Source organism: Pedobacter sp. ISL-64, assembly GCF_018613605.1.
Lineage (GTDB): Bacteria > Bacteroidota > Bacteroidia > Sphingobacteriales > Sphingobacteriaceae > Pedobacter.
The window spans coordinates 1-103,379 of the sequence record NZ_JAGGPU010000032.1; the positions used below are offsets into that span (position 1 = coordinate 1).

Below are 103,379 nucleotides of genomic sequence, written 5' to 3' on the forward strand. Positions count from 1 at the left end.
TATATACCCTTATGGGCGCACATACCAACGGTCACGGTCGCCGCTGCCACTTTCCCCGACATACATCTGCCATGCATCCGTTTTCTTGATCGCTTCCTCTTTCTTTTCCAAAAGCAGGGCAATCGCTTTGTCAGAACCTTTGACCATTGCCGCCGTTGCAGTAACGGTAGGTTTCATAATCCCATTAATCAACCCTAATACCGATGGAAATATCATCACACAAAAACCGATTACAAACGGACGGAAGAGGGGATAGAAGTCGATATGCTCCGCATTGGCAATATGCCTCCAAACGCGGGAAGCAATGTACCAGACGGCCGCAAAACCTGCAATTCCCTGACCTACACCAATAAGCTGGCTACACAGCGGCATCATCTCATCATACAATTGGTCAAGAACACCGTGAAGTCCCTTCATTTCATCTGCCATTCCCTGGGCATGGCTCATAAAAGGCAATATCAATCCCACCGCCGCCATCAAGGCGGCCTTTTTACACTTTGCCATAACGTTTTATTTAATTGTTTAATCCATACACTTTGCGAATTGTCTCCGCATCATTTTTCTCTTTAGCCCGTTGTACTGCAAGCACCGTTGTATTATTATTAAAGTGGCGCAGGAACTGTATCTTGTCCTGCATATCCGAATAAATACGGTCAATCGCTTGTAAACGCTCATCGTCGCTCATGCGCATCTTACCGGCAGTAACTACCGTCATAAGCTCGTCCAGGTTACGAAGGCTTTCCTTAAAAAGGTTATCATATACCCGTACGAGATACGCCAGTTCCTGTTCATTGAAATTGTTGTCCCGTCTGAACTTATCATATGCGTTCCGGTACTCCTTGACCAGTATGACTTGGTAGTTGATGATGTCTGCCACACGCTTATAATTGCGTACAGTCGGGCTGACCTGCATCAGCCCATCAAGAAAGGCTTTGTGCATGCTAAAATTTCCTTCTGATATATTTTTGATGGTATTATAACCGCCTTCCAATATTTGGTAGCCCTTTTTCATATCGCTGAGGATCTGCTTGAACTGCGCCAGCTTTTCCACATTGAGAAGCAGTTGCGCAATCTCATCAGTCTGCGCTGATGCCTTACTCGTGGGAAGCAAGCCTACGAAGGCAAGACATATAATTATCAGTATCTTTTTCATGGCTATTCGTTTTTAATGCCCTGCAATGCACGGCTGGTTTGTACATCTGAACTTTCTTTTGCCCTTGCTGCTGCCAGCGTTTTGGCGTCGTTACTGAAACTCCGCGAGAAAGTGTACTTGTCCTGCATGTCCAGATAAAGCTTATCAATCCTAGCCATGCGTTCATCGTCCTTCATTTCCAGCTTGCCGTTAGTGGTAACCGCTATAAGCTCATCGAGCGTTTGACCGCAATCATCCAGCAGCCTGCTGAAAACCCTACGGATATAATCCACTTCCTCATTATTGAATGCACTACTACGGGTAATCTGGCCGTAACTGCGGTTATATTCCTTCACGATCCTTAGCTGCATAGCTATAATATCGGCTACCTTGGCGTACTGTTTTATTTCAGGATTTACCGTTTTCAGGGAATTGAAATAGTCACCATGCAAGTCAAATTCTCCTTTGGTAAAACCACCAATTGTAGTAAGTCCTTCTTTGGCGATCTTATATCCTTTTTGAGCGTATCCGATATATACCTGCAAGGCGGCGATCTGCTGCAAGAGGTATTTCTTCTGTGTCTTTTTCTGGCGGAACCATTCCGAAAAGGTCTGCGCCTGCAGACTGCCCGCAGCTGATATAAACAGCAGCATTATTAAGAGTATCTTTTTCATAATCGTTTATTTAAGGAAGCCCGTAAAGCTTTTTCACCACATCCACCTCATGTTTGGTTTTAGCTCTTTGCAGGCTCAGGAGCGTATTCTGGCGGTTAAAGCGTGTCAGGTCATCGTAATTTGTGTCCACCTGGTCGGCTGCATTGTTAATCAGTTCAAGTCTTTTGGCATCGCTCATCTGCGTAGAGAACGACTGCACAATAATCGAGATCTGGTCAATATTCTTCAGGCTTTCTTCGAGAATACCGGAATATACTTTAGCCATGTAGTCCATCTCATCTAATGAAAAATGGCTGTCCTGGCGCAGGAGCTGCCATGACCTGTTGTATTCGTTGACCAGCCTTACCTGCTTTTGGGTAATATCCCTGATTCGCTGGTAGTAAGAAATGATCGCTTTTACTTTCGCCAGTTCTTCGTAATACTTTCGGTACTGCTCCTTCTGCTTTTTCGTCCAGTCGGCGATCTCGTCAAGCTTAAATTTGGATAGCGTATTTTCCAGAGTCTTTTGTGCATTTTGCAGCCAGATGGTTTTGTTCTGTAGCCGTTGGATTTTCAGGTCAATGGCTTTAATGACTTTTTTTACACCCGCCTTGATAATCTCCAGTATGGGGATCTGGGCTTGTGCCTGCTGTGCCGGAAAGACCGTGAAGGAAATGCAAAGGGCAAGCAGCATGATTCTTACATACTTTTTCATAATTCCGTGTTTTAAGTTTTACTTCTCATATCTTCCACCATTGCGGTAATTCCTTTCTGTATATCGCCACCAAACTTTGCGGCGTACTCCATCAGCTTGACTTTTTCGGTTTGCTCTGTGGTGTAGGCCAGATATTCTTCAGGGCTTACTTCGGTACGGTACACTTTGCTTAGCATACCGCCCAGGCTGATGAATACCTCTTTATATTTTCTATTGGGGTCGTTGGATTTATTTACAGAGAGTACCAATGCCTTTTCCTTTTCGGTAAGCCCTAACAGTTCCTGTATCTGGTCAAATTTGTTTTGGTACTTGCTTTGGTCTAGCAGTATTTTGCAGTCGCTGTTATTAATGATGGCCTGCTTTACTACCGGAGAGGAAATAATATCTTCGACTTCCTGCGTTACCACGATAGCTTCACCAAAGAATTTCCTAACTGTCTTGAACAGGTATTTAATGTATTCCGCAAAACCTTCTTTCATTAGTGCTTTCCACGCTTCTTCAATCAGTATCATCTTGCGAAGCCCTTTCATTTTTCGCATTTTATTAATGAAAACCTCCATGATGATAATGGTCACCACCGGAAATAAAATTGGGTGATCCTTAATGTTGTCCAGTTCAAAAACAATGAACCTTTCCTGCAACAGGTTTAGGTTTTCGGTTGCATTGAGTAGGTAGTCAAATTCGCCACCTTGATAGTACGGGCGCAGGACGTATAGAAAATTATCCACGTCGAAATCTTTTTCCTTAACCCGGTCGCCTTCGAGTACTTGTACATATTCATCCCGCAGAAAGGAATAAAAGCTATTGAAGCACGGAAAGATGTCAGGACGCTTTTCCAGATGTTTATAATATCCACTGATAGAATTGGATAGGGCTACATATTCACTTCGCCTGAATGCCTCATCATCTTTTTTCCAGAGGGCTAAAAGCAACGTTTTGATGCTCTCTTTTTTTTCGGTGTCCAGACTATCACCTTCGCCAATAAAAAAGGGGTTGAAGCGGATGGGGTTTTCTTCGCTGTAGGTGAAGTAATAGCCTTTCACCATATCGCAGAGCCCTTTGTAGCTATGCCCGACATCCACCAGCACAATGTTCGTTCCCTGCTCATAATAGCTGCGTACCATGTGATTAGTAAAAAAGGATTTTCCGCTACCGGACGGGCCAAGTATAAACTTGTTCCTGTTGGTGCAAATGCCCATTTTCATAGGCTCGTCGCTAATGTCTACGTGCACTGGCTTTCCGGTCAGGCGGTCGCCCATGCGAATGCCGACGGGGCTTAACGAAGAACGGTATCCTGTTTCCAGGTTGAGAAAGCAGGTCGCCTGTTCCGCGAACGTATCAAACGTATCGTTCATCGGAAAGTCGGCGGCGTTGCCCGGAATACCCGCCCAGAAAATCTGCGGCGCACCAACGGTTTCCTGTTTGGCAACTGCATCCATCTGCGCCAATGCGGAAGATACCATGTTTTTCAGATCTTTCAGTTCTTCTTTGTTATCCGTCCATACCAGAACATTAAAATGTGCCTTGACCGGAAGGCGCTGCTGGCTAATGGCTTCATTCAGAAAGTCATTGGTGGCATCCCTGGCAATCATGTTCTCGCGGCTGTATGCCGATAATGATTGCAATCTTAACCTTTTGCTCTCCAGCTTCTGGATGGTCTTCTGCGCATCTTCAATAAAAATGTACTGGTTGTAGATATGATTGCAGGATAAAAGCTGTCCGAGAGTTGAGGCAAAACCGACACTGAACTTCGTCTTATCAGTAGAATAACGGTCGTAGTTGATACGGCTGCCACATAACGCCGGAAGGTTAACCGCATCGCCTAGGGTATAAAGCTGGCAATGGCGGTCACCCACCTGCAACCCTTCATCAAATCTGATGTCATTCACCAGGAAACTGTCGTTGCGCTCAGAGAGGTAACAATAGCGCTCGATTAGCCCGAGCTTGCGGCTATGGCTTCGCAGCTCATTTTCTTTTAGCCTCTCCAATTTCACAAAACCACTGTCTTCCAGTATCCGTTTGAACTGGCCTGCGCTATCAAGAAAGTCCTGCAAGATGCCTGGCTTTAGGGTTTCTTCCGGCACTATAGACCTGCTAATCAAATTGGAGAATATGGAGCTGGCTGTTTTCCTTCCCACTGGTTTTTTGGTCAGCATGATATAACAGCTATGCGCCAGGTAAGGGCGCTCGTTGAAGAACCGCTCACTGCTCCGGCTAAGAAAACTGGTATCGTCTTTTGTGAAATCGGGCTTATAGGCACTATCTAAAAACCAGTCCTGCTTATGAAAAACACTGAATTTAGGCAACAGCTTCAGGGCTTTTACCCACGCTTGGTGGAAAGCTTCATATTCCTGATCTGAGAGTGTAAAGATCTCAGGCAGTTTTGCTTTAAAGACAATTGTTATGTCTCCCTGTTTGCTCAGGATGCAGTCATGTTCCACATCCATGATCGGTAAAATTTCATTTAACACTTTTTCCATTACTCACATTTTTTACCTTGTTTATTAATCTTATTTTTCTTTTTTCAGGAACACTTTCCTGCTGCTTGATTTGATTACTTTAGGCATCTGCTTCCGGGCAAGTGCTTTCATCAATCCGTACTCTCCATATTTATTGCTCATCCCATAAATGCGGATGACCAGTATTGTCCCTGCGATCAGAATAATACCAATGCAGACAAATGAAGGCAGTCCGACAATGTACATTACTGCGAAGATGATCAGCAGGGCTACGACCCCGCCGCCGAGATACCAGATATACTGCGCTTTCAATCCCTTGAATTCTATGCTCTGGTTAATTCCTTTATTGATTTTATAGACACTGTTTGCCATAATTCTTATTTGAGTTTATAACCGTATCCTGCTTCTTATTCTTTGCTGGTCGAGCTGATCCGCTGCCACCATTTCTTTCAGTGCAGTATGACCATTAGCTATGGCAGCCTTTTCAGGTACCATCTGAATGACTGGTGTAAGTTTTTCGGGAGCGTTTACAACTTCATCACCCTGACCCTGATACTGTTTTAATTGATTTTCCTGAATCTTAATCGCTATCTGCCGTTCCATTCCTGCTAGCTCACTCTTCATGCTTTGCAGTTCTGCTTCCTGTAAAAAGGGCTTAGCGGTGAGCTGTTCGAGTTTGGGTATCTCTGCAATTAGCTCACTTAAGGTGCGGCCATATTTTTCTTTGAGGCTTTCCACACGGTCAATGGCATTCAGAAAATACCGTGCAGCTAGCTTTGGATTATCTGTATTGGGCAGGCCATTGTTGTAAGTGTACTTGATCCCGTCATCCTTATGCTGAGCATAGAAGCTGTTAGAATATCGGTATTCGAACATTCCTTTTTCTTCATAGGTTTCTTTTTGCCTGCGGATGCAGAGGTCAAACCCGTAAAGGCTACCTATTTTTTGCTCTTGTTGCGTTTCAGTAGTGGGCTTCCAGTATTTATAGAGACTGATAAGATGTTTGCCTATGTCCTCGCTCTTGGCGGTCTTAAAGCCGGTCAACTGGATGGGATTCGCTTTGCCACCGTCTTTTTCAAATTGAAGCCTGTTCTTATACAAACTTTCGTCGGCAATTAATTTTTCCAAGGTCTTTGTAGCGGATATCCTGTCATTTTGTAAGCTCTCCAACTGGTACTTATTTCGGGTAGCCTCCCGGAAGTGGGAAACTTTCAGGCTTTCCATTACGGCTACTTTCTTTTCCATCCTGCTTTTTTCCAGCAGTGAAGTATCTCCCGAAAGGATAGCGATGTACTCAGAGAAATTCATTCCGCTTTTTTCGTCAACCGAACCCTCATCAATCGTGCGCACGTTCAACTCACAATTTTTCATTTGGGAAATGAATGCCTGCTTGTTCTTCAGCAGGTTAAACTTGTAATTATCCAATGATTGCTCAACGGCATAGACATAATTCTGCACCTTGTTATCGTAATGTTCCTTAGCAACAGTATTGCCCTGACGGGCACCACGGCCATTGCGCTGTTCCAGTTCTGAGGGTTTCCAAGGAATATCGAGATGGTGCATGGCTACCACACGTTGCTGCACGTTCAGCCCTGTACCTGCTTTTTCAGTGCTGCCTAAAAGGATCCGTACTTCACCTTTATTCATTTTGCGGAACAGTTCAGGCTTTTTCTTATCCGTCCAGTCGTGGATGTAAGTGATCTCAGCGGCCGGGATATTAAAATCCTTTTGCAACTTTTCCTTCAGGGCATCATATAGGTTGAAGATGTCAGGCTTTGGCGTACCGATATCCGAGAATACAATCTGCGTTCCTTTATGGTCATTGCTTTGGTGATAGATCTCCGCAATTTTTCTCGCGCAGGTGTTGACCTTGTTATCAGGATGGTCACTGTATTTCCATTCATCGATAAGCCGCATGTCAGATGTCATTTTCTTAGCATAGTTAGTTGCTATGAGCATGCGGCCTTTGTCCTCTTCACGGGTAAGCCTGCCACGCCCGATAAATTCTCCATTGCCTGTTTTTGCGAACTGCATGAGGTTTTTGATGAATTCTGATTGCTCAGGCGTGGGTCTGATGTTCACCAGAGTTTCATTCAGCTCAGGCTTATCCAGGCTGATATGTTTAGCGGTCTTGTAATCAGTAATCTCGTTATAGAACAAAGCCAGTTCAGGCACCTTAATGAAATGTCGGAAGCGCTCTTTAGCGATAATCTCGTTGGTTACACTAAATTCAAAGTCAGTAGTCTTGCGGGCGAACACCGCTGCCCAGCCGTCAAAATTTTCAATGTGCTGGCGTTCCATTTCCTTCGGCCGCAAGTATTTAAACAGCAAATACATTTCAGTCAGGCTGTTAGAGATTGGCGTACCGGATAAAAAGGTCACGCACAGGTCAGCGTTGAATCTTTCTTGTAGCGTGCGTACTGCAAAAAGCATATTGAGTGCCTTTTGGCTTCCTTCCATATTACCCAATCCTGCCACTCGATTATGCCTTGTGGTAAAAGTCAGGTTCTTGAATTTGTGGGCTTCGTCTACAAATAAATGGTCAACGCCCATCTCCTTGAAGTCGATGCCTGCATCTTTCTTTTCCTCAATATCCTTAAGCACCCCTTTTAATTTGCCTTCCAGATTGTTCTTGCGGATTTCAAGTCCTTTGAGCATCTTTTTTGAAATGTCGCCACCCAGGTCTTTGATGGTTTCGAGGTCACGCTCTACATTATCCAGCTCCGATTGGAATATCTGTTTTTGAATATCTGGCGACTGCGGGATCTTACCAAACTGGTCATGGGTTAGGATGATACAATCCCAATTGTTGTTCTTTATCTCGTGAAATAGCCGCAGCCTTTTAGCCGGTGTAAAATCATTTTCGCCCGGTGCCAGCACCTTCGCATTTGGATAAGCTTTTTTATACGTTTCTGCAATCTGATTAACGTTGGCTTTTAAGGCTAGTATCATCGGCTTGTGCACAATACCAAGGCGTTTCATTTCCTGCGCCGCAACGATCATAGTAAGCGTTTTGCCTAATCCTACTTCGTGATCTACCAATGCCCCCTTGTTTTGAATAATACGCCAGGCGGCATTCTTTTGCGAGCTGTACAGATCTTCAATACCCAATGCCTTTTTATCAAGGCAGGGAAAATTTAAGTGACTACCATCAAATTCCCGAAGGACATAGCAGTTGAATGTATCGTTGTAAAGGTTTTCTACATGTTTTTTGTCAGCGTCCGGCAAATCGTTCAGCCATCCTATAAAGTTACCCCGGATCTGCTCGATCTTCTGATGTGCCAATTGTATCGCCTCATTATCAGGCATTCGTATGGTCTTTCCATCACCAGTAGAAACTTCATAGGTAAAAAAGGGTGTTGTATTCTCTAATGCATGTTCCAGTATGGTATAGCCATAAGTGGTGCGTCCGCTTTTGGGCGTGACTGCAAACTCCCTTGCGACTTTCATGTTCATGCCAGTACTTACCTTGAAGGCATCCAGCGAAGGGAAATAATTGATCTCCGTATGGTGCTCGAAAAGTTCTGATGCAAAGCGTTCATAGTATTGGTTAGGTATCCAGCGTTCGCCAAGGTTGAAGTCCAGTAATTCAAACGGGATACGTTCGGGCTGTACTTTTTGCAGCGCTTCCGAACTGCGCTGAAATTGGGCATTCTCAGGATTCTGGTTGATTAAACGTTCTGCCTGGCTAAGTTTTTCTACAACATTGCCGCTCAGGTATTCGTCTGCTGTCTCCCATGTGCTATTTGCAGGATTTAGGTAGATGTGGTTGCCCAGCGTACTGATTACTTCAAGCTGATCCAGTCCCATTGCAGCTTGCAGGAAATCAAGATCCACTTTTCCCGTATCGTTCAGGCTATGCGTCAATGCCTGTATGGGATCGTCTGTTGCAAAACGCTCTTTGGTTTGCTGCACGGAACGGGTAAGAATGTCTGACTTTACGAAACGTTCGCCATCCCTGTGTTCCAACGAAGAAAGAGTTATGATCCCAAAAGCTGTATCTTCCATAATACGCTTGCGGTTATCGGCATTATTAAGCAGGCCGAATTGCGACGTAAATCGGTCATAACTTTTGTTGAGTTGTTCCCTGTCAGCGTCAACAATGATTTCACCGAAAACTTCCTTTGCGGAAAGTTCCAGGTAAGCATCGCGCAGACTGATGTAGCTTTCATAAAAAACTCTGTTATCTTGTATACCTAGCGGCTGAAATTCAGCTTGTTTGAATTCGGCATCGGGATTTGCTATAGTTCCCGCTTTTCCCATGTTCATTACCAGCGTTCCCTCTTTATAGAAAGGTTTGAGCGCGTCAAAGGAGGCTATACTGTTCTGCTGGAAATTAAACAAGCCTTCAAGTGTCTGATCGCCTTCATATTTAAAAGCATGATCAAACTGTTTGATATAGTTAGAAATGCCAGTAAGTTCATGGACAAGCAAACCTGCGCCCATCCAATTTGCCGATAAATGGTTTACTTCCTTTAAATTGGAATAGAGTTTATATAGGTATCGATTGCTCTTATGTTGCTTTGCCGTAAGCAGAACAATATTTTCATGCGTTGGGTTATCGGTAGTTTTTATCGTACTTATAATACGTGCTGTCTCTTTTTGTACCACTGTTTCATCAAGTGGATTTACATAAGCCATTGCCCTGTTGATGTTTTCCGCAGGAGCGGTATCAAATAAACCAAGCTGTACCGATACATTCTCCGATTTATTTTCTGGAGTTGGTAGGTAGGTCAGCTTAGGTAACACCTTAATAGGAAGATCTTTTTTAACCTCCTGTGCTTTTCGAAATAATTCACTGTTAAAGCGGGCATGAAAGTCAACCTGTAACTGATCCGCAAGCCTCTCGCTGAATAATGCAGCATCCCCGAAGGTCTGCACTGAAATGTTTGCTTGACCATACTGGTTTTTTCCCGGCATTGGAATGCCCATATACAAATAGTTAGTGGCTGCACCATCTATGTAAGTGTTAATGTGAAATTCGCCGTTTGCATTTAATCTTTTGACTGATTGCAGTAGAAGTTCTTCGCCTGCAGTCACTGCTGACTTATCCGTATGTTTCTGTACGATAAGTAAGTGGCTGGAAGCCTCGGTATTGCCTGTTTCCTTCATCAGGTTATCCGGCATTACCGCCAGGCTGATAAAATCTGCTTTACCAAAAAGGTATTCCCTTGCCGTTTTATTGGATGGACTATTTAAAAAAGCATCTGTAGTGATATAGGCCATTAATCCGCCTTCTGCAAGCTTATCCAGCCCTTTGGCAAAAAAGTAATTGTGTATTTTGCCCGAAAGCTCTTTATTAGGATAAGCCTCATCGTACACGGAAAAATTCCCAAATGGAATGTTGCTTACAATAAGGTCATAATCACCATTATCTGTCAAAGGAGCTTCCTCAAAACCTGTAATGTGGGTATCCGTCTTTACAGAAAGTGTATTGGTCAATGTAGATAGGATAAGTCCGCTTAACCTGTCTTTTTCTACCGCCGTTACCTGTTCCAGTTCAGGAAACGCTTTGACTGCCTCGTTAATAAATACACCGGAACCGGCGGATGGCTCATAGATACGTTTAGGCTGTATTCCTTGCTGATTGAGTGTTTCATACAAAGTCTGTGGTACGATTTCAGGCGTATAAAAAGCGGTAAGTACGCTATTTCTCAATGATCCAATGATCTCTTTATACTGGCTGTCGGGATAGTTTTCTTTGAGCAGCTCGTAGAGCTGTATCATATCTCCGTGTAATTTCAGGTCTTCTTTAGTGGCACCATTGGCCTTCCATTCTTCCGGGCTGCCGTTGGGGTACAGTATGGCTTTGATGCCGCCAAAGCCTGAATATTTTTTCAGGCTGGCAGTACCTTCCGCTGATGGCAGATTGCCTTTATGATAAGCCAGTGCGATGCGTATCGCACTAATATTATCATTGAGTTTTTGTAAAACATTATAAGCCATAACCAAACATTTGTTTCTTCACTTTTCTTTACAGCTTTTATAGCAGATACTGGTGTACCTGTCCGATAATGGCATATTTCAAATGCCTGTCCTCTTCGTTTTCCCGGCTAAAGCCAAAATCATTGAATATGTCCTTACACGCTTCGATCAGGTTGATTACCTCATAGGTAAGCACGCCATTTTCTTTCAGCCGCTCATAGTCCAGGTTGAATTCTTCCTCGATGACAGTGTGGATATAGAGATACCTGGAAGGCTTCAGTTCTTCGGTCATGCTATCTAGGCAAATTTCCTCTATGGAGTATAAGGGCCTGTTTTCCGATAGCAGTTGTTCTGCCATTGGCATGATACTGCTAATTTTTTCTCCGAGATATTTAGTGACAGAAAAATCTTCCTGAAGGCTGACCATTAGCTCGGGATTGTTGTGGACGATATACGCCCACAACTTTTCTTTCAGCATACTTTGCATACTCATGAATTTAAACTCCAAAGAAAGATTGAATGACTGTAGCTACAACCACTAAAAAAACACAGCTGCCAAACCATGCGGCGGCTACTTTGCCTGTATCTTGGTCACCAGCATTCCATTTTTGGTATACTTTCACCGCCCCGATCAGGCCGAGCAAAGCTCCAACTGCATACATTAGCTGGGTTCCCGCAGCAAAATAGCTGCGCACTTTTTGATTGGCTTCATTGATGCCGGCAATACCATCCTGAGCGAACACCTCATAATGGATTGCGGTGAGTGCCACGACGGCACATAGTGTAATAAACCTTTTTCGGTTAAACTTTTTCGTTTTCCTGCTGCACATTTCCATAACACACGTTTATTAAAGTTTGAAATCAATTAAAGGAATAAAAAGAAGCGGAGCGGCTTCGCCATCTCATTGCCCGTAATCCTGCTCACAATGCCATACCGCACCGGGACGGATGGGAAAGCACGCTCCGCCTGGGCTGTTACATAGCATCCTTCCACAACATATCCACCTCATCTTCGCTAAGGGTAACAGCGCCATATTTTTCGCACTCCGATACAACCAGTTCATTTACCGATGAGCGGAGCGGTGAGTTTTTTACGGATGGGTATTCTTTGAGTAACAGATGCAGGTATTGTTTGAATTCCTGCGGAATAAGTTTTTTCTGTGAAGCGTCAGCAATCATATTTTTCAGTCGTTCAATCAGATGTTCAACTTCGGCAAAATCATCATCAGTGTTCGTCTCGAAAGAAGTTGTTTTGTTTTGGTAACTTTCGGGAGGATAGGTATCTTCCTCGCCGGAATCGATGGGCAGAGCTGCCCGAAATTTCAGCTTCCGTTTTCCGGAGAGCTGGTCTTTAAGGTCGGCGGAATAGTACCGCGCTCCTACAAAAAAATAATAGATTGTCAGTAATATGGCGACCGCAATGATGTAGTCTGACCATGAAATGTTTGTAAACATACGCTTCTCATTTTTATCATTTTCACAATTCAATCCGGCATTATAGTCGGGTTGCTTACTTCAGTTTTCGATAGCAAAGGAACAGTGATAGAGAAGACGCTACAAGTCCAACTTTTTGTTGGAACCTTTTTGGAACCATTGGAACCTCTATTAATTTGCAGGCTGCATAGGTTTTATTTTTTAAAAAAATAAAAAAGAGGGTGTATCATAAATCATGACCACCCTCTTTTTTGCTGTTTTTATTCGTACCCCCCTCCAGGGGTATTTTCAAATATTCAATTCTCAGAGGTCGAATTTCATTTATGATACTTCCTCTCAAAATGTCAAGTTGTGTGGTGTTATCGGGCAGGTTGCTGTAATACCCACCCTTTATCAGAAGAGACAAAATGAACTGTATGTTTTCTTGATTTCTGCAAATCAGTTTTCAATAAGGCCGCAAATGGAGTGATGTTTTCATAACCAGTAGTGTATTCGACCTTTGTAGTTTGATCTACAGTTTCAATAATTTTTACATCAGTGATAACTTCGTCCGCGATTTTTACCTTTTTAATATCGAGCGTTTTATCCTTCTCTGGAGTAGGGAGAAGATAAGGTCTCGCCTTGTCGGTAAATCCGATTAATGGGCTGCCAATATCTTTGAATTTTTGTGTTTTTTGTACGGTAACTATACCATTTGTCACAAATCCTGCATGAAGTAGTTTTTTTGCATGAACTGGATCGCTGCAATAGATATCATAGTCTATCACTTTAGGATACTTAAGCTGCGTGAGAATAAGTTGCAAAGCTTCTTCCTTTTTTAACTCCACTTTATTGTTACATCCTGAAAGCAATAGACCTGTTGAAAATAAAATAATTATTAGTCGTTTCATAGTAAGTTGTTTTTAATAATCCTTGATTTTTTTGATAATTTTTTCGAGTGTTTCAATTGCTATCTTCTTATCTCTGTCTTCAGCTACATAGGATTTGCTTCGCATTCCATCATAAGACAGATCGTCTTTGTATGGTGTGGAAAGATGGGGTACTATTGTTTTAAAAACCTCATTCATTGATTTAGCGACCAATATCCTCAATTCGTCGGCAGCTCTTAATATTAGTCCTGTCTGATCGGAAGAAAGAATACAGAGTACTTTCAATGGAGCTCCTTCAATATTGTTTTTTGATTTGAGGTTCTCTTGCTTTTTGTTTAATGGTAGAATGTTTAAATGCAAGGTTTTTTCCAGATACAGCAATTCTTGAGTAAACCAATTGCTTAAAGCAATTTCTAAATTAGCATGATTAGGATAAAGAACTATCCCGGTTTTTCTATGCATTTGTTTAAACTCTTTAAAATGAAGTAATAAAAGATCCATTTTTTCACGGACATCAGTCGCTTTATTAATTCTGTTTGCAATGCGCTCGCTATAGTATGTCAAATAGGCTCTACTATTAAAATTCATATATATTAATAGTTCATTTATTGCAGTATTAACGTCCGCAGGCTCCGGCTCATTCAACATCTCTAATTCTTTAACTAACTCTTTATAATATAGCAGTTCTTTAAAAGTGATCGTATAATCGTTGGCAATACTATTACTAAAAGATAATAGTGTACAGATTATTATTTCACCTAATCTTTTATCATCGAGATCTTTTAATAATGTTACTTTTAGTTTCGTCGATTTAACTTTTAGTTCCTTCTTAGAAACCGTTAAATAAGTGATAGGAACTCGCTCATCTAGGCTTAAATATGCAGAAAATCTTATTTCGACGAAAGAAAGGAGTTCATCAAGAGCATATATAATCATCGAATAAACATCCCTGAGAAGTTCCTTTTTTGAGGTATATTTTTTCTGATTGTCAAAGGCCTGATCCAGAAGTACTATCAATGCCGAATGGTATTGCTTTACAAGCAACTCAATTTGCTTTTCTTTAGATGTATTAAATATTTCACTTTTTAGCAGAGATTGCAGTTTAGTTTTCTCCTTGGGAACTTGTGAAATGACTAATTGGATCTGTTCATTAGTTAGTGCAGATAATTTCGTGTTTTCTGGATTTAAAGTGACAGTAACAATTAAATCTATCCACTCAAAAGGATAAGCGCTCTGCATATTTATAATTTTAGAAGTGGCCAAAAAATGTAAAACACATGGTTAAAATGCTCGTTTCATCAAAAGCCTCAATTGACACCTCAGCCTTTTTCAGAGCATCTTCTATTTGAAAATCTGTCGTAAACTCAGTTTCTAATTCCGTCGTTTTTATGACATCGATTTGTTGTTTAGATTCTAATGTCACAATTCAACAGTTTATTTTAAGATTACTGGTTACATCCCACCCTTAATCAGGAAAATTCAGCGAGTTTAAAAAAACAAACTGATGATTTTGTTAGATTTGGTTTGTATCAAAATATTATTTGAATGCCTTGGAATAAAAAGCGGCAAAGTCGTGAATTGAAAATGGAATATCTTCAGTAATCAACTTTACATTATTTGTCAGCATTTTTTCTCCCATGCCTATTCTTTGATTATTATCTATGGCTAGAGTAATGTTAACTAGAAAATCAGGTACACCGTTATTTCTTAATCGTACACTTGATTCTCCAGGTGTCTGAGAGATGTAAGTGACCTGTTCACCTATAGCATCACTAATAGCATCTGCAAACTGGTAATAACTTACCAGTTGCGCCCCAGAGAGTTGGATAATCTGATTAATGTTATCACTTGACGAAGTGAATAATCTAGCAGCTACTTTTCCAATATCCCGAGTGTCGATGAATGCCCTTTTACCTTCACCTGCGGAAGAATAAATCTTCCTTTCCGATCTAATGGTTTTTGCAAAGTCACCTAACCAGTTCTGCATAAATGACTGTGGTTGCAATACGTTCCAATCAATCCCTGATTCTTCAAGGCTTTTCTGTATTTGCCAATGCCATGCGCCCACAGAATCTTTTGCATCAGCCCTAGCCGATGGAGTAGAAAGTTTTATAATGTGATTAATGCCAATTTCTTGCGCTGCATCTATTATGTTGTTTTGGATTTCTACCATATTTTCTGAAACACCGGAATTGAGGAAGATCTTTTGAGTTCCAGAAAGCAATGACGCTATCTCATTTTTGTTATTGATGTCGCCTTTAACCCATTCCACAAATGGAAGTTCTTTCGCTTTTGATATATCTCTGGTTATTGCCCTGCAATGCACTCCTGCATCTGATAAATATTTTAGTACTTCACGGCCAACCTTACCTGTTGACGCGAAAACTGTAACAATTACTTGTTCATCTAATTCTTTCATATCATTTTTATGTGTGTCTATTTTTTATCTACGCTAGATCTTACTAAATATGAAAACGTTGAAAATAAATTCTTTGCGTTATTAATTAATGATGTCTATTATTTAGTAGGAATTCATCTTTGCAATTACATATGCCAATCACGAGCCTTTTCATATTGCTGGAAAAGTTTCGCAAAACTTCCATCAGAAGTACGAAGCGCTTCGGGAGAACCAAGTTCCACAACCTTGCCATTATCTAGACTGACAACTTGGTCGGCCGCCGCCAACGTCGTTGGCCTATGAGCTATAACAATCACCGTTCTGGTTGAGTCCTTTGCCAGGTTATTTATGGCTTGGGCAATTGATCTTTCATTTTCAGGATCTAATGCAGAACTTGCTTCGTCAATTAGAATTATCTTAGATTTCTTTAGAAATGCTCTTGCAATAGAAACTCGTTGGCGCTCACCACCTGAAAGTTGGGCACCGGCTTCACCAACTTTACTATTCCAACCATTTGGTAAACGACTTATAACCTCATGCAAACATGCATCTGTCGCTGCTATTTCAAGTTCTGCTCTTGTGGCATTCGGTTTTGCTATTAACAGGTTTTCTTCAATACTCGCATCAAAAAGATAAACATCTTGAAAAATTATAGCGATATCATTTAACAAAACCTCGTTATCGTAGTCTCTGACATCAACGCCTCCTATTCGAATGCTACCTGAGTTAATATCATAAAACCTTGCGATTAGCCTGATAATGGTTGTCTTTCCTGAACCGGAAGGACCCACCAGCGCAGTAGTTGATCCAGGAGGACACGAAAATGAGATATCAGTTAACGTAGTTGTTTTACCTTCATAAGAGAACGTTACGTCGGAAAATAAGATTGACGAATTTTTGATTTCTAATACAGGGTTCGCTGGTTTAGGCAGGGAATTAATATCCAATATAGATTGAACTCTAGCAATAGAATTGTCCATTGCTCTCAATGCTCCGATTAACTCGATCAATGCTCCAAGAGGCTCAAGAAATCGAACAGCGAGTATTAATAGCGCAACAGCTTCTGCAATTAAAATCCTCCCGTTAATCAATTGAAAAGAGCCAAAAATAAGTACTATAATAAATCCTGACATTACAACACCCGTATACATTAGATCTGGCACAGCAGAACGACCTAATCCTTTTTTATAGACGCGATGATGTTCTTCTAAAGCATGACGCATGCGATACGTTCCTGTTACACCTTGTCCGGCAGCACGCAAAACTGGTTGTGCCTGGCCTAATTCAATTGCCCGACCTGCGATTTCTGTTGCCGCATCGTCGAGTTCAATCTCTGCTTCAGACGATACTCGGGCTGCCCGTTGTAGAGTAAAATATGCAAAGGGCAAAATTGCAAGGAAAATCAATGCAATCTGCCAGTTAAATATAAATGTGATGAATATAATAGTAATTGGTACTAAGACCGAGGTAATTGCAGGTGCTCCAATGGTCACAGCTAAAGTTCCAATCTTTCCGACATCCGCTGTTAAAATTCTCGCCAACTTTGTTTTATTATTTCCTGTAAACCAACCTAGCGGCAGCCGGGTTACATGGGTCATTAAATGGTGTCTTAATTGTGCGGATAATTTCATGCTGGCATCGAAGCCAATTGGAAGTGCAATCGCTGTGATTATTAGATAAATAATCAAGCCCACCGCCCCAATCTTTAACCATGGTTCAGCTTCTCCGAAATCGGGCTTTGCTTTTAATAAGGCCTTGAGGATTGGAAATAATAATCCGAGAAGCAAGCCTTGCAGAATAGCAAGAAATGTATGTAATAGCGTAAGTCTAGCCAGTATTCCTGAGCTAGGCCATAATTTATAAAGTCGTTTAATCATGATTTTACCCCCTCCGTTTGGGCATTCCACATTCGACTGTAAAGGCCGGATGCATTTAAAAGATTCATATGAGTTCCTTTTTCTACTAATTGACCATCTTTTAGCACCAAAATTTGGTTTGCAGAAGCGATAGTATGTAAACGGTGTGCTATTACCAAAACTGCTTTGCCAATAATAAGCTCGGCTAATGCATTTTGCACTGCGGTTTCGCTATCTGGATCAAGCGATGCAGTGGCTTCATCAAGAATGACTATTGGAGCCTTAGATAATATTGCTCTGGCAATAGTTAATCTTTGCTTTTCACCACCAGACAGTCTTCCTCCCGATCCATCAATGAGCGTATTATAACCTTCAGGTAATCCTTCAATTACATCATGGATCTGTGCTGCTTTAGCGGCATTTACGACTTCTTCCAACGATGCATCCGGTCTTCCAATACGGATATTTTCCAGAATAGAGTCACGTAATAAGGCAATACTTTGAAAAACCAGAGACATCGATGATAAGAGTGTTTTCGAAGACATTGAACGCACATCAATACCACCAATCCGAATAGCACCTTTGTCAACATCATAGAATCTTGGTAATAAATTAGCAATTGTACTTTTACCTGCTCCCGATGGTCCTACTAATGCGGTTATAGTTCCGGGCTCACAGATAAAACTAAGTTCAGTTATCGCATTATTTACCCCATCATAAGAAAATGAAACTTTGTCAAATTCTATCTGATACTCTTCTGGTGTTGTTTTATCTTCCGCTTGATGAATGGGCTTCTTGTTCAGTATATTCTCGATATTGCTGGCTGAAACCCGTCCTTTTCTAATACCTTGAGTTCCGTGTATTGCAGGGACTATTGAAGTTGGCAGGCCAATTCCAACAATAAAAAATGGTAACAGATTAGCCATTGAAAGCGAATCGTTATAAACAAAAAATAGACCAGTAACCATTACCACTCCTAAGATTGTCATTTCAGATCCCAGCAATCTTGATAAGGTGGAACTATATCGTGTTTCCAAAACCCAAGCTAACATAGCCTTAGTGTGTTCATCAACCGCAGCTGCAAAGCGGTCTAACAATATTCCTCCTGTGTTATATGTTTTCACAACTGTTATTCCATCGGCATATTCAACACTGGCAGCACTAATTTTACCTTCGGCAATGGTTAGCCTGGACATATGAATGCTAATAGATCTCATAGCTATTTGAAAGCATATAGCCATTAAAACAATTACTGAGATAGAAATACACGCCATTCGTGGATCTACATAAAGTAAATATCCAAAACCAACAACTATGGCAATAGTAGCCCCAATTACCTCACCCAAAGCATGGGCAATTAATTGATGCATTTCTTCCAAATCATTTATCATCGCTTTTTTGATTGCTCCAGAACCAGTAAAGAGAAACCAACCAAGGGGTAAAATACCTAAGTGCGCTACTAGTTTAGTTCGAATTTCGTGAAGTGTTCTTGCATCTGCATAGTGACCAATTCTAGATGAAATGAATACAGAAAATAATCGTAATGATGCTCCTGAACAACCGATGAAAACTAGAAACCATATTTCATTGATCGAAGTATCGATTATTGGTCTTGCTATGACAAGTCTCGAAATTTCTGCTATAGCAATGTATGGAGCCAATCCTGCTGCTGCACCTACTGCTGAAAGCAATGCACAGGATAAAAGGTAGAATCTCACAGGATAGAGTAAACGCATGAGTGCACCACCACCAATTAGACGTGGTGGAGGCAATGCCTCAGTATGGGCAGTGCTGTCCGAAGAGTAATTGACAGAAGCTGTTTTTTTCAGTCTTTCATGTTCAATTTTCTTATAATTTATCTTTATATTCATTCTAAATAACGTATTTTTGTATTGCAAAGGTCTTAAGGAAAAGACCGTTAGTGGTAACGAGTAGAGAAGTCTTATCTACGTAAGAAGAATTATTATGAGTTATAAAATAGAGATAGATTCAAATTCGTTTGACATACACGGGAGTTTCTTTACAAACACATTTAATGAGAAGATTTCAACCATTCAAAACGATCAATTCTCAATGAATTTGAAAGATGTTTATTCTTCTAATTTTCATTTGATATGGGGAAATTACAGTTCTGGTCGAAAACAAGAAATGTCCCTTAATTTTGAAACCCCATCAGTTGTTTCGCATTTTGGTTTATCTAGTACTTTTAGTACGGATAGGGCAAGATCTAATTCAGGGGTCGCCAAATATTCTAAAACCTACCATCAGAAAGCTAATTCATATATACATGAAGTGGCGGCTGCAGATCATGAATATTCATTTTTTGAGCTCCTATTATCAGATTCTTTCTTTGAGAAGTTTGTAACGGAAGACAGTAAATTTTTGATGGACTTATATGAAAATACAGGCAAAGAAACATCAAGTGGGGTAAGTTTTGATGGAATAGTAACGACTGAAATGTTATCTCACATCGTCGACATGTCTAATACTAATTATAGCGGCTCCCTAAAAGCATTATACCTTGAAGCTAAGGTTATTGAATTGTTTTTACTTCAAATAAAGCAAACTGATCAAAATAGGATTCTCTCTAGCAGTAAATTAAAACCTGCGGATATTGATAGTTTACAAGATGCAAAAAATTATATTGAAGAACACTACGCCACTCCTTGTTCAATCATTGATCTAGCTAAAATAGTTGGCATTAATCAAATGAAGCTTAAAAATGGTTTTAAGGAATTATTCGGTACAACTGTGTTTGGGTATTTAAGAGATTTACAAATGAACAAAGCCAAACAGTTACTGTTAGAAGAAAATTTGTTTGTAGGGGAAGTCGCAGACTTAATTGGATATAAACATCCCCACCATTTTTCACTTGCATTCAAGCGTAAGTTTGGAATCCTTCCCAGTGAGTTGAAGAAATAGTGATTGCCATTAGTGAACTGTTTCTGTATTAACAACCTCTGCTAATCATTTCTCAACCTGAGACTGACTTAGATTAATTGTCAATCTGAAGGAAAAAGACTGACTGTCATAATTTTTTTTTCACCACTAAATTCCGGTAAGAGATTAAAATAAGAACAGTCTTTTGAAGAAAACTGAGTGATGTTCTTTGGTTGACACATATGTCCTGCAAGATGACTTTTTATCTCTTGAGGAAGACAAACCCAGTTTGGGGTAAAATTAAGTATGATGCAATCCCTTCTAAATGCGCTTTGGTTGCCTTCAGTTCCATGGAGAAGCCTATAATCGATGACAATTGCATCTCCCTTTTGAATGCTTGGAGAAAATTGGTCTGGAGAAGCAGACATTAAAGGATGGTCAAGTTCATATTCGTTTTCTTGACTGTTTCGTTCGTCTCTAAACTTATTAAGATGATGGTGACTGTGATGAGAACTTGGTATAATACGTAAAGCTCCATTTTTTAGAGTCGTTGATTGCATATAAATTAACAATGCAACTTGAGCGGCATCTTTTCTAAAACTAATTTCATGATTCCAACACCACCAGTCTTGGTGCCACCATAACGGGGGGCTGAAAGGTTCTTTGGATGAGATATAGCCTGAAATCCAACGAAGATCTTTTGCCGCTACTTGTTTTTTTAATTTTTTCAACCTTTCAGGCTTTCCGAAAACTATCCGAATTATCTCATGGTCAAATTGTAATAGATGAAGTGTATTATTTGGACGAATACAAGCGCCAGATACTCCACTATTAATCGTTGCTTCAATTTCACTCCTTATGAGATCGCAGCTCGTTTCGTCCAAAAAAGATCTTAACAATGCAAAACCATTTTTTGTAAACTTCATCTCATTTATATCTTTCAATTTTTTCATTGTTCACGTAGTAGGATTAAAACTGTTTCATCATATTAATTTTTGATTATTTCTATTGGATGTCTGAATTAACGACCTTTTAAAGTTAATATGAATCAGCACAATAATTAGGGCACACAAAAACAACATAAAATAAAATAACACCTGGTAGCCAAAATTTACGGCAAAATGTGCACCTAAAGGAATAAATGTCATGAACAAGATCGTACGCAAGAAAGACTGAAATGCATAGTCAGCAGCTTCTTTTCCTTTTCTGACATTCTTCATTGATATATGATAAACTACCATTGTATTTAACCCCGTACCAGCACCAATAATGCCACAGAGAAAAAGGGTAAGCAGATAGATGTCCCGAGATGCGTACAATAATATCAAACCACAAACAACGCTTAAAAAGCTACCAATTACACCACACATCAATTTTTTATAATCAGTACTTTTTTTCAACCAAATACCAGATAATAAACCAGCAAGCATGGCTGCACCTATAGATACCAGGCCAAACAAGAGCCCAACTTCTTCGAGTTTAAAGCCTTTGTCAATCAATAATGGTTTGATAAAGTAAAATATCATGTCTGTGGGTACTTTTATAATTAATAACACTGGTATCCATTTTTTTACCCTGTGAGCCTTAAAATAAGTAACAAAATCCCTAAGAGTATTTCTTTTTTGCGTCGATTTCTCCTTTCTGCTAAATTTTTCATACCTAACTGTCAATAGTAACGGTATAACAGTAAACAGCGCGAGGATAAGTATTGAATAATTCCATCCAATTTGATTATAGGCAATGAGTAATATTCCTCCACCAAGCAAAAAGCCAAAATAGTTACCTGCTGACTGAATGCCATTTCCAATACTACGTTCTTCCGTATTTAAAAATTTGATTGCATAAGCATCCATTGCCAAATCTTGCGTACTCATGCTGAACACCGAAAGCGTTAACAGAATGATCATTGGAATTGCATCATTAAAATTCAAAAGCATAGCCGGCAATAGAAAAAGTGCATATAACGTCGTCGCAATGCTTACCCATCGAAAATAACTTTTACCATATTTGTCAACAAATGGTGCCCATAGAAAACTGAAGGAATAAGGCATTAAAATGACGTGGAAATAAGCAATTTTTTCTAACGATATGCCCCCGTCTCTTAAGATAGCTGGCATAGCATGTCCCATAAAAGCTATTGGGATTGTCTGGGTAAAGTACAATAGGCCAAGTATTCGATATTTCTTCTGTGTTTCCACTTTATTAAAATTTGGATGTTAATGTTAAACCAATTGTTTTAGGAATGCCGAGTAAGACCACTCTATTACCGGAAGGATAGCTATAGGATAAATACCGTTTATTAAATCCGTTCCGAACCCAAAAAGATATATCAAAGTTTTTATGCGAAACCCCAGCTTTAAAATTGAATAATGAATAGGGATTTTGTCTGATACTATTCTCTATATCAAAAAAGTGTTTCCCTAAAAAACTCCATTCACCTCTTAAAAATCCGCTTATTTGCTTGTATATTTTATGACTGAACTGAGCCGCCAGCATTGATGTTATTTCTGGTTGCATAATTAATCTGTTCCCTTTGAGATCTATTTCATTACCAGTAGATACATCTGGCTTCGTTAGTTTGGTATATCTGCCATTATTATAGCTAAAATTATAGTCGATAGTTAAGCCCTCTAACGGAATAGCAGAAAGTTCGATTTCAATTCCGCTGGTTTTGGCGTTTCCCAAATTACTAATAGCAGTCTCCGCCGGAGACTGCGTGAATGTTGTTACCTGCATATCTTTCCAATTAATGTAGAAAGCAGTGAAATTGGCGGTAATCCTGTCGTCCAGCAAATTGGTTTTTATTCCAGCTTCAATATTTTCACTATACTCAGGGCGGTAAGAAATGAACTTAGGGTCAGTTGTACGCTTATTAAGTCCACCAGCCTTGAATCCTTTTGCATAATTAGCATAAGCCATTACTTTTTTTACTGGCCTATATGAAAAAGACAATTTTGGTGAAAATGCGTTGTATTGACCATCGCTCCTTGTTCTTGCCGTTAAAGGCATATCCGACATTCCTTCCTTAACCATATCCGTCTGCGTATACAATCGCTTAGTTTCTTTATCGTAGCGTAATCCAGCAGTGACATCCCACTTTGATGAGAGTTTATACGTTGCCTGACCGAAAAAAGCGTAGGATGAGGTGGAGATTTCGGCTGGAGATTTTAACACATAGGGAGCAAATGGATCGCCAAGTAGTATTTCTGCATCTTTACCAGCCAGTAAAAGTGATTTATCTTTCTCTGGATGATACATATAAAAAAATCCAGCTGTCCACTTAATTCTATCATCCTTATCAACAGAATTACTTACACTAAATTCCTGTGTTAAAGTTTGCGAAGAATTATCTCGTGCGCTTCCTCCATAACCAATTTCAAATAGATCTGAGGTTGTCCAGTCTCCGTCCCAATATCCATCGTATATGAATTTATCAGCATATTGCCACGCTGTTACGCTGGTTAGATCAAACCACTTTCCTCGGTGGTTTAGTGCAAGTGAAGTGTTAATTAAATGACGTTGATGCTTTCCAGATACATTTTGACTGGTAAAATAACCATTAGCTAATGCCAGGCTATCATTAATAATATATGGGAATGTTCCATGGTTATTTGTTTGCTGGGCTTTTGCGTTCATCGTAAGCGTCCAAGCAGCTGAGGGAAGATACTTTATATAGAAATTACCTTCATAACTTTGATTACCATCAAAATTAGAATTGTCAAAGGTGTTGATATAATAACCGTTTGCCTTGTTTATCGATCCTGTAAGTCCGGTATAAAGCTTATCTTTAACCAGTGGCACTTTCAACCCAGCCGCATATCTTTGCGTCCCATAATTACCTATTGAAACCTCAGCGAAACCAGTAGCAATATTTTTAGGTTTTTTGGTGATAATATTAATCACGCCAGCCATTGCATTTCTACCATAAAGTGTTCCCTGCGGACCTCTCAATACTTCTATTCGTTCTACATCGTAAAAATTTCTAAAGGTTGCTTCTGCGTCATATTGAATTACACCATCCACATACACGGCTACAGACTGGTCAAGTGAATTTGCATAAATTCCCCTGATTGAATAAAATGGTAAATCACTGCCTCCGTTAGTTATGAAAAGATTCGGGATAACAGCAGTTAAATCTTTCAAAGACCATAGCCTATAATCTTTTATTTTTTTTGCGCTAAGTGCGGTAATCGCTGCCGGAGTGCTTTGAAGTTGTGTTTCTGTTTTCTCAGATGTAATTATTATTTCCTGTAATTGTGAAGAGTTAATATTACAACGAATGGTAAGCTTGAGATCCTGCCCACTCAAAACAGTAATATTTTTTTTTTGTATTTCAAACCCAACACTCGAAACTTTCAAAATGTATTCTCCAGCCGGAATATTATTAAGAGAAAACAATCCGTAGTTGTTAGCTGAAACAGTTAACATTAATTCTTCAATTGTTACTGTAGCACCCTCTACAGGATTATTCTCAGCATCTAATACAGTACCAATAATGGATGACGATTGAGCATTAGCTAAGCCAATCTGAAATAAAATTAGGATAGATGCGCAAATTATTTTTCTCATAGCTACTGTTATTTAGAAACATTCTTAATTGTTGCGCAAAGGTGTCCAATATGCTATTGATTCTATCAACGCAAGAGGAAATTGTTTATACGTTTAAGGAATTTATTGAATTTGATTTTTGCAAGAAATAAAATTCAGTAATTAACTTTGTTACGACAATCATTATAGCACGTTCTTTCTTTACTCTAAATAATGCGTTAAGACTATACAGAGCTAAATAAAACTGCTAAATCTAAATCAATGAGACCATCATTAAACATTAGGAGCTATACTCCCCTTGAAATCGAACTTATAATGGATATCTTTATGAATGCTGTTCATAAAACAGCCTCAAAAGACTATAATGCAGCGCAAATAACTGCATGGGGACAAATAGATAAATACAAATGGATCAAGCGTTGTACAACCCGTCCAATTTGGATTGCTGAAGTTGATGGAGTCGCAGCCGGATTTACTGATCTTGAAGATAATGGTCACCTTGATATGATGTTTGTACATTCTTCATTTAACAAAATGGGGGTCGCAACATTGCTACTTAAGACAGCTGAGGATCATGCCGCTGAACTTAAGTTACCACGAATTTTCACTGAAGCAAGTCTGACGGCAAAACCTTTCTTTGAAAGACGTGGTTTTCACCTTATGATACAGCAGGAAGTGGAAATAAGAGGCCAGATACTAACAAATTTTAAAATGGAAAAATTTTTATACTAAAATCTATGAGAATTTGCGAAACCAAGTGATTGTCTAAGTATTTTGAACTACATAGTGGATGTATAAAATGTTTTCATCTTATTACCGATCTCAATTTATCGGGAAATAAACTTAAAAACTACAGGAATTATTAAAACATGAATGCCACTGGTGGTTCATTGAAATTTAGTAATCAAGCTATTTTAAACATATGTAAATTGCCTACTTAATTAACCGCTACCCATTCTTCTTTCAACAAACCTGTTAGATACTCATCCATAATTTCGCCATTTGCCATGCAAACAAAAGCTTTTCTTCTTATGCCTTCAACTTTATATCCAAATTTCTCCTGCAACTTGTAGGACGATTCATTGCCTTTAAAATAACCATTATCCAATCGTCTTAACTTTAATTCTTCAAAAGCAAACTCAATTCGTTTTCCAAATGCCTCTGACCCATATCCAAGACCGTGATATTTTGTATTTATCCAAATTCCGCCGCCTGCACTACCATGATATCTGTTTATCTTATCTACACTTATACCTCCAATGACTTTTTGTGTCGATTTAAGTTCAATTGCAAAATGATAAGCTTCTACTAGCTTTTCTTCATTTGAATTTTTAGTACAATATTGAATCCATTTTTCTGCATCGATAATTGTATATGGATGCGGTATTAAGGCTAACCATTGGGCTACTTCAATATTATTTAATCCTTCAACTAAATCATTAATATCCTTGAAAGTCCATTCTCTTAAAACCAAACGGTTTGTTTCTAATCTCATCATAATTGCCCTGGTGATTTTTCGTTTACTTTTTGGTCAATCTTATCCAAAGCATTTGCTAATGTCAACAAATATTCCTCCTTTTTAGAGGCGAATAAATCTCCAAGATTTACCTTATGAATTTTGCCAATGTTATGAATATGTGTCGAATAGCCTCTGTGCCAAAATTATCAGCGATTATTTACTGAATAAATTAGGGACAAAAACATTCAGTCTAAATTTTACTTTACTCACCACATGACTGGCTTAGTCATATTTTTTATCGAAGCAGCATGTTGCATAGAACGCTCTATACACATTAAGGTTATTAAATTTATCGGAAACATAATCAGAATATTTTTAGAAATTATTAAAGCAAAATTCCCTTTAGATTTTTTCAATTCAAGGGGATGTCTTTTCATATTAACATTAGCCGACTTTGACGCATTACATCGGTATTCAATTCGGTTTCCTTCGCTTGCAAAATTGCATCAATGTAAGCGAATGCTGCCAACGACTTAGGAAGTTGTTTCAACGTTAAAGGAATTAATAAACGTTTACTGATTTACATCTTTCATTTTATTAATGATTCTGTCATACATCAACACTAATTTGTTACTTTTGTGAAAAATATTCTTGAAGCGTTTTTGCTTTGAGTCCGGCACTGAAACTTAGGAATTTCAACAACAGCAGGACAGCAAGTAAAGAACGCTCATGCTACGGCGTGGGCGCACTTATTGTTGTTGGGTTTCCTAAGACCTCAGTGCTGTAAGTTGTTGCCTGCGCTTATTTTTTGGCAGGTATTGTTGAAGGTTTCACTTAATACAGCATTTTATGACTGCCGCATTTATTTTTCCTGGATTAAAATATCCATCATCAGATCTTATCAAGTATCTTAATGTTCTAAATGATTTTTCCCTTGTTCTGAAAAATGGAGACATAATAAAATTTGCTCCCGACGATGAACAAGCCTTTCTGAAATGGCTTAATGAAAATAATATTCAGAATATACGTAAAGATGAAGGCTGGATCATACAGAACCAGCCTTCATAAATTACTTGTTACTTCCTAATGTGGTAAGCTTCTCACTTAATTCAATAAGTCCTGCCTTTTGAAGACAATCCTCTGCCAAAGCTCTTAACTCTTGAAGTCCCTCTTCAGGAACACTAGATAATAGTCCTGGATTTTTTTCGTCTTCTTTCGCCGCTAAACCTCGTTCTATTACATGGTTAAGCAAAAGGACATTTTTGCGTGAGATTCTCAAATCAATCTTCACCGTTTCGTTCATGCCAGGGATACTCAGAATGGTATCATAAACCTTGGCCACATCATTTGTTGTCAACATAATCACACGTTTTAAATTAGACATACTCTCCATTACAAAAGTAGTGAGTACATCTTTACCTATCCTCATCAAAATATGATGAGGATAGGTAGATCCGAAACCGCCTGTTTAACTTTACGTCATTAAACTGATTTGTGAAGTGAAAATGTGTGGTTATGGATTTCAGAAACAAAAAGCTTTCTATAGAAGAAGCTAAAGAAATAGACATGGTTAATTACCTCTCATCATTGGGGCATGAGTTCTCAAAAAGAAGCAATAACGATTTTTGGTATCTTTCACCGCTACGGGAAGAAAAAACACCATCTTTCAAGATTAACCAGAAGTTGAATCGCTGGTATGATCATGGCTTGGGAAAGGGCGGCAACTTGGTTGATTTTGGTATTGAATACCATCGCTGCACCGTTGGTGAATTGTTGGATAATCTAAGCGGTAATTTATTCCTTAAGCATTCAGTTATTCACCCCGCTAAAATCGAAGACGAACCTGAACATAAGATCAAAGTTCTTAGAGATTTTCCCCTTACTTCCTATCCTTTGTTAAAGTATCTTGAGCAAAGGCGTATCCCAATCGAAATTGCTGATAAATACTGTCGGGAAGTACGGTATAAACTAAACGATAAAACCTATTACGGTATCGGCTTTAAAAATGATTCCAGTGGCTTTGAAATTCGTAATCCCCATTTCAAGGCAAGCAGTTCACCGAAAGACATTACTACCTTTAAAAATGGCTCCAGTGAGGTTGTAGTATTTGAAGGCTTCATAGATTTTTTATCCTTTAAGGCAATCCACAAAAACCTTCCGGAAAACAGTCAGGATTTTGTGGTTTTAAATTCCGTTTCCTTCTTTGAAAGAGCACGCGGATTTATGGAAGAACATCAAGCTATACGGCTTTACTTGGATCGGGACGCCACCGGACAAAATTGCAGTCAGCGTGCACTTTCAATGAGTACAAAATATTCTGATGAAAGCAACCTTTATAGAAACCATAAAGATCTAAACGACTGGGCGGTAAATTTCGGTAAATCCCAAAAGAAGCATTTAGGCCAAAAGCTTCGGTAAGGCAATTTGCTATGCCCTCGCTATTGTCGGTAAAGGATTGTTTTGAGGTCTGAAGGACATTTGAAAGCTGTGGAGTTTGCTACGTTCCTGCAAACGGCAAGATGAACGGTTGTTAAACAACCGGATCTTGCCGCCCCATACTCCGAAGTCGTGGGCGGGGAAACTGATAGGTATGAATGAGTTTGAAAACGTTAAAATGATAAGTGATGGAAAGAAAAAATTTAAACAGGACACGCATCATTGGGCTACGTCTAACGCCCGAAGAATATGCGAAAATTGAAAGGAGATGGAAGGACAGCATCTGCCGTAAACTAAGTGATTACGTGCGCCACAACCTTTTTGAGAAACCGGTGGTGAGCAGTTACAGGAGCCAATCTACCGATGACTTTATGGCAGAGATGGCACAGCTAAGAACAGAGCTAAACCACATCGGGAACAACTTCAACCAGGCTGTAAAAAGACTACATACCCTTAACCAGATTGCCGAATTTAGAAGCTGGCTGATCGCCTATGAAGTGGAGAAAAAGACACTTTTCAACAAGGTAGATGAGGTAAAAAAGCACATCCAGAAAATAGCAGAATCATGGTTGCAGTAATCAAAACGGGGCATTCGATTCACCGCATCTTAAACTACAACGAGAACAAGGTGAAGGCTGGCGTAGCCGAGTGTATCGGGGCGGAAAATTATCCCATTGACCCTGATAAAATGAGCCTAACGATGAAGCTAAACCGCTTCCTAAAACAGATGGAATTGAATGAAAATGTGAAACGGAACAGCGTGCATATCTCCTTGAATTTCGACGTGTCGGAAAGCCATTTGTCTCAGGAAAAACTACTGTCTATTGCAGAGGATTATATGGAAAAGATAGGCTTCGGCAAGCAGCCTTTTTTAGTTTACCAGCATTATGATGCAGGGCATCCGCACATTCATTTAGTAACTACAAACATTGAAGCGGATGGAAAACGGATTGACCTGCACCACTTAGGCATCCGAAAGTCCGAACCGGCACGAAAGGCTATTGAAAAGGAGTTCGGTTTAGTGGCCGCCGAGGCGCAGAAAAAACAGGAAAACTACCTGCTAAAACCAATATCTGTAAGTAAAGCTATCTACGGTAAATCGCAGACCAAAATGGCGATACAAAATGTATTGGAAGCGGTACTAGGCCAGTACAAATACGCCAGCTTGCCCGAACTAAATGCGGTGCTTAAACAGTATAACGTTATTGCAGAACGTGGTACTGAAGATTCAAAGGTTTATCAGACTGGCGGCCTGTTGTACCGAATACTGGATGCGGCCGGTAATCCGATTGGTGTACCCATTAAGGCAAGCCTTTTTTATAATAAGCCTACCCTTAAATTTCTGGAACGAAAATTCAAAGAAAACGAGCCGAAACGAATGCCGTACAAAACCCGCATCAGGAATGCGATTGACATGGCTTTATTAGTAAAAAAGATAACGGTTCAAGCGTTAATGAAGGAATTGGAAAAGCAGGGCATCCATACCGCCCTGCGTACTAATGAAACAGGTATTGTATATGGCGTTACCTATGTTGACCATCAAACCAAATGTGTTTTCAATGGTAGCGCACTGGGCAAACAATACAGTGCGAAGGCTATTCAGGAACGCTGTGCTTTTGAGCCGGATTTGCTGACGCATCCCGCTCAAAAACCGATTGGGTTACAGCCGCAGGCTACCGCTTCTGCGGCAGAAACCAAAGCCCATCAAAATGATCTGCAGACTGCTCACACTTCCAAAGGAACTGAAACTGTGTTGGATGTGCTAATGCAACCGGAGCAAGCGGCGGATTATGTACCCGGGCAACTCAAAAAGAACAAGAAAAAAAGGAAAAGAAAGAACCAGAATAATAACCAATAAATTTTAAAGCTATGGCTATGCAGACCGGAGAGAATGAACAGGCGCTGAGGAAAATTCTGGATATGACCAGGCTGATCAGCATTGTGATCTTAGTGATCCATTTTTATTATTATTGTTACGCTGCCTTTCAGCAGTGGGAACTCGTCAGTGCATTCAGCGACCGTATTTTAAACAATATTTACAGGACGGGGATATTCAGCAATTTTCATAAATCCAAGCTGATTGCCTTGGGCTTTCTGGCTATTTCATTGATAGGTGCCAAAGGGCGCAAGGATGAAAAACTGAATTATAAAACTGCCTTCGCGTATGTGATAACAGGCCTGCTTATTTACTTTTTAAGTTACTTGGGCTTACTGGCGAAAATAAAAGCAGCGGAGTTGGCAATCGTATATATTGCCATTACTTCCATCGGGTTTCTGCTAGTGCTAACGGGCGGCACACTGATATCCCGAATTATTAAAAACAGGCTGAATAACAAGGATATTTTCAATAAGGAAAATGAAACGTTCCCGCAGGAAGAGCGGTTGTTGGAAAACGAATATTCCATTAACCTGCCAGCACGATATCAGTTAAAGGACAAGGCTCGCAATAGTTGGATCAACATCATCAATCCATTCCGTAGCTTAATGGTTTTTGGAACGCCCGGTTCCGGTAAATCCTACTTCGTAATTCGCCACGTTATCACACAACATATCCGAAAGGGGTTTACCATGTTCGTGTATGACTTTAAGTTTGATGATCTTTCTAAAATTGCCTACAACACCTGGCTGAAAAATAAGCATAGATATCCAAAGCCACCGGCTTTTTATGTGATCAATTTTGACGACCTTACCCGTAGCCACAGGTGTAACCCTTTGGAACCTTCCGCTATGAGCGACATTACCGATGCAGCGGAATCTGCCCGTACCATCCTGATGGGGCTGAACCGGGAATGGATCAAACGCCAAGGCGACTTCTTTGTGGAATCACCGATTAACTTTCTATCGGCAATAATCTGGTATCTGAGGCGGTATAAAGATGGTGAATTTTGCACCTTGCCGCATGTGATAGAATTGATGCAGATAGATTATGATAGCCTGTTTACATTGCTAAGGACGGAAAAGGAAATTGAGGTGTTAATTAACCCATTCGTAAATGCATACCTCAACGATGTGATGGAACAGTTGGAAGGACAGATTGCCTCTGCAAAGGTGGCAATGGCTAGGCTTTCTTCTCCACAATTGTATTACGTTTTGTCGGGCAACGACTTTACGCTTGACATCAATAACCCGGATGACCCGAAGATTGTCTGCATGGGCAATAATCCGCAAAAGATACAGATTTACGGGGCCGTATTATCTCTTTATGTAACCCGTCTGGTGAAGCTGGTGAATAAAAAAGGTAAGCAAAAGAGTAGCCTCATCTTTGACGAATTTCCGACCATTTACCTAAATAATATGGACAGCTTGATTGCTACAGCAAGAAGTAACAAGGTTTCTACATGCCTGGGTATTCAAGATTTCAGCCAGCTCCGCAAGGACTATGGCCGCGACCAGGCAGATGTGATTATGAACATCACTGGAAACATTGTTGCCGGACAGGTAACGGGTGACACAGCAAAGCAGTTATCAGAACGCTTCGGCAAGATAATGCAAGACAGGGAAAGCTATTCAATCAATAGCGGAGACACATCAATCAGCCGCTCCAAGCAGCTTGAATTAGCTATTCCATCATCTAAAATTTCAGCGTTAAGTTCGGGCGAGTTTGTAGGCATGGTCGCCGATGACCCTGATAATAAAATTGAACTAAAAGCTTTCCATTGTGAGATACTGAATGACCATGAAGCACTCAAAACAGAACAGGAAAATTATAAGGATATCGAGGTAATCCGTAAGCTGGATAATAGCATGGTGCAGCGGAATTATCTTCAAATAAAGCAGGATATAAAGGACATTATCCAGTCGGAAATGGAACGGATGCTAAATGATCCTGGCCTAAGCCATTTAGTTGTAAAAAAAGGTTAAATACAGAAATGTATTACTTAACCCACTGGTGTGATTTCGTTATTTTTAATGCTTTCTCTTAATCCGACCAAAGCTTCGTCGTCGTTTCCAAAGGTGAATTTAGAGAAATATTTGTTAGCAGATTGAAGCACTTCTGCTTGAGATTTATATTTTGCTACATGCATGTACAACCAAAAACAAAAATTCCGTTTATCATTATCCATTATTGAATGAAAGGCTATATTATTTAGTATAACATCTAAGTCCTCAACCAAATTTATGACCAAGAAAACGAGATAACTAAAACTACCTTTATTGATGCCATTTTCCATATAAGGTAAAGCGAATTCAATTTCTAATTGTCGAAAATATTTGGACATCAAAGCTTTTATGTTTTCTTGCAATTCAAGGGGTGGATAGTATTGAATATTAGCTGAATGCCAAAAGACATTAGGATTAGAAACATAATTACTTAACAAGCCTAAAATAGTTCTCCGGATTCCTTCTTCTGAAATTTTCGAGAAGCTTGAGATGATGTAAAACCATGTAGAAGGTTTGTTTCTGTGATTGGCATAAAGAGATTTTAGTCCCTCATAACATTTTTCCGGCTGCTCAACATATGCAAACCAATCCAAACTTCTACCGTAGTTCTCGTCTCCTGTAAGTTGTTCCTTGAAAGCATTACAATATTCCATAAAATCAGAAAAACGTTCTATGCAAAATTCATTCTTCTCATCAATTCTTATATCATGAGTTTTCTGGCTTAAGATTTGGGGATTTGAATTTATATATTCTTTAAAGTCAACCCAAAATGCCTTTCCTATTTCGGGATCGTAAACTATACCTACGTTGAGATTTAAACCACCATACCAGTAATTGAGATGCGCACTTTTCGCAGGTATTTTATACCCTTTGTTATCCTTATAACTTTTTCCGCTTTTGATCTGAACGAACACTCCGTAATTTGTCGCCAATCCTTCATTAACAAACTCTATGTACCCATCATTCCCTTGATCGTTATCTCGATCTATCTTTTGAATAATGGAATTACTGTCTTGTACGACGGATTCGACATAACGAATGCCTTGTTGTTCGGTTTTCGTATGAGGGTTGCGAAAGGTCATATCCAAAGGTAAAAAAACATTCCTCACGATCTACATCATAACACACTACTTACTTATTTAATAGGTAAAAATATATTGACAAATAATCCTCAAAATATTTGGCTAACAACAAAGTGTTCATTATATTTGATTGTTCATTGTCACTGAACAATAAATTTTAATGAACATGAGTAGAAGCAATGATTTCGTTTATGATGCAGTATCAAAGTTAGAAAGCCTTACTCACGCCACTATTGAATTGGATAGTAAACGTAAAGAGTATGATGCAGCACTCACTATAAATGATAAGAGACTTAACGTTATAGCGAAGGCAGCAATTAGAGATTCTAATATTGGAATTGTATTGACACCCTTTGTAAATCAAACAGATAAAGAAAAAGCAACCCTTCTCTTTATAGCAAAGTATATTTCAAAAAGCTCAGCTAATCAATTGAAGGATAATAATTTAAATTATCTGGATGCATCTGGTAATGCCTATATCAAAAAGGACGATCTTTTTATTTGCATTGAAGGACAAAAAGCTGATAAATATGACAAAGATCAATCCAGAGCTTTTCAGGAAGCAGGCCTTAAGCTGATTCTATTATTGTTGTCAAAGCCTGAAAGTTTAGTTTATTCTTACCGTGAGTTATCAGAGAAAACTGATATATCCATAGGATCGGTAAGCAATATTTTTAGCGAGCTAGAAGACCTCAAATTTGTTCTTCGAACTAAACAAAAAAGGATAATAAAGAATAAGAAGGAGTTAATCGAAAGATGGGTGATTGCCTATAATGAAGTATTAAAGCCGAGAATTTTACGAAAACGAATGAAATTTTTGCAAAATACTGATTTTAATGACATTAAAATGCTAGCAGAGAAAAAAATCAGTGTGTGGGGTGGTGAACCCGCCGCGGCAATACTGACAAAGAATCTTCGTCCCGAGCAATATATTTTATACAGCAATGCTGAATTGAGCACGCTGTCTAAACAATTCAAACTCACACCCAATCCAAACGGAAATTTGGAGCTCTGTGAGTTGTTCTGGAAGTTTAATAACGAAACTGTAACAGCTCCCCCATTAGTTGTGTACGCGGATTTAATTAGTAGTGGATTTGAGAGGAATATAGAAATGGCAAAAATAATACTAGAGGATGAGTTATAAAATTAACAGCGACAAACTAGCCCATCCACTATTAAAGCCAATTTTACAAGAACTTGATGGCTACTTTAAAGACTTGAGTATCCAATTCTTTGTTATAGGAGCTACAGCCAGGGACATAGTAATGGAAATTCATAATGAGAAATCAGGCCGATTAACACATGATCTGGATATTGCAATAGCTATAAATGATTGGGATCAGTATGCGGAAATCGAAAAAGGCATAGTGCAACTCGAACATTTTAAAAAAGACACAAAACAAAAACAAAGATTCATTTACAAAGATACTTTTCAACTTGATGTAGTGCCTTTTGGCAATATCATGAAAGAAAATGACAAGATATTTTGGCCTCCAGATGAACAAATTGCGATGAGTGTCTTAGGATTTCCCGAGGTTAAAGACGGTTTAATTGTAGTAAGAATAGACGAGGAATTTGAAATCAACATCATATCACTAGCTGGCATATTTGTCCTAAAAATAGTTGCTTGGAAGGATAGACACTTAAAAGGGAATAAGGATGCTGATGATATAGGCTTTATATTAATTAATTACCTAGGTATCTACGGAGAAAAGGCGATAGAGAAATACGAGGAAATATATGAAACAGATAATTTTTCAACGATTACCGCCGGGGCTAAACTCTTAGGTGACGATTTATATGACATTCTGAAAATAAACATCAAAACCAAAGAGGCTATAACCAAAATAATAAAAGATCAGCATGACAAGGCTGAAGACAGTGAGCTTATCAATCAAATACTGGAAACCAATAGAATAATTAGGTTCGAAGAGCTAATTGAAAGTCTACTCATTTTAATAAAAAAGCTAGAAAAATAATATGGCAACAGATATAATAGAACAAGAAGATATATCCCTAGAAGATAATCAATTGGTATGCGTTATCACTGGCGAAATAAAGAAAGCTAAGCCGCAAGAATTTAACCTTCAATCCATAGCATTAATGCTAAATGAAGAGTATGGTTTTGATTTAGCTGACATGGAACGTGACTTTACAATTTCGTACAATGACCCAGATACAAACAAAATCAAAAAACAGAAATTAGAACTTGTCGTTTTTGAAAAAAGCAAACCACACGCCCAGGATTATATCATACGAATTTGCATTGTTCTTGATGACAGCGTAAAGGTTACGGATAAAAAGAAAGGTGTTAAGCCAACTCTAGAAAATGCAATGGGCGCAGTGGAAAGTTGTGAATTTGGCCTATGGGCGAACGGTTCCAACTATCATTATTTGCAGAAAGAAGACGACCCACTCGGCTTTGATTATGAATTCGTTGATCTTTCTGATTTTCCCGGTGAAGGGGAAACGCTAGACGATCTTGATCGAGCTGACAGATCTAGTAGTAAAAAACCAGCTAACGATTCCCTAGTTAAAGTATTTAAGCGCTCCCATGATTATATATATGGTAACGAAGGCCGAAAAAAAGATGCATTTTGGCAACTTTTAAATCTCATCTTTTGCAAACTATATGATGAAAAGCGCAAATTCATGCCTTCTGAGGAAAGTTATCGCAGAAAATTTTGGGTTGGTGTAAAAGAACAAAATACAGAAGACGGCCGAAAATCTGTTGCAAAAAGAATTAAAGGTCTTTTTGAAGAACTGAAAGCCGATGAAATATTCTCGGAAGTATTTGATGGTAACGAAGCTATAGGTCTGACTGACAAAGGACTTGCGTTTATTGCTGGAGAGCTTGCTCGATATTCGTTCCTTGATGCATCAATAGACGTTAAGGGAATGGCATACGAAACAATAGTAAGTAACACACTAAAACAGGAAGCAGGCCAATTCTTTACACCGAGAAACATCATAAAAACTATGGTAGAAATGATGAATCCCAAAGAGAATGATCGTGTGTTAGACCCTGCCTGTGGTTCTGGTGGATTTCTAGTGATGGTTTTAGACCATGTACGTAAGCAAATTGCTTCTGAGTTATATCCCGATTTAGAGGGGCCATTATTAACTGCTAAATTTAATTCTTTAGAGGTTAACGAACGTGTGAAAACATATGCTGAAAGAAGCATTTTCGGGTTTGACTTTGATCCGGACTTGAAAAAAGCGGCTAGAATGAACATGGTTATGGCCGGTGATGGACATGCGAATGTCTTTCACGTCAATTCCCTTGCTTACCCTAATTGGGAGCACCCAGATGAAATCGAGAAGATTGAAACGGCAATGAAAAAGAGTCTTTCAAAAACAGAGAAAGTTGAGAGTCAAATGAACGACGATGCTCGTGAAAAATTTGATATCATTTTCACCAATCCACCATTTGGCGCAAAAGTCAGAGTCGAACGGGAAATTGCAAATCAATATTTTCTTTCGAAGTACAGCGATGCACCAGAAGTGTTGTTTATTGAAGCATGTTATAACTATCTTAAACCTAATGGCAAAATGGCAATAGTACTTCCAGATGGAATATTAGGTAATCCCAATACACTACCCGTAAGAGAATGGATATTAGATAAATTCAAAATATTGGCTTCTATAGACTTGCCTGTTGAAGCTTTTCTTCCTCAAGTTGGAGTTCAAGCATCTTTACTTTTCTTACAGAAGAAGACTGAATTAGAAAGGCAGTTAGCTCAAGATAGCGAAGAAGAAGACTATGAGATATTTATGGCCATTGCTGAAAAATTAGGTAAAGACAGAAGAGGTATTCCAATTTACCTACGCGATGAGGATGGGGCTGAGATTCTATTTGATGTAGAAACCCAATATTTAGTAAGCAAAAAAGATAGAGAGCTAGAAGTCAAAATTAGAAGAGAAAAACTTAAGCAACTTGATGACGACCTACCTAAAATCACAAAAGCATATTTTGAATTTTTAAATGAAACACTATCATGAAAATAGATAAGGTTAGAACTTTAAAAATATCAAATAATTATATAAAGAGATTTGATGCCAACTTTCATCTGAGTGAGGGTCAATTAGCTGAAAAGCTAATATCTCTTTCACCGTACCCTCTGGATAATATAAGAAACTGGAGCGAGGGAATATTTTATGGTGGACGATCAAAAAGAATATATGTTAATGATAGTGCCAATGGCATTCCATTTGGCGGAATAACATGCATGTTGCAATCTGGTGACTTAAATACAAAGTATATATCGAGAAAACATTCTGAAAATTTAGACGCCTCATTTATTCGGAAGGGTTGGATTTTGATTGCCCGTTCAGGTTCCGGGGCTATTGGTACTGCTCAATATGTCAATAAAACCTTAGCAAAGATTGCGATCTCTGAAGATGTTATTCGCGTAGTTCCTAAAAGGAATGTTCTTTCTGGCTATATGTATGCATATCTCACCTCAAGAATAGGATATAATATAATTCGCACTGGTATTTTTGGGTCTGCAATACCACACATTGAACCGCATCACATTGGTGATCTCCCTATTCCAGTTATTCCAGAGATAAAGCAGCAAGAAATACATGATCTCATAGAGGAGGCTTACAGCCTTCGAGAAGAAGCTACTCAATTAATAATTGATGCGAAAAATCAATTTAATGAATTAAACGAGCTAGACTACCCTGAAGAATGGTTAGCTGTTAGCGAAAATGCAATCCAATTAGGATATTCAGTTAAAATGTCAGGGTTATTCAAAACAACTATAAAGGCACGAAACCATTCACTTAGGGCTAAGAAAATTATTGAATATTGGAATTCAGCAAAAGGTTTGACATTAAATGATTACCTAGACGCTCCTTTCAAAATCGGATCAAGAGCTTCTTTCAAAAGAATTACCTCCTCTAATTTTAAAGGACATGATTTGATTTCTCAAGGTGATATTCACAGACAAAATCCCAAAGTGTTTAAACAAGTCCGGGCTAAACGAATCAATCCAAGTGATACAGCGCAACGAAGTAGTTTGATAATGCCTTCTGCGGGAACACTCGGAGAAAACGAAATTTTCACGCGTCCATTATTGGTCCGGTCGAATTTCGAAGGGAAACTTTTATCGGAAGTTATTGGGAAATTCAAATGCAAAACAGAAATGGATGCTGCATATCTATTTATAGCCTTATCATCTAAAGCTGGATTTAGAATTCTAAGAGCTATGGTTTACGGGACTAATCTATTGTACCCCAACTGGGAGCTTATAAAAGAAATAAACATCCCAGTTAAATCTCAGCAAGTCAAAGAAATCATTGGACAAAAAGTGATTGAGGCCTTTGACAAAAGAGGTTTAGCTGATAAAAAAGAAAATCTTGCGATTGAACTTGTAGAAAATGAAATCCAATCATGGCAAAAATAATTAAACCTCCTTATTTTGATTCGGTTGTAAATGCTGGAGAAAAGCGTTTACTTGACTTTCTGGAAGCAAACCTTCCAGATTCCTTTTATTTAATTCCTAACGTCGAAATTGCGTCCACAAATCCACGTAATAACCGAACTCAATATTGGGAGTATGACATCATTGTTGTAGCACCTCATGCAATATATAACATTGAGAACAAGGATTGGAAAGGTCGAATTGAAGGGGACGATAATTATTGGTATGTAAATGACAAGCAGCGAAATAACCCTTTAAAAACAGGGAGGCAAAAAACTGCAATTCTAGCTTCCAAACTAAAAGAGCATGATTTTTCTTGGGGTAACGTTTGGGTTCAAAACATGGTGACGCTATCGTTTGCCAATACTTATGAACCCTCACTATGGAAGGAAGCTGGGAAACTTACCTTTCAACTAAATGAAAAATTAATCAATTACTTGAAAGATCCTCATCAAATTGGGCAATTAGAAGGAGACATCGCCAAGATCCAAACTGATTTAATTAAGTTTTTAACTGGCGAACAAAGCCAGAAAGCACCAAATGAAAAGCGTGAAGTTGAAGGTTATGAAATCCTTGAAGTCCTGCATCAAGAAAACAACTACGCTGAATATCTGGTAAAACCCAAAGGTGTAGCATCATCTATTCAGAAGAGAATTAAAGAATATGCATTGCAGGTCATTGGATTTAGTGAGGAAGAATTACTAGCTAGAGAAAATCAAATCAACAATCAATATAGAGCGCTAAATAGAATAAAAGCCAAACCATTCATTCTCAATGTTGAATTCAGGATAGATGAAGACAACCACCTTTTTTACGAAATCTCTGACTACCTCGATGAAAATTCGTTAAAAGCAGAAATCCGTTCAAAAACTTTTACGTTTCAGGAAAAGATAAACATCATCCGCAACGTAATGGCTGCGCTGAAAGAAGCGCACAAGGAAAACGTTTTTCATAGAGACATCAACCCAGAAAACATATTCATGACTGGTGGTTATGCCTATCTAGGAAATTTCGGAAAATCTTATTTCTCTGATGAGTCCAGACAAGGCTACACTGTTATGCCGACTATAAGTGAAAGCAATGCTACTGCATACCATCCGCTAGAACTTACCGTTGGCGATGCTTCGAGGGCTTCTGACATTTATTCCTTAGGAGTGCTCATCTACTGGCTGTTTACGGGGATTGAACCAATTAAGACTCCATTTGAACTAAATAACCTATCAGGAAAACTACCTGAAGATAGGCTGCCCTCAAAGATCAATATTGCCCTGCCAAAATGGTTGGATGAGCTGTGTAATAAAACAATATTGGTAGACGAAAGTCTCCGATATGATAACATTGAAGAGCTGGAAGAATTCTTTAATAAAGCTTTGAAAGGCAATCCCTCTTCTGCTCCTGAAACTAAAATAACACCCGTAGCCGTTCCAACAATTGACGCATATGACATAAAAGAGGGAGATTCGTTCGAGCGTGTTTATCTTATACAAAAGGTACTAGGAAAAGGTGGTTACTCTAGAGTATTTAAGGTACTACAACAATTGCAAGGAGAATCTTTTACGCTAAAGCTTTTTCATGAAAGTGTAAATGCACAATCAGTAATTGATGAATATAAGGCCTTAAAAAAACTAGACCACCCTAACATTGTAAAATTTGTGGGTAACGGGAAATCTATTGATGGACAGTTTTATACCATCATGGAATACCTCGAAGGTGAAAATCTAAGTATATACACTCGTACCGACGCAAGGTTGTCTATTAAAAGAGTATTCCATGTTGCTAAAGATATCTTGAACGCATTGGTGGCCATGCAATCTCTTGAGCAACCAATTCTACATAGAGACGTGAAACCACAGAATATTGTGTGGGACAATGAGCAAAGATTTGTTCTAATTGATTTTAATGTCGCATCATTCGCGGACGACAACAACGATTTTGTCGGAACCAACCCTTATCTGGCACCAGATTTAATAATTGATGGAACGAAAATAAAATGGAATACTTCTGCAGATACTTTTGCATTGGGTATTACGCTTTACGAATTGTTGTGTAAGCAATATCCATGGTCTCCAGGGAAACTACCAATCTTAAGTAAAGAGCCAATCCATCCAAAACAGATCGAAGAACGTTTATCTGAGGATTTTGCTAATTATATTTTAAAAGCCATAAATCCTAGATCTGACGGTCGATTTGCAACAGCGAAAGAAATGCTAGATGCCCTTCTACTGTTCGGTGAAGACGGAATATTAGAAAGTAAGACTCAGCAATCAGACACGCAAGTTGAAGTTGCCGAACAACAAGACTTTGTTAAGTATATAAATTCTTTGTTCAGTCAATCAAAACACGGAAATTCCGGAACAAGGGCAAATTTTAATACAAGTAATTTTGATCAACTTACCTATACACCAACCAAATTAGATAATCACCTTATACCAGCGGTTTTGGATGGGCAGTTTAAGTTGCTAATTATAACAGGTAATGCAGGTGATGGTAAAACAGCGTTTATTAGAAAGATAGAGGAAGATAAAAATATTACCCACCTTACTCGATTCGGTCATAAAAATGGAGCTAAGTTTAGGATTAATGGAATACTATTTGAAAGTAATTATGATGGTTCACAAGATGAAAATGAAAAAATTAATCATGATGTCCTTGAAAACTTCTTTCTGCCATTCGAAAATTTAAGTAACTATAATGATGCTACGGAAGGCAGAATTATTGCCATCAACGAAGGACGATTAGTTGAGTTTTTAAAAACAACATCGAAACACAATCAATTACACGACAACATTGAAAACTACTTTTACAATGAAGGTCATCATGAACTTCCTGAGGGTTTAATGATTATCAACCTGAATTTGAGGTCAATTACCGCGAAGGATGTAAAAGAGCCTAGCTTATTTAGACACCAAATAAAAGCACTTACAAAAAAAGAACTTTGGAAGCAGTGTGATGGTTGTTCTTTAGCAAACCAGTGCTTTATAAAGTACAACGTAGAATCATTTAATGATTCCGCTACCGGTGATGAAATTATAACTCGCATGGAGTGGTTGTTGAGAACGGCAACTCTTAAACGTGAATTGCATGTAACAATGCGCGATCTACGTTCCTTTATTGCCTACACTTTGACTCGTGATTATGATTGCGGAGATGTCGAAAGATTATACAAGAAGAACCTGAATTCTCCTGAATTTTTTTGGCAAAACTATTACTTCAATATTACTAATCCGATGTCTGATGATTCTGGAAATCAAGACCGCTTAATTAAACTATTACGTGAAACCGATATCGGGGAGGTATCAATTCCAGATTTAGACAGGGATCTATTTTTTGGAAAGCATCAAAGCAAGTCCTATTTAGAATTTGCTGAGAGAGATATTAATCTACTTGAGACTTTCAATGCGGTTGAACGGATTAAACCAACCTATGAACAGGACGAAGTTGAAATATTAAGAATTAAAACCATCCAGAAAAATTTTGTAAGACACCAATATTTTGAGGGCAAAGCAGAATTATTAAGGGTTTCAAACAGTCAAATTGAGGATGGTAATGAAAACTATAAACAATTGCCTTCTTATCTTTTACGATTACCGTATCACTCTGTTTTCAAATTTGTAAGAGTGCTTATCGAAGGCGACATAAATAATGATACAAAAACCAGCATCTCAAGAGCCATTTCATTAAATGAAGGATGTGACAATGCTGCAATTGATAAAGAATACTTGATTTTATCCTCAACTGAGATTAATGATCCATTCAGTAAATCATTTCGGTTATTCAGTTTGGGTGATTTTGAATTGTTTGTAAATAGAACCGGTCATTTAGTTAAATATCTCGAATATGAACCAGATAGTTTGACATTTCGTCACAAGATGCAGAAGCATATCAAGTTAACTGTATCCCTAGATTTATATGAAATGCTTCATTTCATTCAGCAGGGTTTTAGTCCCTCCCTTAATGATCTAAGAGGAAAGTTTGTAGAACTAATTATATTCAAGAACCTGTTGGAGAATCTTAATTATAATGAAGTTGTTGTGACCAAAGATAATCTTGCCTTTTTCAGAATCAGTAAAGACGAACTGAGTCGTCTGCATTTACAACCAATGACTATATAATTATGGCGATTAAATTAAATAAGGAGGAAAGTTTATTCAGAAATGAACTGATTTTCACAGTTGATGCAAAAGCAATAAATATCGACAATACATTGGTTAATCTATTTATGCTCCTTAAGCATAATGGAATTAGGCCAAAGCAGAGAGCTCGTTCAGCAGGCAATGCATTTATTGAAATTCAGACTCTTAAAAAAGTATTTGCCAAACTTGAAGAAGAAGGTGCAGTTCTAGGATTTAAAGATAATCCAGAGGCAGTAGAACTTTGGATGAGAAGTAACCTGGTAAATATGGTTTACCGGGGAAATATCGATAAAGAAAAAATCTCCTCCCTTAGACCCATACATTTAGAGTGTTACAGAGTTAGAAATGCTGCAAATACAAGAGATTATAATACCGCAGATCAGGTGTACCTGATGCTTTCTGTCAATCCTACAGTAAAGGAAGATTTGAAAAACTTTCTAATGGAGGGTTGGGATCAAACAACTAATAAAATCAATATCACCAACGGATTGGATGTTGATAGTTTAGGATTACTGCATATTATCAAAAACGTAAAACCTGGATTTTTGGAAAGCAGCTCGAACCTAAATCAAATCTCCCCAATACTGCAAAAACAAGCTGATTTATTCTGTGATGATGTTAGGAGGCTGTTGGTGTACAAAAGGCTTATACCAAGAAACGTATTGATAGACTATTTAAAAACAGTAACATCTTTCCATCTATCTATTTATATCCAGAAATTAATTCATCTACTACCAAAAATGATAGAAAGTGGTACTTCGGATATAAATGATGACTGGAATATTGTACTAGATGCAACTGATAATCACGAAAGCAAAGCGGCTAAAATAGCAGCAGATGACGCTGAAAGTTTAATAAACAAAGTCTACGACTATGTAAAAGCTACTTTCCAAGTCAATGCAACATTACGAAGGTTAAAGTTGGATAAAAACAATTCAGAAAACATAAATAAAGCATTCCAAACATTAAAATATAAGCCATCAGATTTTGAAATTTACTTCGAAACACAATGGGATAATCTCTATAACTCCTTGGAAGAAGAGGACAAAATAATGATAGAAGATATGGTTCGGTATGAAGACACTTACTTTGATCGGTATATTGAAACGATTCTTAAAGCAAGGGGAACATACCAATATCGCTATCATATCCAACTAATTGATAACCTTTCTCAAAAAAATAATGAACGTGGGTTTTTGGCTCAAGGCCGTAGCCGCAAACACCCTAGACGGTTTGTTTTAGGTACACGGCTTTTAGAAACCTTAGTCCAGATACTTGTATTAGAATCAAAAGATAATCAGTTCAATACGCGAACATTATCAATTGAAGAACTCATTCAGAGTATTAGAGAGAGATACGGCCTGGTGATAAATGGATTGAATGAAGATCGATTTGCAGATGCAGATTTACAAACTCACTTAGCATTCAAAGAAAATGTTGATGCTTTTAAAAGAAAGCTTCGTCAAATAGGATTTTATAATGATCTAAGTGACGCTTACATTCTTCAAAGAATAAGACCTCGTTATGAACTAAATGCTCAGTAAAATGGAAATTTTGAAAACGCCCAATACATATTATAGAAAAATAATCGATCTGATCCTCCATCTTCATAAGGAAGATCTCGCTAAGGCTACTTCTGGGCACTGTATGAAAATAACCGGTTTGGGGCTTAACGAACTAGATTTTTTATGGAATATCATTCATGTTCAGTATCCAAACATTGATACTTTTATAGTTTCAGAGGAAAAGAATACGGATAAAAAATTTATCTCGGCAACTAAATTAATTGAATTAAGAAATAAACAGGATGCACCATTATTGGTGCTGATTCCCTCTAATAGTAGAACAGCCGCTGAAGACTCTTATGGTAATGCTACGTTCAAGGAAATTTCTTTAGATGGTATAGAAACCAATCTTAAAAACGAACTATTAGATAACATCCCTGATAAATACGCACACATAATTAAAAATGAAGTACTGAGTTATCTGAAAGCTTATGACATTAGTATTGTAAACATTATCAAGTATTTACTAGCCTTAGAAGAGGATGGTTACTCTAATAAAGCTGTTGGAGACAGCTTATATTTATTGAACTTAATACCAGATTCAAATTTGGTTCAGGAAACAGAAAAGGTAAGGTCAAGATTAAACTTCAATATTTTAAGCACTACTTTATTAAGTTCATTTAGTAAGCCGCTCTATGAAAGAATTTCTGAGCTTCCTTTAGAGCCTAATACACTGCAAAAAGAAGTAGTAAATTTCATCAAAGCAGAAAAGGAGGCAAGAAATGCAGAAGAAATTTGCCGACTTATTTCAGAGAAATATTTGCAACTAAATTTTTCAAACTGGGAAATTCCAGACTTGGATTTTACGCATATTAAACTTTTTACTGAAGAAATCAAATCCAACGATTTTAAGATCGAAGAGGGCAAAATAATTCTTCACGCTGAAGAAAATAAAATTTCGAAGGTCCGTATTCGATTCAGAACTAACCCTACTCCAAAAGAGATATCAGACTTAAAATATTTCAAAGTATTGCTAATGGCGGTCGATGGCGGCGCAGGAGAGGAAATTTCAGTTTTAAGGCAACTTAAAAACACAGTTTCAAACCGACCTTTTCGTGAAGCAACAGTCGAATTAAACGCTAATATTATGGAAGAGGGATCATATTTTTTTAAAATATTAGCTGAAGACGATCACGGAAACGTCTTAAACGGAGACGACAATTTTAAAGAACCTAAAATTCAAAAAGCTTGGGAGGAAGCTAAAGCTAAGGACGAAAATAGCGAAAAACGCAATTTTTCATACAAGCTAACCTGCGACTCCGAAGATTTTGATTATGTGGTAGATGAAACTGTTGAACGTGACAACGAACGTCGTAAGGACAAATTAAACAACGTATTACAGGCTTATTTCAAATATAGAATTGAAAAACTTAAATATGAAAAAGAGGCAGACGAACCTATTCCGACTGAAAATTCAAATAATTGGCTTGGCGATTTAACGAAGCATACATCAACTTTTCATATCAACTATTCTGATAAGCATAATTATCAGATTAGTCTATCCTCAAAATTACGCGAAATCGAAATAGCTTTTTTGGAGCACAGTGATAGCTTTGGCTATGTAAAAGGCGTTCTAAAAAATAATTCTTCTGCTGTAGGCTATGAAAGTTTACAATTTGTAGAAAGTGAATTAACAAGTATAATTCCTGTAGCAGTATTAAAGCTTAGAGAAGAGATTTTCTCAAGTATTCAGACATCAAACGATGCTGGTGACGGCATTTTTGAAACAGCCGATATATTTAAACATCGTGAAAAGATTAAAGAATATATTCAACAGTTAACAGACTGGACTACTTCTCTAAGGGCACAAATTTCCAATAACAATTTAAGCTCCGAAGAGAAAAGTAAAATTCAGCATTTTCTAACGGAACTGCAAATACTTGATATCGCCAGGATTAAAACTAAACTTCCAGATGGCCAACGTACTGAAGCTCTTTTACTTTCTCCATTGCACCCATTACGATTAGCTTGGTCTTTACAGCTAATGGAGATATTTAACATATGGGAACAAAAGACAGAAAGTTTCCCTGGTTATAAAGACTCATGGTTAAAAAATCTCGACTACTTATTTGAAGGGCAGCTTTCTCCTGAAAACAATCCTTTAGTTTTAGTGGAACCAAGCTCATTTAAGAACTTTCACTATTCGGGCGAACTAGCATACGGTTGGGGATTATATCTTAATGTAGTAGCCGATGAATCAAAAGAGGGAATGACGTCTGTCTCAAGACAAATGAAACATTATTTTAGACAGTTGTTTAATATCACACGGGATAATTATGTTGAAACGGATATTAGTCAGAAATTAGTAGTTCGTCACATTAAAAATTATCTTTCCCAACACCCTTATACTGATAAACTCATTATCAACCTTATAAATTCAGGAGACACCTCCGTATTCGCTGATGCATTTGTAGAATTGGAAAAAGAGGATTCTTTTAAAGGAGTTAAGTATGAAATTAGAATCTTTAAAGGTGATGATAAAATTATCGAACATGGTGAAGCTCTTAGAAACCTAATAAATCCAGAATTTAATGTTTCGGAAGAAGCGGAGGCTTTTTCACAACCATCAAAAAATCGATTATTTCCAAAACTAAGATTTTCAATAAACAGCATATTAGATTACTTGACAACTCCTTTTAGATTTACGGCGCACTTGAGCTTTTTAGTAAGCCCATTTCCCATTACAGTAGAATTGATAAAACCATATAGAAATGACAGGAATTTTTATCTTAATGGGCTTTTGACAGAATCAACTGTAACAGTAGACGAAAACAGTACCGAAATAAAATGGAATCGTTTTATCGTCGCTAATAGCCTATCTATCTCATATTCCGGCGCAGGAATATTAGGCATTCAACTTTTTGACAATATTCAATCATTTATTGCTGGTGCGCTAGCTTCAAAACAGACTGATTCTATACCTTCAACACAGTTGAGGTTAAATGATAGAGACAAAGTGCTATTAACTCATTTACATGACTACTCCGACTGGGTTGTAACCTTTGACAAAAATCTTGGCCCCCAAATATTCGATCAACCCTCAAAAGACGGGAATATTCCGTTTCTGCTAGATTATGTTCCTGGAGAAGAGGTTTCTGGCATAACGTCATATTTAACTACAAGACCCACATCAGAAGTCTTAGGACTACTTGGGCCACATTTTGAAGAATTTAATTTAGATATTCACAAACCAGAGGATGAAAAGAAAATAAAGATATTACTCGAAGATTTAAGGGCTGTCAGTAGCTCATTGGTTTTACAACTTAATTCTTCAAAAAATAAAGCCTTTGAAGTAATTGGATCTGCTTTTACCAAACGGATACTTGAAAAGAAGGGATTTTTAGAGGAAGCTTTTTTGATTCCGATTGATTTGCACCAAAATCTTTTTGAAAACCTTCCGATTGATAGTAAAAGCCGGGCTGATAATTTATTGGTATCCATCAACCTTGAAAAAAGAGAAATCAATATATCAATTATAGAAATCAAATGTAGAAAGTCTCTAGGTGAATCAGAAAGAAATGAACTAAAAGAAAAAATAAAAGAGCAGATTGAAAATACAATTACAGCTCTTAGAATACATTATGATCCAGAATACCATTTATCTTTTGATAGACTGGATAGAGAAATTAAAAACAAGGAGTTAAAGTCACTACTAAGCTTTTATATAGAAAGAGCGCACCGCTATGAATACTTGAATGAAAATGCTTATGAAAGTTACATGGCATTCTTACAACATTTAGACGCGGGATTTAGTCTAAAATTTAATAAGCTTGGATTTACATTCAATTTTTCAGCTTCCAAAAAGCATCATAAAGAAGTTTTAGATCATGATTTGACATTCTTCACTTTTGGAGGGAAGTTAATTGAACAGATTCTTGATCCAGATTCCGATCTTAATACTAGAAGATTAGAAGACAATGATTTTGATTCCGAATTAAATTCGGCGATTGGCACAGACACAACTTTAAAGCCATTCATACATAAATTCAAAACTAAAGAGTCTACAGAGGGAGATGTAGTGAAAACTGAACCACTTCCTGAAGAACCGATTTATATAAAGCATTCTGCTCTCGAAAAATCAATTGCTGCTGAACCGAAAGAAGTGTATAAATCAAATGATGAGTCAAGCATTGAAAATTCGATTGACAACATTGAATCTACTGAAGAGCCGATCAAGAATAGTACTCATAAAACACCAGACTATGATCTTTTGATCGGAAAAACTTCGCCTAGTATTCAATTTGGAATATTAGGCGAAAGCTTACATGGTAAAAAAATAGCTATCGACTTGAGTGAGACCAATACAATAAGTCTATTTGGGGTTCAAGGTGGTGGTAAAAGTTATACGATTGGTACCATTTCAGAAATGGTATTAAAAGAATTCAGTAATATAAATGAACTTCCCGCTCCTCTTGCAGGTGTGATTTTTCACTATAGCGAAAGTATGGACTATGAACCAGAATTTACTTCTATGATCTATCCAAATGATCAAGAGAGCGAGCTTAAAAGGTTAAAAGAAAGGTATGGAGCTGACCCAAATAATGTAGAAGATGTTATCATATTAACCCCTAGAGATAAAATCGAAGAACGAAAATCGGAATATCCTTCTATCGAAGTTTTACCCATCGCATTTAATTCAAAGGAATTAAGCGTTCAGGATTGGATGTTTTTACTTGGTGCAGTCGGAAATGACTCTGCTTACATCAAGCAACTTAAAGCCATTATGAAAGACCACCGACGAAATATTACGCTTGATGGAATCGTCGAAAGTGTTGAATCATCGGAACTGCTGTCAAATTCTCAAAAGGCATTGGCTAGGCAGAAGTTAAGTTTCGCAAGAGAATATATCGACGATAATTATACTCTCAGAGATTCACTCAAACCTGGAAGATTAATTATCGTGGATCTAAGAGATGAATTTATTGTAAAAGACGAGGCACTAGGATTATTTGTAATCATGTTAAACGTGTTTTCGGCGGTCAAAAATTCGAATGGAATTCATTTCAATAAATTTATTGTGTTTGACGAAGCTCATAAATACATGGATAATAAAGATCTTACAGGCAATATTGTAACCGCTATACGTGAAATGAGACACAAAGGGGTGAGTATAATGATTGCTAGTCAAGATCCTCCCAGTTTACCAAATGAGATAATTGAGCTTAGTTCTATTGTGTTGTTACATAAGTTCAATAGTCCTCAATGGTTAAAGCACATTCAGAAATCTATTACGCAACTTTCAACGCTTTCTCCAGCAGATATGAGTTCGTTAATGCCAGGTGAAGGCTTTTTATGGGCTACAAAAGCAACAGACAAAGGAATCTCTGTTAAACCTGTCAAAATATCAACTAGGCCTAGAGTGACTAAGCATGGAGGCGGAACAATACAGGCAACAGGAGGAAAATGAAATCTATTATATTCACACATAAAGGTAAAAGAGAAATAAATCAAGATTACATCTTGGTTCGAAATCTTGATCCTGAAACTTTTCTATTCATTGTGGCCGACGGGATGGGCGGATATGAGCAAGGTGAAAGAGCTGCACGGTTAGTATCAGAAAACATACTTACTTACCTATCATCAGCTCATGACATCAATCCAAATCATATTCAGAAAGCAATAAATAAAGCAAATCTGGCAATACGGCAATTCAAGGAAAAAACAGGGATAAAGCTGGGAACAACTGTTGGTGGTGCAATAGTCACATCAAAAGAGGCCTTGTGTTTTTGGGTTGGAGATGTAAAGATTTTTCATTTCAAAAATAATATACTCCAAAAAGAGTCTCATTCACATACTCTTATGAATGAGGTCATTGATAAAGGATCTATCGTCAATTCCGAACAGATAAATAAATACAAGCATGTTGTGACTCGATCAGTTCAGGGAGAAGTTGACCGTTCACAAATAGATTTTTTCAAGGTAGGCTTGGTTGAAGATAAAGATGTATTCTTAATTTGCTCTGATGGAGTTAGTGACATTTTTAGTGGTATCCAAATTCAACAAATTTTAGACAGTACTAAATCAAATGTTGAAGCAATGAATATCATTGAAAAGCGCTTACTTGAAGAGGCTAAAGATAATTTCTCCTTAATATTAACAAATTTTAATCGAGCTTAGTGATGGATTTTTTGCTTTATAAATCGCATTGCATATACAAACAAACTACTTAAATATGAGTGATGCTCCACAAAAAAGTGCAGTTGATATAGCGCTTGACGAAGATAGAAAAAAAAGCGAAATAAAGGCCATTCTACAGGATCTCGAAAGACTTAAAACCGTTCCAATAGAACGCAAACGGAGATGGATCTGGGAACTTTTGCAAAATGCCAAGGATTGTGCTAGCAAACACGGAACTAAAGAAGAAAGGACAGTGAACATAGAAGTGTCACTTGACAAAAGCACGCTCAGCTTTGCGCACGATGGAATTCCATTTACTTTGAACGATTTATTAGCTTTAGTAAGAAGAACCAGTACAAAAGCTTTCGATAACTCAGATGATAATACCGGTAAATTCGGAACAGGTTTTGTAACCACACACGCTCTCAACAGATTGGCTACTGTTTCAGGCATGTTACAAGCTCGAAATGGTCTAAAAAATTTTATAATTCCAGTTGACAGACGAGCTGATAGTTTCAATGAATTAGAAATTGCGCTCAATGAGGTATTCGATATTATCAATACATTCTATGAGGGAGTCAGTGATAATATTGGGAACAAAACACTAACTACTTATAGCTACATACTTGATGATGATAGTTATGATCTCGCATTAAAAAGCATTAAAGATTTCATTAAAAACCTACCTTTTGCACTCTTGATCAATTCAACGGATGAAAAATCTGGGATAGGAACTATCGCTATTACTCTCGATCAGGAAAAAACAATATACTCTCTATCGTCACCAAAAGAAATATTTCCAGGGGTATTATTTTCCGAACTAAATGGAAAAAACAAAGCTAATAATGAATCCTATCAAGAAGGTCTTATTCACTATAGTAATGACGATTTAACGATTGCGGTACCTGCAATTTATAGAAATGAAATCTGGGAAGTACAGAAGATAGAAAAGGAAATTAAGCTATTTAAAGATTTCCCTCTTGTAGGTACTGAAACTTGGCATATTCCTTTTCTTCTACAATCAGCAAAATTCCAACCATCAGAGCCAAGAGATGGTGTTAGGACTTTTAAAGACAATGAAGATCGTGTAGATCCGACAGCTGATACTAATAGAAATATCTTTCTTAGTTACAAGATGGCTTCAACTAACTTTTTTACAATTCTGCAATCTTCGGGAGTAAAGTGTCTACATCTTCTTACTGAAAGCGGATTGCCTGAAGAAAAGATAGAATATACATCTACGCATTGGTATACCATTAGCATTCAAAAACCATTAAGGGAATTTTTCGGTAAACATCCTCTTATAATAACCGCCTCAGGCAAACCAATCGCCCTCTCATTGGCGAAAATTCCAAGAATTTTCCCTATTGAGGCCGATAACCTAGAATTCTACCAAATAGGGGTCAAACTTTTCCAAGACCAATTTCCTGATAAAAATACTTTTTTGGATTGGCAACGGATTGTGTCTCAAGATTCCGAAAATTGGGAGACAACTATAACCTTTACTGAAGAAGATCTTCTGAAATCTATCATAGTGTCAAGTGGCCTGGATAGCTTGGAACTCGGTAAGGATGAGACTAAGATAAATTGGTTAAACAAACTTATCAATTTTTTGCATAGAATAGGAAGGCACGACCTAACAGAAGGTTACGCAATATATCCTAATACGAAGGGAGATCTTCTTAAAAAAGAGGCTTTACGTAAAGATAATGTATTAAGTGATAAATTAAAAGAAGTTGGCGATAAGCTTGGACAAAAAATTTATGATGTTTTAATTCACTCAGATATTGAGCAATTAGATGGAATCGATGTATTTGATATCAAAGCATTTTACTATGGTGTTAATACTTTCATTGGAGGGCTCATTCCAGCTACAGAATACCTTGAAAAATTCCAAGCAGTTTTTGAACTGGTCAGTATGTTCCCTAATGATCTTTCTAGAGAAAGAATTAGATGGTTTAATCATATTGGCCAATTACTCCCTAAATTTATTCCTGAAAAGCAACATGTGAGAGATATGGAAGACTTCAGTTTTGGCTCGGCCGAATTTGCGTCAATAAAATATGTTTGCTGGCTGATTGAAAATAGCCTAACCTTTAAAGAATTTGCGAATACTTATTTTGAGAGTGATGAGCATTCGGCATATAAGTGGTTGAATACGATGATCGAAATTCTCTTTCGGACTACAGATTATCAAACGCTTCTTACTACAAACGCTGTCATCCCCATGCAAAGTGGAACTTTCAGAAAGCTAGAAGCCAACATTTTTAGAGAGGATAAAAAAGCATTTTTCGATCCATTATTAAAGGAACTTTACACAACTTACACAGGAAAAGGAGATGCTAAAAATATATTAATCGCGAGGGAAATCACAGTTGAAACGCTTCCTTGGGCAACAGCAGAATTGCTTGCCAAGCCTATAGATGAACTATTCATTACACCCGATATCCAAAAGAATGTTGAATCCGGAAATTCATTAAATCCCCTTTTTCATAGCTTAAATGACTGGTTTGGAGACGATGAAGTTGAACGCGGGATGCTATTCCCACATTTCAGGAAGGAAAGACCTGTGTTATATGTAAAAGCTTTCGGCCCTGAAATCAGCAAAATGGTAATGGCTTTATCAAAAATCGATAAAACACCAGAAGAAATCCAAGCGCTGGCTGAACTCGATATGTCTGCATCTGAATTGAATGTTTTAATTGAAGCATCAAGAATGGTTGGAGGTGCACAAAAGCTATTAATTGTGGCAAACGAGATCCAAGAGGCTGCTAGGCAAGCTGAATGGAGAAAAGCTGTAGGTGATGCAGCTGAAAACGCTTTTGTTGCGGCAATTGAAAATATCAAAGCGTTAAATATAACTAATCCAGATAATGGATATGATTTCGAGATTTTACATAGCGGAAATGATCCTTACTTGCTGGAGATAAAAAGTACAGTGGAACATAACGAAACTGTTAAGATGTCTGGAACGCAGGGACGAGCAGCTAAAAATTATAAAGAAAGATACGCTCTATGTGTTTTATTGCGGGAGCAACATGATACTGTTGTCGATAAAGAATACTTTATAGCAAACGCAAAGTTTATTCTTAAAATAGGTGAAATAATCGAATCAAAAGTAGACGGCATGGAAAATAGCTTAGCCACAATCGGAACATATAATATTGGTGAAGTTCAAACTAGACTTGACAATAACAATTACAGTGTAAATGTCAGTAGATCTACATGGAAAAGCTTTTTGACTTTTCAAGAATTTATTACGTTCTTAGAAAACGAATATTTCAAAATTAGTAAAAAGGACAATATAGAACTCTAATACTTGTGAAAAAAGAAATACTAGCGATACTTTGCACAGGAGAAGGATATTATAACTTGAAGGTTAATCGTAAAACAAGTTATTTTTAAAAATTTCTATCTAATTTTCAAGCTGTCAAAAAACGTCAAAATTGGAATTAGGTGTTCGACTGTGATCCCTCTTCAGCCACAAAAACCTGAAAATGATGATTTTGAGGTTTTTTTATAATGTAATTCATTGATTTACAATTATTTAATTATTATACTGATGAAAATCAAAAAAAATATTAAAATTAAACTTATTGATTATTAGATAGTTAAAATTAAATTTTAGCAAATGGCTGTAGGGGTGTCCAACACTTTTTATGAAAATTTTAATCGATTTGTAAGAGCGAGGAAAACGTCTCCGTAACAAAGTTTTCATTAAATTTGTGCGTCCGTGCTTTGATTGAGCTGTAGTGCTGAAAAGCCACGCCCTCGCAAAACCGCGGCACGTTAGCGGTAATGTTAAAACGACAACAACATGACATTTTATCAACAGGAAATAGACCGAATTAAGAAAATTTGTTATTCAAACGAAAGACAATTAGACGCTGTTATCAAAACGAGAAACTATATTAATCACAACTTTAACAACGAAGTGAATTTGATTTTATTAGCCAATATAGGATTTGCTTCAAAATTTCATTTGCTCCGACTTTTCAAAAAGTATTATGGTCAAACACCAAAACAATATTTAATTGATAAACGCATTCAACAGGCAAAACAGCTCCTGAAAAATGGAATTAATGTAACTGAAACGTGCTTTGACGTCGGGTTCGACAGCCCCAGTTCATTTAGTACGTTGTTCAAATCTCGTGTTGGTCTGACACCGATTGAATTTCAAAAAAGAGCAACTTTCACAAAGTCGGTTTAATTCCTATTTTGAAATTTTGTAGCCTAATCATAAATGAATAAACAAAATGAAAATAAAAGTAATTAGTGTTCCAGTCCAAAACCAAGAAAAAGCATTGCAGTTCTACACTGAAAAATTGGGCTTCGTTAAAAAAGTTGACGTGCCAGTGGGCGAAGGCGACAGATGGCTAACTGTGGTAAGCAAGGATGAACCTGATGGACCAGAGGTATTGTTAGAACCATCACCCAACCATTTAGTAGAGGCCAAAACGTATCAAAAAGCGCTTTTTGACAAAGGCATTCCTTACACCCAATTCAATGTTGACAACGCTCAACAAGAATATGAGCGACTTGTAAGTATTGGAGTGGAATTTAGCGTAAAACCAACAGCAATGGGGACAGTAAAAATTGCTGTTTTCAATGATACTTGTGGAAACAACATTCAAATTATAGAAATGCTTTAAAAAAACTACCGCTAACTGCAGTTTTGCGTCAGGCGGGCGAAGTGCTTCGTTTGACGCTTTTTGCGAATATTTAAGCTTGGTTCTTCGCTTCACCGTTATTGTTGTAAACCCGCACGAACACAAAGCCTCGGCCCGTTGACTCCTATAAACTGGAAAGAGAGATTTACTGCCCAACCCATTTATATGCTTAATTCTGATGCCTTACTGGGTATTGAGCCGCTCTTAAGCAGGTTGCTTGTACCTGCGTAGATTATGATTTACCTCCACTAATGGTTCCAACGGAAATATTTAAGATCGAATCCTGATAAAAAAGTAACCGACAATTTGGCTCATCTGATTAATTATGATTGGATAATAGCCAGATAAACAAAGGTTAATCAGCTCAAGCATCTGTAAGATTCCGTTTTACCACTCATAAATTTAGATTTTGAAAAAAGGTTAAAATTGGTATTAAGTGCTCGACTGTGATCCCTCCCAGTCTACCGCTTCACGAAAAACGTTGTAAATCAACTCTTTACTTATTTAAGTCATGTCGCATTGTCAAACCTTACATTTTAATAAAAGCATCATTAGGCTTCAGCCATATCTTCATCCCAGAGCAAGCGATAATCTTTTGAGCTTCGATCGTAAATAAATAAGTATTTATTTGCGCAAGTAAATACTTGCGCTTATATTTGCAAGCATATACTTGCGCATTATTATGGAAACAAGAAGAGATGTATTTCAGGCGATTGCCGACCCTACCCGAAGGAATATCATAGGCATGCTATCCAAAGAGCCTTTAAATGTTAATGCGATTGCCGAAAAGTTCGACATGACCAGGCAAGCCATTTCTCTCCATGTAAAGATCCTGGAAGACTGTGGATTAGTTTCCATTGACCAGCGTGGAAGAGAAAGATTTTGCGAGGCAAAATTAGACCAGTTAAATGAAGTGAGCCATTGGATTGAAGAATCACGAAAGCAATGGAATTCCCGATTTGACAGGTTAGACAACTATTTAAGAGAAATTAAAGCTAAAAATAATGGAAAAAAGTAATGAATTATTAATCACCCATCTGTTTGATGCACCACAAGAGTTGGTTTTTAACGCATGGACAGACCCTGAAAAACTTCAACATTGGTATGCCCCAAGTGGTTGTACCATTGATTTTAAATGGATTAATGCAGTACAAGGCGGTGGGTTTCATTCCTGTATTCACGATCCTGTACATGGCGACTGTTGGATCATCGGAGATTATCTCGAGGCTAAATTTCCTGAAAAACTAGTGCTCACTATGACTCTTTCTAACGAACGGGGTGATACTGTAAATGCTGGAGCATCTTCAAAACCAGAAGATTGGCCACAAACTATTATCACAACAGTTACATTCGAGCCAGTCGGAAATCAAACTAAACTCACACTTCACCAAACGGTAGATGAAGTCCAGGCAAAAAACACTGGGGCTTATCAAAGTTGGTTTAGCATGTTTGATCGCTTGCAAATTATATTAACTCAAAAAATAATCTTATGAAAAACGAAACTTTAATTATTACGAGAACTTTCGATGCTCCTCGGGAATTGGTATTTAACGCTTTTAGCAATGTCGAAGCTTTAAATGCTTGGTGGGGCCCTGTGCAAATGAAAAACACGGTCATCAGCTTAGATTTTAAAGTAGGTGGAATCTTCCATTATAAGATGGAAGGACATGGCCAAATAAATTATGCCAGGTTTTTGTTTACTGAAATTAATCCCTTTTCTAAATTAGTTTTTAAGCTTGCATTTGTTGATGAAGAACTAAACATTATTCCACCCCCTTTCCCGATTAAATTCCCAATGGAAATTCTTTATGATTTTAACTTTAGTGAAACCAACAAAAAAACCACATTGACGATGACCGCAATACCTGTGAATGGAACAGCCGAAGAAATCGAAGGCTTTATCGGATTGAACGATAGTATGCAACAAGGTTTTGGCGCTTCGCTAAATAATTTGGAAACTTATCTGAGCAACATGAGTACCCATCCATAAAACTGAGAGATAACCGGTACAACGAGATTACCTGCCAATAAAAATGCAATAGATATTCAATTGAGAAATATAGATTATTGTGCAGCAGGGATACATTATTCCCTTATTGCAGATTAAACCTTTTACTGATTATTTAAATTTAAGACTATCAAAGAAGGTCAAAATAGGTATCAAGTGTTCGACTGTGATCCCTCTCAGTCCACTTAACGATTAAAGCGCTGTCAATCAGCGCTTTAATTTTAAATAAAGGATTTGAACCTTCTTTCAATCCTTAATCGCAACAAATACATTATCAATCGTTTAAATTATTTAAAATACTTTTTGGGACAGTTTTCTGTGTAAAAATTCTATTTTCAATGGCGTTTTGTTTACACCATTTTTACACCAGCGTTATTTACTGTTTATACCATGCAAATCAGCTTAAAGCTAATCTATTATACCCGTAAGAAATATTCTGATGGGGGTCACATCCAATTACCCTTCATTATATCCACTAGCCTAAAGTCGAAAAAGAATTCTTGACAAGTTGCCTACATGAAAACTAGGACGCTAGAAGAAACAGGATAAAAGACAGTGTGGGCATTTCGGCAAAAAAGTGTGAGTAAAACTGTAAGCATTCAAACACAAAACCCTTGCAAGCAACTAACTAACAAGGGTTTATATTTTTACTTAGTGGGCGATAAGAGAGAAAATTTGAACCGTTTTATAAATGATTTAAGGGTTTTAGTTGATTTAGGCAAGAATCAAAGCAACGATATTGGATAGAATTTGAACCACATTTTAAATGATGCTTAGCGCTATCAATAATTGACGGAATACTGATAGACTCCGATTTTCATTTATAATGATCTCTCGGAATTATGATTCAACTTCCCTATTTTTTTCAACATAAAAATTAAAATAACCAGACCAACTGCAAAAGAGAATACAGGAAAAATCATTTCCAAAACAAGGATTGATGGTTTGAGTTCAACAAAGATTAGCAGACTGCAGGCAATCAGTACTAAGATGATCCATTTGCCGAGCCGCTCTTGTTTACGATATTGCTTACTGTAACTGAATTTGTAACTAGTTACCACCGCATTCATCAACCTCAAAGAGAATCCTTCAGAGGGGGCAATTGCTCCGTGCTCCTTAAGCAGTTCTTTGAGAGGGTCTAGTTCTTTGGGTTTTGGTTTCATAATTCTTTAATTTCATTTTTCAATAATCTCTTCAATTCTCCTTCCAACTGCTTACGGCTTCTGAGTAAACGCATTTTAATCGCTGATGACTTCATGCCCATAATCTCAGTTATCTCGGCGATGCTTTTGTCTGCAATATAATGCAGGGTAATGATTAGTTGATCCTCTTTTTTGAGCTTTTCTATGGCTATACCAAGATACTTCTTTCGGTCTGCGTTAGCTAGACGTTGCAAGGCACTACCTTCATCACTTACATATTCAGTGTATTCATTGTCGTCCTCCAATTCAAGAGTCACATTATTTTTGACTCCTATTTTAGTCAGTGCAGTGTTATAGATGATCCGATATAACCAAGTTGAAAATTTAGACGCCCTTTTGAACCGGTCGAGGTATTTAAAAGCTTTCAGGAAACTATCCTGCACCACCTCTTCAGCATCTTCATGGTTGCCTACTATCCTAACCGCTATGGTGTATGCCATATCCCGGTAGGCATTAACCAGATATTCAAGTCCTTTTCGCTCTCCACGAAGGGCACTGTCAAGGTAATGATCGCCTAGATTTCGGTGCTTTTTAAATATCATCTGTATCTTAGACTAAGATACAGATGATCTGGTCACAAAGTATTTAGTTGGGCATTCAAAATAAATGTGACCGATGGCTTAGATCGATAGTCTTATGAACAAATAAAAAGTAAGACATGGAAATCACATCAGCAGCACTACTCATTTCTATTTCCCTGGTAGTATTCGGAATCGCATATTATTTTTTTACGACGCGCCACAAAGAAAGGATGGCTATCATTGAAACCGGGCAATCGCCAGATTTGTTTAAAAAGCAGGGACAGTGGCTATATTTTCTTTTGACCTTGGGTGTGGTGAGCATAGGTATTGCTATAGGAATACTTGCAGGGTCGCTTATACAGCCGCTCGTCAATCTACATGGCTTTTGGGTCATGTCCAGTAGCATACTTATCTTTTTAGGTGTCAGTCTAATTCTTTGCTACTTTATCTTAAAATCAATACTTGAAAAGCGTAAAGACTAAATACCATTTTTAATTAAACCAGTTTTTTTAAACTCCAACAATTGAACAATGAAAACATTATTCAGGCTATTACTATGCTTTTTTTTTAGCGCAGCATTTCAAATTTCTTCCTATGGACAACCCGAAATAACAACCTATGATTCGCTCCTCGGCACCATTTTCCCAAAAGATGGTCCAGGCGGAACGGTACTGATATCAAAGGCAGGAAAAATTCTTTTTAATAAGGCCTATGGAAAGGCAAATCTTGAGCTGAATGTACCAATGCGTACAGACCACGTATTCCGACTAGGCTCTGTCACCAAACAATTTACTGCAGTATGCATCCTAAAGCTTGTTGAAGAAGGAAAGCTTTCACTAGAAGATCAGTTAATTAAGTTTATTCCTGATTATCCCCTTAATGGCAAAAAAATTACCATTGCAAATCTGCTCACACACACTTCTGGCATAAAAAACTATACTGGTCTTTCTGCGTTCAATGAAAACCTGAAGCGACAGGACCTCTCTCCGAAAGAGCTGATTGCCTTGTTCAAAGATCAACCCTTAGATTTTGAACCTGGTAGCAACTACAAATATAGCAACTCAGGTTACGTTCTTTTAGGTTACATCATTGAAAAGCTGAGTGGGAGAACATACGGAGAATATGTGCAAAAAAATATATTTGAGCCACTGGAAATGAGCAATTCTTACCATGACGAGCGTGTAAAGGTAATTCCTGAAAGAATTTCAGGCTACCGAAAAAGAAATGGAAGGTACGAAAATTCAGAATTTTTAAGCATGACATTACCTTATGCTGCCGGATCTTTATTATCAACAACTGGTGATCTTTTAAAATGGTACGCTGGTCTAGAAGATGGTAAAGTAATCAATAAAGCTAGTCTTGAGTTGGCTCAAACTTCATGGCATTTGGCAAATGGTAAAGAAATCGGTTATGGCTTTGGCTGGGAAATTGGAAATATACAAGGTAGCAAAGCGATAAAGCACAATGGTATTGTGAATGGTTTTTTTACCGATGTGATTTATCTACCTGCTGAGCAAATTTTTGTTTCAATATTAGCTAACTATGAGAATATCGGTGATTTGGATATTTCAGTAGCTAAACTTGCAGCAATTGCTTTAGGTAGGCCATATATATTTAATGCGAAAGTTATAGAACCCGCTGCTTTGCAACAATACCAAGCGGTATACAGTAATCCCTATGAAGGGGAGCGTTATATCACTAACCAAGATGGCATATTAATGTATTATTATAAAGGTGGAGGCAAGACACGCTTAATGCCATACGGCACAGATATTTTCTTGTTAGAGAATAGTCTTAATTCTCTTATGTTTAAAAGAGATGGCAAAGGAACAATAAACGGATATCAGATTAAAGGTACTGGCATTACTTCAACATGGAAAAAAAGCACGGGAATACCTTTAATCAATCGAATCAGTCTTTCAAGCCAAATTCTGATTCGTTATACTGGTAAATATCTTTTTGAACCCAATATGCTTTTTGAAGTTATTTTAGAAAAAGGCAAGCTGTTTGGGCGCGTAGGGAATGATCAAAAAGAACTCATACCTTTCGAGGAAAATAAGTTTTATGCCAATGATATGGATGCAACCATTATCTTTAACCGAAATAAATCTGGTCAAACTACTTCCCTTACGAAAATACAGAACAGTGAAATGACGGCAAAAAAGCTATAGCGGAGAAAGTGAAATATCAAAACAGATCGTTTTATGATGGTACTTTTGTGTTCACTAATTATAATAGTTGAGTTCCAATTTTTAGGCATTTACATAAAGAACCCATACTGGGCTCGAACCAAAATCACCCTTTAAACTACTCTGAGAGCATGTAAAAATGTTCACAAAAATAAAACCCCTCTTTACGGTCTGTAAAAGGGGTTTGTGGTCCCGACGAGAATCGAACTCATATCTAAAGTTTAGGAAACTTCTATTCTATCCGTTGAACTACGGGACCAATATTATTTAGATTGCCATAAGGCAATCTGGCAACTAATTATCAAAATAATCAGCATTAAATGTGCCTAACATTATTTTAATGGCGCAAATATAATAAAACTTCTTACCTAAAGCGGGCAAATTTAAAAATGTTTTATGACCAAATTTCTTACTGATTTTTTAATATCTCACCTTCATTGATTGACCTCAATTCATCAAATTTTAAATAACACGGTTAAACAATTGCTATTAACATAGTTAACATGTAGCTACAATGCAACCTGATGAAATATAAAAGGTAGACTTTTTATTTTAAAACGAGGACATTTGTAGTCTAATACCTTTTATTAGGTTGAAAGGTCCAAAGATTAGCCAATCCAAAAGACAAAACATTATCTTTCAATGCAAGGGACAGCCAAAAAGGAACACAAAACACTGTCAGTCTATCCCATCATCCCTAAGCCACTGCATTACCCACCTCCAAAAAAAACCTACAGGACATATTGCTACATCCTGCAGTGTTTTAGCTGAGCGCGCCGTCAATACCTTGATAAGACGGAATAATTTCAAAATCATTTAAAAAGCCCACAAAATCCTGCAATACATTCGTAATGTGCGCAAGCTCATGCTCCAGAAAGCCCATGGCCACCGGATCCTGATGCAGACTGAATATATCTTTAATGTTGTTTTGGTGCCCAATGAGCAAATCATTGAGCTTTTCGATCTGATCGCCTGTGGTAAGCGGCAACAAGGGCCCTTCAACGCCCTGGCTTGCCGCATAGGTACCCATCCCCCCGTATTCCAGACCTGCCAGAGAATCAAAACATTGGAGCAGTGCACTATGGCGGATATAATAGGCCATACCCGTGTTACCACGCTCAGAAGGAGAGTTCTTCCAGAAAAAGTCAAATTTATCACGTAAATAACGTGCCATGCAAACGTTGCGGAATAACGCAGCAAACAGGTTTTCCACCCTGACCAATTCTGTTTTCATCATTCCAAATCGCCTCTAACAGAACTAATTTAACCAATGATATCCAAAAAAGGATATTTTAAGGACGAAAAGAGCTATTTTATACATGAAAAGGTGATTTTTAGGGATGGACTTTAGATTAGTAATCAAAGTTCCTTTCGTTCGTCCTGGCGTAAGATCCCATTTACAGGAACAGCAATCTTTACTGAAATGTTGAAAAATCAAATTATAATATTATTTTTCCAATTGGAAATCAACGCGTAAAACATATTAATTTTAAGCACACAACGAAACCATAGCTATGAAATTCATTTTTATCTTACTTATTATCGTTTCCTTTAAGGCATCTGCTCAAGAACTGGAAATCCTTTTAATCGGTGTTTCTCATAACTACAGCAATTACCAAAAGCAGGATTTTTCAGACATTTACCGCAAAATTCAACAATTTAAGCCAACAGCATTTTTCGGAGAATTTCTGAGTAAGGAAGATGAACAGCATATTATGGACTATTGGTGTAAGAAAGACAATTTGAAAAGATTACAGACACTTAGAAAAAACAGAGATATCGCAACAGATCAGCTACCTAAAAAAATTGACAGTTTAAAAAAACGCTGCCTACAAGACCCTGAAAACTATAAGTTAAAAACGGACCTGGCCCATGCTTACTACCTTAACCAGGATGTTTCCAATGGTCACTATCAATATTGGCAGGTTTTCGACCGGCTTAAACAATCCCCGGACGATCAGCTGCAAGCTTATGTCAATCAATTGCTGAGTCCGGAATTGGATACCACCGGGCGAAGCATGAGAAGATTGAAAACCTCCGAATACGCATTGATCGCATTCCCGATGATGCGAAAAATCGGCATCAAGGAGTTACTGCCCATGGATTGCCAGGACTATGACCTTAATTGGAATGCATCCTGGTCTGCGAGCGACGAAAAATTCAATATATTCAGAAAGGATACTTCCGCCACCTTTCAGCGAGAGCTGAAGGAAAAACTGGCTAAAATAAATACAGGTTTCGAGCGATATGATAAAATTGAGAAGTCTTCTACTCAGGTAACCGAATGGCTGAACACAGCTGAAGCGTCGGCAATTTCCGCATCCGGAGATTTCTATCTGCCGGAGCTGTATGATATGAAGAACTTCCCTAAAGAAGAAATGCTTTCCAAGATACATTGGTGGCTGATGAGAAATGAGGGGATGTGCAACAATGTACTGAACCGTTCAAAAGAGAAAGGGGTTAAGCGGGTTGTTGTAATTGCCGGAGCAAACCATCGCAAATATATGCAGGACATTTTCGAAAAGATGCCCGGCGTAATTGTCAAAAACCTTAATGAGGTCAAATAGTTTTACCGGAAAACAGTGGGACGAATATACCATGTCACCACGGAAAGCATTTCTTTCCTTAATTATTTATATCTGGCCAGGTTACTATTAATTCCATACGCTTTAACCAAAAGCCACCTTTTTTATAATATTTAATCAGTATTCAACCATTTCATTATCCAGAAAGCAGTACATCCACCGTTCTCCAGGTTCTGATGAGATGATAACAGGATGTTTTTCTGCCCGGCAATGATGCGACATGTGTTGCATTGGCGATGAATCACAGCATAAGGTAATGCCACAGGTTTGGCAGGTACGAAGATGTACCCAATCTGTACCTTGTTTTATACAGGTTTCACAAACACGTTCTTTTGCAGTTTTTAATTCTTTTACAGCCTCAATGTGGCTGCAGATGCTGTTGTTTTCCATAATTACAATTTTGATAAATATTGATGAACCTGAGTTACTGCCATGGCACCTTCGCCTACAGCCGATGCAACCCTTTTTACCGAATTAAACCTGACATCACCAGCAGCAAAAGAGCCTGGAACACTGGTTTCTAAATGATAAGGCGGCCGTTCCAGCTCCCAACACATCTTATATTGATCCAGGCTAAGCAAATCATTACCTGTATAAAGATATCCATTTCTATCCCTGCAGATTGCAGTTTCAACAGCCCATTCTGTATTGGGTTTTCCACCTATACAGATGAATAATTTTGAGGTGTCGTACCATGCTTCTGTTCCATCCTGACTGTTTACAATTTTGACGCGCTGTAGATAATCATCACCTTCCAGTGCCGCTACTTCAGCATAATACAGGACATGAATATTCTTAATGGATGCTATCCGCTGAATCAGGTATTCAGATAAGGTATCTGCAAGGTTACCTTTTCGGATCACCATGAAAACGCGTTTGGCAAAGCCAGAAAAATAGGCAGCAGCCTGTCCGGCAGAGTTTCCGCCGCCAACAATATAAAGGTCTTTATCCTGACAGAAAAAAGCCTCACTTGCACCAGCACCATAATAAACTCCTTTATGAAAAAACCGGTCCTCATCAGGGAGATTCAATCTGGCATACTCCACCCCTGTTGCACAGATATTTGTTTTAGCGACCAGCTTTTCGCCGGTTGCAAAATCTACATGGATTCTATTATCATAAAACGAGCCTTTGATCCCCTCCTTTAAAAGCAAAATCTCGACGCCGAATTTTAACGCTTGCTGCCTGGCCCTTTCAGCAAGGTTTGCCCCGGATATTCCTTCAGGAAAACCCAGGTAATTTTCGATCAGCGAGCTGGTACCAGCCTGTCCACCAATGGCTTCACGTTCAATCAGGATAGTTTTCAGGCCTTCTGATGCAGCATAAACCGCTGCACTTAATCCCGCAGGACCAGCACCGTAAATCGAAAGATCATATTCCGCATATTTGGGTTCGGTAATCCAGCCCAGGTTACAGGCAATTTGTTCTAAGCTTGGATTTACGATCACTTTGCCATCAGGGAATTCTATTACAGGTTGCTTATCTGGATTATTAAATGAGGTAATTCCCTGGCCCCAGCCCAAATCATCATGCGTAATGTCGAACCATTCGAAATCGATAACACTTCGTTTTAAAAAGTCTCTGATGGGGTAAATTTCAGGAGAATCTGGTTTACCATATAATTTTAGTTTGTTCATGGACAGTTCTTAATCAGTTCGGGTTTTTAATTGTTTAATCACCTCATCACCAGCGCTTTCGGATGAAGTGCCGTAACCGTTTACAAAGATTCCTTTTATTTTACCGTCAATAGAGGAAATGGCATAAACAATCGCCTCATCATCGGGGTCGGACTCTCCTTCAAAACGATAATGTTTATCGATCAAAAATTGCTCGGGAGACGCCTGAATTGGATTTTCTCCGCTACTCAACTGGCTACTTTTCAAATTGAAATCGAAAGTATAACCCTGTTTAACCAAGGCATTTACAACTTCTGAAAGTGAAGTCATTTCTCCGATATGTTTTAAATAATCGTTATCCATAATTATTTGTTCTTTTTAAATGACGTGTTAATTTACCAAAAAACAAACCAACACACAACATACTGTAAAACAAAACTTTAAAAACAAACCAACAATAAAAATTGACGATATAAAGTGAATTTATGATAAAATTCGGGCCTATTTATTTTTTAAAATATAGATGGCCAAAAGATGAATTGTTCAATCATTAAAAAAGCAAAAAAGAGCGGTTTAAACTAATTTAAATGGCTATCTTTAAAATAAAAAGATCATGATTATAGACCCAAACAAAGAAGAACTTTCTGACGATAAGGAAGATGCATTAACCAGCGAGGAAGATGCGTTAAATCAAAGCACAATCATCAGTGATGAAAGGGCTGCCGAACACGACTCGGACCTGTTGGATCAGGCAGACAAGGCCTCCCGCTCATCTTTCGAATTGGATATTTAGGCCAATCGTTATGCCAGGAAAAATGGCGATATCTTTGGAAATTTCAGGAGATATCGCCATTTCAGTAAGCAATGCTCAAAAGAATAAGCACGAACACTATTGCTTCAAGATGATCAATAAATGTGTTTTTTGGCCAGGCCAAGCTTTTTGATTTTCGAATTTAATGTAGTTGCCGGAACACCCAATAATTTTGCAGCGCCATGCTGACCGGAAATCCGTCCGTTACATAACGCTAATACAGTGAATATATGCTCGCGTTCATTTTCAAATATGGTTTTAACAGACCCGGCTGAAGATATGGATTGTTTGTTATTCTCTGGAATTTCGATATCCTTAATCACATTACCCTCTGCCATTACCACCTGCCTTTCGATGAGGTGCTCCAATTCTCTTACATTCCCAGGCCAGTTGTAAGCCATCATCGTGGAAATTGCCCTTTTTGAAAATCCATGAAGATTTCGATTCGACTTTTTGGCGAATTTCGCTAGGAAAAAAGTAGCCAACACAGGTATATCCGGTTTTCGATTTCGAAGTGGTGGCAATGAAACTGGAAAAACATTTAACCTGTAATATAAATCACGTCTAAACCGCCCCGCCTCCACTTCTTCTAAAAGGTTTCTATTCGTGGCCGAAATAATACGCACATCAGTTGGAATTGTAGTTCTGCCACCGATACGTTCTATTTCTTTTTCCTGTAAAACACGAAGCAATTTAACTTGTAAATCGAGCGGTAACTCTCCAATTTCATCCAGGAAGATCGTACCCTTATGCGCTTGTTCAAACTTCCCGATCCGTCTTTCTATAGCACCCGTAAAGCTTCCTTTCTCATGGCCAAAAAGTTCGGATTCGATTAAATTAGGTGGAATAGCGGCACAGTTGACCTTAACCATTGTTTTTTTGCTTCTTGAAGACCCGTCATGAACGGCTTTGGCGATCAGCTCTTTACCCGTTCCGGTTTCGCCCAAAATTAAAACCGTAGTTTCCGTGGAGGAAATCCGGTTGAGCAGTCTGTAAACCGCTTTCATTTCAGGGCTACAGCCAATAATTTCAGGATGTGTGAGGATTTCAGGTGATTCCTCGGGCTCAAAAATCAGGTATTCAGCAAGCTGCGTACTTAGTTGTTCAATTTTCTTTTCTAACTGCTTAATTTTCTCCTCAGCAAAGGCTGATATTTCAGACCCGTTTATAATTTGAGACATACCTGGCCTTGCAAGACCAGGGCCATCTACATTTTTTTCTTCAATTGTAGCTAACAGTCCCGCTATAAAATCGGCAATGTTACAGCAAAAAGTCAATCCTTCTGCACTTAATTCGCAGTTTTTATTATGAAGTTCGAAAGTACCCAGTATGCGGCCGTTTTGCGCTAAAGGTATATAACAATGAAAATGATATTCTGTAGGATGGTTAGCTAAGCAGTGGTTCTCGCCAAAATCAGCTATCCAATCTTGCCTCGACTTAAGCACAGGAAAATCAAATCCCGAAATTTCTTTTGTAACCAGCGAAAGGCTGGTCGGATCGGAAATAATTTCTGTACAGGATATTTTGCCTGAAATAGCCTCTGTGAGATATGCCCTTGTAATGTGGTCCATTTCATCGTTATAAAGAATCAATGCAGCACAATCAACAGAAAATAATGGATTCAGTTTAGAAAATATACCTTGAAATAGTTCCTTTAAACTAAAGTCCTTTTCTTGCTCACCTACAATTTCTGCCCGCTCTGCAAAATAAGAATTGGCATGAGGTTGAACATCATTGCCATAAACATTGGCCCCGGAGCGATAATCTGATTCCTGCTTTCTCATTTTTTATAATTGACCTTTCCCAAAATATTTATCCGGGAATTGGATGAATGAACTTTAACGCAATCGCAAAACGAACAACATCGGGATGATTATTTATCATCACTGAGCGTTTGAGGATGATCCTATAGGGACTTTTTTGCTAATGTTCAACCCCGCGAATTCAAAGAACATGCCAAAGGCAAGAGTATGGCGTTAATGCGCTGCAATCAATATCATGGCCATAAACGACTCACGATATTTCGCTAAAAGGCGATTTTGGAAACGAAATATAGTAGAAGACCCGAATGATCCAGCGATTGAATAATGAAGTGATTGAATGGGACATTACAAGCCCCAAAACATCATCTTTCCTTGTCTTTTCCAATGATGACCATCAAAAATGCAAGCGCTGCGAAAGTAATCATCTGCCAGGTTACCATTTCCCAGCCGCCCATTTTCCAACAGATTAAGCCAACAAAGGCTCCTGTTGCACCGCCGATAAAATAGCAGGTCATGTAAACCGTATTGATCCTGCTATTGGCTTTTGAATCGAGGCTATAAATTAGTGCTATATTAGTTACCTGGGTGGCCTGCACCCCTATATCTAACAATACCACAGCAACTGAAAGCGCAATAACCGAAAAAGGAAAAACTTTTAACACCAGAATACTCGCGATAACCAAAGACAGTGTAATAATGAGCGAACGCTTTGGTTTTCCGCCAGCATCAGAAATTTTCCCAAAGAGCGGAACCAATAAAGCCCCGGCGACAGCTAACAAGCCAAATAAACCAATGGTATCGGTTTGATAATTAAATGGAGCACCGCTAAGCTGAAAAGTTAAAGCAATCCAGAATGAACTTAGTGTGCCAAAAGTTAGCGCACCTGTTAAGGCTGTTCTTCTCAAAGTTTCAAACCGTTTAAACTGCCCGAAAGTTGATTGAAGCAACTCGACATAACTGCCAGCGAAACGGTCTTTACCTGAAGGAAAATCTGTTTGCATCAATATGGCTGATAGTGCCACCATTATTGCAGAAATACCGAAAACGTAACGCCAGCTGAGCCATTCAGTAATGAATCCGCTGAATACCCTGGCCGCTAAAACGCCAACCAAAATACCCGTAAAAATGATTCCCACTATCTTCCCTCTGTTTTCGGAAACCAAACTTGCTGCCATAGGCAAAATCACCTGAGCGGAAACGGCAAATAGACCAACAGCTAAGCTCGAGGCATAAATTATAGCCAAATTTGGTGATAAAGCCATTGCAACCAAAGCTGCTACCAATGCAAGCTGTAGATAAAGAATTAATTTCTTGCGGTCCATTTTATCGCCCAGCGGCGTTAAAAAAAATAAGCCCAAACCGTATCCCGCCTGAGATAAAACCGAAATTAGTCCTGCCGATTTCTCATCTATTTTTAAAGACGAGGCAATTGCACCAAGTATAGGCTGACTGTAATAAACATTGGCCACACATATTCCTGCCGTTACCGACATAATGAGAATCTGGGCGGTATTTAGTTTTTGTTTTTCTGACATCGTTTGTAAATATTAAAAGGTGGATACCCTGTATTGCAATGTGCACGATATCCACCAAATGATTGACTATTCTTTAATGAATTTGATCAGTTCTTCATTGAACTTATCTTTTTCTTCGAGGAAGGAAGCATGGCCGCTTTTATCAAAGGTAACGAGTTTAGAACCCGCGATTCCTTTATTCATTTGTTGTGCTAAGGCATAAGCAACAATGTGATCGTCTTTTGCATGCATGATTAAAGTTGGGACTTTGATTTTTGCTAAATCAGCTCTCAAATCTTCATCTCTCAGCGAAATAAGTGCCTGCTCCATTGCATAGGCTGATGATTGAAGTTCAATGGAATATAACCACTGGCCAATGCCTGGCGACAATGAGCTTGGCGTTAGCGCGAATTTAGCTCCTACAGCAGCTAATAATGCCGGGCGATCTGAATTATTAAGTGCTACCCATTGGCTGATATCATCTTTGGTAAACAATGGGTAAGGATAATCGGCGGTTTTAGTGTGGCGGGGGGCTGCTGCCGAGAACAGACCAAGTTTTTTAACATGTGCACCATTGTATTTTGCCACATAATGTAAGGCAATCGCCCCACCCATTGAGTGTCCGCCGATTACAGCTTCTTTTATATCCATCTGGTCTAAAACACTTTTGATATCATCGGCAAACTGATCATAGTCATATTTACCAAATGGCTTATCAGACTGGCCAAAGCCTCTTAAAGTAATCCCAATTGCCCGATAACCGGCCTTAACCAAGGCATGGTACTGATACTCCCAGGACGCATCGCTTAATGGGTAACCATGGATCAGCACCACTGCCGGACCATTGCCTAAATCAGTTACGTGCAGTTTTACATTTGGCGCAACCTCATAGTATTCTTTTCTTCCTTCGGCAGCTGCTGTTGTTTGTTTTTCTTCTTTGCTTTCTTTCGGCTGCTCCTTACACGAGCCTAAACCAATTGCTGAAACGAGCAAAGTGACCGCAATGAGTTGATTGTACTTCATCATAATTTGTTTGTATTTTAAATAATTGATCATGCCACTATTTTTAGTGGTCATCTCTTATCATTCAAAACAAAAGCCATCACACAACAACCTTATTATCAAATAATTAATTAAATAACACACATTTCAAACTTACCTTATTTCGTTAATTTATGATTCTATTGTTTTTTGTGGTTAGGAAAAAGATAAACCTAGTATGCAGATCCTTGATGTCTACCTTCGAAGAATCGTCATTGATAGCGTAGTTGTAGGGCTTATTTGCGATTTATAATCTCAAGAAATCTTTGACTACCCTCTCCACAGGAGTTCTTTGGACAGACTGACGGACCAAGGCACTTAACTTATCCGTATCAAATGCTAATATCTAACACCATGGAAATCTAATTTTTTGGATGTTGAGGGATCCAGTCCAGCAAAACCTTAATCATATCATCAAAAAAAAGGTTATAAGTATCATGGGTAACAAAGTCGATGTGCGGCGTAGCCAGTACGTTCTTCAGCTTTCTGAAAGGATGGCCTCCATCGAGTGGTTCTTTATCAAAAACATCTAAAGCCGCGCCGGCGATCTTATTTTCTTCCAGGCTTTTGATCAATGCATCTTCATCAACCAATGGCCCCCTTGAGGTATTGATCAGGTAAGCCGTAGGTTTCATCAATGCTAAATCTTCTGCCGCTACAATGCCTTTGCTCCGATCGCTCAATACCATGTGAACGGTTAAATAATCAGACTCCTGAAATAAAGTTTTTTTGTCTACATACCTGGCACCGCCAACTATCGCTTTTTCGGGTGTTAAGTTTTCACTCCAGGCAATGATATCCATATCAAAAACTTTTGCCACGGCGGCAACCTGTGCACCCAAATTCCCAAGTCCTAAGATGCCAAGGGTTTTCCCTTTTAAATCGTTACCCACCATATGCTGCCACCCACCAGCACGCAGATTGGCATTTTCCTGCGGAATGTGTTTCGCGATGGCCAATAAGAGCGCCCAGGTAAGCTCTAAAGCACCGTGACCTAAATAGCCAGTATTACGCACTTCAATTTGCAATTTTTCAGCTGCAGCAACATCAATGGATCGATTTCTGGCACCCGTAGAAGCGATCAGCTTCAGGTTGGGTAACTTCATAAGTAAAGCAGCAGTTAAAGGGGTACGCTCGCGCATGACACAAATGATATCAAAAGGCATTAAGCGTGCTACAATTTCATCCTCTCCATGAAGATGATCGGTAAATACCTTAATATCGGCATGTTCGGCAAGTACTGTCCAATCGGCAAATGATTTCGCTACATCCTGGTAATCGTCAAGTACCGCAATTTTATATTTCGACATATTTTATAAATTTAAATCCTTTGCAATTACAACCACTATAATTGGATAAAGTTAATTTTCTTTGATGATACTGCCCAGAATATCCAAAGTAAAACACAGATAAGCAAAGCGGGATCGGGATAAAAGAACGAAAGGACAAAAGCGATTAAGTAGGTCGGGAATCCATACAGATAGTTGTTTCTGAGCTGCATAATGGCAGCGTCACTTATTCCGGGACGCAACAGTTTTTTATCCGAGGTAGCTTGTTGCCAAAGCAGGTTGAAAGCCAGATTAATCAAAACGAACAGTCCGGTGTAAATGGTAACCGAAAGCTGCTTTGAATCTGTTAGAAAAAACCTGGCCAGTAGTGCGCTGGGAAAAGAAACAAGCGAAACCAGGAACAGAATGAGTCCGTTGGCAAACATCAGTCCCGTGTTTCGTTTGTAAATCTGTTTAAAAACTTTATGGTGGTTAACCCAGATAATAAAAATGCTAAAAAAGGAAATGACAAAAGCGATATAGCCTGGCCACTGTAGCTTTAATTGCTCCAGCAAATGAACGGAAGTGTCTCCGTCTTTTATCTCGGGCACATGAAGTTCGAGCACGAGTAGTGTTACTGATATGGCGAAAACTCCATCGCTAAAAGCCTCTATTCTTTCTGTTTCCTTTTCCATTTGCTCAGTTAACCGTTAAAAATCAGCTTATTTACCTGTGTTATTTCCGAATGGCTGATGGTATGCCCCATGTTTTGGTAAATAATCTCGGTAACCTTTGCGCCCATACCTTCGAGTAAAACAGTTGATTCTTTTACCCTCGATACTGGAACATGCATATCGGGATCACTGCTCCCGATAAAAACAGGAGTACCGTCGAAGTCGCCATGATAATTGCGGTGATCTACCTCTTCGCCGATAAGGCCACCTGTGAAAGCCACCACACCACCATAACGGGCAGCATTGCTAGCAACAAAATCGAGGGTTAAACAGGCGCCCTGAGAAAAACCCAAAAAGTAGATCTGCTCTTTTGTAAACCCTTCTTTTCCCAGATCAATTACAATATCATTTATTGTTTTTAGCGCATTGGAAAGCGAAGGCTCGTTAGCTGCCCGTGGCGCCAAAAATGATTGTGGGTACCAGGTATTATTTTCAGCCTGCGGGGCGATCAATGCAAATTTTGAAACCTCCAGGTATTCTGCCATTGATAATATATCCTGGGCCGTTCCTCCACGGCCGTGGATCATGATCAGCACTTTTTCTGCCTGATCAAGGCTTTTTCCAGCTTTTATAATTTCTTTCATTTTTATTCTTCTTTTATTTTATTCCAGATATCGCGATACAGATCTTCGTGCCGTTTGAACTGGATGTGAACATAGGGGCACATTGGGATAACCATTAATCTGTTTTCGCGAACATAGGCCACCATTGCATCGAGCAACATTTTAGCATAACCTTTTCCTTCTTTTGCAGGATCTACTTCGGTATGGTAAACAGTTAAGTCTGAATCTTTGATATCGAAAATCATTTCGCCAACTTTTCCGTCTTCATCATAAATATCGAACGAACTTGGTTCCCCTTCCTGAATGTTTAATTTTACCTGTGCCATCTTTTTAAATTAATTTTGGAAGTAATTTATCTAAATCTTCGCGTAAATGCTCGTGCTGATGCGGTAATTTTAAATGTGTTCCCAGTTCATTTAAAGGCTCATCAACGGTAAAGCCTGGATTTTCGGTCGCAATTTCGAAAAGAACCCCTCCTGGTTCGCGGAAATATAAAGAGTAGAAATAATCACGATCAATTTTAGGCGTAATCTGTAAGTTTTTACTTAAAATCTGCTCCCTCAATTCCATTTGAATATCCTCGTTTTTAACACGAAATGCCACATGGTGGTTGGTACCGGCAGCATTTCTGCCCCTGTGGCCAGCTGGTACTTCCAACAGGTCTACAATGGCTGCATTTTCTACCGTATCGGTAATAAAACGATATCGGTTTTCTTCCTGTCCGAGTAAACGGTAACCAAATAAATCGGTTAATACCTTTGCGGTTCCATCGATACTTTGCAGGGTTAAAGTGGTACTATGGAAACCTTTGGTTGCGGTATCCTTTTTGATATCAGCAGTTTCCCAGGGCGTTCTGGCATCTGTGGTTTTGGGTACAATCAAACTCAGCGATAAACCATCTGGGTCTTTAAAAGCCAGTACCTGTTCGCCGAAACGCTCGGCAATCTCTTTTGTTTTAACATTTGCGGCACCGAATCTTTCCAACCAGAACTGGTGACTGTCCGCAGGTACAGAATAGCCGATTTCTGTTGCCATTCCTACGCCTTCTGTGCCCAGCCCAATTCCTTCCCAGGGAAAAAAGGTAAGAATGGTTCCTGCTGATCCACTTTCATCACCGTAATAAAGATGGTAAGTTCCAGGATCATCAAAGTTAACCGTCTTTTTCACCAACCTTAAACCTAGCGTTTTGGTATAAAAATCGAAGTTCTGCTGTGCATTGCCTGCAATCGCTGTGATGTGGTGCAAGCCTAAAATGTTATTATTCATATCGTTTAATTTTTATTTATTAATAGTGTTGAGCTTTCTGTAATTAATCCGTTGTGGCGTTTAAAGATGACATCAAGCACAAGGCCATCATCATTCCACATTTTTATTTCTCCGTTAAGCTGCTCAGTGAGGCCGGTCATTAAGCTCATTCCAAGTGATTCGGTATGATCAGGATCGAAGCCTGCTGGCAAACCAATCCCCGTATCTGCAATTTTCAGTTCGCAGCGCTCCTCTCCCCTGAGCAAGAAAGAAATGTGCACTTTACCTTTTTTATCAGCTGGAAAGGCGTATTTAATCACGTTACTAATGGCCTCGTTCAGGATCAAACCAAGCGGAACCGCCTGTGCAACATCTAATTTAATCGCCTCTGTTTCTAAAGTGAACTGGATTTTCTTATCAGTACCAAAACATTCGATCATATATTCTACCAATTCTTTGATGTACCATTTCATATCGATTTCGGCCAGATTATCAGATTGATAAAGCTTCTGGTGAATGAGCGACATGGCATGCATCCTGTTCTGGCTATTTCTAATGGCCACTAAAGCATCTTCATTGTCGAGGTAAGCCGATTGGGTATTAAGCAGGCTGATTACAATCTGCAGGTTGTTTTTTACCCGGTGGTGGATTTCGCGAAGGAGCCATTCTTTTTCACCCAGTATTTTCCTAAGCAGTTCGTTCTGCGTATTGATTTCTTCCTGCTTTTGTTCCAGGATAAGATTGCTACGTTTTTTTAAACGATAACGGTTATAAATGAGGCCTGCAAACAGCGCCGCGATAATAAGTCCTGCAATAAAAAAATACCTCACCCGCTCCTCATTCCCGATCCTGACCTGTTGTAACTGATTTTTTTGATGAAGCAGGGCAATATCCTTATCTTTTTTCTCGGTTTGATATTCGATTTCCAATCCCGAAATCTGTTTGTTCTTTTCGTTGTTCCAGATGGAATCTGTTAATCTTTTATAGGTTTTATAGTGCGCCACTGCCGACCAAGGTTTGTTCAGTGCAGAATCCACATCAAACCAAAGCCTGTGCAACTGCGAAAGCGCCAATAAGTTTTTCTGCGCTAAACTTTGCTTTTCATGTTCTTTTAAATAACCGTCGGCAGCTTGAAATTGCTTCTCACGGATCAGTTTCCGGATGATACTGCGGTACAGATAAATCTGGTTCGGATCATCTTTGGGCAGGTCGTGGTGGAATTTAATTAAAGTTTTGAAAAATGGTTCAGCCTTATCATATTGTCCAATATCGTAGTAGGTGTTGAACAAAATATAAGGTATGCGTAGTTTCATCTGGGTATCAGTTGGCGGGTATTTTTTAATCAGCTCTTTCAATGCAGCTATTCCATTTTCGAATCTTTTCATCCGGACATAAATGGTGGCTACATTGGCAATAATGGTCTGCATGTAACCCGGATCCTTGTAACGCTCAGCAATGTTTTTGGCCCTTAACCCATAGTCAAGTGCTTTCTGGTCGTTCCTTAGGTAATAATAGGTTAAACCTAAATGGTTGTTTATAGAACTTCTTTGCAAACTTGTATCAGCCAACTGGTCGGCAGTTTTCTCTGCGAGTAAACCGTATTTTAGCGCTTCTGAAAAATTGCCGAGGCTGATATTGGTAATACACATGTTATTGTAAACGCCTTGCAACTCTTTAAAACCAACAGCCCTGTAAACAGCAAGCGAGGTATCCATTAGTTTTATGGCATAGGCTGGCTGCCCTTTTATGTTGTAATAATCGCCCAGGTTTTTGAGCGAATTGGCTTCCTCCAATTTATCTCCCGCCTGGCGGTAAAGGGCCAGGGATTTTTCGTTGTAAGCAATTTTCGTTTCGAGATCCGCTCCTTCATTGCCAAAAAGAGTACCCATAGCGGAATAAGCGGCTGCCAATTGATCTTTCAGATTCATCTTCGAGGCGTAGGCAATTGCCTGTTCATAAATTTTTGCACCTAAAATCCTATCTCCGGATTCGCGGATGATATTTCCGTTGAGCACCATACTTCGGGCAATTCCTTTTGGATATTCGATCTTGCCGGCTAAAGCAAAAGCCTGTTCGCGGAGCTGCATCGCCCTGGCAAGGTCGGCTTTTAATTCGCCTGGTAAATTGAGGTAATAGGTACCCAGATTGATCCATACATCGACTTTACTTTCTGTTTGGCCAAGCCTGCGGAGTTTAATTTCCGCTTTTTCAACTTCCTTGGGGGTCCTGATGCCCTGCCCTTTCGCAAGGACAGGACTGATCAGCATAAAAGTGATTAACAGGAACCTGAATTCCGGCCTGCAAAAATTAACTGTTCTATTTTTGGTTGGCATCTTTAAAGTTTAGCATCATTTTTACCCTGCTTTTTGCTGTAATAGCAGATTAACATGGCAACACCAGGCAGCACGATCCCCACTAAGCCAAACAGCTGTCCGATCCAAGCACCGAGGATACAGCCGATTAAAAAGCCTCCCAAAGTGATTAAACCTTTATTTATTCCTGAAAGGAAGTCAGCGTTTTTGAAACCTGAATTACAAAACGACCTGATATCGAGCGCAAACTGGGTTACATTACCCGTCATCATGGTTGTTGGTCCATAGGTTTCTTTGGCATAAAGTTTCCCAAAGGCATTCTGTATCCCCATGGCAAAAACCACGATCATGGTAACCAGGTACATTGGCCATGTAACTTCACCATTGTCTATATAGCCCAATGAATAGGCTATTGCCCCACCCAACAAAAGGATAATCCCTTCGCATAAAAGCAGAAAATGCCTGTTCGAAAATCTCGCCGATATCCAGCCGCCAGCCATAACAGAGAGCATAAATATTGGAAAAGTTAACAGCTTGATCCATGCATCACCATCAGAGCCTTTTATCATCTGATAAGCGAATACTATAAAGTTTCCGGTAACGTGTGCCGAGAAAATCTTATCGGCAGCAACAAAGGTTATACTATCGCAATAGCCCGCTATAATGGTTAACACAAGGGTTACAAACCAGATATTGTTCTGTTTTTCTTCCATTTTGTTTTTGATTTATGATAAGTGTGCCCTTAACATCCAGGCCATGGTTTCGTGTGTTTCCATTAAACCTGTAATGTAATCGCTTGTTCCGGCATCTTTAAGCGCACCTGCATAATTATCGATGTTTTCCCTTAAGTGGATCAAGATACTTTCGTGATCGGCAAGCAATATTTTAATGTAGGTTGGTGCATCGTTCTTGCCACGGTCATCTTCGCTTAAGTGGGTCAATTCCAGAAACTGTTTAAGTGATGCCGGGGCATAATGACCAAGTTTGCGGATACGTTCTGCAACTTCGTCAACAATACTTTCCAATTGAGTGTACTGCTCTTCGAAAAATTTGTGTTTGTTGTAAAAATCTGGCCCTTCTACGTTCCAGTGCGCTTTTCTTGTTTTTGTATATAAAACGTATTCATCTGCAAGAATTTTGCTTAATGAATGTGCAACCTCGGCAAGGTTTGCTGTGCTGATTCCAATTTTAGCTTCCATGATTTTGATGTTTATCTGTTAATTAAAAAATGTGTTGATTAAGTAATGATCTATTGAAATGGTTCCAGGTCCAATTAGCCATAAAAAAAGCATGGCAAGTGTATACATATATGGTACATCACGTACCTCTATCGGATCTTTACGGTGTACCACAAAGTAACCGATTGCTGTTACCCCTATTGATGGCAATAGGAAAAGCCTGGTTCCGAACCCTAGCGCAACCAGAAATGGCACAACGGTATCAGAAAAAGTGGCAACCAAGGCATTCAGTTTATCTGGCAATCCCAGGGGATTGGGCACATGTTCTTTTTCTCCGTTTTGTACACGGAATTTTTTCATGCCATGTACCCTGAAAAGCTCGAACATGAGCAGCAGCCTAAAAATAAGTACGGCCCAGTTATTAAAGTCTGATCCCAGACCAGAATAAAGCAGGTATTTAATGATATTTTCCATGGTTTAAAAAGCAAAGCACGAGCAGCCCAGAGCGCCCCAAAATGCGGTGTAATTGTTTACAGGGAGGTTGCTGGTCCTTACTGCATCGTGATTATGGTTATGGACATTACAGCTACCCACGCAGGAGTGCACCATTGCTAAAACTGAACCGGCTCCCTTTGCACCCTTTGTTTTTCCTTGCTGATCTGTTTTATGCGTCAATGGAGAATAATACCCATTATAGTTTTTGGTTGGTGACCAGTCTGGTAGAATCGGGATTTTTGGTGGCGAAAAAGAAGAGAAATCGCCTTTAGCATATACAATTTTGCCATCAACAATAGTTAAATCAGATTCGATACTTTTGATCTGCTCATCGGCAACCTCGAAATAATCATGGTTAAGTACAGCTAAATCTGCAAGCATGCCTACTTCGATATCACCCTTTTTTTGCTGCTCGTTCGAAAACCAGGCACTACCTCTGGTATATAGTTCTAAAGCGGTTTCTCTTGATAAAACGGTTTCTTCACTGTAGATTTTTAAGCCACCAACTGTTTTACCGGCAGTTAACCAAAACATGGAAACCCATGGATTGTAACTGCTTACACGTGTGGCATCAGAGCCTCCGCCAACAGGAACTTCCATTTCGAGCATCTTTTTAACCGGCGGTGTTTGTAAGGCGGCTTTTGTGCCATAACGCTCGGTGAAATATTCACCCTGATAAGCCATTCTGCTCTGGATCGCTATGCCACCGCCCAATGCTTTTACACGTTCAATGTTCCGCTCGTCGATGGTTTCGGCATGGTCGAAAATCCAGGGCAGGCCAGCAAAAGGAATATCTCTATTTACCTTTTCGAAAACATTTAGAAAACGACCGATACTTTCATTATAAGTGGCATGAAGCCTGAAAGGCCATCTTTTTTCGACCAGTAAACGCACCACACGTTCCAGTTCGGGCTCCATATTATCCGAAAGGTCTGGCCGCGGCTGAAGAAAATCTTCGAAATCTGCTGCAGAGAAAACCAGCATCTCACCTGCTCCGTTGTGACGGTACATATCATCTCCCTGATAAAGTTTTACGGTATTGGTCCAGTTGTCAAAATCCTCAAACTCCTGTTTGGGGCGTTGGGTAAACAAGTTATAGGCAATGCGAACGGTAAGTTGTTTTTGCTCATTCAATTCGTTTACGACTTTATAATCGTCAGGGAAATTCTGAAAACCTCCACCGGCATCAATCACACTGGTAATCCCGAAACGGTTCAGTTCGGTCATAAAATGACGGGTAGAATTTACCTGATGTTCGTAAGAAAGTTTCGGGCCTTTGGCCAGCGTAGCATATAAAATCATGGCATTTGGGCTGGCGATAATCAGTCCCGTAGGCTCACCATTAGCATCTCTCTGGATTTCACCGCCCGGAGGCGCAGGGGTATCTTTGGTATATCCAACGGCTTTAAGCGCAGCACGGTTCATAAAAGCACGGTCGTATAAATGCAAAATAAACACAGGGGTTTCTGGCGCAATGGCATTTATTTCTTCCAGCGTTGGCATTCGTCTTTCAGCAAACTGAAACTCAGACCAGCCCCCAACTACGCGCACCCATTGTGGTGATGGGGTAATATCTACCTGCTCTTTAAGCATCCGTAAGGCATCGGCAAGCGATGGAACACCATCCCAGCGCAATTCCAGATTGAAATTTAACCCACCACGGATTAAATGGATATGGGAGTCGTTAATCCCCGGAACAACCCGTTTTTTGCCAAGATCAATCAGCCTTGTTGCGGAACCCGAAAAATTCATGATGTCGCTATCACGACCAACGGCGATAAACTTGCCATCTTTAATGGCAACAGCTGTTATTTCTTCCTTGTGTTTGGCAATGGTATGAATCTTACCATTGAATAAAATGATATCTGCAGTCATGATGTCTTCTTTTTAGATTTGAGATCTTAATTTTTAATGGCAGCAATTGCTTCCTGAATGCCTTCTCCAGCGGTTGTAAAAAATGCCGGTCCCGCCAAAAGGATCACTTTTGCTACCGGTTTAAAGGCTGCCATGTTCTTTTCCTTTAACCAGGTTTGGGTTCTGTAAGCCTCGAAAATGCCTTTTACAACGTTGCCCGCAACCAATGCCGTTGGCGAGTCGATCCCTGCATCTTTTAAATCACTTGCAAAAGAAAAGTTGTTTACACCAAGTTTAAGCGCTTCTCTCATGGCGATGCTGCCTACTCCCGTCATCAGTTCTGATGTAAATTTATTCCGATCGCCAAGACCGATTAAAAGCAGGCGTTTGCCACCTATAGTACCCTTTGGTGGAGAAATTAAAATGGTTTCGTTGGCGTGACCAAGAAATTTCCCGCTTTTGCGGATTTCGGTGATCAAACCTTTCATATCCTGATCTAAGTGTACCAAACCATTTAAAGCTGGCGGAAGTGCGGGCGGAGAATTAAAAATATCTCCTTCGGTGTATTCGAAAACACAGGCAATCTGTAAATCGCTAACCTGCGCCGATGGCCCCTGAACCACCCCTTCGATGGCAATCCCATCAACCGTACCCCAAACTTTGGCCGTTCCGATTGCGGTGGTGTTTTGTGCAAATGCTGTTCCTGTAACAAATACAGAAAATATGATGATGGCCAGCCTGAAGTTTTGGATAGCAGCTATTGATTTTTTAGTGAAGTTATTTTTCATTTTCTTATGGTTTAAAATTTGTATGATACCTGAGCATTAAAAAACTTTGAATTGTCCCAGAGTGGTACGATATCTTTTATAAAATCACCCACCCTGAAATATTGCCCCCCACAACTGAATGAAAGGTTGTTATTGACCTTATAATCTGCACTGAGCAGATAAGTGGTACCGATAAAGCGATGGTTAGAAAGTGAACCTGAGGTATTAAAGTTTCCGCTGGGGCGATAGATCCCATCGTTTGTAGAATACCTCCAGTTAAAAACAATATCAGCCTGGATGCTTAATTTATCGGTTGGGCTAAGGGTTAAGTAAGGATGCAGATCAATTAGGTTCGAAGGTCCGATGAGTGGGTTAAATCCAAAATAACCTCCTTTGGGATATAAGGGATTAAAGGTTTGGAGTTTCCCATCGCCAGCTTTCCTGTCACCTGAGATATAATCATTCCGTAGGTTTACAGTGGGCTTAAGCTTGGTTTCTTCAAAAGTATAACCCAATTCAATAGCCATTGTCCAGGCATCGATATTGCCACTTCCAAACTTGCCAAACTGGTAGGCTGCTTCTACATTATAGATAAAACCACCGCCACTTTTCCAATACCGGGTAGCTATCGTATGCCGAACTTCTTTTGCTATGCCTTCTTCAAATTCAGCATCATCACGCCTGATGCCTAAGTAATAAAAATCGAAGTTTCCACCCTGTTCGATATTGAGGTTGGAATAAGCGCCCCAAAGGTTGGCCTGATGGCTGGGGCGATTATCGAATACCCCGAAATTCACTTCGTCAGCCGCTAAAACAAATGCATCCAGTGAAAACCGCGGTGTTGCATACATCAGTTTTGCTCCGGTAAAATACTGCCGTACGGTTGTCCCCTCTCTTACTGAAATTAACCGCCCGGAGCCGTAATTAATTTCCTGCCTACCCAACCTAAGGGCTAATTTATTCGGTGAATCTTTAAGTATCCTATATTCAGCAAACAGATTTTGTACCACAAGCTGATCTTCATCAACCGGAGAGGGACCATACTTACTGCCATTTTCGAGCGCACTGTTTAGCTGAGCGAAAAACCGCAGTCTTTCTCCAACATTTAAATCAGCATAAAGCGAGTAGCGCTGTAAAAAAGAATAATTGAAACCCTGATCTTTGATCCAGTCTTCATTGATTTTCCCTCCATACTCCTCCCTGATTTCGCCACCAAAACTGAGGTAAACTTTTTTATCGGCAGAAAGCGGCAGGAACTTTAATGTGTTATAAAAGTTCCTGGCCGAATCTTTCAGCTTGCTATAATCCTCATCGTAGCGCATAAGCTTAATGCCTTGGGCGAAAGCCATTGTTGTTGATAAGCAAAAACAGATTGCAACAACGAATGCCAAATGGGGATAATCAGTTCTCATTTTTATGTAAATGAGGATTAGTGTTTTACCATTTTGTGTGCATACTGGATACCAAGGCCATAACCTGCACCATATTTTTTCATTAGTGTGGTTACGGGCTCATAGGTTCCGGTTCTGGCCCAATCTCTTTGAAGTTCGAGGATGTACTGTACAGAAGTTACCGGTTTTACGCCTGCGTGCACCATCCGCTGAATGGCCCGTTCGTGTGCCTCATTGCTTACATCACCACAGGCATCAGTGATCACGAAAACATCAAAACCTTCTGATAAGGCCGATAAAGCCGGACCAACGATACAAACACCTGTCCAAAGACCAGCCAATACAAGTTTCTTTTTCCCGGTTGCCGTGATTGCTTTGTAAGCCGGTTCATCTTCCCAGGTATTCATAGAAGTTCTATCGATATAATTTGAGGTAGCCTGGGGATAAAATTCTTCAATTTCTGGAAAAACAGGGCCTGCAAACGACTCTTCGGCAACTGTGGTTACAATAGTGGGTACGTTAAAGATTTTAGATGCACCACAAACAATGGCAACATTTGTACGAAGTTCGGTAATAGAGATGCTTTTTGTTGCAAAAGCCATCTGTCCCTCGAAATCGATTAATACTAATGCATGATTTTCCGGAGATAATAAGTCTGGTGATGGTTTCATAATTAAATATTTTTGTTTCCCTCACTGTTCCAAGAAACATACCACCAAACAAATAACTATAAATCAGTATCTTACACAAAAACACACAAAATATAATTAACTATATATCGTTGATTTACGAATTTCAATATTGTTTTTAAGCACAAGCGGAAAGGTGTGTGTATTTTACCTACAGAGAAATCGAAGTGAATACACGTATTGGTGTTTAGTTCATTTTCTGAACAACTTGGGTATCGTCATTGCAAGAAGGCTTTTTCAGCCGGCGAAGCAATCTTTATGGCAGGACTCGCGAACATGAAAGATTGCGTCGTCGTTCCTCCTCGCAATGACGACTTATTTTTGGAATTGTTATAAGTAATTTATTTCGGGATCTATTTAAAACAAACATTTACCTCTAGGGAAATCTCCTAAATCAGCGGGATAAAATAATTGAGCAGCTAAATAATAATGAAAAAAATAGAAAAAATATTAACATTAAAATACGACATAACTCACTAAAAATCAACAGCAAAAATAAACTAATAGCGAAATTTCGTTACCGATTTGACGAACAAAAAGTCATTAATTAAATTTATAAACCCTACTTTAGCGATATGGAAAGCAAGGGCATATCTGAAATTCAAAATCAAGAACATGCCATCCTAAATATTAATGGAGCGACAGTACTTGAAATCGAAAATGCACGCTTGGTTAAGAAACTCGAACAAAAAGAAAGGGAAAATGCAGTTCTGTTATCGTTAAGCAACTCCATTGCTTCCATCAGGAATAAACTTGATCTCTTCGATGTAATAGATCTAAAACTTAAAAAATTATTTGATTTTGATGACTTTGTAATCTGTTTGATTAATGACGATCAGGAGACCCATAGTGCTTTCATCTATAATCAAAAAGAGGATTTTCTTAAAACAGCCGGTATAGCACCAGAATCATCGAAGAAGTACACGCTTGATGACGGCATGTGCAGGGCGATGATTTCTTCAGAAAAACCAATCGTTTTTAACGTTGAAGAAGTTTTAAAGTGGGATGACGCACCTGCCTGGTTATCATTTTGGCACAATAAAGGCATCAAAGAAATGATTGGCCTGAAAATGGTGGACCGATCAGCATGTATCGGTTTCTTTTACCTCTACACTAAGAACACGAATTCGTTATCGAATATCTATTTTGATCTGCTGCAGGGCATTTCGCTGCAGATTTCAATTGCGATATCAAACATCCTTGCAAACGAAAAAATAGAGCAACAGCTCTTAGAAATCAATGCATACAAACAAAAATTAGAGGATGAAAAAAGCTACCTGCAGGAGGAGATCCAATACAAATACAACCATACAGAAATCATCGGGCAAAGCAAGTCGTTAAAAGACATTTTCCACCTGGTTGAGGCTGTGGCTGCTACCGATAGTACTGTACTTATTACCGGGGAAACAGGGACAGGAAAAGAACTCATTGCAAGGGCATTACACAATTCCTCACTTCGCAGCAATGAATTGATGGTTAAAATCAATTGTGCCGCAATCCCCGCTAGCTTGGCCGAAAGTGAACTTTTCGGTCATGAAAAAGGCAGCTTTACAGGTGCAACTGAGCGGCGCATCGGCAAGTTTGAACTGGCACACAATGGGACGCTTTTTTTAGATGAGATTGGTGAACTTTCATTAGAACTTCAGGTAAAGCTGCTCCGTGCATTACAGGAAAAGGAAATTGAACGGATTGGCGGCAGGGACGTAATTAAAACAAATGTGAGAATTATAGCTGCCACGAACAGGAATCTGCTAAAAGAGGTAGAAAAAGGAAGTTTCAGGAGCGACCTATATTACAGGCTAAACGTATTTCCAATTCCAATCCCCCCGTTGAGGGATAGATTGGATGATATCCCCCATCTTACGGCATTCTTCATTGAACGCATTTCAAAAAAAACAGGAAGGCAGGTAAACGCCATTTCCAAAAGTGCGCTGAACAAACTCATGCTCTACCCCTGGCCGGGAAACGTGAGGGAACTAGAGCATTTGATTGAACGGAGCATATTATTAACATCCGGCAACATATTAAAAGAAATTCACCTACCTAAAACAGATAGAAATGAGGCAATTAACAATACGGATGAGCAAAAAATCAAAAGCATCCACGAAAACGAGCGCGACCATATTCTATCGGTTTTAAAACGTTGCAAGGGAAAAATATCGGGTATTGGTGGAGCTGCAGAAATATTAAATATCCCTGCTACCACCCTTAACTCAAAAATTAAAAAATTTAAGATTAAACGGGAACATATCCTGAATAAGTAACATTTAATGATAGAATTAAACAAACTGTCTAAAAAAACTGCAGCAGTAAAGCAGATCAATAAAATGATCGTGCTCATCATACTATTTGCGATTTTCAGTTTAATACTCATTAAGAGCAGTAATACTTCAGCCAGAGATCGGGTAGGCAGTCTAAACCCTACAGATTCCCTTCAAAAGCTGCAGAGACTTTTGGCTGATTCAAAACCCGATACAAACCGCATACAATACCTGCTAAAAATTGCCGATCATTTCATCAATCAACAAGAAAACCAAAGCATAAATTTAGTGAGGGCAATGCCTTATCTGCAAAAAGCACATATTTTAAATGATCAACTTAAATCCCAAAACTGGGAATTCCGTACCCTTATGGCTTACGCCCGGTTTTTGAACAAAAAACATTTAAGAGTGCAGCAGGCACTCACCTATGAAAAGGCAATCGCTATTGCACAAAAAGCTGGCAACAAGCGCTTCGAAGCCAGCGCATGGTATTCTTATTACATTAGTGTTCCCGATACGGTTTCTGATTATAAAAACAAAACATTTTACAACCGGGCAGCCACTGCACATGCTTTGTATAAAGAAATCGGCACCTCTTTTCAGGAAAAATACAGAGAGGCAACGCTTCTAAAAACAATGGCCGACTTTCATTTGGAGGAAGAAAAATTTGATTTATCCATAAAAGAGCTTTTTGAGGTTATAGCGCTGGATAAAAAATTCAAACTTCCCGATCTGCCAATGGCCTACGACCTGCTTTCGGCCGTTTATGAAAGAAAAGGAGAACTCAGTAAGGCACTGAATTACGCATTACTGAGTGTAAAAACGGCACAAAACAACCACGAGGAAGTACTCGGCACTTATTTAAACCGGGTGGGCTCTGCATACGAGGCTATGGGTAAAGCTAAGGAAAGTATTGCATGGTACCATAAAACCCTTGATGGTAACAATAAAAAAGATCCTTTCCGCTTTGTTACGGCTTATTCCATTACGAGCCAAATGATCAAATTAGGTGAAGCAAAAAAAGCACTGGCCATACTCGAAAAAACGTGGAGCGAGGTTAACAATCCATCAAGTGGACATGAATATTTTATGTTTCTGGCATTTGGCGAATGTTATGCAGCGTTAAAAAAGTACGATCTGGCAAAAAAGTATTTCGATAAACTGCTGGAAGATGCTACATTAAAAACATATTCCAACACTTTCCAAACTTCAGTTTTCTTCTCTGTAAGCGAATTTTACTTTGCCCAGAACAAATACGAGCTAGCTTTACAATTCGCCGAAAAGGCGAGAGAAAACCAGATCAGCATGACCTTGCCAAGGCAGATCCGCTTAAATGAAATTCTTTACAAAATAGATGTATCTACAGATCGTCCTGCCGAGGCCATTATTCACCTGCAAACCTTTCATAAGCTTAGAGATTCTATGCTTAGCCAGGAGAATTTAAATACCATTGAGCGTTTGAAGATTGAATTCCAGGCCTCGCAAAAGGAGAATGAAAATGAAATCCTCAGGAAGAAATCACAATTACAAAGTCAGGAGCTTAACCGCATTCAATGGATCAAAAATGCCACTATCGCCGGGCTGGCATTTTTAACTATCGTGCTTGTTTTAATCTATGGCAGGTTCCGGTTGAAAAAGAAACTTCATGATACTTTGGTAAAGAAAAAAGCAGATATAGATCTTGCCTACGCCGAACTTGAAGTAAATATTCAACAAAAAAATAATTTAATTGAAGAGAAAGAAAGCTTAATTAAGGAAGTGCACCATCGGGTTAAAAACAACCTGCAGTTAACAATGAGTTTACTGAACAGCCAAAGTTATTACCTTGAAGATTTATCGGCAATTGAGGCCATAAAAGAAAGTCAGCACCGTTTGAAAAGTATTGCATTGATTCATCAAAAGCTCTACCAAACAGAAAATCTGGCTACCATTAACATTCAACCTTATATTGTAGAATTGGTTGAATATTTAAAGGAAAGCCTGAACGATGATAAAAAGATCAGCTTTGATCTGAATATTTTAAATCTCGAGCTGGACATTTCGAAAGCTGTACCGCTCGGCCTAATTATTAATGAGGCAATTACCAATATTTTTAAATATGCTTTTCCTGATAGGCATGGCGGAAAAGTGATCATTAGCCTAAAAGAATACCAGGAAGATCATTATCAACTATCTATTGAGGATAACGGCATCGGATTACCCGCCGATTTTGATTATGAACAGAGCAACACACTGGGCATTATTTTAATGAAGGGATTGAGTGCCCAAATTGATGGTGTTTTTACGATGGAAAGCAAAGATGGTGTTTCGTTAAGCTTAATTTTTATAAATAGAAGTGAAGATTTATTCCTGTTGAAAGATTAATTGAAGATGAGGACAGAAAAAATTCTAATTGTTGAAGATGAATTTATCGTCGCGCACGATCTGCAGATGATTTTGCAACGTGCCGGCTATCTGGTTGTCGGCATTGCCGATTCTGTTAAAAATGCTCAGGCCCTACTGGAAAAACATCAGGTAGACCTGGTTCTTTTAGATATCTATTTAAAGGGCAGGTTAACCGGCATTGATCTGGCTTACGATTTGATGAAAAGCCAGATCCCATTCATTTATATCTCTGCAAATTCGAATGAAAAAGTGCTGGAGGCTGCAAAGTCTACCTGCCCGTACGGGTTTATTGTTAAACCTTACCGCGACCGGGACATTTTATTAAGCATTGATATTGCCAGGTACCGCAAGGAAAACAGCAACAACATGAAAATGAGCAGCGAGCGCTTTATGCAGGATTTCATTGTAGATATTTCGATGAAATCGTTAACCTGGCAAAAGAAAATTTTAGCCATTGCAGCTGCCTTCCAGCCATATATTCCTTTTGATTTTATTGCGCTTTCAGGTATTGCAAAAGATGGAAAACGATATAGCGAAACTGGAATCACCAGAAAAAACTTCGACCAGTACGACTTATTTACAGCAAATGAGTTCTTAAAATACGCGGGTTTAAGCAGGGCAGAATATGATACCATCAATCAACTGGTACCCGAAACAACAGCCGACGCCATTTACATTGGTGATGATTTTGAGGGGGTAAAAAAGGCTGCTCCAATGAAAAATTTAATCGCCACCACTTATCATCTTTATTCTAATCTGGTAAAAACATTCTACCTGGAAAATGGTGATCAGATCAGCTTTTCGTTTTACAGTAGAACCGAAAACATTTACCAACCCGCACACATGGAGCTGCTTAACTTTTTGTCAGGCACTTTAGAGAAAAAATTGGTCCATATTATCGAGCTTGAAAAAGCGGGAACGGAAACAGTTTTACATCAGGAAAGCGGCAACTATCCTGTAGTGAAAAAAAATTTTGAAAATATTATTGGCAAAAGTACTGCTTTGCTCAGTGTTTTAGACAAGATAAAAATTGTTGCACCAACTGATACATCTGTATTGATAACCGGGGAGAGTGGAACAGGAAAAGAAGAAGTTGCCAAAAGCCTCCACCGCTTATCACATCGAAACACAAAACCAATTGTGGCCGTAAATTGTGCTGCACTACCTGCTGATTTAATTGAATCCATTCTATTTGGCTATGAAAAAGGCTCGTTTACAGGCGCTGTGAACACCAGAATCGGAAAATTTGAAGAGGCGAACGGTGGCACCATCTTTCTCGATGAGATTGGAGAAATGCCCTTCGATCTGCAGGCAAAACTACTTCGGGCCCTGCAGGAGAAAGAAATTGAGCGAATTGGTGGCAAACAACCTATTAAAGTCGATTTAAGAATAATTGCTGCTACTAACCTCAATCTGGAGAAAGAGATTGCAAAAGGCAGGTTCAGGCTGGATCTTTTCTATCGTCTTAATGTTTTTCCAATACATGTTCCTCCGCTTTGTCGACGAAAAACCGACATCCCACTATTGGCAGCGTATTTCGTTCAGAAACATGCAAAGGAAGTAGGTAAAAATATTACTGAAATTCCCGCTGATTTTATGGATCGGCTAATGTTATATGATTGGCCAGGCAATATCAGAGAACTGGAACATGTGATGCTGAGGAGTGTACTGCTTTCATCAAATGGAAAACTTAATCCCGCTCATTTGGAACTTGGAATTAAAAATGAAGAACCGCTTTCGCAAAATGGAATAAAAACGATTATTGACAATGAAAGAGACCATATCATCAGGGTTTTGGAGCTCTGCAAAGGCAAGGTTGCAGGCAGCGGTGGTGCGGCAGAATTATTGGGCATTCCGGCAACTACTTTGAGTTCTAAAATTAAAAAGCTGGATATAAAACGTTAATGATATTTAGTAAATCGACGATATATCATGAATTCCGAAAACCAACTAACACAATAAAACACTGATAAACAAAAACTTAAAGATTGGTATTTTTCTTGATTTGAATAGACTGTATTAATCAAAAAGGGACCTTTGTTGGCCGTTGATTTATATCTAACGCTCGCCCGAAATAGAAAATGAAACAGAAAATCTTAATTGTAGAAGATGAATTTATTGTAGCCAACGATCTTAGGATCATGCTCGAAAAAGCTGGCTATAAAGTGTGTGGGGTAGCGCCATCGGTGGTAAAGGCGCTTGAGTTGATCGCAGCCAAAGAACCCGACTGGATACTGTTGGATATTTTTTTGCAGGGCGACAAAACAGGAATTGATCTGGCTGGTCAGCTTACAGAAATGGGAATCCCTTTTATTTATATTTCCGCAAACACCAATCAGGGGATTTTAGAAGCCGCAAAAGCAACCCTACCCTATGGCTTTTTGGTTAAACCTTTCCGCGAAAAAGACCTGATGGTAATGTTGGATATTGCCCGTTACAGACATGAACAAAACCTGAAATATAACCATCATAAAGAACCACCGCTACATAAACAGATTGAACATATTGCGCAAAAGCAGGAAACGGTTTCGCAGCGTTTGAAACAGATCAGTGCCGCGATGCACCCCATTGTACCTTTTGATTTTCTCTGGATTACCAGATCAAAGCCACGCACAACTACAAAAGATGTTTACATCAGCCGCGCTTCCGACGGAACGTTCGATATCCTCAACACCGACGCTTTATTGAAAGAAACCAATATTTCAGATCGTGATTTTAAAACATGGAACAGCACTGCGCTTGCTCATAATGAGAAACCCATCTTTAACGGATATGATTTTCGGAAACTGAGAATGGAAAGTCTATCTGTACAAGCGCTTTCAGACCATTACAAACTCGAATCAGCCTTGATTACCGAAATTGAAAGAGACGGAGATGTATTTCAGTTCGTTTTTTTCAACCAGCTTTCAGATATCTACACAAAAGTTCATTCGGGTATTATTGGCCAATTTAAGAAAAGCCTTGAACTCATTTTAGATAAAATTATTTTAAGTAAGGATAGTATCGCTCAAACTCCAGCTATGAGCTTACCTGTAGTTGAAAAGCCAATCATCAAAAAAGAACAAGCTATAATAATCCAAAAGGATTTTAATGGCATTATTGGTAACAGTGCTTTACTGCACGCCGCATTTAAGAAATTGGAATTGGTGGCACCCGATGATACTTCGGTGCTTATTTTGGGCGAAAGTGGTACCGGAAAGGAAAAAATTGCACAGACCATCCATAAATTATCTCCCAGAAAAAACAAAGCGCTGGTTACCGTAAACTGTGCAGCCTTACCCTTAACCTTGATAGAGTCGGAACTTTTCGGGCATGAAAAAGGAAGTTTTACAGGCGCGAACGAAAAACGCATCGGCAAGTTTGAACAGGCCGACGGAGGTTCGATTTTTCTGGACGAGATAGGCGAACTTCCCTTAGAAGCTCAGGTAAAACTATTAAGGGTGCTCCAAGAAAAAGAAATTGAACGTTTGGGTGGAAATTACACCAAAAAGATAAACGTTAGGATCATTACGGCCACCAACAGAAATCTGGAGAAAGAAGTCGCAGAAGGCCGTTTCCGCCTTGACTTATATTACCGCTTGAATGTTTTTCCGATAGAATTACCTTCGCTGAGAGACCGAAAAGAAGATATACCTGCTCTGGCTGCTTATTTTATTGAAAAATATGGCAAAAAAAGATCATCATCAGTTACTTCAATATCTACGGATGCATTGAATGAAATGCAGGATTATCAATGGCCTGGAAATGTCAGGGAATTGGAGCACCTGATAGAAAGAAGTATGCTGTTAACTGAAGGGGAAATGATTACTAAAGTTGACCTTCCAAACCCTAGCCTGGCAGCAAACTTTGCTCATGGAGATCATTTCAAAATCAAAACCATGGAAGAAATGGAGAGGGAGCATATTATGAGCATTTTACAGATGTGTAAAGGCAAAATATTTGGCCCGGGCGGCGCGGCAGAAATCCTTAATATCCCCTCTACGACATTAAACTCTAAAATTAAAAAACTAGGGATAAAATTTGAATTTGTTAAGTAGGCAGTTGAGGCTTTAGTCCTGAGTCGGTAGTCTGGAGTCCAGAATAGATTAAGCGCTGTGATTTGTTATCCCAAGGGATAATTTATAAGAAAAATGGTTTTGAGGTATCGTCATTTCGACCGTAGTGGAGAAATCTTTCAAAGTTCATTTCAATAATTTGCTTCAAAGATCTCTCCATTCCGTTGCACTCCAGTCGAGATGACGACTCTTATATTGGAATCTGTACCGTAATCGCGAGGTATCGTCATCTCCTCAGTGTTCCATAGGAAGTCCTTTGGAGGAGAGATTTTTGAACAATGTTAAAGATTTTGTTTCGCAGCGCCTCGCCACTGCTGTATAAACCATTTAGCCATTACCATTTACTGCAATTTCTTATGCGGAATTTTAGTATCTGATAAATCGATCTGCATTTCCTGCTTCCTGATCATCTCATCACTAAATTGCTTTTCCTTTCGGATTTTGTGAAGTTCTTGCCGCTGGATATGATAAATATCTTTTAAGATATGGTTATAAACTTCCATCTCCGCATTTTCAATTGCTTCGCACTCCATTGATTCGAGTCTTCTGGAGGTGTGGTTTAAGCTGTTCTCGAGTTCATTTTTCAAACCATTTACCAATCCGATTCCTTCAATCTCCTCTGCGTAGTTTTCCCTTAAGCGGTTTAATGAAACATTTAACAGCCGCTGTTTAATGCTGGCCTCTTGTTGTTCATCAGGTACCAGTGGATCAATTTCGTAAATGTTGATCGCCTTGATTATATAAGGCAAAGTAAGGCCCTGAAAAACCAGGGTAACCAAAATAACCACAAACGTGATGAAGATGATCAGGTTGCGGTGTGGAAAATTAATGTGGGCAGCAGTAGTAATAGGCAATGAGAGTGCCGCAGCCAAAGAAACGACTCCTCTCATTCCAGCCCATCCGATAATTAACGGGCCTTTCCAGCCTGGGTGGGCTTCACTCCTTCTTACCTTGGCAGATAGCCACCTTGGTATAAAAGCTACGGGATAAATCCAGGCGATGCGGAGTACAATTACAAGTGCACTAATGATCAGTCCATAACTAAAAGCTTCCCAAATTGAATAACCTTCTAAGCCGGCCATTATGATAGGTAATTCCAGTCCGATCAAAATAAATACCAGAGCATTTAGGATCATGGTTAATGTTGCCCATACATTGATGGCTTGCAAGCGGCTTTGCCCATCTACAAAAATTTCGTGCGACCGGTACGATAAAAACAAACCGCCGCTTACCACAGCCATCACGCCCGAAAAATGGAACTGCTCAGCAGCCAGATACATAAAATAGGGCGAAATTAAAGTGATGGCAGCATCGATGCTGGGTGTAGTAGGTAAAAACCGATGGATAAGATATAATACGTGAGCCACGGCCAATCCGATTACAATGCCCATAACAGTACTTAAGAAAAAGTCACCTGCTGCATTTGAAAGCGAAAACTGCCCTGTAATTACCGCAGCTAACGCAAAACGGAGTACAATTAAACTTGAGGCATCGTTAACCAAACTTTCGCCCTCCAAAATGGTGGTAATCCGTTTTGGCACTTTAATATTCTTCAATACCGATGTTGCCGCAATGGCATCAGGTGGCGAAACAATGCCCCCAATCAAAAAGCCCATGGCAAGTGTAAAACCGGGAATCATGGAAGAGGTTAAAAATGCAACGGCTACCGATGTGATAATAACCAGGCCAAAAGCAAGCAAACTGATCGGCCTGCGCCAGCGCCAGAAATCATTCCATGAGGTATACCAGGCAGCTTCATAAAGCAGCGGAGGAAGAAAAATCAGAAATATAATTTCAGGATCTATAGACATTGGCGGGATACCCGGAATATAGCTGATACCTAGACCGGCAATTACTAAAAATATAGGATAGGAAATTTTTACCTTTTGCGCCAGCATAATCAACAGAAAAGCTGCTGAAAGTAAAATAATGAACTGAAGAAGGGTATAGTGCATAGCTTTTTCAAAACAAAAAACAAACCACAAATATAATCAACAAATAACCAGTTATTTGAGCTTTAAAGGGTTGTTGTTTCAGCAAAGCAATTGACGATATAACGTAATTTTACCTGGAATAATTGCTGCAATCCGCTAAGCAAACAATAAATGGGTAATACGATAATGCCAGAAACCAATGCTCCAGATGTTGGTTTAATCAATACGATTATCTCACCGCCAAAGCATAATCAAAAATCATTAAGTAGAAATCAATCCTACCAAACAACTACCGTAAATTAACGAAATAAAGCAAATAAATAACCAACAAATAAATAATAAATAACTAAAAATCAAACACTTAACAAAATGGATCGCAAATTGTAATAAGTCAGCACGAAACTTAACATACAGTTTAGTGATTACCTTAACATCAATTATTAATTTTGGGTAATTCGCAAAAACTGCTTTAAACAATTAAAATTAATCTAAAAGCTATGAGTACAATTAAAGTAAAAGACGGAACTGAAATTTATTACAAAGATTGGGGAACGGGACAACCAATCGTTTTTCATCATGGATGGCCATTATCTGGAGATGACTGGGATACACAAATGATGTTTTTCCTGAAACAGGGATATCGGGTGATTGCGCATGACCGCCGTGGGCATGGCCGCTCAGGTCAAAGTGCCAATGGCAATGATATGGATACCTATGTAGCCGATATTGCAGAACTAACAGCAGCACTCGACCTGAAAGATGCCATTCACATTGGCCACTCCACAGGTGGTGGTGAAGTAATCCGTTACGTTGCGAAACATGGAAAAGGCCGCGTTGCAAAAGCAGTTTTAATCAGTGCAGTAACGCCGATTATGATCCAAAACGAAAGCAATCCGGAAGGCGTGCCATTGGCGATATTTGATGAAATCCGTCAGGGTACAGGTTTTACCAGAGCCCAATATTTTTACGATTTCCCGGTAGCATTTTACGGCTGGAACCGTGATGGTAAAACCGTTCAGGAAGGAATAAAACACAACTGGTGGCGCCAGGGCATGATGGGATCTGTATTGGCACATTATGAGGGGATTAAAGCATTTTCGGAATCAGATTTCACTGAAGATCTAAAAAGTGTGGAAATTCCAGTATTGGTATTGCATGGAGAAGACGACCAGATTGTTCCTTTCAACCAGGCACCAAGAGCGGCAAAATTGTTGCCAAATGGAAAACTGATCTCTTACCCAGGTTTCCCTCATGGTATGCCTACAACAGAGGCAGAAACAATTAACAAGGATATTTTAGCCTTTATTAAATCGTAAAGTATTTATAAACCTGTCACATTAAGCTTGTCGAAATGCCTGTAATTTTATAAATAGGGCATTCGACAAGCTATCATTTATATACTTTCTGAATAGTCGGTCCTCCCCGACTGGCGTATCGCGGAATGAAGAGATCTATGGCAACTTAAATCAGAAAATAGATTACCGGTAATTTTGATTGTTGCGCCCTGTTGCGCATAAATGGGACTGCCCAAAAGCAATAAACCAGGCACCAAATACTGCGAACAGCCTCAGGGGTTACCCAGATAAGGCAAATGCCGTATTTTAATAGTATACATCAACCAAGAGCGGTTAATAAATTAGCCGGGCCAAAAACGATCCGGCTAACACATCTTATTTTCTTTCGTTAAACACCCCTAGTTCAGCAATAGCGGGAGGGCTATCAAAGTCTGTGATGGTTACCTTTATTTTTTCGCACCAGATGCGCTCGAACCTAAAAATACTCACCTTTTTCTCTCCCTCATTTTTTGCAGCTAAAGCGTTCCATTTACCATTTGCATAGTATTGTAAACTGTAGGTAGCTTTTCTGTTATTGCCCGCGGTTAGTACCACCATATTACAGGGAACAGCTTTTTCAAAATTCAGTTCATACCATGGCGATTTTACGGTGTGATTGGACGACCAGCTCGAACCGAAATCATCATCATTGGCAAAATCCATAATGTTCATATCATCACCCCAGCTGCTGTTGCTTTTGATGTGCTTGGCGATGTTGCTCGAAATAATCGGTGCAGCGTGCGTAGGAATACGTGGAAGATCTGTAGATTTTTTATATATCTGGCCCATTTCTTTAAGTGCTGCCAAAGCGTTATCATCTATTAAACCGTTTTTACCTGGCGCTACATTGAGAATAAAATTGCAATAGGCACCGTTGTAGGGAATGATGAATTTGTTCACCAATTCAGGTACATTTTTTACCGGAGTGGTAGGGAAAGAGGTTTTCCAGAACCAGTTGGCCTGCAACGGAAGACAGGCAAGCGCCGGAAGTTTGTTGTTTTCTTTAGAAATAAACTGCCCTGCGCCTTGTTCGTAAGATTTGATATCGGTATAAAATAGCGCCTGTGTAGGATATTTTGCTGCATTTAAATCCATCACTAAACAGTTTGGCTGTAATGATTTAATCAGGTAATAGATATCTTCAAAAGGGACCTGATCATAAGAAATCCTCGACCATGGGGCGTCCCATCCATCGATAATCAACGCTGTGATCTCGCCATAATTGGTGAGCAGTTCGGTAATCTGATCTTTGATCATTTTAACGTGGGCTGGAGTAATCTGGTTTGGGCGGATGCCATGGTGGGTATCCAATATGGAATAATACAACATTACCTTTAATCCGTTTTTGCGGAAAGCATCTGCATATTCCTTAACTACATCGCGTTTTAAAGGCGTATTCATTACATTATACGCTGTCGTTTTGGTATTCCAGATCGGGAAACCACTATGGTGTTTAGTGGTAAGGCAACCATAGGTCATGTTAGCAGATTTTGCAGCTTTTGCCCATTGGTCTGCATCTAGTTTTGGCGATTGAAACAATGAAAGGTCAGCATCAGGATCAGACCAGTCCTGATCCATAAAAGTTGGCATCCCATAGTGGATAAACATGCCCAACCCAAGGTCAACAAAATCCTGTTGAAGTTCGGGCAGTGGTTTATTGGCCGATTTTTGCTGGGCAATTGCCGGATAAATAGATGTCGTTCCCGAAACGATAAGCAATAATGATAAAATCCTTTTAAAGGTCATTTCTCTTTTTTTTGGTTATGTGATTTGTATTATTTATTTAAAAGACTTACTGGATTACAGGCCTTATCAAACCCAATCATTCAACATTAATCTGGTTTTTATTGCGATCTGCTTTCCATTATTCAAAGCTACACCCGACATTGAAAGAATTTGTCGAACGAAAACGTAACAGAAACCTAACAAAAGCTTAACGTTATGGTATTTATGAAATAATACGGCTATTTTTAAAGGATAAAATGAAAGATCGTATATATAAGGCAGTAGTATTGGCCAGCTTTCTGATATTGCTTCTGGTACAGCTCAGGCTAACCTACAATTCTTACGTTCTGAGAGACAGGGATTATAGTTTAAAAGAAAAAACGCTGATTAACGACGAATATGGACGCAGTATATCCGAAGACAAAGTATATAAGGGCGGCGGAAAGATTATCGATTCGATCCTCTCGAGAAATATGCCCGCGCTCAAACAAGCATACTTAAGCAACAAGAAAGAATTTGTTAAACGCTCACAAAGCATTAGTAATACACTATTAAAAGACCTGCGAAAAGAAAGTACTATGGACAGTGTTTTCCGCTCGATCGTTAAAAGGAATGGGTTAGATTCCAGTCTGCAGTATCTGCTCACTTTCCAGTCAATTGAGATTAACTTCGATACCAATATCGGCAACATCCCCATATTTGACACCAGTACTGATACGTTGTTCAAAGCAGGCCAAAAAACACCGTTTGGAGTCATCATTGATGGCACATTGACTAGTCCGAACGTTCAGAACAGGGTAACCAACCTTTCTGTTAGTGGCAAACTGGTGTACGATTACAGAGTTACCTTTAATCTTTTTGTCGATCCTCCCGGCCGCACCTTAAAAGTAGCCTATCAAATGCTACCAACATTTTTATTGGTTGCGCTTTGCATTATTATTATTGTAGGCATTAATTATTACACCTATATCAGCTGGATGAGGCAGAAAAAAGAAACGGATGTTAAATCTGATTTCCTAAACAGTATTAAACATGAATTTAACACCCCTATTACTACTATTTTAGTGGCAAGCAAAAGCCTGCACGAAGATGAGGTGCTCAATGACAGGACACGCGTAAATGCACTTGTAAATATTGTAGAGAGACAGGCACGGCGGCTTCACTCCCACATTAACCAGATGCTGGAAATTTCCGAAATCAACAGCAACATTAACCTGGAGGAAACAGATCTTAATTATGCAATTCTTACTTTAGTTAATGATTATAAAATAAAAGTTCAAGAACCAAATGCCCTTACTTTTGATCCTCATGATTCGGAAATAATGATCATGGTTGATCCTTTTGTGTTTACCACCATGTTACAAAACATCCTCGACAACTCCTTTAAGCACAATCATAGCGATGTAAAAATGACTGTGCTCTTTATTACTGAGCATAATGGCGGATATACCATCCACATTAAAGATAACGGAAAAGGAATTGAAGACGCAATGAAAGAAAAAATATTCGATAAGTTCTTCCGTGCAGGTAAAGATAATACCGTTTCGGGCCTGGGGCTGGGCTTATATTACGTTAAACAGTGCATTGATATTCATGGCTGGGAAATCAGCGTAAGAACAACATTGGGAAAAGGGACCGAATTTTTGATTCATATCCCTGCGGAGCAGACTCTAATTAGTACAAATCATTAATCAAAGAATTTTATGAGTTATGATATCATAATAATTGAAGATGAAATAGACCTGGGCAATGTAATTTCAGAATACCTGAAATTGAGGGGGTTCAGTGTCCTATGGTTTAAAACTGCTTCAGAAGCGTTGGCGTATTATAGCGCAAACCAGCTTGATAACAAATTGGTTATTGTGGATGTACAGCTACCAGATATGAACGGCTTTGACCTGGCCACAGAGATGGTGATGATCAACTCCAATCAACCTTTTTTCTTTCTAACGGCACATAACGAAAAACAGGACCGTCTTCGCGGCCTCAAAATTGGTGCAATAGATTATATTTCAAAGCCATTCGAAATTGAAGAGCTGGTACTTAGGATAGGAAATATCATCAATAAGTTTTCAAGCACTCCAAACGTAAAGTCCCCATCCAGTTCAGGATTTATCAACATAGGTGATATCAGGTACCAAAAGGATCAGCTGTTTCTGCGGATGCCCGACAGCAAAGAAGTTTCCTTAACCGTTAGAGAATCGGAAGTATTAGACCATTTGGCTGGCAATATTAATCAGGTAGTTAAAAAGAAAGATATTTTATTGGCGTTATGGGGAAACGACGATTACTTTAATGGAAAAAGCCTTGAAGTTTTTATTTCAAGGCTAAGGCGGCTCTTTAAGGCCTCAGAACAAGTCAGTATAGAAAACGTATATGGCCTGGGTTACATTCTAAAAGTTAAGTGATAGCATATTTACTTGCAAAACGAGGTAACTGATCTTTACAAAGACGCTTCCATGTAAAAATATAGAGGTTTATGCTAACACTTCAAGAAGTGTTAGCAGGTTATATTTTCTTGACATTGATCGCTACTAACCCTTTTTTGCCCTGCTCGGTTTCATACTCCACAATGTCACCCGCCTTGAGGTCACGAACCAATAGTCCAGTCACGTGCACAAAAATGTCCTCTTGGTTCGCATCCGGCGTGATGAAGCCAAAACCCTTTTCGCCATTATACATTTTAACCTTACCTTGTTCCATATATAGATTTTATTAACATCGTGGTTGTCAATCTGTTCACCAGGTATTATAAGGACATTGATACGACCATTTCCTTCATGCCTTCAAATACCCAAGATTTTCCTTCCGCCAAAACACTACAGTACGCTCAACCTGAGATTCAGCTCAAAACTGCCGTTGGTATAGGCACTTAAAGCCGAGGTCTGTGTGGTGTACATCCCACTGATCAGGTATTTTCTTTTAAAGTCGACACCAATGCCAAATGTGGCATTTTCACTGCTATGGTATACCCCCATCAGAAACACCTGTTTGTTTGCAATCCAGGCCTGTGCACTCAGATCAAAGATATTATCGAAGCCTTTCACCCCGCGGTAGGCTACTTTTGGTTCAAGCTCTATCCCCTCCATTCCTTCGCTCAGCGTAATCTTATAACTTATGGCCGTATAAAAAGTGGCCACATCGGCCAGCTTGATCACATCTTTTTTGAAAAAGCTTTTCAGGTTGGGCAGCGATCCCTCGATGCTCAGTTTATCTGAAGTATAGGCAATGCCGAAATCCCCATCTAGATAGGTTTTTCGGTCATTGTAAAGCCCAACCATCGGGTCGTTCGGATTGCCATAAATATCTGCGTTTTCAAGACGCTGGTTCATGAAACCTACAGACAGGCCAAAATGAAGCTGCTGGTTGTTTGCGTTTAAAGGCAGGTGGTAGGCATAACTACCTACTATGCGGGTCTGCCGCTGTAGCCCCGCACTTTCATTGCTCATGTTCAATCCTACACCAACTTTACCAAAACCATAGTCTGCGGTGAGATTCTGCGTTACGGGAGCGCCCGGAACGTTATCCCAAAGTTTACGGTAGGCCCCGTTTATGCGCAGGCCATTGTTTGCACCTGCAAATGCGGGATTGATTACATAACGGTTGGTATAATATTGTGAGGAAAGCGGATTCAGCTGTGCATGAACACTGGCTGCAGGTATCCATACGGCCAGTAACATCAATAATTTATATAAAGTCTTCATTTGATCTTCTCTTTAATTTAACTAATTTTCCCTTACCAGTGTGATAAAACCCTTTACCCTCATCTTATCTGTACCGAAATCAACAATATAATAATAGGTACCCTCTGAAAGTGCCGTTCCGTTGACTGTTCCGTCCCAGCTGTTATCGTATGCCTTTTTACTATAAATGATCCTACCGGCCTTATCAAATACCTTAACTTCATTGTTCGGATAGTAGTCGATATTCTCGATTACCCACTTATCGTTAAAGCCATCATTGTTTGGGGTAAGAATGTTGTTCGCCTTGATTTTTGAAAGATCCTCAGCCACAGACAGGGTAATGGCCTGGCTCTGGCTGCATCCGCTGCTGTTTGTAGCCGTAACTGTATAAGTAGTGGTTTCTTTTGGTCTAACAGCTAGACTGGCAGAATTTTGACCGCTTAAGATGCCGCTTGCAGTCGCCCATACATAACTTGTAGCCCCTGTTGCGGTAAGGATAGCAGTTTCTCCCCTGCTGATACTGGTTCCCTTGTCGCTATTGATAGTGATAAGGGGAAGGGGATTGATCTTGAACACACCGTTGATATAATTAAAAGTATAATTGGCAGATACGCCGCCAACCGGCGAAAGCACATAATCTCCAGCCGCAGAAGACCTGCTTCCGGTGCTGTTTACCGATGGCTTTGTGGTTAAACTGTTTGCATTGTCAGAAAATTTAAAACCGTTGTAGCTCAAAGTAAATGCTGGCAGATCAGCTCCCTGGCACATCTGCTTTGCATCTGCAGTTACGCTTAGCACCGCTTTATTAATCGTCAGGTCAGCTGTTTTAAAATCTATAGTGTAATTAGCACCCGCGCTCAAGGTACTACCGGCAATAGCATATACGCCTACATTTTCGCCAGCCGCACGGCTAAGTGATCCGCTAAAGCTGTCGCCAGTTCCTAATGTCGGGGCAAAAGTATAGGTCAGCGCTGGATCGGTATCTCCGTAAGTTTTGCTCTTGACAGCGGCTGTTACCGTAATGGTTTTCTTAGCGATGGTTAGATCGGCTCCCGTATAAGTCAAGATATAATTTGCATTTAAAGCCAGGCTGCCCTGGTTGATTGGATAGATGCCTACATTTTCGCCTGCCATACGGCTAAGTGATCCGCTAAAGCTGTCGCCTGTTCCCAATGCGGGGGCGAAAGTATAGGTCAGCGCTGGATCGGTATCTCCGTAAGTTTTGCTCTTGACAGCGGCTGTTACCGTAATGGTTTTCTTAGCGATGGTTAGATCGGCTCCCGTATAAGTCAAGATATAATTTGCATTTAAAGCCAGGCTGCCCTGGTTGATTGGATAGATGCCTACATTTTCGCCTGCCATACGGCTAAGTGATCCGCTAAAGCTGTCGCCTGTTCCCAATGCCGGGGCGAAAGTATAGGTCAACGCCGGATCAGCATCACCATAGCTTTTATTCTTAGCGGCAGCGGTTACCATAATGGTTTTCTTAGCAATTATCAAATTTGCTCCTGTATAGTTCAGGGTATAATTTGCATTTAAAGCCAGGCTGCCCTGATTGATCGGATAGGTGCCCACATTTTCGCCCGCCATACGGCTAAGTGATCCACTAAAGCTCTCGCCTGTTACTAATGCCGGGGCAAAAGTATAGGTCAACGCCGGATCAGCATCACCATAATTTTTGCTTTTAGCAGCAGCAGTTACCGTAATGGCTTTCTTATCTATAGTTAAATCGGCACTACTAAATGCTATGCTATAGTTATTGCTTAATGCAAGTGTACCTTGATTGATGGCATAAGTACCAATATTCTCACCAACCGCCCTGCTTAAGGATCCTGTAAAACTATCACCTGTTTGCAATACAGGAGCGAAAGTATAGGTCAATGTCGGATCAGCATCACCATAGGTTTTGTTTTTCGCTACCGCTGTCACCGTTATTGTTTTTTTGCCAATGGTCAGATCAGCACCAACATAAGTTATGATATACTTCCCGTCCAGGGCAAGTGTACCCTGGCCAATTGCATAGGTACCAATATGTTCTCCCGGCAACCTGTCCAGGCTTCCGCTAAAGCTATCGCCAGCCTGTAGTGCCGGAGCAAAAGCATAGGTTAATGCCGGATCTGCATCACCATAGGTTTTGCTTTTCGCTACCGCCGTTACCGTTATTACGGTTTTCGCTTCTATCGTCAGATTGGCCCCGATGTAGGTCAGAATATAGTTTCCATTCAATGCCAGTGTACCCTGGATAATGGCATATGTACCCGCGGTTTCACCAGCTGCCCTGCTCAAGGACCCTGTAAAGCTATCGCCTGTTACCAAAGCCGGGGCAAAAGTATAGGTCAGCACCGGATCGGCAGCGCCCTGGATTTTACTCTTCGCCGCTGCTGTGACCGTTATTGTTTTTTTGCCAACAGTGAGATTTGCGCCCACATAATTTAAGGTATAATTGCTGTTCAGTGTAAGTGTACCCTGGTTAACGGCATAGGTTCCAATATTTTCACCCGGCAATCTGCTCAATGCTCCCGTAAAAGTATCAGTACCTACCAGAGCCGGGATGAAAGTATAGGTCAGTGCCGGATCGGCATCACCATAAGCTTTGCTTTTGGCGGATGCAGTT

General features: G+C 39.1%; 81 protein-coding genes, 1 tRNA gene and 1 pseudogene. 34 read left to right on the top strand and 49 right to left on the bottom strand.

Annotated elements, in window-relative coordinates:
• Window positions 1-9: 9 nt before the first annotated feature.
• From J7E57_RS25880 to J7E57_RS25950, 15 genes are all read right to left on the bottom strand, one after another.
• Complete coding sequence (locus tag J7E57_RS25880) at window positions 10-504, bottom strand: hypothetical protein (RefSeq protein ID WP_215130448.1); 495 nt, start codon at window positions 502-504, stop codon at window positions 10-12.
• Window positions 505-514: 10 nt separating this feature from the next.
• Window positions 515-1,153, bottom strand: coding sequence for a TerB family tellurite resistance protein (locus tag J7E57_RS25885; protein ID WP_215130446.1), 639 nt, complete (start codon window positions 1,151-1,153; stop codon window positions 515-517).
• 2 nt (window positions 1,154-1,155) lie between these two features.
• Window positions 1,156-1,806: a hypothetical protein gene (locus tag J7E57_RS25890; RefSeq protein ID WP_215130444.1), complete on the bottom strand. Its 651-nt coding sequence runs from the start codon at window positions 1,804-1,806 to the stop codon at window positions 1,156-1,158.
• 10 nt (window positions 1,807-1,816) lie between these two features.
• A complete protein-coding gene (locus J7E57_RS25895; RefSeq protein WP_215130442.1) occupies window positions 1,817-2,500 on the bottom strand; it encodes a conjugal transfer protein TraI in 684 nt (227 codons plus the stop codon).
• Between the two features lie 11 nt (window positions 2,501-2,511).
• Window positions 2,512-4,980: a TraG family conjugative transposon ATPase gene (locus J7E57_RS25900; protein WP_215130441.1), complete on the bottom strand. Its 2,469-nt coding sequence runs from the start codon at window positions 4,978-4,980 to the stop codon at window positions 2,512-2,514.
• Between the two features lie 30 nt (window positions 4,981-5,010).
• Window positions 5,011-5,331 carry a DUF4133 domain-containing protein gene (locus J7E57_RS25905; protein ID WP_215130439.1) on the bottom strand — a complete coding sequence of 107 codons (321 nt, stop codon included), beginning with the start codon at window positions 5,329-5,331 and terminating at the stop codon, window positions 5,011-5,013.
• 15 nt (window positions 5,332-5,346) lie between these two features.
• Window positions 5,347-10,905 carry a helicase-related protein gene (locus J7E57_RS25910; protein ID WP_215130437.1) on the bottom strand — a complete coding sequence of 1,853 codons (5,559 nt, stop codon included), beginning with the start codon at window positions 10,903-10,905 and terminating at the stop codon, window positions 5,347-5,349.
• Window positions 10,906-10,942: 37 nt separating this feature from the next.
• On the bottom strand, window positions 10,943-11,371 hold the full coding sequence (locus J7E57_RS25915) for a hypothetical protein (RefSeq protein WP_215130435.1): 429 nt from the start codon (window positions 11,369-11,371) through the stop codon (window positions 10,943-10,945).
• Between the two features lie 10 nt (window positions 11,372-11,381).
• A complete protein-coding gene (locus tag J7E57_RS25920) occupies window positions 11,382-11,714 on the bottom strand; it encodes a DUF4134 domain-containing protein (protein WP_410522711.1) in 333 nt (110 codons plus the stop codon).
• Window positions 11,715-11,859: 145 nt separating this feature from the next.
• The gene (locus tag J7E57_RS25925) at window positions 11,860-12,339 is read right to left on the bottom strand and encodes a hypothetical protein (RefSeq protein WP_215130431.1); all 480 of its coding nucleotides are present in this window, start codon (window positions 12,337-12,339) and stop codon (window positions 11,860-11,862) included.
• 338 nt (window positions 12,340-12,677) lie between these two features.
• On the bottom strand, window positions 12,678-13,208 hold the full coding sequence (locus J7E57_RS25930; protein ID WP_215130424.1) for a hypothetical protein: 531 nt from the start codon (window positions 13,206-13,208) through the stop codon (window positions 12,678-12,680).
• Between the two features lie 12 nt (window positions 13,209-13,220).
• Window positions 13,221-14,426: a hypothetical protein gene (locus J7E57_RS25935; protein WP_215130422.1), complete on the bottom strand. Its 1,206-nt coding sequence runs from the start codon at window positions 14,424-14,426 to the stop codon at window positions 13,221-13,223.
• A 298-nt stretch (window positions 14,427-14,724) separates the two neighbouring features.
• Window positions 14,725-15,606 carry an NmrA family NAD(P)-binding protein gene (locus J7E57_RS25940; protein WP_215130420.1) on the bottom strand — a complete coding sequence of 294 codons (882 nt, stop codon included), beginning with the start codon at window positions 15,604-15,606 and terminating at the stop codon, window positions 14,725-14,727.
• Between the two features lie 125 nt (window positions 15,607-15,731).
• Window positions 15,732-17,462: an ABC transporter ATP-binding protein gene (locus J7E57_RS25945; RefSeq protein WP_215130419.1), complete on the bottom strand. Its 1,731-nt coding sequence runs from the start codon at window positions 17,460-17,462 to the stop codon at window positions 15,732-15,734.
• Window positions 17,459-19,312 (bottom strand): ABC transporter ATP-binding protein, encoded by a 1,854-nt coding sequence (locus tag J7E57_RS25950; protein ID WP_215130417.1) that lies wholly within the window; start codon window positions 19,310-19,312, stop codon window positions 17,459-17,461. The genes J7E57_RS25945 and J7E57_RS25950 overlap by 4 nt, the downstream gene beginning before the upstream one ends.
• 94 nt (window positions 19,313-19,406) lie before the next feature.
• Between J7E57_RS25950 and J7E57_RS25955 the strand changes: the two genes are divergently transcribed.
• Window positions 19,407-20,363 carry a helix-turn-helix transcriptional regulator gene (locus tag J7E57_RS25955; RefSeq protein ID WP_215130416.1) on the top strand — a complete coding sequence of 319 codons (957 nt, stop codon included), beginning with the start codon at window positions 19,407-19,409 and terminating at the stop codon, window positions 20,361-20,363.
• 80 nt (window positions 20,364-20,443) lie between these two features.
• On the opposite strand, the gene J7E57_RS25960 is transcribed toward J7E57_RS25955, so the two are convergent.
• From J7E57_RS25960 to J7E57_RS25970, 3 genes are read right to left on the bottom strand one after another with little or no spacing between them, the layout of a single operon-like run.
• Window positions 20,444-21,274, bottom strand: coding sequence for a phytanoyl-CoA dioxygenase family protein (locus tag J7E57_RS25960; RefSeq protein ID WP_215130414.1), 831 nt, complete (start codon window positions 21,272-21,274; stop codon window positions 20,444-20,446).
• Window positions 21,275-21,304: 30 nt separating this feature from the next.
• Window positions 21,305-22,519 (bottom strand): MFS transporter, encoded by a 1,215-nt coding sequence (locus tag J7E57_RS25965; protein WP_215130412.1) that lies wholly within the window; start codon window positions 22,517-22,519, stop codon window positions 21,305-21,307.
• Between the two features lie 4 nt (window positions 22,520-22,523).
• Window positions 22,524-24,890, bottom strand: coding sequence for a TonB-dependent receptor (locus tag J7E57_RS25970; RefSeq protein ID WP_215130410.1), 2,367 nt, complete (start codon window positions 24,888-24,890; stop codon window positions 22,524-22,526).
• 240 nt (window positions 24,891-25,130) lie between these two features.
• On the opposite strand from J7E57_RS25970, the gene J7E57_RS25975 reads away from it, so the two are divergent.
• Complete coding sequence (locus J7E57_RS25975; RefSeq protein ID WP_215130408.1) at window positions 25,131-25,601, top strand: GNAT family N-acetyltransferase; 471 nt, start codon at window positions 25,131-25,133, stop codon at window positions 25,599-25,601.
• Between the two features lie 205 nt (window positions 25,602-25,806).
• Here the strand turns inward: J7E57_RS25975 and J7E57_RS25980 are convergent, their stop codons facing one another.
• Window positions 25,807-26,367 (bottom strand): GNAT family N-acetyltransferase, encoded by a 561-nt coding sequence (locus J7E57_RS25980; protein WP_215130401.1) that lies wholly within the window; start codon window positions 26,365-26,367, stop codon window positions 25,807-25,809.
• 810 nt (window positions 26,368-27,177) lie between these two features.
• Between J7E57_RS25980 and J7E57_RS25985 the strand changes: the two genes are divergently transcribed.
• Window positions 27,178-27,396, top strand: a complete 219-nt coding sequence (locus J7E57_RS25985) for a hypothetical protein (protein ID WP_215130399.1) — start codon at window positions 27,178-27,180, stop codon at window positions 27,394-27,396.
• A 1-nt stretch (window position 27,397) separates the two neighbouring features.
• Here J7E57_RS25985 and J7E57_RS25990 read toward each other — a convergent pair whose 3' ends face one another.
• Window positions 27,398-27,712: a hypothetical protein gene (locus J7E57_RS25990; RefSeq protein WP_251030038.1), complete on the bottom strand. Its 315-nt coding sequence runs from the start codon at window positions 27,710-27,712 to the stop codon at window positions 27,398-27,400.
• Window positions 27,713-27,843: 131 nt separating this feature from the next.
• On the opposite strand from J7E57_RS25990, the gene J7E57_RS25995 reads away from it, so the two are divergent.
• From J7E57_RS25995 to mobC, 4 genes are all read left to right on the top strand, one after another.
• Complete coding sequence (locus J7E57_RS25995) at window positions 27,844-28,746, top strand: toprim domain-containing protein (RefSeq protein ID WP_215130397.1); 903 nt, start codon at window positions 27,844-27,846, stop codon at window positions 28,744-28,746.
• A 206-nt stretch (window positions 28,747-28,952) separates the two neighbouring features.
• Window positions 28,953-29,342, top strand: a complete 390-nt coding sequence (locus J7E57_RS26000) for a plasmid mobilization protein (protein ID WP_215130395.1) — start codon at window positions 28,953-28,955, stop codon at window positions 29,340-29,342.
• A complete protein-coding gene (locus J7E57_RS26005) occupies window positions 29,330-30,622 on the top strand; it encodes a relaxase/mobilization nuclease domain-containing protein (RefSeq protein WP_215130393.1) in 1,293 nt (430 codons plus the stop codon). The genes J7E57_RS26000 and J7E57_RS26005 overlap by 13 nt, the downstream gene beginning before the upstream one ends.
• 17 nt (window positions 30,623-30,639) lie before the next feature.
• Window positions 30,640-32,625 carry a conjugal transfer protein MobC gene (gene mobC / locus J7E57_RS26010; protein WP_215130455.1) on the top strand — a complete coding sequence of 662 codons (1,986 nt, stop codon included), beginning with the start codon at window positions 30,640-30,642 and terminating at the stop codon, window positions 32,623-32,625.
• Window positions 32,626-32,642: 17 nt separating this feature from the next.
• Here mobC and J7E57_RS26015 read toward each other — a convergent pair whose 3' ends face one another.
• Window positions 32,643-33,728, bottom strand: a complete 1,086-nt coding sequence (locus J7E57_RS26015) for a DUF4365 domain-containing protein (RefSeq protein WP_215130391.1) — start codon at window positions 33,726-33,728, stop codon at window positions 32,643-32,645.
• A gap of 166 nt (window positions 33,729-33,894) precedes the next feature.
• Here J7E57_RS26015 and J7E57_RS26020 point away from each other — a divergent pair, with 166 nt between their 5' ends.
• From J7E57_RS26020 to J7E57_RS26090, 15 genes and pseudogenes are all read left to right on the top strand, one after another.
• Window positions 33,895-34,872, top strand: a complete 978-nt coding sequence (locus J7E57_RS26020; protein ID WP_215130389.1) for a type IV toxin-antitoxin system AbiEi family antitoxin — start codon at window positions 33,895-33,897, stop codon at window positions 34,870-34,872.
• Window positions 34,862-35,707, top strand: coding sequence for a nucleotidyl transferase AbiEii/AbiGii toxin family protein (locus J7E57_RS26025; protein WP_215130388.1), 846 nt, complete (start codon window positions 34,862-34,864; stop codon window positions 35,705-35,707). The genes J7E57_RS26020 and J7E57_RS26025 overlap by 11 nt, the downstream gene beginning before the upstream one ends.
• Window position 35,708: 1 nt before the next feature.
• The gene (gene mads2 / locus J7E57_RS26030) at window positions 35,709-37,730 is read left to right on the top strand and encodes a methylation-associated defense system DNA methyltransferase MAD2 (protein WP_215130386.1); all 2,022 of its coding nucleotides are present in this window, start codon (window positions 35,709-35,711) and stop codon (window positions 37,728-37,730) included.
• Window positions 37,727-39,139 carry a methylation-associated defense system restriction endonuclease subunit S MAD5 gene (gene mads5, locus J7E57_RS26035; RefSeq protein ID WP_215130384.1) on the top strand — a complete coding sequence of 471 codons (1,413 nt, stop codon included), beginning with the start codon at window positions 37,727-37,729 and terminating at the stop codon, window positions 39,137-39,139. Before mads2 ends, mads5 begins: the two co-directional genes overlap by 4 nt.
• Window positions 39,127-43,269 carry a methylation-associated defense system protein kinase MAD6 gene (gene mads6 / locus J7E57_RS26040; RefSeq protein WP_215130382.1) on the top strand — a complete coding sequence of 1,381 codons (4,143 nt, stop codon included), beginning with the start codon at window positions 39,127-39,129 and terminating at the stop codon, window positions 43,267-43,269. Before mads5 ends, mads6 begins: the two co-directional genes overlap by 13 nt.
• Window positions 43,270-43,271: 2 nt before the next feature.
• Window positions 43,272-44,834: a methylation-associated defense system protein MAD7 gene (mads7, locus tag J7E57_RS26045; RefSeq protein WP_215130380.1), complete on the top strand. Its 1,563-nt coding sequence runs from the start codon at window positions 43,272-43,274 to the stop codon at window positions 44,832-44,834.
• Between the two features lies 1 nt (window position 44,835).
• A complete protein-coding gene (mads8, locus tag J7E57_RS26050) occupies window positions 44,836-50,262 on the top strand; it encodes a methylation-associated defense system ATP-binding protein MAD8 (protein ID WP_215130378.1) in 5,427 nt (1,808 codons plus the stop codon).
• The gene (locus J7E57_RS26055; RefSeq protein WP_215130376.1) at window positions 50,259-50,972 is read left to right on the top strand and encodes a PP2C family protein-serine/threonine phosphatase; all 714 of its coding nucleotides are present in this window, start codon (window positions 50,259-50,261) and stop codon (window positions 50,970-50,972) included. Before mads8 ends, J7E57_RS26055 begins: the two co-directional genes overlap by 4 nt.
• A 55-nt stretch (window positions 50,973-51,027) precedes the next feature.
• Window positions 51,028-54,288 carry a sacsin N-terminal ATP-binding-like domain-containing protein gene (locus J7E57_RS26060; protein ID WP_215130374.1) on the top strand — a complete coding sequence of 1,087 codons (3,261 nt, stop codon included), beginning with the start codon at window positions 51,028-51,030 and terminating at the stop codon, window positions 54,286-54,288.
• A 501-nt stretch (window positions 54,289-54,789) separates the two neighbouring features.
• Complete coding sequence (locus J7E57_RS26065) at window positions 54,790-55,182, top strand: helix-turn-helix domain-containing protein (protein WP_215130372.1); 393 nt, start codon at window positions 54,790-54,792, stop codon at window positions 55,180-55,182.
• A gap of 46 nt (window positions 55,183-55,228) precedes the next feature.
• Window positions 55,229-55,624, top strand: coding sequence for a VOC family protein (locus J7E57_RS26070; RefSeq protein ID WP_215130370.1), 396 nt, complete (start codon window positions 55,229-55,231; stop codon window positions 55,622-55,624).
• 279 nt (window positions 55,625-55,903) lie between these two features.
• A pseudogene (locus tag J7E57_RS27560) lies at window positions 55,904-55,990 on the top strand (hypothetical protein); the annotation flags it as partial.
• 334 nt (window positions 55,991-56,324) lie between these two features.
• On the top strand, window positions 56,325-56,660 hold the full coding sequence (locus tag J7E57_RS26080) for an ArsR/SmtB family transcription factor (RefSeq protein ID WP_215130368.1): 336 nt from the start codon (window positions 56,325-56,327) through the stop codon (window positions 56,658-56,660).
• Window positions 56,647-57,135 carry an SRPBCC domain-containing protein gene (locus J7E57_RS26085; protein ID WP_215130366.1) on the top strand — a complete coding sequence of 163 codons (489 nt, stop codon included), beginning with the start codon at window positions 56,647-56,649 and terminating at the stop codon, window positions 57,133-57,135. The genes J7E57_RS26080 and J7E57_RS26085 overlap by 14 nt, the downstream gene beginning before the upstream one ends.
• Window positions 57,132-57,632 (top strand): SRPBCC domain-containing protein, encoded by a 501-nt coding sequence (locus J7E57_RS26090; protein WP_215130364.1) that lies wholly within the window; start codon window positions 57,132-57,134, stop codon window positions 57,630-57,632. The genes J7E57_RS26085 and J7E57_RS26090 overlap by 4 nt, the downstream gene beginning before the upstream one ends.
• Window positions 57,633-58,471: 839 nt before the next feature.
• On the opposite strand, the gene J7E57_RS26095 is transcribed toward J7E57_RS26090, so the two are convergent.
• Both J7E57_RS26095 and J7E57_RS26100 read right to left on the bottom strand, forming a co-directional pair.
• Window positions 58,472-58,813: a hypothetical protein gene (locus J7E57_RS26095; RefSeq protein WP_215130362.1), complete on the bottom strand. Its 342-nt coding sequence runs from the start codon at window positions 58,811-58,813 to the stop codon at window positions 58,472-58,474.
• A complete protein-coding gene (locus tag J7E57_RS26100) occupies window positions 58,810-59,394 on the bottom strand; it encodes an RNA polymerase sigma factor (RefSeq protein WP_215166316.1) in 585 nt (194 codons plus the stop codon). The genes J7E57_RS26095 and J7E57_RS26100 overlap by 4 nt, the downstream gene beginning before the upstream one ends.
• Before the next feature lie 116 nt (window positions 59,395-59,510).
• On the opposite strand from J7E57_RS26100, the gene J7E57_RS26105 reads away from it, so the two are divergent.
• Together J7E57_RS26105 and J7E57_RS26110 are read left to right on the top strand one after the other, a co-directional pair.
• Window positions 59,511-59,855 (top strand): DUF6249 domain-containing protein, encoded by a 345-nt coding sequence (locus J7E57_RS26105; protein WP_215130358.1) that lies wholly within the window; start codon window positions 59,511-59,513, stop codon window positions 59,853-59,855.
• Window positions 59,856-59,903: 48 nt separating this feature from the next.
• On the top strand, window positions 59,904-61,544 hold the full coding sequence (locus J7E57_RS26110; protein ID WP_215130356.1) for a serine hydrolase: 1,641 nt from the start codon (window positions 59,904-59,906) through the stop codon (window positions 61,542-61,544).
• Window positions 61,545-61,749: 205 nt separating this feature from the next.
• Here the strand turns inward: J7E57_RS26110 and J7E57_RS26115 are convergent.
• Both J7E57_RS26115 and J7E57_RS26120 read right to left on the bottom strand, forming a co-directional pair.
• A tRNA-Arg gene (locus tag J7E57_RS26115) sits at window positions 61,750-61,821 on the bottom strand.
• 504 nt (window positions 61,822-62,325) lie between these two features.
• The gene (locus J7E57_RS26120) at window positions 62,326-62,736 is read right to left on the bottom strand and encodes a hypothetical protein (RefSeq protein WP_215130354.1); all 411 of its coding nucleotides are present in this window, start codon (window positions 62,734-62,736) and stop codon (window positions 62,326-62,328) included.
• Between the two features lie 340 nt (window positions 62,737-63,076).
• On the opposite strand from J7E57_RS26120, the gene J7E57_RS26125 reads away from it, so the two are divergent.
• Window positions 63,077-64,129 carry a DUF5694 domain-containing protein gene (locus tag J7E57_RS26125; RefSeq protein WP_215130352.1) on the top strand — a complete coding sequence of 351 codons (1,053 nt, stop codon included), beginning with the start codon at window positions 63,077-63,079 and terminating at the stop codon, window positions 64,127-64,129.
• A 135-nt stretch (window positions 64,130-64,264) separates the two neighbouring features.
• Here the strand turns inward: J7E57_RS26125 and J7E57_RS26130 are convergent, their stop codons facing one another.
• The 3 genes from J7E57_RS26130 to J7E57_RS26140 are packed head-to-tail and all read right to left on the bottom strand — an operon-like array spanning window position 64,265 to window position 66,126.
• The gene (locus J7E57_RS26130) at window positions 64,265-64,537 is read right to left on the bottom strand and encodes a UBP-type zinc finger domain-containing protein (protein ID WP_215130350.1); all 273 of its coding nucleotides are present in this window, start codon (window positions 64,535-64,537) and stop codon (window positions 64,265-64,267) included.
• A 2-nt stretch (window positions 64,538-64,539) separates the two neighbouring features.
• Window positions 64,540-65,784 carry an NAD(P)/FAD-dependent oxidoreductase gene (locus J7E57_RS26135; protein WP_215130348.1) on the bottom strand — a complete coding sequence of 415 codons (1,245 nt, stop codon included), beginning with the start codon at window positions 65,782-65,784 and terminating at the stop codon, window positions 64,540-64,542.
• A 9-nt stretch (window positions 65,785-65,793) separates the two neighbouring features.
• Complete coding sequence (locus J7E57_RS26140) at window positions 65,794-66,126, bottom strand: phosphoribosylpyrophosphate synthetase (RefSeq protein WP_251030039.1); 333 nt, start codon at window positions 66,124-66,126, stop codon at window positions 65,794-65,796.
• Window positions 66,127-66,376: 250 nt separating this feature from the next.
• On the opposite strand from J7E57_RS26140, the gene J7E57_RS26145 reads away from it, so the two are divergent.
• Window positions 66,377-66,556, top strand: a complete 180-nt coding sequence (locus J7E57_RS26145) for a hypothetical protein (protein WP_215130458.1) — start codon at window positions 66,377-66,379, stop codon at window positions 66,554-66,556.
• A 113-nt stretch (window positions 66,557-66,669) separates the two neighbouring features.
• Here J7E57_RS26145 and J7E57_RS26150 read toward each other — a convergent pair whose 3' ends face one another.
• From J7E57_RS26150 to J7E57_RS26225, 16 genes are all read right to left on the bottom strand, one after another.
• Entirely contained in the window at window positions 66,670-68,358 is a 1,689-nt protein-coding gene (locus J7E57_RS26150) for a sigma-54 interaction domain-containing protein (protein ID WP_251030040.1), read from the bottom strand.
• A 341-nt stretch (window positions 68,359-68,699) separates the two neighbouring features.
• Window positions 68,700-69,872, bottom strand: coding sequence for an MFS transporter (locus J7E57_RS26155; protein WP_215130346.1), 1,173 nt, complete (start codon window positions 69,870-69,872; stop codon window positions 68,700-68,702).
• A gap of 66 nt (window positions 69,873-69,938) precedes the next feature.
• A complete protein-coding gene (locus tag J7E57_RS26160; protein ID WP_215130344.1) occupies window positions 69,939-70,907 on the bottom strand; it encodes an alpha/beta fold hydrolase in 969 nt (322 codons plus the stop codon).
• Window positions 70,908-71,254: 347 nt separating this feature from the next.
• Entirely contained in the window at window positions 71,255-72,202 is a 948-nt protein-coding gene (locus J7E57_RS26165) for a D-2-hydroxyacid dehydrogenase family protein (RefSeq protein ID WP_215130342.1), read from the bottom strand.
• A gap of 35 nt (window positions 72,203-72,237) precedes the next feature.
• Window positions 72,238-72,855 carry a TMEM175 family protein gene (locus J7E57_RS26170; RefSeq protein ID WP_215130340.1) on the bottom strand — a complete coding sequence of 206 codons (618 nt, stop codon included), beginning with the start codon at window positions 72,853-72,855 and terminating at the stop codon, window positions 72,238-72,240.
• A gap of 8 nt (window positions 72,856-72,863) precedes the next feature.
• Window positions 72,864-73,478 (bottom strand): alpha/beta hydrolase, encoded by a 615-nt coding sequence (locus J7E57_RS26175; protein WP_215130339.1) that lies wholly within the window; start codon window positions 73,476-73,478, stop codon window positions 72,864-72,866.
• A gap of 2 nt (window positions 73,479-73,480) precedes the next feature.
• Window positions 73,481-73,783 (bottom strand): GNAT family N-acetyltransferase, encoded by a 303-nt coding sequence (locus J7E57_RS26180; protein ID WP_215130337.1) that lies wholly within the window; start codon window positions 73,781-73,783, stop codon window positions 73,481-73,483.
• Window positions 73,784-73,787: 4 nt separating this feature from the next.
• A complete protein-coding gene (locus J7E57_RS26185; RefSeq protein WP_215130335.1) occupies window positions 73,788-74,723 on the bottom strand; it encodes a ring-cleaving dioxygenase in 936 nt (311 codons plus the stop codon).
• A gap of 5 nt (window positions 74,724-74,728) precedes the next feature.
• Window positions 74,729-77,035 carry a histidine kinase dimerization/phosphoacceptor domain -containing protein gene (locus J7E57_RS26190; RefSeq protein ID WP_215130333.1) on the bottom strand — a complete coding sequence of 769 codons (2,307 nt, stop codon included), beginning with the start codon at window positions 77,033-77,035 and terminating at the stop codon, window positions 74,729-74,731.
• Window positions 77,036-77,037: 2 nt separating this feature from the next.
• Window positions 77,038-77,727, bottom strand: a complete 690-nt coding sequence (locus J7E57_RS26195; RefSeq protein WP_215130331.1) for a YoaK family protein — start codon at window positions 77,725-77,727, stop codon at window positions 77,038-77,040.
• Between the two features lie 12 nt (window positions 77,728-77,739).
• Window positions 77,740-78,213 carry a Dps family protein gene (locus tag J7E57_RS26200; RefSeq protein ID WP_215130329.1) on the bottom strand — a complete coding sequence of 158 codons (474 nt, stop codon included), beginning with the start codon at window positions 78,211-78,213 and terminating at the stop codon, window positions 77,740-77,742.
• An 18-nt stretch (window positions 78,214-78,231) separates the two neighbouring features.
• Window positions 78,232-78,666, bottom strand: a complete 435-nt coding sequence (locus J7E57_RS26205; RefSeq protein ID WP_215130327.1) for a DoxX family protein — start codon at window positions 78,664-78,666, stop codon at window positions 78,232-78,234.
• A gap of 3 nt (window positions 78,667-78,669) precedes the next feature.
• The gene (locus tag J7E57_RS26210) at window positions 78,670-80,562 is read right to left on the bottom strand and encodes an amidohydrolase (RefSeq protein WP_215130325.1); all 1,893 of its coding nucleotides are present in this window, start codon (window positions 80,560-80,562) and stop codon (window positions 78,670-78,672) included.
• A gap of 26 nt (window positions 80,563-80,588) precedes the next feature.
• Entirely contained in the window at window positions 80,589-81,329 is a 741-nt protein-coding gene (locus J7E57_RS26215; protein WP_215130323.1) for a M17 family peptidase N-terminal domain-containing protein, read from the bottom strand.
• A gap of 11 nt (window positions 81,330-81,340) precedes the next feature.
• Window positions 81,341-82,720 carry an alginate export family protein gene (locus tag J7E57_RS26220; protein WP_215130321.1) on the bottom strand — a complete coding sequence of 460 codons (1,380 nt, stop codon included), beginning with the start codon at window positions 82,718-82,720 and terminating at the stop codon, window positions 81,341-81,343.
• Window positions 82,721-82,737: 17 nt separating this feature from the next.
• Window positions 82,738-83,370, bottom strand: a complete 633-nt coding sequence (locus J7E57_RS26225; protein ID WP_215130319.1) for a hydrolase — start codon at window positions 83,368-83,370, stop codon at window positions 82,738-82,740.
• A 593-nt stretch (window positions 83,371-83,963) separates the two neighbouring features.
• Between J7E57_RS26225 and J7E57_RS26230 the strand changes: the two genes are divergently transcribed.
• From J7E57_RS26230 to J7E57_RS26250, 4 genes are all read left to right on the top strand, one after another.
• Window positions 83,964-85,652 carry a sigma-54 interaction domain-containing protein gene (locus J7E57_RS26230; RefSeq protein ID WP_215130317.1) on the top strand — a complete coding sequence of 563 codons (1,689 nt, stop codon included), beginning with the start codon at window positions 83,964-83,966 and terminating at the stop codon, window positions 85,650-85,652.
• Window positions 85,653-85,658: 6 nt separating this feature from the next.
• Window positions 85,659-88,013, top strand: coding sequence for a histidine kinase dimerization/phosphoacceptor domain -containing protein (locus J7E57_RS26235; RefSeq protein WP_215130315.1), 2,355 nt, complete (start codon window positions 85,659-85,661; stop codon window positions 88,011-88,013).
• Between the two features lie 6 nt (window positions 88,014-88,019).
• Complete coding sequence (locus J7E57_RS27210) at window positions 88,020-89,939, top strand: sigma 54-interacting transcriptional regulator (protein WP_251030041.1); 1,920 nt, start codon at window positions 88,020-88,022, stop codon at window positions 89,937-89,939.
• A 176-nt stretch (window positions 89,940-90,115) separates the two neighbouring features.
• Window positions 90,116-92,071 carry a sigma 54-interacting response regulator gene (locus J7E57_RS26250; RefSeq protein ID WP_215130313.1) on the top strand — a complete coding sequence of 652 codons (1,956 nt, stop codon included), beginning with the start codon at window positions 90,116-90,118 and terminating at the stop codon, window positions 92,069-92,071.
• Window positions 92,072-92,430: 359 nt separating this feature from the next.
• On the opposite strand, the gene J7E57_RS26255 is transcribed toward J7E57_RS26250, so the two are convergent.
• On the bottom strand, window positions 92,431-94,044 hold the full coding sequence (locus J7E57_RS26255; protein WP_215130311.1) for a Na+/H+ antiporter: 1,614 nt from the start codon (window positions 94,042-94,044) through the stop codon (window positions 92,431-92,433).
• Window positions 94,045-94,194: 150 nt separating this feature from the next.
• On the opposite strand from J7E57_RS26255, the gene J7E57_RS27335 reads away from it, so the two are divergent.
• Both J7E57_RS27335 and J7E57_RS26260 read left to right on the top strand, forming a co-directional pair.
• Window positions 94,195-94,326 carry a hypothetical protein gene (locus J7E57_RS27335; protein ID WP_262897899.1) on the top strand — a complete coding sequence of 44 codons (132 nt, stop codon included), beginning with the start codon at window positions 94,195-94,197 and terminating at the stop codon, window positions 94,324-94,326.
• A 194-nt stretch (window positions 94,327-94,520) separates the two neighbouring features.
• Complete coding sequence (locus J7E57_RS26260) at window positions 94,521-95,339, top strand: alpha/beta fold hydrolase (protein ID WP_131032265.1); 819 nt, start codon at window positions 94,521-94,523, stop codon at window positions 95,337-95,339.
• A gap of 354 nt (window positions 95,340-95,693) precedes the next feature.
• Here the strand turns inward: J7E57_RS26260 and J7E57_RS26265 are convergent, their stop codons facing one another.
• Window positions 95,694-97,103, bottom strand: a complete 1,410-nt coding sequence (locus J7E57_RS26265) for an alpha-L-fucosidase (RefSeq protein ID WP_215130309.1) — start codon at window positions 97,101-97,103, stop codon at window positions 95,694-95,696.
• A gap of 236 nt (window positions 97,104-97,339) precedes the next feature.
• Between J7E57_RS26265 and J7E57_RS26270 the strand changes: the two genes are divergently transcribed.
• Window positions 97,340-98,773, top strand: a complete 1,434-nt coding sequence (locus tag J7E57_RS26270; RefSeq protein WP_215130307.1) for a sensor histidine kinase — start codon at window positions 97,340-97,342, stop codon at window positions 98,771-98,773.
• 12 nt (window positions 98,774-98,785) lie between these two features.
• Window positions 98,786-99,490 (top strand): response regulator transcription factor, encoded by a 705-nt coding sequence (locus tag J7E57_RS26275; protein WP_215130305.1) that lies wholly within the window; start codon window positions 98,786-98,788, stop codon window positions 99,488-99,490.
• A gap of 100 nt (window positions 99,491-99,590) precedes the next feature.
• Here J7E57_RS26275 and J7E57_RS26280 read toward each other — a convergent pair whose 3' ends face one another.
• The 3 genes from J7E57_RS26280 to J7E57_RS26290 form a co-directional block, all read right to left on the bottom strand.
• A complete protein-coding gene (locus J7E57_RS26280) occupies window positions 99,591-99,785 on the bottom strand; it encodes a cold-shock protein (protein ID WP_215130303.1) in 195 nt (64 codons plus the stop codon).
• Between the two features lie 116 nt (window positions 99,786-99,901).
• Window positions 99,902-100,786, bottom strand: a complete 885-nt coding sequence (locus J7E57_RS26285) for a PorP/SprF family type IX secretion system membrane protein (RefSeq protein WP_215130301.1) — start codon at window positions 100,784-100,786, stop codon at window positions 99,902-99,904.
• Between the two features lie 21 nt (window positions 100,787-100,807).
• Window positions 100,808-103,379: MBG domain-containing protein (locus J7E57_RS26290; protein ID WP_215130299.1), on the bottom strand; the 2,572-nt coding region annotated here is incomplete at its 5' end.

Excerpts from the sequence above, each read along its gene's own strand:
- J7E57_RS27335 (WP_262897899.1), top strand. The coding sequence starts at position 94,195 with ATGGGTAATACGATAATGCCAGAAACCAATGCTCCAGATGTTGGTTTA.
- mads8 (WP_215130378.1), top strand. The coding sequence starts at position 44,836 with ATGGAAATTTTGAAAACGCCCAATACATATTATAGAAAAATAATCGAT.
- J7E57_RS25985 (WP_215130399.1), top strand. The coding sequence starts at position 27,178 with ATGACTGCCGCATTTATTTTTCCTGGATTAAAATATCCATCATCAGAT.
- J7E57_RS25895 (WP_215130442.1), bottom strand. The coding sequence starts at position 2,500 with ATGAAAAAGTATGTAAGAATCATGCTGCTTGCCCTTTGCATTTCCTTC.
- mads5 (WP_215130384.1), top strand. The coding sequence starts at position 37,727 with ATGAAAATAGATAAGGTTAGAACTTTAAAAATATCAAATAATTATATA.
- J7E57_RS26145 (WP_215130458.1), top strand. The coding sequence starts at position 66,377 with ATGATTATAGACCCAAACAAAGAAGAACTTTCTGACGATAAGGAAGAT.
- J7E57_RS26265 (WP_215130309.1), bottom strand. The coding sequence starts at position 97,103 with ATGACCTTTAAAAGGATTTTATCATTATTGCTTATCGTTTCGGGAACG.
- J7E57_RS26025 (WP_215130388.1), top strand. The coding sequence starts at position 34,862 with ATGAGTTATAAAATTAACAGCGACAAACTAGCCCATCCACTATTAAAG.
- J7E57_RS26000 (WP_215130395.1), top strand. The coding sequence starts at position 28,953 with ATGGAAAGAAAAAATTTAAACAGGACACGCATCATTGGGCTACGTCTA.
- J7E57_RS26235 (WP_215130315.1), top strand. The coding sequence starts at position 85,659 with ATGATAGAATTAAACAAACTGTCTAAAAAAACTGCAGCAGTAAAGCAG.
- J7E57_RS26270 (WP_215130307.1), top strand. The coding sequence starts at position 97,340 with ATGAAAGATCGTATATATAAGGCAGTAGTATTGGCCAGCTTTCTGATA.
- J7E57_RS26150 (WP_251030040.1), bottom strand. The coding sequence starts at position 68,358 with ATGAGAAAGCAGGAATCAGATTATCGCTCCGGGGCCAATGTTTATGGC.
- J7E57_RS25940 (WP_215130420.1), bottom strand. The coding sequence starts at position 15,606 with ATGAAAGAATTAGATGAACAAGTAATTGTTACAGTTTTCGCGTCAACA.
- J7E57_RS26180 (WP_215130337.1), bottom strand. The coding sequence starts at position 73,783 with ATGGCACAGGTAAAATTAAACATTCAGGAAGGGGAACCAAGTTCGTTC.
- J7E57_RS26260 (WP_131032265.1), top strand. The coding sequence starts at position 94,521 with ATGAGTACAATTAAAGTAAAAGACGGAACTGAAATTTATTACAAAGAT.
- J7E57_RS26285 (WP_215130301.1), bottom strand. The coding sequence starts at position 100,786 with ATGAAGACTTTATATAAATTATTGATGTTACTGGCCGTATGGATACCT.
- J7E57_RS25915 (WP_215130435.1), bottom strand. The coding sequence starts at position 11,371 with ATGCAAAGTATGCTGAAAGAAAAGTTGTGGGCGTATATCGTCCACAAC.
- J7E57_RS26155 (WP_215130346.1), bottom strand. The coding sequence starts at position 69,872 with ATGTCAGAAAAACAAAAACTAAATACCGCCCAGATTCTCATTATGTCG.
- J7E57_RS26140 (WP_251030039.1), bottom strand. The coding sequence starts at position 66,126 with ATGGATAACGATTATTTAAAACATATCGGAGAAATGACTTCACTTTCA.
- J7E57_RS26005 (WP_215130393.1), top strand. The coding sequence starts at position 29,330 with ATGGTTGCAGTAATCAAAACGGGGCATTCGATTCACCGCATCTTAAAC.
- J7E57_RS26105 (WP_215130358.1), top strand. The coding sequence starts at position 59,511 with ATGGAAATCACATCAGCAGCACTACTCATTTCTATTTCCCTGGTAGTA.
- J7E57_RS25925 (WP_215130431.1), bottom strand. The coding sequence starts at position 12,339 with ATGTTTACAAACATTTCATGGTCAGACTACATCATTGCGGTCGCCATA.
- J7E57_RS26065 (WP_215130372.1), top strand. The coding sequence starts at position 54,790 with ATGACATTTTATCAACAGGAAATAGACCGAATTAAGAAAATTTGTTAT.
- J7E57_RS25890 (WP_215130444.1), bottom strand. The coding sequence starts at position 1,806 with ATGAAAAAGATACTCTTAATAATGCTGCTGTTTATATCAGCTGCGGGC.
- J7E57_RS26110 (WP_215130356.1), top strand. The coding sequence starts at position 59,904 with ATGAAAACATTATTCAGGCTATTACTATGCTTTTTTTTTAGCGCAGCA.
- J7E57_RS25900 (WP_215130441.1), bottom strand. The coding sequence starts at position 4,980 with ATGGAAAAAGTGTTAAATGAAATTTTACCGATCATGGATGTGGAACAT.
- J7E57_RS26165 (WP_215130342.1), bottom strand. The coding sequence starts at position 72,202 with ATGTCGAAATATAAAATTGCGGTACTTGACGATTACCAGGATGTAGCG.
- J7E57_RS25880 (WP_215130448.1), bottom strand. The coding sequence starts at position 504 with ATGGCAAAGTGTAAAAAGGCCGCCTTGATGGCGGCGGTGGGATTGATA.
- J7E57_RS26130 (WP_215130350.1), bottom strand. The coding sequence starts at position 64,537 with ATGGAAAACAACAGCATCTGCAGCCACATTGAGGCTGTAAAAGAATTA.
- J7E57_RS26215 (WP_215130323.1), bottom strand. The coding sequence starts at position 81,329 with ATGAAAAATAACTTCACTAAAAAATCAATAGCTGCTATCCAAAACTTC.
- J7E57_RS26205 (WP_215130327.1), bottom strand. The coding sequence starts at position 78,666 with ATGGAAAATATCATTAAATACCTGCTTTATTCTGGTCTGGGATCAGAC.
- J7E57_RS26085 (WP_215130366.1), top strand. The coding sequence starts at position 56,647 with ATGGAAAAAAGTAATGAATTATTAATCACCCATCTGTTTGATGCACCA.
- J7E57_RS25905 (WP_215130439.1), bottom strand. The coding sequence starts at position 5,331 with ATGGCAAACAGTGTCTATAAAATCAATAAAGGAATTAACCAGAGCATA.
- J7E57_RS26210 (WP_215130325.1), bottom strand. The coding sequence starts at position 80,562 with ATGACTGCAGATATCATTTTATTCAATGGTAAGATTCATACCATTGCC.
- J7E57_RS26120 (WP_215130354.1), bottom strand. The coding sequence starts at position 62,736 with ATGGCACGTTATTTACGTGATAAATTTGACTTTTTCTGGAAGAACTCT.
- J7E57_RS25975 (WP_215130408.1), top strand. The coding sequence starts at position 25,131 with ATGAGACCATCATTAAACATTAGGAGCTATACTCCCCTTGAAATCGAA.
- J7E57_RS25920 (WP_410522711.1), bottom strand. The coding sequence starts at position 11,714 with ATGTGCAGCAGGAAAACGAAAAAGTTTAACCGAAAAAGGTTTATTACA.
- J7E57_RS26170 (WP_215130340.1), bottom strand. The coding sequence starts at position 72,855 with ATGGAAAAGGAAACAGAAAGAATAGAGGCTTTTAGCGATGGAGTTTTC.
- J7E57_RS26135 (WP_215130348.1), bottom strand. The coding sequence starts at position 65,784 with ATGAACAAACTAAAATTATATGGTAAACCAGATTCTCCTGAAATTTAC.
- J7E57_RS25930 (WP_215130424.1), bottom strand. The coding sequence starts at position 13,208 with ATGAAACGACTAATAATTATTTTATTTTCAACAGGTCTATTGCTTTCA.
- J7E57_RS26280 (WP_215130303.1), bottom strand. The coding sequence starts at position 99,785 with ATGGAACAAGGTAAGGTTAAAATGTATAATGGCGAAAAGGGTTTTGGC.
- mads7 (WP_215130380.1), top strand. The coding sequence starts at position 43,272 with ATGGCGATTAAATTAAATAAGGAGGAAAGTTTATTCAGAAATGAACTG.
- J7E57_RS26080 (WP_215130368.1), top strand. The coding sequence starts at position 56,325 with ATGGAAACAAGAAGAGATGTATTTCAGGCGATTGCCGACCCTACCCGA.
- J7E57_RS26160 (WP_215130344.1), bottom strand. The coding sequence starts at position 70,907 with ATGATCAATTATTTAAAATACAAACAAATTATGATGAAGTACAATCAA.
- J7E57_RS26200 (WP_215130329.1), bottom strand. The coding sequence starts at position 78,213 with ATGGAAGCTAAAATTGGAATCAGCACAGCAAACCTTGCCGAGGTTGCA.
- J7E57_RS26220 (WP_215130321.1), bottom strand. The coding sequence starts at position 82,720 with ATGAGAACTGATTATCCCCATTTGGCATTCGTTGTTGCAATCTGTTTT.
- J7E57_RS26055 (WP_215130376.1), top strand. The coding sequence starts at position 50,259 with ATGAAATCTATTATATTCACACATAAAGGTAAAAGAGAAATAAATCAA.
- J7E57_RS26015 (WP_215130391.1), bottom strand. The coding sequence starts at position 33,728 with ATGACCTTTCGCAACCCTCATACGAAAACCGAACAACAAGGCATTCGT.
- J7E57_RS25980 (WP_215130401.1), bottom strand. The coding sequence starts at position 26,367 with ATGATGAGATTAGAAACAAACCGTTTGGTTTTAAGAGAATGGACTTTC.
- J7E57_RS26100 (WP_215166316.1), bottom strand. The coding sequence starts at position 59,394 with ATGATATTTAAAAAGCACCGAAATCTAGGCGATCATTACCTTGACAGT.
- J7E57_RS25990 (WP_251030038.1), bottom strand. The coding sequence starts at position 27,712 with ATGTCTAATTTAAAACGTGTGATTATGTTGACAACAAATGATGTGGCC.
- J7E57_RS26020 (WP_215130389.1), top strand. The coding sequence starts at position 33,895 with ATGAGTAGAAGCAATGATTTCGTTTATGATGCAGTATCAAAGTTAGAA.
- J7E57_RS26230 (WP_215130317.1), top strand. The coding sequence starts at position 83,964 with ATGGAAAGCAAGGGCATATCTGAAATTCAAAATCAAGAACATGCCATC.
- J7E57_RS26250 (WP_215130313.1), top strand. The coding sequence starts at position 90,116 with ATGAAACAGAAAATCTTAATTGTAGAAGATGAATTTATTGTAGCCAAC.
- J7E57_RS26190 (WP_215130333.1), bottom strand. The coding sequence starts at position 77,035 with ATGCCAACCAAAAATAGAACAGTTAATTTTTGCAGGCCGGAATTCAGG.
- J7E57_RS26175 (WP_215130339.1), bottom strand. The coding sequence starts at position 73,478 with ATGAAAGAAATTATAAAAGCTGGAAAAAGCCTTGATCAGGCAGAAAAA.
- mobC (WP_215130455.1), top strand. The coding sequence starts at position 30,640 with ATGCAGACCGGAGAGAATGAACAGGCGCTGAGGAAAATTCTGGATATG.
- J7E57_RS26125 (WP_215130352.1), top strand. The coding sequence starts at position 63,077 with ATGAAATTCATTTTTATCTTACTTATTATCGTTTCCTTTAAGGCATCT.
- J7E57_RS25960 (WP_215130414.1), bottom strand. The coding sequence starts at position 21,274 with ATGAAAAAATTGAAAGATATAAATGAGATGAAGTTTACAAAAAATGGT.
- J7E57_RS25955 (WP_215130416.1), top strand. The coding sequence starts at position 19,407 with ATGAGTTATAAAATAGAGATAGATTCAAATTCGTTTGACATACACGGG.
- J7E57_RS26090 (WP_215130364.1), top strand. The coding sequence starts at position 57,132 with ATGAAAAACGAAACTTTAATTATTACGAGAACTTTCGATGCTCCTCGG.
- J7E57_RS26095 (WP_215130362.1), bottom strand. The coding sequence starts at position 58,813 with ATGAAACCAAAACCCAAAGAACTAGACCCTCTCAAAGAACTGCTTAAG.
- J7E57_RS25995 (WP_215130397.1), top strand. The coding sequence starts at position 27,844 with ATGGATTTCAGAAACAAAAAGCTTTCTATAGAAGAAGCTAAAGAAATA.
- J7E57_RS26255 (WP_215130311.1), bottom strand. The coding sequence starts at position 94,044 with ATGCACTATACCCTTCTTCAGTTCATTATTTTACTTTCAGCAGCTTTT.
- J7E57_RS26070 (WP_215130370.1), top strand. The coding sequence starts at position 55,229 with ATGAAAATAAAAGTAATTAGTGTTCCAGTCCAAAACCAAGAAAAAGCA.
- J7E57_RS26225 (WP_215130319.1), bottom strand. The coding sequence starts at position 83,370 with ATGAAACCATCACCAGACTTATTATCTCCGGAAAATCATGCATTAGTA.
- J7E57_RS26275 (WP_215130305.1), top strand. The coding sequence starts at position 98,786 with ATGAGTTATGATATCATAATAATTGAAGATGAAATAGACCTGGGCAAT.
- J7E57_RS25945 (WP_215130419.1), bottom strand. The coding sequence starts at position 17,462 with ATGATTAAACGACTTTATAAATTATGGCCTAGCTCAGGAATACTGGCT.
- J7E57_RS26060 (WP_215130374.1), top strand. The coding sequence starts at position 51,028 with ATGAGTGATGCTCCACAAAAAAGTGCAGTTGATATAGCGCTTGACGAA.
- J7E57_RS25910 (WP_215130437.1), bottom strand. The coding sequence starts at position 10,905 with ATGGCTTATAATGTTTTACAAAAACTCAATGATAATATTAGTGCGATA.
- J7E57_RS27210 (WP_251030041.1), top strand. The coding sequence starts at position 88,020 with ATGAGGACAGAAAAAATTCTAATTGTTGAAGATGAATTTATCGTCGCG.
- J7E57_RS26195 (WP_215130331.1), bottom strand. The coding sequence starts at position 77,727 with ATGGAAGAAAAACAGAACAATATCTGGTTTGTAACCCTTGTGTTAACC.
- J7E57_RS25950 (WP_215130417.1), bottom strand. The coding sequence starts at position 19,312 with ATGAATATAAAGATAAATTATAAGAAAATTGAACATGAAAGACTGAAA.
- J7E57_RS25885 (WP_215130446.1), bottom strand. The coding sequence starts at position 1,153 with ATGAAAAAGATACTGATAATTATATGTCTTGCCTTCGTAGGCTTGCTT.
- J7E57_RS25970 (WP_215130410.1), bottom strand. The coding sequence starts at position 24,890 with ATGAGAAAAATAATTTGCGCATCTATCCTAATTTTATTTCAGATTGGC.
- mads6 (WP_215130382.1), top strand. The coding sequence starts at position 39,127 with ATGGCAAAAATAATTAAACCTCCTTATTTTGATTCGGTTGTAAATGCT.
- J7E57_RS25935 (WP_215130422.1), bottom strand. The coding sequence starts at position 14,426 with ATGCAGAGCGCTTATCCTTTTGAGTGGATAGATTTAATTGTTACTGTC.
- J7E57_RS26185 (WP_215130335.1), bottom strand. The coding sequence starts at position 74,723 with ATGAATAATAACATTTTAGGCTTGCACCACATCACAGCGATTGCAGGC.
- mads2 (WP_215130386.1), top strand. The coding sequence starts at position 35,709 with ATGGCAACAGATATAATAGAACAAGAAGATATATCCCTAGAAGATAAT.